At 50.6% G+C, this 115,343-nt stretch carries 108 protein-coding genes (2 of these 108 cut by a window edge); 72 read left to right on the top strand and 36 right to left on the bottom strand.

The window, feature by feature from the left end; all coding sequences use genetic code 11:
• Together GQS10_RS05715 and GQS10_RS05710 are read left to right on the top strand one after the other, a co-directional pair.
• A protein-coding gene (locus GQS10_RS05715; protein WP_166239924.1) for a cobalamin-independent methionine synthase II family protein crosses the window boundary here: on the top strand, positions 1–903 show its 3' portion. The gene continues 273 nt to the left of window position 1, outside the view; 903 of the gene's 1,176 nt are visible here — the last part of the coding sequence; its start codon lies off the left edge, out of view; its stop codon occupies positions 901–903.
• A gap of 1 nt (position 904) precedes the next feature.
• Positions 905–1,393: an OsmC family protein gene (locus tag GQS10_RS05710; RefSeq protein ID WP_166239922.1), complete on the top strand. Its 489-nt coding sequence runs from the start codon at positions 905–907 to the stop codon at positions 1,391–1,393.
• Between the two features lie 162 nt (positions 1,394–1,555).
• Here GQS10_RS05710 and GQS10_RS05705 read toward each other — a convergent pair whose 3' ends face one another.
• Together GQS10_RS05705 and GQS10_RS05700 are read right to left on the bottom strand one after the other, a co-directional pair.
• Positions 1,556–2,287, bottom strand: a complete 732-nt coding sequence (locus GQS10_RS05705; RefSeq protein ID WP_166239920.1) for an SDR family oxidoreductase — start codon at positions 2,285–2,287, stop codon at positions 1,556–1,558.
• A gap of 24 nt (positions 2,288–2,311) precedes the next feature.
• Complete coding sequence (locus GQS10_RS05700) at positions 2,312–2,566, bottom strand: Atu4866 domain-containing protein (protein WP_166239996.1); 255 nt, start codon at positions 2,564–2,566, stop codon at positions 2,312–2,314.
• Positions 2,567–2,820: 254 nt separating this feature from the next.
• On the opposite strand from GQS10_RS05700, the gene GQS10_RS05695 reads away from it, so the two are divergent.
• Positions 2,821–3,723, top strand: a complete 903-nt coding sequence (locus GQS10_RS05695) for an AraC family transcriptional regulator (protein WP_166239918.1) — start codon at positions 2,821–2,823, stop codon at positions 3,721–3,723.
• A gap of 139 nt (positions 3,724–3,862) precedes the next feature.
• Complete coding sequence (locus GQS10_RS05690; protein WP_207952150.1) at positions 3,863–4,339, top strand: DUF2062 domain-containing protein; 477 nt, start codon at positions 3,863–3,865, stop codon at positions 4,337–4,339.
• 60 nt (positions 4,340–4,399) lie between these two features.
• Here GQS10_RS05690 and GQS10_RS05685 read toward each other — a convergent pair whose 3' ends face one another.
• Positions 4,400–5,398, bottom strand: a complete 999-nt coding sequence (locus GQS10_RS05685; RefSeq protein WP_166239914.1) for an LNS2 domain-containing protein — start codon at positions 5,396–5,398, stop codon at positions 4,400–4,402.
• Between the two features lie 188 nt (positions 5,399–5,586).
• Here GQS10_RS05685 and GQS10_RS05680 point away from each other — a divergent pair, with 188 nt between their 5' ends.
• The gene (locus GQS10_RS05680; protein WP_166239912.1) at positions 5,587–7,551 is read left to right on the top strand and encodes a DUF2207 domain-containing protein; all 1,965 of its coding nucleotides are present in this window, start codon (positions 5,587–5,589) and stop codon (positions 7,549–7,551) included.
• 63 nt (positions 7,552–7,614) lie between these two features.
• Here GQS10_RS05680 and GQS10_RS05675 read toward each other — a convergent pair whose 3' ends face one another.
• Complete coding sequence (locus GQS10_RS05675) at positions 7,615–8,475, bottom strand: DMT family transporter (RefSeq protein WP_341805010.1); 861 nt, start codon at positions 8,473–8,475, stop codon at positions 7,615–7,617.
• Positions 8,476–8,702: 227 nt separating this feature from the next.
• On the opposite strand from GQS10_RS05675, the gene GQS10_RS05670 reads away from it, so the two are divergent.
• The 8 genes from GQS10_RS05670 (at position 8,703) to GQS10_RS05635 (ending at position 17,202) form a co-directional block, all read left to right on the top strand.
• On the top strand, positions 8,703–9,476 hold the full coding sequence (locus tag GQS10_RS05670) for a TerC family protein (protein ID WP_166239910.1): 774 nt from the start codon (positions 8,703–8,705) through the stop codon (positions 9,474–9,476).
• Positions 9,477–9,762: 286 nt separating this feature from the next.
• Positions 9,763–10,158 (top strand): ATP-binding protein, encoded by a 396-nt coding sequence (locus GQS10_RS05665; RefSeq protein WP_166239908.1) that lies wholly within the window; start codon positions 9,763–9,765, stop codon positions 10,156–10,158.
• Positions 10,124–11,674 carry an ATP-binding protein gene (locus GQS10_RS05660; protein ID WP_166239906.1) on the top strand — a complete coding sequence of 517 codons (1,551 nt, stop codon included), beginning with the start codon at positions 10,124–10,126 and terminating at the stop codon, positions 11,672–11,674. Before GQS10_RS05665 ends, GQS10_RS05660 begins: the two co-directional genes overlap by 35 nt.
• 81 nt (positions 11,675–11,755) lie before the next feature.
• A complete protein-coding gene (locus GQS10_RS05655) occupies positions 11,756–13,888 on the top strand; it encodes a PAS domain-containing protein (RefSeq protein ID WP_166239904.1) in 2,133 nt (710 codons plus the stop codon).
• Between the two features lie 67 nt (positions 13,889–13,955).
• Entirely contained in the window at positions 13,956–14,675 is a 720-nt protein-coding gene (locus tag GQS10_RS05650; RefSeq protein WP_166239902.1) for a VCBS repeat-containing protein, read from the top strand.
• A 125-nt stretch (positions 14,676–14,800) separates the two neighbouring features.
• Positions 14,801–15,340 (top strand): sigma-70 family RNA polymerase sigma factor, encoded by a 540-nt coding sequence (locus GQS10_RS05645; RefSeq protein ID WP_166239900.1) that lies wholly within the window; start codon positions 14,801–14,803, stop codon positions 15,338–15,340.
• Complete coding sequence (locus tag GQS10_RS05640) at positions 15,321–16,445, top strand: DUF4179 domain-containing protein (RefSeq protein WP_166239898.1); 1,125 nt, start codon at positions 15,321–15,323, stop codon at positions 16,443–16,445. The genes GQS10_RS05645 and GQS10_RS05640 overlap by 20 nt, the downstream gene beginning before the upstream one ends.
• Before the next feature lie 163 nt (positions 16,446–16,608).
• On the top strand, positions 16,609–17,202 hold the full coding sequence (locus tag GQS10_RS05635) for an MSMEG_1061 family FMN-dependent PPOX-type flavoprotein (protein ID WP_166239896.1): 594 nt from the start codon (positions 16,609–16,611) through the stop codon (positions 17,200–17,202).
• Between the two features lie 260 nt (positions 17,203–17,462).
• Here GQS10_RS05635 and GQS10_RS05630 read toward each other — a convergent pair whose 3' ends face one another.
• Positions 17,463–18,203, bottom strand: a complete 741-nt coding sequence (locus GQS10_RS05630; protein WP_166239895.1) for an SDR family NAD(P)-dependent oxidoreductase — start codon at positions 18,201–18,203, stop codon at positions 17,463–17,465.
• Between the two features lie 133 nt (positions 18,204–18,336).
• Between GQS10_RS05630 and GQS10_RS05625 the strand changes: the two genes are divergently transcribed.
• On the top strand, positions 18,337–19,239 hold the full coding sequence (locus GQS10_RS05625) for a LysR family transcriptional regulator (protein ID WP_166239893.1): 903 nt from the start codon (positions 18,337–18,339) through the stop codon (positions 19,237–19,239).
• A 109-nt stretch (positions 19,240–19,348) separates the two neighbouring features.
• Entirely contained in the window at positions 19,349–20,146 is a 798-nt protein-coding gene (locus tag GQS10_RS05620) for a Nif3-like dinuclear metal center hexameric protein (RefSeq protein WP_166239891.1), read from the top strand.
• 130 nt (positions 20,147–20,276) lie between these two features.
• On the opposite strand, the gene GQS10_RS05615 is transcribed toward GQS10_RS05620, so the two are convergent.
• From GQS10_RS05615 to GQS10_RS05605, 3 genes are all read right to left on the bottom strand, one after another.
• Positions 20,277–20,717, bottom strand: coding sequence for an HIT family protein (locus GQS10_RS05615; protein WP_341805009.1), 441 nt, complete (start codon positions 20,715–20,717; stop codon positions 20,277–20,279).
• 116 nt (positions 20,718–20,833) lie between these two features.
• Complete coding sequence (locus GQS10_RS05610; protein ID WP_166239889.1) at positions 20,834–21,841, bottom strand: DUF3231 family protein; 1,008 nt, start codon at positions 21,839–21,841, stop codon at positions 20,834–20,836.
• 140 nt (positions 21,842–21,981) lie between these two features.
• Entirely contained in the window at positions 21,982–22,515 is a 534-nt protein-coding gene (locus GQS10_RS05605; protein ID WP_166239990.1) for a hypothetical protein, read from the bottom strand.
• Positions 22,516–22,771: 256 nt separating this feature from the next.
• Between GQS10_RS05605 and GQS10_RS05600 the strand changes: the two genes are divergently transcribed.
• Positions 22,772–23,305: a class I SAM-dependent methyltransferase gene (locus GQS10_RS05600; RefSeq protein ID WP_243734981.1), complete on the top strand. Its 534-nt coding sequence runs from the start codon at positions 22,772–22,774 to the stop codon at positions 23,303–23,305.
• 139 nt (positions 23,306–23,444) lie between these two features.
• Entirely contained in the window at positions 23,445–24,920 is a 1,476-nt protein-coding gene (locus GQS10_RS05595) for a protein adenylyltransferase SelO (RefSeq protein ID WP_166239886.1), read from the top strand.
• A 604-nt stretch (positions 24,921–25,524) separates the two neighbouring features.
• On the opposite strand, the gene GQS10_RS23775 is transcribed toward GQS10_RS05595, so the two are convergent.
• Positions 25,525–25,734 (bottom strand): IS3 family transposase, encoded by a 210-nt coding sequence (locus GQS10_RS23775; RefSeq protein ID WP_166239884.1) that lies wholly within the window; start codon positions 25,732–25,734, stop codon positions 25,525–25,527.
• A 639-nt stretch (positions 25,735–26,373) separates the two neighbouring features.
• On the opposite strand from GQS10_RS23775, the gene GQS10_RS05585 reads away from it, so the two are divergent.
• The 4 genes from GQS10_RS05585 (at position 26,374) to GQS10_RS05570 (ending at position 30,248) form a co-directional block, all read left to right on the top strand.
• Positions 26,374–27,228 (top strand): hypothetical protein, encoded by an 855-nt coding sequence (locus GQS10_RS05585; protein WP_166239882.1) that lies wholly within the window; start codon positions 26,374–26,376, stop codon positions 27,226–27,228.
• A gap of 158 nt (positions 27,229–27,386) precedes the next feature.
• Positions 27,387–27,815 (top strand): HAD family hydrolase, encoded by a 429-nt coding sequence (locus tag GQS10_RS05580; RefSeq protein WP_166239880.1) that lies wholly within the window; start codon positions 27,387–27,389, stop codon positions 27,813–27,815.
• Positions 27,812–28,540, top strand: a complete 729-nt coding sequence (locus GQS10_RS05575) for a glycosyltransferase family 2 protein (protein ID WP_166239878.1) — start codon at positions 27,812–27,814, stop codon at positions 28,538–28,540. The genes GQS10_RS05580 and GQS10_RS05575 overlap by 4 nt, the downstream gene beginning before the upstream one ends.
• Complete coding sequence (locus GQS10_RS05570; protein ID WP_166239876.1) at positions 28,533–30,248, top strand: aminoglycoside phosphotransferase family protein; 1,716 nt, start codon at positions 28,533–28,535, stop codon at positions 30,246–30,248. Before GQS10_RS05575 ends, GQS10_RS05570 begins: the two co-directional genes overlap by 8 nt.
• 207 nt (positions 30,249–30,455) lie before the next feature.
• Here GQS10_RS05570 and GQS10_RS05565 read toward each other — a convergent pair whose 3' ends face one another.
• Positions 30,456–32,015 carry an IS1182 family transposase gene (locus GQS10_RS05565; protein WP_166239874.1) on the bottom strand — a complete coding sequence of 520 codons (1,560 nt, stop codon included), beginning with the start codon at positions 32,013–32,015 and terminating at the stop codon, positions 30,456–30,458.
• 199 nt (positions 32,016–32,214) lie between these two features.
• On the bottom strand, positions 32,215–33,807 hold the full coding sequence (locus GQS10_RS05560; protein WP_243734980.1) for a vanadium-dependent haloperoxidase: 1,593 nt from the start codon (positions 33,805–33,807) through the stop codon (positions 32,215–32,217).
• Between the two features lie 165 nt (positions 33,808–33,972).
• Here GQS10_RS05560 and GQS10_RS05555 point away from each other — a divergent pair, with 165 nt between their 5' ends.
• The 3 genes from GQS10_RS05555 (at position 33,973) to GQS10_RS05545 (ending at position 37,638) form a co-directional block, all read left to right on the top strand.
• Positions 33,973–34,674 (top strand): thermonuclease family protein, encoded by a 702-nt coding sequence (locus GQS10_RS05555; protein WP_166239872.1) that lies wholly within the window; start codon positions 33,973–33,975, stop codon positions 34,672–34,674.
• 184 nt (positions 34,675–34,858) lie between these two features.
• Positions 34,859–35,755: an alpha/beta fold hydrolase gene (locus GQS10_RS05550; protein WP_166239870.1), complete on the top strand. Its 897-nt coding sequence runs from the start codon at positions 34,859–34,861 to the stop codon at positions 35,753–35,755.
• Positions 35,756–35,922: 167 nt separating this feature from the next.
• A complete protein-coding gene (locus GQS10_RS05545) occupies positions 35,923–37,638 on the top strand; it encodes an ATP-binding protein (protein WP_166239868.1) in 1,716 nt (571 codons plus the stop codon).
• 106 nt (positions 37,639–37,744) lie between these two features.
• On the opposite strand, the gene GQS10_RS05540 is transcribed toward GQS10_RS05545, so the two are convergent.
• The 4 genes from GQS10_RS05540 to GQS10_RS05525 form a co-directional block, all read right to left on the bottom strand.
• Positions 37,745–40,009: a M56 family metallopeptidase gene (locus tag GQS10_RS05540; RefSeq protein ID WP_166239866.1), complete on the bottom strand. Its 2,265-nt coding sequence runs from the start codon at positions 40,007–40,009 to the stop codon at positions 37,745–37,747.
• Positions 40,010–40,062: 53 nt separating this feature from the next.
• Positions 40,063–40,452, bottom strand: a complete 390-nt coding sequence (locus tag GQS10_RS05535; protein ID WP_166239864.1) for a BlaI/MecI/CopY family transcriptional regulator — start codon at positions 40,450–40,452, stop codon at positions 40,063–40,065.
• Between the two features lie 243 nt (positions 40,453–40,695).
• Entirely contained in the window at positions 40,696–41,961 is a 1,266-nt protein-coding gene (locus GQS10_RS05530; RefSeq protein ID WP_166239862.1) for a sensor histidine kinase, read from the bottom strand.
• Positions 41,961–42,638, bottom strand: a complete 678-nt coding sequence (locus GQS10_RS05525) for a response regulator transcription factor (protein ID WP_166239860.1) — start codon at positions 42,636–42,638, stop codon at positions 41,961–41,963. Before GQS10_RS05525 ends, GQS10_RS05530 begins: the two co-directional genes overlap by 1 nt.
• A 233-nt stretch (positions 42,639–42,871) precedes the next feature.
• On the opposite strand from GQS10_RS05525, the gene GQS10_RS05520 reads away from it, so the two are divergent.
• From GQS10_RS05520 to GQS10_RS05505, 4 genes are all read left to right on the top strand, one after another.
• Positions 42,872–43,615, top strand: a complete 744-nt coding sequence (locus tag GQS10_RS05520; protein WP_166239858.1) for a polyphosphate polymerase domain-containing protein — start codon at positions 42,872–42,874, stop codon at positions 43,613–43,615.
• Complete coding sequence (locus GQS10_RS05515) at positions 43,608–44,294, top strand: DUF4956 domain-containing protein (RefSeq protein ID WP_166239856.1); 687 nt, start codon at positions 43,608–43,610, stop codon at positions 44,292–44,294. The genes GQS10_RS05520 and GQS10_RS05515 overlap by 8 nt, the downstream gene beginning before the upstream one ends.
• A gap of 25 nt (positions 44,295–44,319) precedes the next feature.
• Positions 44,320–46,269 (top strand): carbohydrate-binding domain-containing protein, encoded by a 1,950-nt coding sequence (locus GQS10_RS05510; RefSeq protein ID WP_166239854.1) that lies wholly within the window; start codon positions 44,320–44,322, stop codon positions 46,267–46,269.
• A gap of 305 nt (positions 46,270–46,574) precedes the next feature.
• Positions 46,575–47,483: a polysaccharide deacetylase family protein gene (locus tag GQS10_RS05505; RefSeq protein ID WP_166239852.1), complete on the top strand. Its 909-nt coding sequence runs from the start codon at positions 46,575–46,577 to the stop codon at positions 47,481–47,483.
• 124 nt (positions 47,484–47,607) lie between these two features.
• Here GQS10_RS05505 and GQS10_RS05500 read toward each other — a convergent pair whose 3' ends face one another.
• Positions 47,608–48,228 (bottom strand): acetate uptake transporter, encoded by a 621-nt coding sequence (locus tag GQS10_RS05500; RefSeq protein ID WP_166239850.1) that lies wholly within the window; start codon positions 48,226–48,228, stop codon positions 47,608–47,610.
• Between the two features lie 706 nt (positions 48,229–48,934).
• On the opposite strand from GQS10_RS05500, the gene GQS10_RS05495 reads away from it, so the two are divergent.
• Genes GQS10_RS05495 through GQS10_RS05485 form a run of 3 tightly spaced genes read left to right on the top strand, consistent with a single transcriptional unit; the run spans position 48,935 to position 51,371 of the window.
• The gene (locus GQS10_RS05495) at positions 48,935–49,162 is read left to right on the top strand and encodes a FeoA domain-containing protein (RefSeq protein ID WP_166239848.1); all 228 of its coding nucleotides are present in this window, start codon (positions 48,935–48,937) and stop codon (positions 49,160–49,162) included.
• Positions 49,159–51,177: a ferrous iron transport protein B gene (gene feoB, locus GQS10_RS05490; protein WP_166239846.1), complete on the top strand. Its 2,019-nt coding sequence runs from the start codon at positions 49,159–49,161 to the stop codon at positions 51,175–51,177. Before GQS10_RS05495 ends, feoB begins: the two co-directional genes overlap by 4 nt.
• Positions 51,084–51,371, top strand: a complete 288-nt coding sequence (locus GQS10_RS05485; protein WP_341805008.1) for a FeoB-associated Cys-rich membrane protein — start codon at positions 51,084–51,086, stop codon at positions 51,369–51,371. Before feoB ends, GQS10_RS05485 begins: the two co-directional genes overlap by 94 nt.
• Before the next feature lie 76 nt (positions 51,372–51,447).
• Here the strand turns inward: GQS10_RS05485 and GQS10_RS05480 are convergent, their stop codons facing one another.
• The 4 genes from GQS10_RS05480 to GQS10_RS05470 form a co-directional block, all read right to left on the bottom strand.
• Positions 51,448–52,167: a 3-ketoacyl-ACP reductase gene (locus tag GQS10_RS05480; protein ID WP_166239842.1), complete on the bottom strand. Its 720-nt coding sequence runs from the start codon at positions 52,165–52,167 to the stop codon at positions 51,448–51,450.
• Between the two features lie 179 nt (positions 52,168–52,346).
• Complete coding sequence (locus GQS10_RS22910) at positions 52,347–52,829, bottom strand: DUF421 domain-containing protein (RefSeq protein WP_341805007.1); 483 nt, start codon at positions 52,827–52,829, stop codon at positions 52,347–52,349.
• Positions 52,830–52,847: 18 nt separating this feature from the next.
• On the bottom strand, positions 52,848–53,042 hold the full coding sequence (locus GQS10_RS22905) for a DUF421 domain-containing protein (RefSeq protein WP_207952146.1): 195 nt from the start codon (positions 53,040–53,042) through the stop codon (positions 52,848–52,850).
• A gap of 13 nt (positions 53,043–53,055) precedes the next feature.
• Positions 53,056–53,430 carry a DUF4363 family protein gene (locus tag GQS10_RS05470; RefSeq protein ID WP_166239840.1) on the bottom strand — a complete coding sequence of 125 codons (375 nt, stop codon included), beginning with the start codon at positions 53,428–53,430 and terminating at the stop codon, positions 53,056–53,058.
• Between the two features lie 218 nt (positions 53,431–53,648).
• Between GQS10_RS05470 and GQS10_RS05465 the strand changes: the two genes are divergently transcribed.
• From GQS10_RS05465 to GQS10_RS05440, 6 genes are all read left to right on the top strand, one after another.
• Complete coding sequence (locus tag GQS10_RS05465) at positions 53,649–54,650, top strand: BMP family lipoprotein (protein WP_243734979.1); 1,002 nt, start codon at positions 53,649–53,651, stop codon at positions 54,648–54,650.
• Between the two features lie 29 nt (positions 54,651–54,679).
• Positions 54,680–56,332: a methyl-accepting chemotaxis protein gene (locus tag GQS10_RS05460; protein WP_166239984.1), complete on the top strand. Its 1,653-nt coding sequence runs from the start codon at positions 54,680–54,682 to the stop codon at positions 56,330–56,332.
• 150 nt (positions 56,333–56,482) lie between these two features.
• Positions 56,483–57,028 (top strand): hypothetical protein, encoded by a 546-nt coding sequence (locus tag GQS10_RS05455; RefSeq protein ID WP_166239838.1) that lies wholly within the window; start codon positions 56,483–56,485, stop codon positions 57,026–57,028.
• A gap of 180 nt (positions 57,029–57,208) precedes the next feature.
• Positions 57,209–58,438 (top strand): MerR family transcriptional regulator, encoded by a 1,230-nt coding sequence (locus GQS10_RS05450; protein ID WP_166239837.1) that lies wholly within the window; start codon positions 57,209–57,211, stop codon positions 58,436–58,438.
• Between the two features lie 110 nt (positions 58,439–58,548).
• The gene (locus GQS10_RS05445) at positions 58,549–59,892 is read left to right on the top strand and encodes an MFS transporter (protein ID WP_166239836.1); all 1,344 of its coding nucleotides are present in this window, start codon (positions 58,549–58,551) and stop codon (positions 59,890–59,892) included.
• A 120-nt stretch (positions 59,893–60,012) separates the two neighbouring features.
• Positions 60,013–60,825, top strand: a complete 813-nt coding sequence (locus GQS10_RS05440; RefSeq protein WP_166239982.1) for an undecaprenyl-diphosphate phosphatase — start codon at positions 60,013–60,015, stop codon at positions 60,823–60,825.
• 59 nt (positions 60,826–60,884) lie between these two features.
• Here GQS10_RS05440 and GQS10_RS05435 read toward each other — a convergent pair whose 3' ends face one another.
• Both GQS10_RS05435 and GQS10_RS05430 read right to left on the bottom strand, forming a co-directional pair.
• Entirely contained in the window at positions 60,885–61,493 is a 609-nt protein-coding gene (locus GQS10_RS05435; protein ID WP_166239835.1) for a DJ-1/PfpI family protein, read from the bottom strand.
• Complete coding sequence (locus tag GQS10_RS05430) at positions 61,490–61,966, bottom strand: RidA family protein (RefSeq protein WP_166239834.1); 477 nt, start codon at positions 61,964–61,966, stop codon at positions 61,490–61,492. Before GQS10_RS05430 ends, GQS10_RS05435 begins: the two co-directional genes overlap by 4 nt.
• Positions 61,967–62,087: 121 nt before the next feature.
• Here GQS10_RS05430 and pdxR point away from each other — a divergent pair, with 121 nt between their 5' ends.
• From pdxR to GQS10_RS05415, 3 genes are all read left to right on the top strand, one after another.
• Positions 62,088–63,530, top strand: a complete 1,443-nt coding sequence (gene pdxR / locus GQS10_RS05425) for a MocR-like pyridoxine biosynthesis transcription factor PdxR (protein WP_166239832.1) — start codon at positions 62,088–62,090, stop codon at positions 63,528–63,530.
• Positions 63,531–63,567: 37 nt separating this feature from the next.
• Positions 63,568–64,110, top strand: coding sequence for a DinB family protein (locus GQS10_RS05420; protein WP_207952145.1), 543 nt, complete (start codon positions 63,568–63,570; stop codon positions 64,108–64,110).
• A gap of 144 nt (positions 64,111–64,254) precedes the next feature.
• On the top strand, positions 64,255–65,544 hold the full coding sequence (locus tag GQS10_RS05415; protein ID WP_166239830.1) for a voltage-gated chloride channel family protein: 1,290 nt from the start codon (positions 64,255–64,257) through the stop codon (positions 65,542–65,544).
• 8 nt (positions 65,545–65,552) lie between these two features.
• Here GQS10_RS05415 and GQS10_RS05410 read toward each other — a convergent pair whose 3' ends face one another.
• Positions 65,553–66,074 carry a DUF421 domain-containing protein gene (locus GQS10_RS05410; RefSeq protein WP_166239828.1) on the bottom strand — a complete coding sequence of 174 codons (522 nt, stop codon included), beginning with the start codon at positions 66,072–66,074 and terminating at the stop codon, positions 65,553–65,555.
• A 328-nt stretch (positions 66,075–66,402) separates the two neighbouring features.
• Here GQS10_RS05410 and GQS10_RS05405 point away from each other — a divergent pair, with 328 nt between their 5' ends.
• The 11 genes from GQS10_RS05405 to GQS10_RS05355 all read left to right on the top strand — a co-directional run bounded on the left by GQS10_RS05405 (position 66,403) and on the right by GQS10_RS05355 (position 76,097).
• On the top strand, positions 66,403–66,774 hold the full coding sequence (locus GQS10_RS05405; RefSeq protein ID WP_166239826.1) for a Na-translocating system protein MpsC family protein: 372 nt from the start codon (positions 66,403–66,405) through the stop codon (positions 66,772–66,774).
• A gap of 128 nt (positions 66,775–66,902) precedes the next feature.
• The gene (locus GQS10_RS05400) at positions 66,903–67,916 is read left to right on the top strand and encodes a sodium-dependent bicarbonate transport family permease (protein WP_166239824.1); all 1,014 of its coding nucleotides are present in this window, start codon (positions 66,903–66,905) and stop codon (positions 67,914–67,916) included.
• Positions 67,917–68,047: 131 nt separating this feature from the next.
• Complete coding sequence (locus GQS10_RS05395; RefSeq protein ID WP_166239822.1) at positions 68,048–68,380, top strand: antibiotic biosynthesis monooxygenase; 333 nt, start codon at positions 68,048–68,050, stop codon at positions 68,378–68,380.
• 233 nt (positions 68,381–68,613) lie between these two features.
• Positions 68,614–69,624, top strand: a complete 1,011-nt coding sequence (locus GQS10_RS05390) for an ABC transporter substrate-binding protein (protein ID WP_166239820.1) — start codon at positions 68,614–68,616, stop codon at positions 69,622–69,624.
• Between the two features lie 14 nt (positions 69,625–69,638).
• Positions 69,639–70,505 (top strand): alpha/beta hydrolase, encoded by an 867-nt coding sequence (locus GQS10_RS05385; protein ID WP_166239818.1) that lies wholly within the window; start codon positions 69,639–69,641, stop codon positions 70,503–70,505.
• Between the two features lie 198 nt (positions 70,506–70,703).
• Complete coding sequence (locus tag GQS10_RS05380; protein ID WP_243734978.1) at positions 70,704–71,210, top strand: GyrI-like domain-containing protein; 507 nt, start codon at positions 70,704–70,706, stop codon at positions 71,208–71,210.
• A gap of 243 nt (positions 71,211–71,453) precedes the next feature.
• Positions 71,454–72,533 carry a dual-specificity RNA methyltransferase RlmN gene (gene rlmN / locus GQS10_RS05375; RefSeq protein WP_166239816.1) on the top strand — a complete coding sequence of 360 codons (1,080 nt, stop codon included), beginning with the start codon at positions 71,454–71,456 and terminating at the stop codon, positions 72,531–72,533.
• Positions 72,534–72,723: 190 nt separating this feature from the next.
• Positions 72,724–73,308: an LOG family protein gene (locus GQS10_RS05370; protein WP_166239814.1), complete on the top strand. Its 585-nt coding sequence runs from the start codon at positions 72,724–72,726 to the stop codon at positions 73,306–73,308.
• A 210-nt stretch (positions 73,309–73,518) separates the two neighbouring features.
• Positions 73,519–74,541: a methionine ABC transporter ATP-binding protein gene (locus tag GQS10_RS05365; protein ID WP_166239812.1), complete on the top strand. Its 1,023-nt coding sequence runs from the start codon at positions 73,519–73,521 to the stop codon at positions 74,539–74,541.
• Positions 74,542–74,545: 4 nt separating this feature from the next.
• On the top strand, positions 74,546–75,193 hold the full coding sequence (locus GQS10_RS05360) for a methionine ABC transporter permease (protein ID WP_166239976.1): 648 nt from the start codon (positions 74,546–74,548) through the stop codon (positions 75,191–75,193).
• Between the two features lie 43 nt (positions 75,194–75,236).
• The gene (locus GQS10_RS05355) at positions 75,237–76,097 is read left to right on the top strand and encodes a MetQ/NlpA family ABC transporter substrate-binding protein (RefSeq protein WP_166239810.1); all 861 of its coding nucleotides are present in this window, start codon (positions 75,237–75,239) and stop codon (positions 76,095–76,097) included.
• Positions 76,098–76,208: 111 nt separating this feature from the next.
• On the opposite strand, the gene GQS10_RS23040 is transcribed toward GQS10_RS05355, so the two are convergent.
• Positions 76,209–76,700: a hypothetical protein gene (locus GQS10_RS23040; protein WP_166239808.1), complete on the bottom strand. Its 492-nt coding sequence runs from the start codon at positions 76,698–76,700 to the stop codon at positions 76,209–76,211.
• A gap of 178 nt (positions 76,701–76,878) precedes the next feature.
• Between GQS10_RS23040 and GQS10_RS05345 the strand changes: the two genes are divergently transcribed.
• On the top strand, positions 76,879–77,412 hold the full coding sequence (locus GQS10_RS05345) for a hypothetical protein (RefSeq protein WP_166239806.1): 534 nt from the start codon (positions 76,879–76,881) through the stop codon (positions 77,410–77,412).
• Between the two features lie 106 nt (positions 77,413–77,518).
• On the opposite strand, the gene GQS10_RS05340 is transcribed toward GQS10_RS05345, so the two are convergent.
• Both GQS10_RS05340 and GQS10_RS05335 read right to left on the bottom strand, forming a co-directional pair.
• The gene (locus GQS10_RS05340) at positions 77,519–79,231 is read right to left on the bottom strand and encodes a methyl-accepting chemotaxis protein (protein WP_166239781.1); all 1,713 of its coding nucleotides are present in this window, start codon (positions 79,229–79,231) and stop codon (positions 77,519–77,521) included.
• Between the two features lie 174 nt (positions 79,232–79,405).
• The gene (locus GQS10_RS05335; RefSeq protein ID WP_341805006.1) at positions 79,406–80,452 is read right to left on the bottom strand and encodes an LLM class flavin-dependent oxidoreductase; all 1,047 of its coding nucleotides are present in this window, start codon (positions 80,450–80,452) and stop codon (positions 79,406–79,408) included.
• A gap of 222 nt (positions 80,453–80,674) precedes the next feature.
• Here GQS10_RS05335 and GQS10_RS05330 point away from each other — a divergent pair, with 222 nt between their 5' ends.
• From GQS10_RS05330 to GQS10_RS05315, 4 genes are all read left to right on the top strand, one after another.
• Positions 80,675–81,802: an NADH-dependent flavin oxidoreductase gene (locus tag GQS10_RS05330; protein ID WP_166239779.1), complete on the top strand. Its 1,128-nt coding sequence runs from the start codon at positions 80,675–80,677 to the stop codon at positions 81,800–81,802.
• A gap of 209 nt (positions 81,803–82,011) precedes the next feature.
• Entirely contained in the window at positions 82,012–83,451 is a 1,440-nt protein-coding gene (locus GQS10_RS05325; RefSeq protein WP_243734977.1) for a DHA2 family efflux MFS transporter permease subunit, read from the top strand.
• A 244-nt stretch (positions 83,452–83,695) separates the two neighbouring features.
• Entirely contained in the window at positions 83,696–85,603 is a 1,908-nt protein-coding gene (locus GQS10_RS05320) for a sensor domain-containing diguanylate cyclase (RefSeq protein WP_166239775.1), read from the top strand.
• A gap of 186 nt (positions 85,604–85,789) precedes the next feature.
• Positions 85,790–86,575 carry a prohibitin family protein gene (locus GQS10_RS05315; RefSeq protein WP_207952155.1) on the top strand — a complete coding sequence of 262 codons (786 nt, stop codon included), beginning with the start codon at positions 85,790–85,792 and terminating at the stop codon, positions 86,573–86,575.
• 10 nt (positions 86,576–86,585) lie between these two features.
• Here the strand turns inward: GQS10_RS05315 and GQS10_RS23440 are convergent, their stop codons facing one another.
• Positions 86,586–86,711, bottom strand: coding sequence for a hypothetical protein (locus GQS10_RS23440; RefSeq protein ID WP_279537913.1), 126 nt, complete (start codon positions 86,709–86,711; stop codon positions 86,586–86,588).
• A gap of 64 nt (positions 86,712–86,775) precedes the next feature.
• Here GQS10_RS23440 and GQS10_RS05310 point away from each other — a divergent pair, with 64 nt between their 5' ends.
• From GQS10_RS05310 to GQS10_RS05300, 3 genes are all read left to right on the top strand, one after another.
• Complete coding sequence (locus tag GQS10_RS05310) at positions 86,776–87,936, top strand: amidohydrolase family protein (protein WP_166239771.1); 1,161 nt, start codon at positions 86,776–86,778, stop codon at positions 87,934–87,936.
• Positions 87,937–88,380: 444 nt separating this feature from the next.
• Positions 88,381–88,959 (top strand): sigma-70 family RNA polymerase sigma factor, encoded by a 579-nt coding sequence (locus GQS10_RS05305; protein ID WP_166239769.1) that lies wholly within the window; start codon positions 88,381–88,383, stop codon positions 88,957–88,959.
• Complete coding sequence (locus GQS10_RS05300; protein WP_166239767.1) at positions 88,949–89,647, top strand: DUF3600 domain-containing protein; 699 nt, start codon at positions 88,949–88,951, stop codon at positions 89,645–89,647. The genes GQS10_RS05305 and GQS10_RS05300 overlap by 11 nt, the downstream gene beginning before the upstream one ends.
• Positions 89,648–89,734: 87 nt before the next feature.
• On the opposite strand, the gene GQS10_RS05295 is transcribed toward GQS10_RS05300, so the two are convergent.
• From GQS10_RS05295 to GQS10_RS05280, 4 genes are read right to left on the bottom strand one after another with little or no spacing between them, the layout of a single operon-like run.
• Positions 89,735–90,394 (bottom strand): metallophosphoesterase, encoded by a 660-nt coding sequence (locus GQS10_RS05295; RefSeq protein ID WP_166239765.1) that lies wholly within the window; start codon positions 90,392–90,394, stop codon positions 89,735–89,737.
• Positions 90,395–90,407: 13 nt separating this feature from the next.
• Positions 90,408–91,568 (bottom strand): ABC transporter ATP-binding protein, encoded by a 1,161-nt coding sequence (locus GQS10_RS05290; RefSeq protein WP_166239763.1) that lies wholly within the window; start codon positions 91,566–91,568, stop codon positions 90,408–90,410.
• Positions 91,565–93,268, bottom strand: a complete 1,704-nt coding sequence (locus GQS10_RS05285; RefSeq protein WP_166239761.1) for an ABC transporter permease — start codon at positions 93,266–93,268, stop codon at positions 91,565–91,567. Before GQS10_RS05285 ends, GQS10_RS05290 begins: the two co-directional genes overlap by 4 nt.
• Before the next feature lie 3 nt (positions 93,269–93,271).
• Positions 93,272–94,375 (bottom strand): extracellular solute-binding protein, encoded by a 1,104-nt coding sequence (locus GQS10_RS05280; protein ID WP_166239759.1) that lies wholly within the window; start codon positions 94,373–94,375, stop codon positions 93,272–93,274.
• Between the two features lie 160 nt (positions 94,376–94,535).
• Here GQS10_RS05280 and GQS10_RS05275 point away from each other — a divergent pair, with 160 nt between their 5' ends.
• Positions 94,536–95,447, top strand: a complete 912-nt coding sequence (locus tag GQS10_RS05275; RefSeq protein ID WP_166239757.1) for a LysR family transcriptional regulator — start codon at positions 94,536–94,538, stop codon at positions 95,445–95,447.
• Positions 95,448–95,473: 26 nt separating this feature from the next.
• Here GQS10_RS05275 and GQS10_RS05270 read toward each other — a convergent pair whose 3' ends face one another.
• Positions 95,474–95,989, bottom strand: a complete 516-nt coding sequence (locus GQS10_RS05270; RefSeq protein ID WP_243734975.1) for an HNH endonuclease — start codon at positions 95,987–95,989, stop codon at positions 95,474–95,476.
• Between the two features lie 72 nt (positions 95,990–96,061).
• On the opposite strand from GQS10_RS05270, the gene GQS10_RS23035 reads away from it, so the two are divergent.
• From GQS10_RS23035 to GQS10_RS05255, 4 genes are all read left to right on the top strand, one after another.
• Positions 96,062–96,211, top strand: coding sequence for a hypothetical protein (locus GQS10_RS23035; RefSeq protein ID WP_243734974.1), 150 nt, complete (start codon positions 96,062–96,064; stop codon positions 96,209–96,211).
• A 172-nt stretch (positions 96,212–96,383) separates the two neighbouring features.
• On the top strand, positions 96,384–97,148 hold the full coding sequence (locus GQS10_RS05265; RefSeq protein WP_166239753.1) for a hypothetical protein: 765 nt from the start codon (positions 96,384–96,386) through the stop codon (positions 97,146–97,148).
• A 7-nt stretch (positions 97,149–97,155) separates the two neighbouring features.
• Positions 97,156–97,809 (top strand): 5,6-dimethylbenzimidazole synthase, encoded by a 654-nt coding sequence (gene bluB, locus GQS10_RS05260; RefSeq protein ID WP_166239751.1) that lies wholly within the window; start codon positions 97,156–97,158, stop codon positions 97,807–97,809.
• 206 nt (positions 97,810–98,015) lie between these two features.
• Complete coding sequence (locus tag GQS10_RS05255) at positions 98,016–99,389, top strand: PepSY-associated TM helix domain-containing protein (RefSeq protein ID WP_166239749.1); 1,374 nt, start codon at positions 98,016–98,018, stop codon at positions 99,387–99,389.
• 18 nt (positions 99,390–99,407) lie between these two features.
• Here GQS10_RS05255 and fdhD read toward each other — a convergent pair whose 3' ends face one another.
• From fdhD to GQS10_RS05235, 4 genes are all read right to left on the bottom strand, one after another.
• A complete protein-coding gene (gene fdhD, locus GQS10_RS05250; RefSeq protein WP_166239747.1) occupies positions 99,408–100,226 on the bottom strand; it encodes a formate dehydrogenase accessory sulfurtransferase FdhD in 819 nt (272 codons plus the stop codon).
• 6 nt (positions 100,227–100,232) lie between these two features.
• Positions 100,233–102,584 carry an FdhF/YdeP family oxidoreductase gene (locus GQS10_RS05245; RefSeq protein WP_166239745.1) on the bottom strand — a complete coding sequence of 784 codons (2,352 nt, stop codon included), beginning with the start codon at positions 102,582–102,584 and terminating at the stop codon, positions 100,233–100,235.
• A 183-nt stretch (positions 102,585–102,767) separates the two neighbouring features.
• A complete protein-coding gene (locus GQS10_RS05240) occupies positions 102,768–103,127 on the bottom strand; it encodes a Na-translocating system protein MpsC family protein (protein WP_166239743.1) in 360 nt (119 codons plus the stop codon).
• 122 nt (positions 103,128–103,249) lie between these two features.
• Positions 103,250–104,521, bottom strand: a complete 1,272-nt coding sequence (locus tag GQS10_RS05235) for an L-lactate MFS transporter (RefSeq protein WP_166239741.1) — start codon at positions 104,519–104,521, stop codon at positions 103,250–103,252.
• 380 nt (positions 104,522–104,901) lie between these two features.
• Between GQS10_RS05235 and GQS10_RS05230 the strand changes: the two genes are divergently transcribed.
• The 8 genes from GQS10_RS05230 to GQS10_RS05195 form a co-directional block, all read left to right on the top strand.
• Positions 104,902–105,891, top strand: a complete 990-nt coding sequence (locus tag GQS10_RS05230) for a sugar-binding protein (RefSeq protein ID WP_166239739.1) — start codon at positions 104,902–104,904, stop codon at positions 105,889–105,891.
• Complete coding sequence (locus tag GQS10_RS05225; protein ID WP_166239737.1) at positions 105,888–107,369, top strand: sensor histidine kinase; 1,482 nt, start codon at positions 105,888–105,890, stop codon at positions 107,367–107,369. Before GQS10_RS05230 ends, GQS10_RS05225 begins: the two co-directional genes overlap by 4 nt.
• Before the next feature lie 3 nt (positions 107,370–107,372).
• Positions 107,373–108,944 carry a response regulator gene (locus GQS10_RS05220; protein WP_166239735.1) on the top strand — a complete coding sequence of 524 codons (1,572 nt, stop codon included), beginning with the start codon at positions 107,373–107,375 and terminating at the stop codon, positions 108,942–108,944.
• Between the two features lie 252 nt (positions 108,945–109,196).
• Positions 109,197–110,303 carry a D-xylose ABC transporter substrate-binding protein gene (xylF, locus tag GQS10_RS05215; protein ID WP_166239972.1) on the top strand — a complete coding sequence of 369 codons (1,107 nt, stop codon included), beginning with the start codon at positions 109,197–109,199 and terminating at the stop codon, positions 110,301–110,303.
• A 75-nt stretch (positions 110,304–110,378) separates the two neighbouring features.
• Positions 110,379–111,890, top strand: coding sequence for a xylose ABC transporter ATP-binding protein (locus tag GQS10_RS05210; protein WP_166239733.1), 1,512 nt, complete (start codon positions 110,379–110,381; stop codon positions 111,888–111,890).
• Positions 111,891–111,893: 3 nt separating this feature from the next.
• The gene (locus tag GQS10_RS05205) at positions 111,894–113,081 is read left to right on the top strand and encodes a sugar ABC transporter permease (protein ID WP_166239731.1); all 1,188 of its coding nucleotides are present in this window, start codon (positions 111,894–111,896) and stop codon (positions 113,079–113,081) included.
• Between the two features lie 369 nt (positions 113,082–113,450).
• Positions 113,451–114,452: a Gfo/Idh/MocA family protein gene (locus GQS10_RS05200; RefSeq protein ID WP_166239729.1), complete on the top strand. Its 1,002-nt coding sequence runs from the start codon at positions 113,451–113,453 to the stop codon at positions 114,450–114,452.
• Positions 114,453–114,494: 42 nt separating this feature from the next.
• Positions 114,495–115,343, top strand: the 5' portion of a protein-coding gene (locus GQS10_RS05195) for a Gfo/Idh/MocA family protein (RefSeq protein ID WP_243734986.1). 129 nt of this gene lie beyond the right edge of the window; only the first 849 of its 978 coding nucleotides appear in the window; its start codon is at positions 114,495–114,497; its stop codon lies off the right edge, out of view.

Here is a 115,343-nt window from a genome sequence, read left to right as displayed (position 1 = left end):
CTGGACTATATTGACGATAAAAAGGCGTTCGAGGACATGCTGACCGCGCTGGATGTTCCGGCAGTCAGTATTAAGAATGCGATTTGTGTTGATAAGCTGCAGTACAATGGTGATATTGTTGTTCAAGAGCTTCTGACCTTGAAGAAGTTTACGGATAAACCCGTTAAGGTCACACTGCCGGGGCCTTATCTGCTCACTCGATCAATGTGGCTTCCTAAGCTTACTGGGAAGGTTTATGGAAGCAAGGAGGAGCTGGGTCAGCATGTTATCGAGATCTTAAAGAAAGAGATCGATAACTTGGTGAGCATCGGTGTTGATGTCATTCAATTGGATGAACCGGTACTGACCGAGGTGGTGTTTACAGAGGGGAAGCCAAGGTCATTTATGTGCGCGGCTCTCTCCGAGAGAAAAGATCCAAAAGAGGAGCTTGAATTTGCCGGTTCCTTGATCGGACAGATTATAGGCCATATCAAACAAACGGAAACGGTCGCTTCGCTGCATGTCTGCAGAGGCAACTGGAGTAAGGATGAGCGTATTTTATTGACGGGTCCTTATACGCCGCTGCTTGAATTATTTGCAAAGGTGAATCCGGACCTTCTCACTCTTGAATTCTCAACGCCAAGGGCAGGGGAGCTGAGCTCCCTATTGGCTGATCCGAGGATAGCAGAGCATACGGCACTTGGTTTAGGCGTGATCAATCCGCGTTCCGATGACGTGGAGACCGTGGACCCCATCCTTTCCAGAGTGCAAGAGGCATTGACTTATCTTCCCAAGGAAAAAGTATGGCTGAATCCGGACTGCGGCTTTGCAACCTTTTCCAATAGTCCTGTGAATGTGCTTGAGCATATTTCGGGCAAAATGCGTTCGTTAACGGAAGCCGCTTCCATAGTTAGGGGCCAATAGGATGGAGCGGCCAAAGGATGAAAGCAACACAGTGTATGAGTCCCGAAGGTTTGATATGAAGTTTAGGGGCACGTCGAATGATCTCTCCACGGTGAAAATCTATACGAATAAAAATAGCTTTGCAATCGAAAAGCAAATCAGCTTTGACTCGGAATATAAACCAATTAGCAGTGTGGAATACTTCGCAGGCTCCGTGTTAAGCAGCATCCTATTGACGCTTTTAGAGCAGTCGAAAAAAAGGGGCTTCATCATCGAAGAGATTGAAGGGGTACTAAACCTTTCGCTGGAAAACCCTTTATCTTTGGTCGGTGTAAAAGGGTATGATGAAGAACCGTCGATTCAAAACATAACGGTGACCGTTTTTTTATTTGTTGATCTGGAGGACAAGGATTTCGATGATTTTTGCCTCGGTGCACTTAAAAAATCGCCCATTTACAACACGTTAAAAAGATCCATGGAGCTTGAGGTTTTCTTTAAAAAGCTGATATGAATTGCCTCGTCTTCGGCCGCCGGTACGCCTTGACCTCAGGGACGGTGCATTTGTGACAGACAGTGAATCAGTTCAGACGTCGGAGCCCAATGACGACAAAACCGCAAGCAATCTTCCTCTGATAGGATGATCGCTTGCGGTTCTTGTATATGTTACTCCAAACTACACGACCGGACGAATGATCAATTCATTTACATCGACGTCGGCTGGCTGTCCGATGGCATAAACGATCGCACGGGCAATGGCTGACGCGGGCAACGCGATGCGCCTGTACTCTTTCATAAGCTCCTTCGCTTCGCGATCCGTTATGGTCTCGGCCAGCTCGGATTCCGTTACGCCCGGCGACACGAGAGTCAAACGGATGCCTTGACCTGCAACCTCTTGCCGCAGCCCATCCGTAATCGCCCATACGGCGTATTTGGTTGCGCAGTACACCGCAGCTGTGGGGGATACGGCGTAGGCTCCGATGGAGGCCACGTTGACGAATTGTCCGAAGCCTTGTGCTTTCATGACCGGAAGACCGGCGGCAATGCCGTGAAGGACACCGCGGATATTGACATCGATCATCCGGTTCCACTCCTCGATCTTCAATGCCTCCAAAGGGGAGAGCGGCATCACGCCGGCATTGTTCACGATCGCGTCCAGTCGACCGAACCGGCTGATTGCCAAATCGACGATAGTCTTCATCTGCGACAGCTCCGTCACATCAAGCTGTTGAACGGCAGCTGAACCACCTTCCTTACGAATAGCCGTTGCCAAGGCATCAAGCTTCTCCAAGCGACGAGCCCCGATGACGACGTGAGCGCCTTCGTGTGCGAGCATGCGGGCGGTTGCTTCGCCAATTCCGCTGCTTGCTCCTGTAACGATAACCACTTTTCCCTCAAGTGCAGCCATTCTACCGTCACTCCATTTCACTGATTATTTTTCACGATAGAGAACCATTCCGGCATGGTACAGCACCCCATCGATGAAATCGCCGTCGGCGGTGAAGCCGGTGTCATCCACATACTCGATATGATCGTCCTTGATGGTGTAACTGCCTTGATAAGCGCTTTTGCGGCTTCCGCGCGCTTCGTCATAGCGTCCGTTCGGCAGCAGCTCGTGCCGGATATGGCCGTCTTTCGTCACCCACATCCCGACATAGGGATGCGGATTTCCCATTTCCGAATTCATTTTATTCTCTTCCTCCTTCGAGTACCGAATGGCATTCGGATCTTGGCAAGACTGAATCGTCAAGGGGTTGAACAAAAGAGCAAGGAACAGGAGCTTGATCATTTTCGTCACCTCCAATCGGATTTCTGGCTTCATTATGACTCAATAAGAAATTCAAGCGGTAGCGGGAAAATACACAGTACTTGCCTAATTCTCCAATCGTTTATAGAGTAGGGAGTATAAGAGTACGAGAGAGCGAAACGGGGGCGTGAATCATGGAAGGACGATCCGTTGGACGAAGCGGAGAATTGGCGGAGATCATGGGGCGATATATAAAAGCGGATGGCACGCAGGAAACGCTGATTCCGGGGACACGCTTTATTCGTGCCTCCCGGATTTCCGAACCGGTTCATTCTGTCTATGAACCGTCTCTATGCGTGGTGGCTCAAGGCGCAAAGATGGTGACGCTCGGGGAGGATATCTACCGGTACGATTCGGCCAGTTATTTGACGGCCTCCGTCCATTTGCCCATTACGGGGCAGGTGGTGGAGGCTGCGCCGGAGACACCTTATTTAAGTGTGCAGCTGCAGCTCGATATGAACCAGATTCTCGAAGTGATTCAGCTCTCGAATCAAGCGGCGAGCCCGAAACGCGAGCCTGGGTGCGGCTTGGTGATTAGCCGGCTTAGCGATTCGCTTCTTGATGCCGTTCTACGGCTTGTCCGGCTGCTGGATGCGCCGCAGGAGATTCCCGTACTTGCTGCCGGAATCCTACGCGAGATTATTTACCGGGTTCTTCAGGATGGACAGAACGCGGCTTTGAAGCAGTTTTCGCTCATCGGCAGCCACGCTCAACGGATCGCAAAGGTGATTGAGCGGCTGAACTGTGAATTTGCGCAGCCCTTGCGGGTAGAGGAGCTTGCGGAGGAGGCCCGAATGAGCACCTCTTCGCTGCATAGCTATTTTAAGGAAGTCACGGGCATGAGCCCGATCCAGTATCAGAAGCAGCTTAGGCTTCAGGAAGCGAGGCGGCTTCTCATCACGGAAAGCATGGAAGCGGCCGAGGCCGCGTACCTGGTCGGATACGAAAGCCCTTCGCATTTCAGTCGGGAATATACCCGCAAATTTGGGTTGTCCCCGATGAGAGATCTTCAACGTCTGCGGGAGACGCTAGGATGAAGTAACATCAAGGGATTTTTTAACTCATGAAGGTGTAATACTCGGCAAGATGTTAGGAATTATAAGGAAATTTCCGGGGTTGAATGATTTGTGTTAAACTTAATAAAGTTAAAAACTTCTTAGAAAACGGTGAATAGAAGTGAAGGTTATCAGGAGAGTTAAGTACTACGCGATAAGGTTGTTTCGAATTAATGCGGGAGCGCATAAAGTTGCACTTGGGTTAGTCACGGGCTTTTTACCGTGCTGGTTTCCCACATTCGGCATCGGGCCTTTGCTTTCGATCACCCTTACTAAATTATTTCGGGGAAGTACAGTGGCGGCGGTGATCGCAGCTGCGCTAGGCTCGTTCTTATGGCCGTTACTATTTTATATGAATTATGCAACTGGACGTATCCTTCGGGGGCCTAATCATCAGGCGGATGTACCCAAGGCAATTGAAGAAGTAGAATTTACTGAAACTCTGACTTTCCTTGAAAGGTTAGGGAAATTAGGCGTTGATTTTTTCCTGGGTAGTACAGTAAATAGCATTCTTTCTATGGTCATTGGGTATTTTTTATTTCGTTATCTGTTCCAAAAATTAAGACCCACGGTGTTGAAAAGGCTTAGAAAGCATTAACAAAAAAAGCTGCCCCTATGAAGAAGAACACCTCTTTCATGGGGACAGCTTATTGCGTATTTATTGCTTTAACTTTAGCAGATGTTCTCCATAAGTACGGATCGGTGTTGTATTTTGCAAACCGGCATTCTCCCCAATGATGAAAATCCGATCACCCGTCAAACCAGCTCCGTAATAGGCGGAAATATCACTTTCGGCATTACCATAAGCGTAGTCAATTTGTACTCCTTTGGAGATTATGGATTTTAAATAATTTAGCTTATAGGTGATCGCACCGGAACCGGATAAAATCTCGGAGCCTTCGTAAGTATGAATCATTCCTCTTGGAAAACCTTTCTGAACGAGCCATGTTTGCGTTTTCTCCGAAAGCCAATAAGGTCTTGCTGATAAGTAAAGAATGTCGTATCCTTGCTCGGCGTAAAATCTGACGACATCCACAGCATGGTTATATGCCTTGGGCTGGTAAGAACCGTTCCACAATTCACTTGCATAAGCTTTAATGTTTTCAAAATCATCGGTGGTCAAGGTGCCGTCGATATCGAATACAACGTATTTTGACGTCTTGTCTAACACTTGGATGTACATGTTTGCTTCTGTACCGTCACCCTCCACAAACAGCTTTACGAGATGGACTCCCACATTTAGATTTTTCGGAAGGACGTAGTGAATCCGGCCATCGGAATCGGTGAGTGCACGCCCAAGGTATTTCCAAGCTGGCTGTGGATCTGAGAAGGTCCAGGTGTATATTGAAATCCACTCATCCTCAAGATCTTTACGGAAATCACCATACTGGAATTTGGCGTCTATGTACTGGAGGTCATTCTTTGAAAAAATCATATCATAGCCATTGTGATGGGGGGTATGAGTGCTGACCATGTAGGTATTAACCCAATGGTTAAATCCCGTTTTTTGCCCATGAAACGCATGATTATGGAAGTCAAAGCTGAGGTTAGCGGTGGAAGTGGGATTGGCAAGAGTCACGAAAGGATTTTGGCAGGTGAACAGGACTAGCACCATCAATACTACGATGAATGATCGGATTCTTTTTGCGACAAACATAACTTCACTCCTTACCATTTAATGGATTCGTGGAAATTGTAATACAGAAGTGTAAACAGATTGTTAGTTTGAATTTAAGGGTTAGTAAATTAACCAAAGCGCCCCCTAAATTTCCCAACTGCCGAAACATTGTGTGCCGCTTTCCCGTAATAGGGTATACCAGTTTTTAAACAACGGGAGGGGAATGCATGAGAAAAGGCTGGAAAGCGGTGATGCTGCTGGCAGCGGGAATGGTTTTGATGGTGCTCCTAACGGGCTGCGGCGCGAACAATGAATATACGATCGATAAAGTCGATGTTATGGCCAAGGTTCTACCGGACGGGGACTTGTACGTAGAGGAGCTGTACACCTATACCGTTCGCGGGCAGTACGATAAAATTGGCCGTTATATGGATGATTTCGGGGAGTCCAATATCGAGTTTTTCGAAGCTTTTGTTCCACCAAACGATCGGGAGCTCGGTAACTTCGGTTTCGAAAACCTAAAGAGCTACCCCGTTTCCTTAAGTGTGAATAATGGTTCCTATGATGTGTTCTTACAGGCACAAGATGAAACAAAACAGGTGTATTACCGTTACCGGCTGGATCGGGAAGCCTTGAAATACTCCGACGGCGGGGAGCTGGATTGGATCGTTTTCCAGAGTAACGATGCGGATCATCATAACGTTACCGTAACTGTGCGTATGGAGCAGCATCCTAAGAAGTCTTTAATCGGCTTTGCCTACGATCGCTCCGGAGGCTCCCTAGTAGAGGTAACGGACCGTCAAATTCGGTACGAAAATAAGCAGCTGCCGGAGCAGGATCAGGTAAGATTGAAGGTGTTTTTCTCTGCAGAGGCGGTCCCGGAGCTGGAAGCTACGGCGGCTGCAACTCAGGCAGAACGCCTGCAGGAAGAAACGGCGCTGCAGCATAAGTTTGCGGAGCGGGAGCGTCTCTTGGATGTCGGCCGCCAAACTGCAAGCTTGTTCACCTATCTTGCCGCTGCAGGCGTCGTATTTTACGCTCTTTCCCTGCGCAGGGTTTTAGCCTGGTGGCACGGCCGGCATATCTCTCGCGAGGAACTGGAGTCGATGAATCCGGTTAAGCTTGTTTCCCTTTACAGAAAAGGGGCGCTGCAAAGTGCGGATGTGCTCGCCGGAGTGTTTGCACTGCGCCGAAGGGGGTTGATTGAAATCTCCATGATCCCGTCGGGACCACGCTTTCAGGAGGATCGGAGAGCACCGAAGCAGCTGCCGTTATTTGCTTTCGGCGGCAACCGCTCGAACCTGAAGGGAGCGGATCGACACCTGCTCGGCTGGCTGTTCCGCGGAACAGGCGTGCTGGATCTCGAAAAGATTTCGGGCCCTACGGAAATCGAGCGCAGGCAAAAAGCCGCAAGGAGCAAGTATGTGCAGCGGCAGCGGCGGTTTCAAAGGGCATTCAGCCGGTGGCAGGAGCTTTTGAAGGGGGAGGAAGGCTGGACGGTTACGTACAGGGACTATCCATCGAGAAGAATGATCGTTCCTGCCATAGCCTTTACACATCTCCTCATGCTCATCTATATGTATATTGCAGATGTCAAAGCGTGGGGATCGGTAGCTATACTGGCTGTAATATTGGGCGGTGGTGCGGTTTGGCTCTCGATCCGAAGCCGTTCCAAGGGTTATCTCATCGCGTATCTGGTCGCATGCTTTTTCGCAGCCGCTCAAGTGGTTCACGATCCGGTCGTCGGGGAATACTTTATCACCGTTCTGATCTCCATTATCCTAGTCGTGTTTTTGCCCGGTAGAGTAACGGATCCGGAATCGGAAGCCTATCGGAGTGCTATAAAGAGGTACCGTCGCTGGCTTACCAAAGGCGGAGGGGATGAGGGAAGCGATCCCGATCGTCTCGAACGAATGCTGCAGGCTGCGCTGCTGCTCGGCGTAGGGCGACGCTTCTTGACACGTGCAAGAAAACAGCATGCGGACTCCTTCTATGCGACTTCACCGGGCTTACACGCCGAAGGGCTTGACGCCATCGATTATGCCTTTAACCGGTCTTGGAAAGGGGTAGCCAGCAAATCGTCTGCGGGATCAAGCGGTAACGGCTACGGGGATGGCGGCTCCAGCTCGGATGGAGGGACAGGAGATGGAGGCAGCGATAGTGGCGGAGACGGCGGCGGCGGGGGAGATTGAGTGGGACGGGATAAACCGTCCCTCTTTTATCTACATGGCAGAACTTTGGACAGCTTAGCGCAATCACGAACGATTCATCCTTTGTCGGTTGACCAGAAATATCCCGAAGCAGATGAATGCGCCGCCCAGCCAAACCTGCCATTGAATTTGCTCGCCAAGCAGCAGCCAGCTGGATAGGACGCCGAACAGCGGCGCCAAAAATAAATACGAGCTGGTGCGACCGGGATCTCCCTTCTGGAGCAGGTAAAACCAGGCGGAAAATTGCAGAACCGAACATAGGACGACTAAACATGTCATCACGAGTACGGAGGTCGCCGTTATTTCGAAATGGGGCTGCTCCGACAGCAAGCTCATGATTAACAGCCCGATGCCGCCTGTCAGCATTTGATAAGCAGACAGAACCATACTATTGAAGGATGCTCCCCAACGCTTGATTAACAAGGTGGCGGCAGCGAAAAGAACTGCACCCATGAATGCAATGAGCGTGCCGAAATGAAGCCCCAAGCCACCGCCCAAGGAGAGAAAGACCCCTAAAAAACCGATAGCTACACCCAGCCACTCTGAAGCGCGATATACGGCATCGGTGAATAACGTTCCGAAAATGATGACTAGAAGCGGGTTGATAAATGTGATAATGGCCGATTCACTCGAAGTAATCCAGTTCATGCTGTAATATACGCAACCCATAACACCTGCCGTTTGCATCAAGCCGATGAGGGTTACCTGCAGCCATTGACGGATGCCGCGGGGACGCGGTTTTTTTATAACGATGAGTGCAAGTAAACCTCCCGCCAATAAATACCGGATGCTCATAAGAAAGAAGGGCGGAGCGAAAGCGAGACCGATTTTCCCGACGGGGAATGCAATTCCCATTAAAAAAGTGGTTATGATCAAAAGGCCGTAGTATTGGATCTGATCCTTCACGATAGTCCCTCCTTGGGTTCATTTTTGCTATAACCATTGTATTGCCTGCATTGTATATTTGTATAATTGAATTAAATGAACAGAAGAATCAATATTATTGAATATTAATACTCAGACCATTACCTCCGGTTGCAAAAGGCGTGTTTATCGGCGAAGGATTAGGTATACTAGTAGTTAGACAGGCAATTACTGTTATTATTTAACAGCATAAAGAGAGGGGTATTACGTTGGAGTCACTTTGGTTGGAGTATGCTTGGGCTTTACTCATTCTTATCGGGTTGGAGGGCCTGTTATCGGCTGACAATGCGCTCGTCTTGGCGGTAATCGCGAAGCATTTGCCGGACGAACAGAAGAAAAGGGCAATCAATTACGGTATCATGATGGCCTTTGTTTTCCGTTTTGCTGCTTTATTCGCAATCTCCTTTATTGCTAATGTGTGGCAGGTGCAGGCAATTGGTGCGGCCTATCTTCTATACCTAGGGTTAAAACACATCATTCAAGCGAAATTCGGTAAGAAGAATGAGGATCTTCATAAGGACGACAAGCAGGCTGCCGCTGGGAAAGGCTTTTGGCCTACAGTAGGAAAGATTGCTTTGGCGGATCTTGCTTTCGCCATCGATTCGATTCTGGCTGCGGTAGCGCTTGCGCTCGGACTGCCGGATTCTCCGCTTGGGGACTTTGGCGGTATGGATGGAGGTAAATTTATAGTCGTCGTTCTCGGCGGTGTTGCCGGGTTGGTCTTGATCAAATATGCAGCGACTTGGTTTGTAAAGCTGCTTGCCCAACGGCCGGCTTTGGAAACAACAGCGTATGCGATTGTTGCCTGGGTTGGGGTAAAGCTTGCGGTGATTACACTTGCTCACGAGGATATCGCGGTGTTGGATCACCATTTCCCACATAGTACGGGCTGGACTTTGGTCTTCTACGCGGTCTTGATTGCGTTAGCTCTGTTGGGTTGGTTTGCTCCAAGCAACAAACCGGAAAAAGCGAGCGATTCGTAAGGCGCGTGATGTGCTGAGGCTCGGCCTCTTCAAATGAATACGTGTTGCGGAGACTGCTTAAAACGTCGTTTATACGGCGTTTGGGGCAGTCTTTTTTAATTTTTCGTTGACGGCTACATATTTCGACAGACATCATTTTAAATTTTAAAGTAAAATTCAGTGGGTGTAAAAAGCGTACAAAGTGAAATGCCGTTTGTATCTTGCGGATCGGACAGGCATTGTTTTAGAAAACGTGGTGAAAGAAAAGACATAGATGTATTGAAATGAGGTAAAACGAGGTCTAGGCATGGATGGGTTCGTCGTACATATCAACAGTGAAGAGGATATCTACCTTGCGATCAGCCGAGCTCGCTATTTGGCAGACGGCAGGTTCACGGAAGCGGATTTGCAATGTATCTTTGTGACCATTTTGGAGCTGACGAGGAATGCGCTCAATTACGCAGGGGGCAGGGCGGTTTTTCTATGTGAACGGGTCGAAGGCGGGTTACAGATTCAAGTCATCGATAAGGGCCCGGGGATCCCCAACTTAGACGATATTTTCAACGGCAGCTATCGCTCGCCAACTGGCTTGGGGTTAGGCCTGCAGGGGGTGAAGCGAATGATGGATACATTCGAAATCGAGACTACGGAGAAGGGGACAACAGTTCGTGCAACCAAATGGCCATCTCAACCAAGAACCTAAGAAAAACGAAATCCACTTAAGTCAGCTGGCCTCCGTAGGGCAAGTGGCCGCAGGAATTGCGCATGAGGTTCGAAATCCTCTGACGGCGGTTAAAGGTTTTCTTCAATTACTAAGGGAAAAGCATGAAGAACGGTATGTTGAGATCGCACAGTCGGAATTGGACAATGCTTTGCATACATTAGAAAATTTATTGCAAGTCTCGAAGCCGGATCTGGAGGATGAGCCGAGTCAGCCAACGAACTTAGCTGTGGAGCTGGAGGCTGTTCTGCAATTATTTCAGGATCAGATTTATCGGGTGCAAGTGATCACGAGGTTTGAAAAGACCGATGCAAGCGTCTACGGCAAACGAAATCAGCTGAAGAAGGCTTTTTTTAATTTACTTAAAAATGCGTACGAGGCTATTGAGGACAAGGGTGTTATTTCTGTAAGTCATACCGTAATGAACGGTTACGTAATGGTAACCATCGAAGATTCAGGAGCAGGCATACCCAAAGATAAAATTGTATTGCTTAGCACCCCTTTTTTCACAACCAAATCGCAAGGAACTGGTATGGGCTTAACCCAAGTGTTCTCCGTTGTGTACGAGCATGGCGGCCATATCAAGGTGGAAAGTGAAGAGGGTTTGGGGACTACATTTACCATATCGATTCCTCTGGATCAGGGAAGACAAAAATATGAGGTGAACAAACTGCATATGGAATTTCAAGAGGGTCAGGAGCTGCGAGATTTTTTCGAGAAAAACAAAAAAATGTTCGAAGAGAAGCTGCTCCAGGAAGCAGTGAATGTGAAGGATAAGGTTGAAGAAATTCAAACGATCGGAAATATTAATTTATTACATAACGCTCACAAGCTGGTTCTTTTTCTCATCGAGGGACGAAAGCATGACATCATCGTTTTTGCCAAAGAGGAAGGGAAAATTTGGGCCAAGCATGCTTTGACGCTGTCATTTAAGCTGGAGTGGATTCATGCATTGCGCCGCGTGGTTTGGGGATTTTTATACAATTATGACCGGTTAAAGGATTCCGTTCTTGTTCGGGAGCATTTTTACACGCAGGAAAAGCAAATCAACGAGCTGCTCGATCAGTTTTTAAATTATTTCTTTATTAGCTACTCGCAGTATAAGGATGAGCTCCTACGGTCTCATCGGGAGATGGTAGAGGATCTTTCGGTCCCGATTATTCCGTTATCCGAATCGATGTGTATTCTTCCGCTGATCGGTACCATCGACACCTACCGAGCGAATACCATCGTGGACAAGGTGATTAACCAAATTGGAGTCTCCCGAATGCAGCGATTGATTATCGACTTGTCTGGTGTGGCGTATATGGATACGGCGGTGATCAGCCACCTCCTGAAAGTTATCGATGGTTCTTCCATCATGGGATGTCATGTGGTGATCACGGGAGTTCGCCCGGAGATTGTGAAGACCATGCTGAAGCTGGGTGTTTCGTTTGAGCAAAAGGCGGAAACGAAGGGGACGCTGCAGCAAGCGCTGTCCGAATATTTGCGAATGTAAGACTTCTTAAGAAAGGGCATCCGGCAGGGGTGCTTTTTTAAATGCTCTTAGCATCAGCAGCAAACAAATACCTTAAGGGATGTGGCTGTTATTCCAGAGTTGTGCTTAACCGTACAAGAAAACAGAATTCTAGATGCAACCGAGTCCTTTCTTTCGTTTACGGGCTTTTCCATAGAGGAACTGCAAAAGGCTTCTTTCCACACGGTCTGGGAGGAGCTGCTTCGCATTCCTGCTCCGGTAAAGTCTATTCGCGATGCAGCGGAGACCTACCTTTTTACTAAAAAGCTTGAGGTCCGTAAAGTTCGGGTTGCGAAACGAAGTCACAACGAGTCGGTTCAATTTGCTTTCGATGAGGACCTTGGTTTTGATCTCTCGAATCGGCTTCCTTATATTGACCATTTATATTCCAACGGAATTACGGGGGTCGCAATTTATTCCGCACCGGATATGATTTTGCTAAAAGCGAATCAAATTTATCTTAACTTTCTGGACGAGCCTTATCGGCAGCCAAAAGAGAGCATTGGAAGGTCGATCTACACGATCGTGAGCGGTTTTAAGGGAAGCCAAGTAGAGCAGGAATGGCTCAACGTGCTGAAGACCGGGAAGGTATTCGATAGTAAAGAAATGCCTTATGCCGGATATGCCCGGGGGACGACCTATTGGAACACCACGACGGTCCCCATTTATGAGAACGGGGAAGTAACCTATTTGGCGCAAGCGGCGGATGAGATTACCGAATTCGTACGAAATAAACAACGTCTGGAAGAACAGGCCGTCACCATTAGGCAGCAGAAGCTTGAATTGGAAGCCATTATTCAGAACATGTCGGACGCCGTCTATGTCATCGATAAAGATAAAAACATCGCCCTTTTGAACGAAGAAGCGCAAAGGAGATTTCCGGGTCAAGAGCTCCGTGTGCTTACTGATATTTTAGGCAATGCGGAATTCTATAATTTATCCCATGAACGGATTGCTGAGGAGCAGTATCCGATTTACCGTGCGCTTCAAGGGGAAACGGTAAGAAATTTTAAGATGATCGTCCGCCTGCCGGATCGTCAATATGTGACAGACATGAGTACGATCCCGATTTTTAATGAAAAAAGTGAGATTGAGAAAGTGATTGCCTGCAGCCATGACATTACGGAGCTCATGGAGCATCGCAGCAATCTCGAACATCTAGTAGAGGAACGTTCGAAGGAACTGTTCATCGCTCATGAAAAGAACAACAATATTCTGGAGAGTGTCACGGACGGCTTCTTTGCACTTAGTCAGGACTGGGAAATCACCTATGTCAACCAGCACGTCTGCCGTTTGACCGGCAAGACGAAAGAGGAGCTGCTCCAGAGGCACGTATGGGATCTCTATCCGAAGGATGGGCCCCATAGCATTTTTTATCAAAAATACAGCCAAGCCATGACGGATCGAATTGCGATCTATTTCGAAGCGTATGGACCGTCAACCGAACGATATTATGAGATAAGAGTGTACCCTTATCATGACGGGATCTGTGTGTTTCTGAAGGATATATCAGAAAAGAAGCAGTATGAGCAAGAGCTGAAGCGGCTGTCTCAGCTCGATCTGATCGGTCAGATGGCTGCAGGGATCAGCCATGAAGTCCGTAATCCAATGACAGCGGTAAGAGGCTTCTTGCAGCTGCTGAGTAAGAATCAGGATTTCCTAAATTATAAGGACACCTTTCACCTCATGATTGAGGAGCTGGACCGGGCAAACGCAATCGTCACTGAATTCCTCTCCATGGGATCCAATAAATTAAACGAACAGAAGCCGCAGAACATCAACGATATCATATCGGGGATCGCTCCATTGATCCAAGCGGATGCGTTAAGGCATGACCATTTGCTGGAGCTGGATATGAAGGATGTGCCGAGCTTAATGCTAAGTCATAACGAAATTCGTCAGCTGATCCTGAATTTATGCCGTAACGGAATTGAAGCCATGTCCGATGGAAAACAGTTAACGATCCGCACTTATGTCGACCAGGAGCATGTTATATTGGCCGTACAGGATCAAGGACAAGGGATTCGCCCGGAAATTATGGATCGGGTCGGTACGCCCTTTTTCACGACCAAGGAGAACGGCACCGGCTTAGGCTTAGGAGTATGTCACGGCATTGCGGCGCGGCACAACGCGGTGTTGGAGATTGTGTCGGGTACGGAAGGAACAACCGTGATGGTCAAATTCAAAACGGCCTAAGCTTCGGCACCAAAAATGCGGATCGCCCATATCCTAGAACTAAACATGCGATGGAGATGGGAAAAGAATGTATCGTTATCCATACAGGGCGATTCAAGCAAATCCGGTGGTCGTATCCTATGCACAAGGGGATGTAAACGGGGATCGTGTGACGGATCAAGTGTATCTAATCGGGGAATGGACGCAAGACAGTCCTTTTGTGCAAAACATTACTCTAGTCATTCAAGAGGGAAGAAGCGGAAAATCCACAAGCGTACCCTTGAAGGAAAATGCGGGGTATCATCCTTCTTTATTTTTGGGTGATTTTACCGGAAACGGTGTTGACGATATCTTAATCAGCATTGCCACAGGAGGCAGCGGGGGGACGATGGTTCATTATATGTATTCCTTCCTGGGAAATACGCCGCAGCTGCTGTTTGATTCTGGGGTGTATAATGAGCAGTACAAATACAAGGTGATTTATCAAGACGACTACAAGGTGAAGGTCACCAGCTTGAGAAACAACAACACCTTTCGAATAGACATCTCGGGCAGAGGGACGGAATACGTAGGGGACTTATATGATGAAGGCGGGAAGTTAAAGAGCCCTGTTGAAGGGTTTGTTAATCCCATTAGCGGTCTGTATCCAGTCGATTTTGATTCAAACGGAGTCTACGAGCTGCTGGCTTATCAAAAAATCGCCGGCCGATACAACGCGGATACGCTCGGGTACGTATTGAACACGTTAGCTTGGCGAGACCGTGAATTTGGTTTGCAGAACCAAAATGTCGCGATTTTGGGTTCATAGGAAGTAAGGAGCTGCCTTGTGCAGTTCTTTTTTTGTTGTTGAAAAAGTTTACATCCAAAAGTGACCGACTGTGACTCTTTCCAGTCTAATTATTGTAAGACCAAAACAGAGAAAGGAGGGGCCATGTGGAATCGACGAACCTTGCGGCAAAAGCGGCGGCAGGCGATTCGGACGCCTTTCTCCAGCTCGTCAAGCAGCTGGAGAATTCGCTGCATTATATGGCAAAGTCTATGCTTCGCCAAGATGAGGATGTGGCGGATGCCTTACAGGAAACGATTTTGAAGGCTTATAAAGCTGTTCATACGCTGCGGGAGCCGAACTATTTTAAAACCTGGATATTCCGGATCTTGATCAACGAATGTAACACGATTCTTGCACAGCGTTCCCGCACCTTGAATTATGAGCAGGTGGAACCCTCCGCATCGCATCCCGACGAATATGACAAGGTGGATTTGCGAGAAGCGGTAGAACGGTTGGAGGAAGCGCAGCGCGTTGTCGTTATCCTCCATTATTTCGAGGATCTTCCGCTGCGGCAGGTGGCCCGCGTCCTTGATATTTCGGAAAGCGCAGTGAAGATGCGTCTGTCTCGAGCGAGAGAAAGCTTGCTAAAGAGGTTATCAAATTTTCGTGAGGGGAGTGTAGGTTATGAAGGCATCGCATATTGAGGATGAATTGAAAAAGCTGGATACGGCTCAAACGGAGCTGTCTCCCCTTGTAAGATCGAGGCTCGATGAGACGTACGCTCAACTTTCCCAGCTGTCCAGAAATCGAAGCAAACGGGCGGCTCCACGGCTTCGCCGGGCAGTCTTCGCGACGACCGCAGCAGGGGTAGTGGGAATCGGTCTATTCGCTTCTGCGTTCGTGTCGCCGGTAATGGCCGATTCGTTGAGGAATATTCCGATTATCGGCAGTATCTTCAGCACCATCCACAATGACTCGGGACTTCGGTTAGCGGGAGATCTTAAGCTTTCTACAACCGTAAACCGCGAGGTGTCCCATGAAGACGTGACGCTTAGGGTGACGGAAGCTTTTTATGATGGAAACCGGGCCGCATTTTTACTTGATGTGACCGGGTCGAAAATGGATAACGGCATGTACAACAATGGGGAAAAAACGATGAAGCTCAGCAATGCGATCGATAATGTCTTCTTTACGGTGAACGGTCAAGAGGAGAGCGATGGGGGCAACATGCTGATCGGAGGGTTATTTTACGGCAGCGCAGGGGAGGCGCATCCGAATACGTTGGTTTTCGAACAGATCATGGATCCGGCTAGCGTAAGTGCCGTATCTGATTCCTTTACCGGTACAATTACGATCACGCTTGATGGAATGAAAGAACCATTGAAGCTGGAAATCCCTTTTACGAAAACATCGAATTCCGCGATTGAAGTGAGTCCGAATGCCGTTACAGCGAATGGGGAGTTCACCTTCAGCGTCTCCAAGGTAGAGGTGACGCCGGTGACAACTCGCTTGAAGACTTCCCTTGCGCTTACCCATGCGACCACGTTGACGGAGAAGGAGGAGCTTCGCATGCGGCGCATCGGAGCAGCTGTTTTTGACGATCAAGGCCGTCAATTGGCTGCTCTGAGCGGGGACGGCATCTATGAAGGAAATCGACTTATCTATGATCGCCGATACGCCTCCACGCCAGGTACGAGCAAATATTTGGTGGTCAAGCCGTTTGTCATAAAGGACGATTTCGCGGAGGATATCCAAGAGGACCAGTATATAAAAGAGCTGGAGACGAGAATCGAGCTTCCTTCCCACTAATAATTTCCTTCACAAATAGGAAAGCATTGGGTCATGAGTTTGGAAGGACTCTTTTCATCAGGAGTAAGTTCTGTTAGAACATAGATTTGCTTATGATAGAATAACGCTAAGGACATATTCAAGCAGATGGGCCTTTCCAATTCGAAGAGAGGATGCGTTATGAATGGATGTGAAAAGCTTATTTGAGGCTGTCGTTGCCACGGAGGAAGAGCTGCGGGCGATCGTGGGAGTTCCAAATGAGGCGGTGGTGAAGAAAACGGTGAATGTGATCGACGAGCATATTCGTCATTTTATCGCGAGGTCCCCGTTATTTTTTCTCTCCACAGCTCATGAAAATGGCAGCTGCGATGTATCCCCTCGGGGAGGTGATCCGGGATACGTTCAAGTGTGGGATGAAAAGCATCTCATCTTTCCGGAACGTCCGGGAAATCGACGTGTCGATTCACTACTCAATATTTTATCGAACTCACAGGTCGGGATGCTCTTTCTCATTCCTGGTATGGAGGAGGTGCTCCGGATCAATGGCCGGGCGCGGATCATCCAAACAGGTCACGTATTGGAACAGTTGAAAAAGGATAACCAAATTCCTCCGCTTGGCGTTGTGGTAGAAGTGGAGGAGTGCTTTGTTCATTGCCCAAGGGCCCTGAATGCATCCGCCATTTGGAATTCCTCGATGTGGCCGGAGAAAGAAGAGCTGCCGTCAGCGAAAGAGATGTTCCAAGCGCATCTGAAGATCAATGGGTATACGCTGGGATAACACCGGCTTCCTCAGCTTCACATCACTTGCTCTCGTAGAAAAAGGCCTCCTGCGGATCATCCCTTGCAGAAGGCCTTTTTCGGTTTTCGATAAACACCCTTGGACGTGTCTTCCGATGCTACAAGGTGGTTAAAAAATGTTGTATCGCGTCTTCAAATGGGTACATTGCCCGTGCTTATCATAGTTTCGGTCTACAAAAACTTCGTTCGGCGCGATATGATAGTCGCCCATCATTATATCACGGAGCGAGTGAGATACCGCTACAGTGTTTGCCCGCTGTCTACGGTAATGATCTGGCCGGTCATGGCTTCCTGCTCCAAGGCGGAGCAAATCATGGAGGCGATATCTTCAGGCGTTGAGATCCGCTCCAGCAGCAAATGGGGGGCCAGCCGGTTCATTTGCTCCTCCCGTCCGGCCCACCATCTTGTAGCGACGGCACCCGGTACAACGCAGTTGACGCGAATGGCAGGGGCTAACGCACGCGCCAACGATTTGGTAAGGCCGTGTACGGCCGCTTTGGATACGGCGTAGGGAAGCGAGGAGCCGAGCCCGGTTTTTCCGGCGATGCTGCCGAGATTGACGATTGCGCCTTGGTTGTTTTTCTTCATGTACGGGGCGACTGCACGGGCGCAGTAAAACATGCCCTTCACATTCACATCAAACAATTCGTCCCACACGTCCTCTCCAGCGGACTCGAGGTCATTCATCGGAATATGCTTCGTGATACTCGCGTTGTTCACGAGTACATCCACGCTTCCAAACTGCTGTACGATCGTGTCGACCATTGCTCGTACTTCCTTGTCGCGGGAAACATCGGCTTGGACAGAGACAGCCCGCCCGCCCATCTCGTTAATCCGCCGTACCGTGTCTTCCGCTTCGCTTTGAGAGCGGGAGTAGTTGACGGCAACGACAGCTCCACGCTTGGCCAGCAGTAGACTCGTCGCTCTGCCGATCCCAGTACCGCCCCCTGTAACTAGAGCGATTTTATTGGTAAGCAGCATATCATTTCACATCCCATTTCAATATTCATTCTCTATCAGTTTAAATGCATGGATAATATTTGTATAATTGAATGAATTGAAGAGTCAGTTCAATAATTGTGAACTCGATGTGAGAAGGGGGGCGCCGTGCCCATTGGATCTTAAAACATTGCAAACGTTCCAAATGATCGTAAAATACGGCAGCTTTGTTCGTGCCGCGCAGGAAATGAATTATGTGCAATCGACGGTCACGATGCAGATGCAGAAGCTGGAAGCGGAGCTGGGCGCTCAGCTGCTTGAGCGGGGAGCGGGGAAGGACCTTCGGTTAACGGAAGCAGGGAGGCTCTTTCACGAGCAATCCACGCAAATTGTAAAGCAGCTGGAACAAATTCAAACCAGCTTATCCAACCTGAAGCTAGGTGAGTCTGGGCATGTTCGAATCGGAGTCATCGAGCCCGCCGCGAGCTACCGACTGCCGCATATCCTGAAGGAATTTAGTACGCAGTACCCTCATATCCGCATTTCGCTCGAGTTCGGGAACACGCCTGCACTGAGCGAGCGGATCGTAAAAGGAGAGCTGGATTTTGCGCTTTGCTCTACACCGGAGCTGGGAACGGAGCTTTATTTTGAGCCGCTGTTTCAGGAGGAGTTCGTCGCTTTGCTGCCGGACCGCCACCCCTTGGCGGAACATCCTGTCCTCTCCCCGGAGCAGCTCTGTGGGCATCGGCTGCTGATTACCTCGGAGACCTGCCCATACCGCAGAAAGCTGGAAATGGTGCTGCAGGAATCGGGGCAATCCGCGGTGGATACGATGGAGATTGGGAGCATGACCGCCTTAAAGAGCTATGTGGAAAGCGGATTTGGCGTCGCCCTGATCCCAAGGATTTTAGCGGTAGAGGCTTCGGCGGGCACCACAGTGCGAGAGCTGGAAGGGAACCTCATCTTTATGACGTCGGGGCTCCTGTGCAAAGCCTCGGCTTACCCGCTGCAAATGGCGAGCCAAAAGCTGTACCAGTACCTGAGGGAGCAGTTGGGCAGGGGGCTCGAACCGGCCTAATGCAAGGGCCTCAATCATCAGTGCAACTCTCGATGGCCTACGAGGTGGGGAAGATCTTATTTGCAAGTGAGGAAGGCGTTAAGGCTTAATCGCAAAGGAGGCTGAAGCAATGGCCGTCGTAATGATGGATGTGATCAAAAGGCTGATGGAACCGGTCGGGTTCCTCGAGCAGACGGTCGATCGGTTGTTGTACGGAGACCCCCAAGCCGCCGTTACTGGGATCGTTACCACGTTTATGCCGACGCAGCATGTTTTGGAGGAAGCCGTCCATCTTGGGGCAAATCTTGTCATTGCCCATGAGCATCTTTTTTATAGTCATCACGACGCTTTTGAAGACAGCTTGAAACAAGACCCTGTCTATCTCGCCAAAAAAAGGTTTCTGCAGGAGTCGGGGCTTTCAGTGTTCCGCAACCATGATTATATCCATCGCCATCAACCGGATGGAATTACCGAAGGCCTTATTCATGCTCTTGAATGGGAGGGGCATGTGATCAAGCAGGAACCGGCGTTCACCGTAATTGAATTTCCGGCGCAAACCGTAGGGGAGCTGGCGGTCTACCTCAAACAGAAATTGGGGCTGTTTTCTATGCGTTTTGTTGGCGATCCCGATATCATCTGCCAACGGGTCGGTGTGTTCGTGGGATATCGGGGCGGTGGGAATCTCGTCATTCCGTTGTTCGAACAGGAGCGGCTGGATGTGGTGATTTACGGGGAGGGCCCCGAGTGGGAAACCCCGGAATATGTTCGGGATGCCGTGCAGCAAGGAAGAAGGAAGGCTCTCCTTGTGCTGGGACATGCAGAAAGCGAGGAATGGGGAATGAGGCTTTTGGCCAATAGGCTGCAAGCGCAATTCCCGGCTATCCCTGTTCATTTTGTAAGAGACAAACCGCTGTTTCAAATGATATAAGGTATGAAGCGAGCTCCTAGATGACTTATAACGACGAGCACAAAAAACTGCTGCCTGTATTAAACAGGCGGCAGCCTTTGCGGGTTCCTTGCTTTTAGGTTTGATCCGAATCTGATGGTGAGAGAATTACTTACAAATAAGCTTTGATTTTTTCAATCCTATCCGTGTATTCTTCCGGAGTTAAATAGGTTTTACCGGGATTCATTTCGAACGTTGAGCCCCAGCTCGGCTGGTTTTCATATTTAGGAACGATATGCATGTGCAGATGATGCAATTTATCGGCGTAAGCGCCGTAGTTCAGCTTATCGGGGCGGAAGGCCTGGTCCAAGGCATGGGAAACTCTTTTGATATCTTTTAAAAAAGCCAATAACTCGTTCTCTTCGAGGTGAAATAACTCTTTCACATGATCCTTGTAAACGATATTGCAGCGACCGGCATACGTTTGTTCTTTAAATAGAAAAACGGTGGAAACCTCCAGATCGCTAATTTTAATCATAAGGCTGTCCCGTCTTTCGTCTTGCATACAATACATGCAGTCTTTGTTAGGCTCCATATTCTCAAGTCCTTCCACTGGGGGTGTAAACAAAGATAGTATAGACTTGAAATAGGTCGGCCTCTGTGACTTTTATCAATATTGGAAAAATAGCTTCTTCATCGGCAAAAATGCGCTGCGACTAGGTTTACTCGCTACACCTTCGCCAGCTCCTTGCGGTTCGGGGCGTGCGGAGGCTCCTCCAGCCATTCGCGTTTGATTAGCAGGTCGGTGATATCCTTGCCATAGTGAAGCACCTCAGTGATCAGCTTAGAATACTCCGCGGTCAAGTCAACCCGTGTAGTCATGGACAAAGCGTTCCCTAAATAGGTTAAGGCTGCCGAATTCAACATGTTGATCAGGACAAGAATCATTCGTTCGGAAAAAGGGGATACCGTTGACGTCGTAACCTCCGTATTCACCATGATCGTCCCCAGTAAATCATTTTCCTCCAATTGGGCGTTTATAAATCGAATTTGTTCGCGCGCCAATTGCTTGCCTCTCACTAAGAGGCTCTTCATATCTTCATCCTTAACGACTTGGATAAACGCGGTAAGCAGGATCAATCCAAAATAATTCCGCTCGATATTAAAGAACATTTCGGAAAGCTCCATCACATTAAGAGGCCGCTGCGGCTCGAACCATTTTGAAAATAGAGTCTCTTTCTTCCGGATAAAGCTGACCCGATCAGGGTACGGAATGAGCGGGGGACGGTCGTATATTCCTTTGGACAGCATAAGCTCAACGGACTGGTTATAAAGATCGGTTGCGGATTGCAGGCATTGGCTGAAAAAGCTTCTGACATCCTCGCGGGCAACGTTGGATAAAAACATCGCATGCTTGGATAGTCCCAGACGGCTCATTGCGTACACAAAGCTCAGTGGAAATAAGTCGAAAAACAAAGGCGGGGCGCTGGGGTCATAATCTTCATCCGAAAAGGCAATGGGGACAGGGAATTTCTCTTGCTCAAAAAGGTGCTTAATGGTATGCATGTGGGTTTGTGATAATTGCAGCGATTTTTCAATGAACGGTTTGACCTCATCATCCTCGACAATGGCAAGAAAATGCTTGGATATGCAGACCGAGATGCTTTCGTTCATATAAGTTGACCATAGAGCGGCGATTTCCGTCGAAGATAACCCGATTACATGAGATCCCACCATGTATAAACTCTCCTAACTGTGTCTTCATTCGTAATTTATAATTGGAGTTTCCCCTAAACTGGGTGGAATATTCTAGGATAAACGGGTTTATAGCCTGCTCATTTCGTGTGAGTCAGGCAAAGGGATGTGAAGCTGTAGGGCTATGCTCTGGTTTTTCTTGTTCTTCTCTTGCCTGTGTATTTATTGAGGGCCGTACCGCCACCTCCGACAGCATGCTGCTGCCTCGTTCCTAAGCTTTCAATGGCGGAATTGGTTCCACCCGTGCTATAGGTTCCGCCGCCGCTGGCAACTTGGGTCGCAGAGGCGTTTCTGCTCCCTTTCGGCAGCTTTACGATTTGATCATTGATCATGATTACGATTTCTTTGTTGGTACGCCGTTTCCTTTTCATGAAGGTGGTCGAACCGGAGCGGGAGCCTTTGGTGCTTTTATTTTTAGCCGTCCCATTTGCGCCAACACTTTGCTGCTGGCGAGTATAAGGAGAATTAATCGCAGCATTGTTCCCGGCAGCACTGCTTCTTCCGGCCCCGCTGGAAATCTGCGTCGTATTTGGCGAATTCGTATATTGACGGTTGATAATAAAAACAAGTCGATTTACCCCGGATAACGGTGCCTTGGCAATCATCCGTTTGTTGTTTTTTTCAATGATAATGGTGAAGCGGTCTACTTTTTTCACGCCTTGGATCAACTCCATTTTCGGATTTTGAGGAGAAAGGGACGCTATGCAGCTACAATAAAGTATGTGACCGTCCTTCGGAAGGTATGGGTAATAGGTTTCATTTTTTAGTAACTGATTGATAGTCAGTCAGTAAAGGTGTAAGATTTCGTTGTAGTTCATTTTTCCGCTAATTGGGGGTATCGCAATGAACAAAGTAAGCATGGATATTTTTGGTCGGCCCAATGGTTTGCTAGGCATTTTAGGTGGATGGATCATGGCTGCAACGAACAAGCATATCAATGCCTGGACATTACAATTATTGAAGATCAAGCCTCATGAAAACATCCTTGAGATTGGGTTTGGTCCGGGTCTTGCGCTTCAAAGCATTGTCGCTTTGCTTGAGGAAGGGACATACACGGGCGTTGACCCGTCCAAGGCGATGCATACCCTTGCCCGGAAACGAAATGGAGCGGCTGTAACGCAGGGAAAGGTGAAGCTGCATTTCGGAGCAGTGGAGCAATTGCCTGAGCTTGAGGATAAATTCGATGTGGTCCTAACGGTGAACTCGATTTTGTTTTGGGAGCAGCCTGAGCAATGCCTGCAGCATCTAAGGCAAAAGCTGAAGTCCAAGGGTCGAATCGCCGTTACTCTGCAGCCGCACACGAAGGGAGAGACGGATGAAACGGCACGGCAGAAAGGGGAAAAGATTGTAGAAGATCTCCAGAAGGCAGGCTTCACCGAGGTCCGGCTGGAGACGATCCGGTTATTTCCGGTTTCCGCCGTTTGTGCCATTGGAGTGAATCCGTAACAACGACGCAGCAATGTGCGGAGAGGAGCGCACTTTGCATACGAAAGGGGTATAATATCGTTATGCATATGATTTTTATGGAGAGAAATTGAAAATGCTATCAGTGAAGTAAGCATTGCAGCAAGAAAAAGGAGAGCATATGACGGAAAAAGCGGCATTGATCGATACAGGATGGAAATTTGATAACAGCTATACTCGCCTGCCGGAGACATTTTTTACAAGGCAGGAGCCGGTCCCGGTTCGTTCGCCGAAGCTGGCCGTCTTTAATGAGCGGCTGGCCGCAGCCCTTGGCTTAAACGCGGAGGCGCTTCAAAGCGAATCGGGCGCTGACGCATTTGCGGGCAATCGCATCCCGGAGGGGGCGGAGCCCCTTGCCCAAGCTTACGCTGGTCACCAGTTCGGGTATTTTACGATGCTGGGGGACGGGCGGGCCGTCCTGCTTGGCGAACATGTAACCCCGGTTGGCAAACGCGTCGATATTCAGCTGAAGGGCTCCGGCCGAACGCCGTATTCCCGTCAGGGCGATGGGCGGGCGGCACTCGGACCGATGCTGCGTGAATACATCATCAGTGAAGCGATGTATGCGCTCGGGATCCCGACGACCCGCAGCTTAGCGGTCGTTACGACGGGCCAGTCCATCATCCGTGAAACGGAGCTGCCCGGAGCGATTTTGACCCGCGTGGCGGCCAGCCATATCCGTGTTGGCACGTTTCAATATGCGGCCAAATGGGGCTCACCGGAGGAGCTGAGAGCCTTAGCGGATTACACGCTGCAGCGGCATTTCCCTGAGGTATCGAAGGGGGGAAATCGGTACCTGGCCTTGCTTTATGGCGTGATTCAGCGGCAAGCGGCACTGATTGCAAAGTGGATGCATGTCGGCTTCATTCACGGCGTCATGAATACCGACAATATGGCGTTAAGCGGAGAAACGATCGACTACGGTCCTTGCGCGTTCATGGATACGTACGATCCGGCTACGGTGTTCAGCTCGATTGACCGGCAGGGCCGTTATGCTTACGGGAATCAGCCTTATATTGGGGCATGGAATCTGGCGAGGTTTGCGGAAACGCTGCTCCCTCTGCTTCATGACGAGCAGGAACAGGCCATTAAAATAGCGGAGGACGCGATTGCCGGCTATAACGCGCTGTATCAGCAAAATTGGCTTGCCGGGATGCGAGCGAAGCTGGGGATTTTTAATGAAGAAGCCGAGGACGAGGCATTGATTCAAGATCTGCTCAGCCTCATGGAGAAGCATAAAGCCGATTATACGAATACGTTCCGGACACTGACGCTGGATCCGATTGAGGAAACCGAGCTAACAAAAACCTCGGACTATGCGGAATGGCAGCAAAAATGGCATGCACGGCTAAATAGGCAGCAGGAAAACAGGGAAGCGTCATTGCAATTAATGCGGAGCAGCAATCCTGCGGTCATCCCGCGTAACCACCGGGTAGAGGAAGCATTGGAAGCGGCGGTGGAGGACGGAGATTATAGCGTGATGGAGCGGCTGCTTGAGGCGCTTTCCAAGCCGTATTCCTATCATGCAGAGCAGGCCGATTACTGCATGCTGCCTGATCGTTCGGGCCGGCCGTACCGGACCTATTGCGGGACATAGGAAAGTGTTAAGGAAAATGATATGGACTCACATTAACCACAATTAAGCATGAAATAATCAACATTGAAATTGTCAGAACTATGGTCAAGACCTAATTAACAAGAAAATCTTCGTTATAAAAACGGAAATACTGAATAATTCTCTTTTGTGCCTCGTCCAATGTTAAATATCATAAGGGTAGAGCCCCTCCGTTTATTAGGAACGGGAAGAAGCTCTCCATTGAGGCGTTATCTAAACAGTTGCCTCTGCGTGACAAGCTAATTTGGGCGCCAACCTTTGGCAGCATGTGTAGTAGTGAGACGTGGCTGGCTGATCGCTGTGAACGATCAGCCCAGTCACGTCTTTTCGTATTGCGAAAGCCATGCGGAACGTCTGAGGCACGAGTTCTTTATCGTTGTTTAGACACAGGTGGTACAAAACGATTTCGTTGTTGTACAAATCCTTAATTGCCTACACATACAACTTTTTCTCCCCTATATTAGATTGCGTCACGTCCGTAACCCACTTCTCGTTGGTAAGTTTTCTACGATCCGGCCATCCGAGACAACAGTCTGATATGTCGAAGGGTAATAGCGTTTACGTCGAATGATCGCCATTAACCCTATTAGTTGCATAAGCCGTGAACGCGCTTTTGGTTAACGATGACTTTGTATTTTCGGAACAACTCCATTTGAATCTGACGGTACCCCCAGGTCCCGTCGCGGGCGTTGTATATGGCCTGGATTTGAGCTTTGCACTCGAGACCGCGATCTGTGAAGTTGCGCTTCCGGTACTTGTGATATCCACTCCTTGAAATCGCGAGGTGCTTACACAAACTCTCAATGGTCTAACGATGTCTTAGTGCATCAACAACTCTTGTTCAATCACCGCACCTCCTTGTTAGGGGTTTCCATCCACTTTTTTAAATCGTCCATTTCGTTCTCGAGACTTCGAATAATTCGAACTTCCGCTGTCTCCATCTGGAGTGGGTGAGGTCGATGAATGAATCTTCGCCTTGTTCCCGAAACATACGAACCCAAAGCTTTACCGCTTAAGAACGTTGATTCCAAAGTGAACTGCGAGCTTCTCTGTCAGTCCAACTTTCTTTAACAAGTAGCCGACGGCCTCCCGTTTCAAAGATGATGGATACGTTTTGAACTTCTGTCCCTTTATAGCCAAATGAAAAGCACCCCCTAAAGTATTGATCGGTCTACACCAGGGGTGTTTCCCAATGTCTACTTTAAGGGGTGCACTTTACCCTTACTGGCGGTTCTTTTTTATCTGGTTAGGATTCAGAGAAATGCACCTTATCTTATAACTTGAATATATAAGAGAAATAAGATTATCAATTGAATAACTATCGACATTATCTGCTAAGAATGCTATAAGTAATTGGAAAACACTAAATAATTAGTAGAATAATTTTAATCTTAGTGTAACGATAGATCAAGTATAACTATTGAGAGGAACGCGTATGAATCCTGACAAGAGCAAGAAAATGAAATATAAAGTTTGCATATCGATACCTGTGCATGAAGCACCGGATATAGTTGTAGATCAAATTAATAATTTGCGTTTTTACTACAATAACGAATGCGTAATTGTAATCCATATCTCTAGAGGGTTTAAAATGCCAGACGAGATATTTTCAGACCGAGCCTACAATTTTATAGATATGGAAGATGTAATTGTAAACCCATATTCCTACCCGACTCAATGGGGCGACCTAATGTATCTTCACAATTCAAACTTCCGTCACGCATGTTCTGTAGTCGATTTTGATTACTTTGTATTGCACGCAAGTAATGACCTTTATCTAAGGCACGGCTCAATTAATTATATTGAGAGAAGGCAGAATGGTGTGTCCCCTCATCTTTTTGAGGCTTGGCATTGGAATCCGATAATGGAGAAGGATAACGAGTTAAAGAAACTACTTCAGTACGTTGGCTGTAAGAAAGCGTACCTTTCCCCGGTGGAAGGAACATTTTATAAAAAAGAGACGTTTACACAAATGCTTGATCTTATCGACAACTTTTACTGTTACGGGGAGAGTAATCAACCGCTCTATCCAAGGGAGGAAGTGTTTTATCCTACCCTTATGAAGGCGATGGAGGAAGATCACGGAACGCCAATTGCATATGGGCCACATACGATTGGTGATAAGATCACAATGGATACCGTGTTTCAAATTCGCTATGGAGTTTACCATAATCCTAAAACTGAGCATTTATATGACTTTTCAACGTTGTATGCATTAAAAGGTTTCCCGCGTGAGTATAACAACTTATATAGAGTAATTGTTCGAAGGCTTATGGAACAGGTCATTTAAAGAAACGAGGGATTAATTATTACAATCTCGTTTTCGTAGTTCCGGTATCTAATTTTTAAATCATTATCTGAAAACCTCTTTAGATCTTCATGAAAAAATCCGATAAAGTGATTGGGATATATTGGTGTTTACTATATTGGTGATATACGGAGGAAACGATGAAGTCCAATAACAGAACGATCGTTATAGATGTCGATAGTACAATATGCTTAAGCCCAGAAATTCCTGGGGATTATGGTAATGCACAGCCAATTGTATCGATGATTGAACGAGTAAGGCAATTTAAAACTCAAGGTTTTTATATAACGTTGTACTCAAGCCGCCAAATGCGCACTTATGAAGGTAATTTAGGCCTAATCAATGCCAATACACTGCCTGTTATGGTTTCTTGGCTTGAAAAGCATAGTATCCCTTATGATGAGATATATTTGGGAAAACCGTGGTGTGGAAAAGAGGGCTTTTACGTAGATGACCGTGCTATTCGACCTATCGAGTTCTTAACTAAAAGTATTGATGAGATCAAAAACTTGTTGGAACAGGATGCTAATCTACTAAATATGAGAAATGGCCAGGTAGAAGGAGAATGAATATAGTAATCACAATGGCCGGAGAGGGAAGTCGTTTTAAGAAAGTTGGGTTTTCTCAACCTAAATACGAAATCATGGTGAATGGAAAGTCGATGTTTGAATGGGCAATGCTTTCTCTACGTAATTTTTTTACAAACGCTCATTTTGTGTTTGTTTCAAAAACAGGTACGTCAGAATTTATAGAAGATAAGCTTAAGAGAATGTCGATATCAGGGAGCATCATTGAAACTGATCAACTGACATCTGGACAGGCGGAGACGGCTAAAATCGCCATTGAAACTCTTGATCCATTAGAGCAGGTAGCCATTTATAATATAGATACCTTTGTAAGCCCAACTGAGCTTAAACCTGAGCTTATTTCGTGCAGTTTTGAGGGATGGATTCCTGTGTTTGAAGCTGAGGGTGAACACTGGAGCTTTGCTGAAATAGACAAGACAGACAAAGTAATCCAGGTAGCGGAGAAAATTAGGATTTCCAATTTCGCAACGATTGGTTTTTATTATTTTTCAAGCGGGAAAAGATTTTTGGAGTGCTACGAATGGACATATATTCGTAGCCAAAGCAACTACAAGGAAACTTACGTGGCGCCAATGTACGAAGCTCTCATTCTTAACCATGGGCAAGTTTTTGCCCACGTAATTGATCGGTCTAAAATTATACCTATAGGAACTCCGGATGAGTTGGCGGCATCCAGCGTTTTATTAAGCGGTATTCAATATGAATGATAAGCTAGTAATTATCCCCTGCGCAAAATTGATCTCGGAGGAAATGAGGACGATATTCGGTCCAATTTCTCCGGTTTGTATGCCGTTTGATGACTCAACTCTTTTGCTTCAACTTTATGAAACATATCGCTCTCTTGGGTACCGTATGGTTGTAGGTTGCAGTGAAGGTATGGAAATGGTTGAGCAAGTGGTGCGGTTTTCAGAACTTCCTATTGAAATTGTTAACGTGGGCAACACGATGGATATTGGACATACTGTATGGAAAATAATTTCTGCAATTGAAATCGAAGAGACGACACGATTAATTATCAATTATGGAGACACGTATATCTCAGCATCCCGGGTTGCCGAAATGCATGATGAGAGATCCTATATTGTTACTGCCACTGTCGAGGAAGCAAGACGATGGACAATCGTGGATAAAGATCTAGATGGACATCTCCGTTTCGTCGACAAGAGAGTGCTTGAAACCGAGCAGGAGCTAGAAGCGGTGGTCGGTTTATTTAAAATAACCAATGCATTGTTATTTAAGAAGTTCTTGAACGAATCGATTGAGAAATCGATTATGGCGGGATCGGAGTCAATTTATGATGCCCTGACCCTTTATCATGAGCAGGAAAAGATAATTCATACAAAGGTTGATAAAAATGAATGGGTGGATGTAGGGCATTTAGACAAGTGGTTTGACAGCACACAAAAGCTAAGAGCAAGGTCATTTAATCAAATCAGCATCGATAATCGAAGAGGAATTTTGACAAAACGAAGTGAAAATAAATCAAAACTTATTAAGGAAATCGAGTGGTATTTAGAACTCCCAGAGGATTTGTGCTTTCTAATTCCAAGAGTATTTTCCTATTCTCTGGATACCAACGATCCTTATGTTTCGATGGAGTATTACGGGTACCAAACGCTTGCTGAGCTGTTTGTGCATGGAAGACTGGAAACAGGGCAGTGGAGACATATTCTTAGTGATTTAAAGTGGATTACCACGCTCTTTTTAGAGAAGCAGTCTGAGTATAATATTTCTTATTTACAAAAGCTTGCTGCCCAAAAGGAGATGTACGTAGATAAAACTTTAGAGAGGCTTGTAAATTACGTTTTTCACGAAGAGCTTAAAAAATTATCCCATGGGTGTATACTTAATGGAAAACAACTTCTTTCGTTGAATGATTGTTTGGGATCGATTGAAACCTTATTTGATTGGTGTATTCCTGTTAAGAAGGAATTTGGGATTATCCACGGGGATTTTTGTTTTAGTAATATTTTATACAATCCGCAGTCGAAAATTTTTAGATTAATTGACCCACGAGGCTCGTTCGGAACTTTCACCGTTCAAGGCGACATTCTGTATGATATTGCGAAACTGTCCCATTCTGTCCGAAGCTTTTATGATTTTATCGTTCGGGATCATTTTTACTATAATCGAATCGAAAACTGTGTAACTTATAAATTATATTTGACTGCCGAGCATCGGAAGATTTCGGAGTTGTTCGATGATATTTTCCTCGGGGAGAGTACAGAGAAACGAAGAGCAGTTCAATTTATAGAGGGAATTTTATTTTTAAGTATGATTCCTCTTCATCATGACAAACCTAAAAGGCAGATTGCCATGCTGGTAACAGGGCTGAATTTGCTCACGGATATTTATCATTCCTATAGACAGTATACTGATGCGAAACTGCCTGGGCAGAAAACAGTGGCATATTAATTAATAGGATAGTTAATGGTCATAAAGTGGTGAATCTTTCCCCTACCAATATGACACCCCATAGTTTGAATACCAGTGGTCGTATCGTTAGAAGAACAACCATAAAAACCTGAAGAGGCTGTCTCAAAAGTAGGTTTGTTTGATTCATGAGATAGCTCAAATGATGAAACAGTCGGCGAAAATGAAGAAATGGCGATGCTTGGGAGGTTATCCCTGCATCGCCATTTCTCTTTTATGGTCTGTTGCTGCCTTCTTGAGCAAGTTATGGGCGAGCGAAAGCCACCCGACCTCAAGGCTCACCTTTGGCAGGCCTCGAAGCAGAAAGCGTCGGTATCCCCGATTGTTTTTTATTTGACCGAATACACTCTCCGGTTCGATCATTCTCCGGACCGACAGGGCGTATCCTTCCTCGCTCCTCAGGATCTTACGGGCTTGCTGCTTATAACGGAAGTACCTCATACTTACACTGATTTCACGATTCCCTTTGGCTTTTGTACAAGCTTCTCTAAGTGGACAGCCTTCACAGCTTTCACTACGATAATGTCGCTTTTGTATTTCAAATCCGCTCTCCGTCTTCTCCTTGCTTTCATAACGGAACAGCAGCTTGCGTCCAGCCGCACACGTCCACGTGTCTTCGGCCTGATTGTACTGCCAGTTGTCCAGCTTGCTGATATCTTGCTGCCACTTCCTCGATTTTTCCTTGTGATACGTACTGTACTTCACCAATGCTTCCAACTGCTCACTCTCTAAGTAAGCATAGTTTTCTTCACCACCATACCCCGCATCTGCGATGATGGTATTCGGCAGCTTTCCCAAAGCAGCTTTGACTTTCTCCAAGTGCGGCTTTAGGCAACGCGTGTCGGTCGGGCGTTGGTGCAAGCTGTAGCCGATAATGAATTGGTTTTCCGTTCCGATTTGCACGTTGTAGCCGGGCTTGAGCTGGCCATTCTGCATGTGATCTTCCTTCATTCGCATGAACGTAGCATCGGGATCGGTCTTGCTGAAGCTATTCCAATCCCCAAGAATCTCTTGCTGGGTCTCGTATTTTTGCAAACGCGGCAGCAAGTCTTTACGGATCGCTCGTACCGCTTTCTTTAGCGGCTTGTCGTTCGTTTGGGTTTGTAGTTTCGTCTCCAGCTGCTGAACAGCGGCCTCCAGTTTTTCGCTGGTTAGCGCGGATGCCTCACCAAGCTCAGCAAGATCTAGCTCTGGTTGCTCGCGCTCTTCTTGCTTTTCCGCCGCTTCGATTGTTGCAAACAGCGCCTGCACCTTCTCTTGCAGCTTCGCCTTCTGCTTCACGACCGCTTTACCCCAGACGAACGTGTATCGATTGGCGTTTGCTTCGATCTTGGTGCCGTCGACAAAGTAGTGTTCGAGCTTAACGTACTTTTCCTCAGCAAGGAATTGAAGTACGCCGGTGAAAACGGTCTCCAGTACATCCTTCATACGTTCGGAGCGAAAGCGATTAATGGTGCGGAAATCTGGGCGTTGTCTGCCAGCAATCCACATAAACATGATATTCTCGCGGACGGCTTTGGCAATTTGACGAGAGGAGTAGATTCGTTGTGTGTAGGCGTAAATGATGACTTTGGTGAGCATCTTGGGATGGTAGCTATCTCGCCCTCCACCAGGATAAGCATCTTTGAAGATTTGATCGTCCAAACGATTAACCGCTTCGTTGACAACTCGAACGAGGTGATGGAGAGGGATGTCGTCCTCCAAGTCCATTGGCAGATGAAGTTGGTCCATGGTATATTGAATGTACAAAGAAACCGTTCCTTTCGTAAATGGTTGGTCGCACTTCCATTTTACTAAAAAACGGTTTCTTTTTGTTTTACAAAATGACGAAAAGGGGGTGTCCCTCAGTCATCTACGATGACTTTTGGGACACCCCCTTTTCTACTTGCAATGAGAGGAGGCTGGAATTGTTGGTCCTGCCTCCTTTTTATACAGCGGCTGGAGCCGTTTAGATTCGAATGGTCGTACCGTCAAACTTCGTCAAGGTAAACCCCGCAAACGCCTCATTATACGTTTTGCGGTAATCGCGCATAATTCCGATTGCGATCTTCTCACCCAAGCGCATACCATTCTCATTGCTGGTGCGAAAATGGACACCTGCAAAGATTCTGCCTGTGCCGATATTGCCGGCAAGCTTATTCAGTTCCCCTCCCACAGTAAGAGGAGGACCTTCATACGGTATTAAGGAGAGGCCGTCGCGGGTGGGAATGACCGGATTAGGAATTACAAATGATTCGTTAAAAAATGCCTTCAGCATCGTGACCATAGCTCCAATAAAAGTAGAATGACCGGCTGGATAAGACGGGTGGGTCGGGCAGCCTTCTGGATAAACCTGGGGTAATAGGTAGGTGCCGTATTTCCGGAAGGTTTCGGCCAGCGCTTGTGATTGTAAAATTTCCCGATTAATAGGATACTCCGCGGCACCGGTCTTTTGGTTATGGATGCGTCCGCCGTATTCCTCCGGCCGAAGCCGGCGATGCACCAGCCACTTCTGAAACCAGGCAGCTTCCAGCGCGGGGCGAGCCGCACGGGTGACAAAATCCAAAACATGCGGCGAGCCGAACGTAGGAAATCCCACTTGTGTTCTGGATCGAAAGTAGGGGTTTGCGGGATCCCAGGCCTGATCGCCGTAGCTGAGCAGAATTCGGCATGCAATCTCACCCCCGTCAATCGAGCGGTCGTTGTGCACCCATTCGGCTAGATCGCGACCATTTCGGATGTAGCGGGGAATGGGGTCAAAATCAGACGATGATGCTGGAAGATCGCCGTTTTGCACAGCTAACCAATCGTCGTAAGAAGTGAGATAGTCACTGCCGGGTTCGGTGGTGCGATAACGCTGTGTGATCGCTGTGGACACGAAAGGGATAGGCTGCAGCAAAAATTGCGAAACACGAGGACCCGTCAAGCTTCCAGGGATCGTTTCGCGAAATAAACAGCGCGGTGTCACTCGCCCATCTAAGGTAGGACCTTGATATGCCGTAAGGGTAGAAAGCTCACGGCTGGCTTGCGCAATAAGCGGATCGGTCGCGTAATCCGAAAAAGGAACATCTCTCGCTAAAGCCATCCAATAAATCTCCACGAGCTCAGCGGCCATTTCTGCACTGCTAAACGCGGGAGGGGGAGGGAGCGCCAGCTGATGACTGTCCGCGCCTACCATCTCATAGGCGTACGCTGCTTGGGGATTCGTAAGCTTGGCGATGCCACCGAGCGGAAGCTTTTCAAACTTTTCTGGATCGCCGCTTTTTAATGTACGGATATATTTTCGATAAGCAGGAAGCTTTACTTCACCCAAGGAATTGTGAGGAAATGCTTTAGAGTAATTTGCGATTTTATCGGGGAATCGTTGTTCGTCGCCATTCGTTCGCTGAATAGGAAGAGCACGGTTCTTCCAAAACCGCGCATTTTGTACTCGAATCGCAAATGCGCGTTGAATTCGTTCCTTAGGAGCGAGCGGGCCAATCGCTTGACTGCGTGCTTTATAAATAATGTTTTGACCCTTTTTTAGAATGTCACCCACATGAATCATTCCTTCCTTCTTCATGCCTTCTTCAAAAACGTATGCTGAGAAGCTAAACCAACTTTCCTATTTATAGAGCCTCGAGGGAATTTAAAATGGATCTATACTGCTTCGGATAAAAAGGAATGACACGGACAACATAGTGGATGAAGTTTACAAATAAAACAGTTTTAGGAGGTAGAATGTAACGTGTTTACGAAAAGAAGTTCTGTGCAGCGCTGGCTGGTCACGATCCTAGCAGTCGCGCTAATCCTGTTTGGGTGGTTCAATGCTCTGCCTGTTTCGGCCGATGAGCCGCAAACGGTTTATGATGCGGTTGTGGCTGAAGTTGTCGATGGCGATACGATCCGGCTTCAGGAGGAAGTGTTGGGGACGAAGAAGGTGCGGCTGGTGTCTATTGATACGCCAGAAACCAATTTTAACGGCAAAAGCCAAGGAGAGCATGCGGAAAGGGCCACAGCCTACCTGAAAGGACTTCTTCCCGCAGGCACGAAGATTCAGCTTCAAACGGGGAAAGAGGCTAAGGATGCCTACAACCGTTTGCTTGCTCACGTGTTTAAGAATGGCTTGAACGTGAATCGCGATTTGGTTGCTCAAGGATTGGCCGCTACGTATTTCATCTGGCCTAATCTAACCTACTTTAAGGATTATCAAGGGGTGCTGAAGGAAGCACGCGATGCGAAGCTTGGGATTTGGAATCCGGCCAACCCGTTGAAGGAGCTTCCGTTTGAATTCCGAATGCGAGTCCGGAATGAAAAGCCCACCAAATTTGTGGGTGACTACGAGACCAAAAAAGCGGTGAAACCAAGCCAATATCAACAGATCCCGGTGGAGAAGCGGGTCTTTTTCATGAAGAAGGAAGATCTCCAGGCAGCAGGATATCAGCTTTAAGTGAAAGTATACAGCCGTGAAAGCTCCCTTGAGGGAAGCCTGTAACAAACCAGCCTTACGCTCAGCACTTTTCATGCTTGCTGAAGTAAGGCTTTTTGTGCTTGGCACGGAATCCCCTTTCATCTGTTCCGAATTAGAAAGTATAATAGCAAGGCAATGACATGACGCGCAGGAGAGATTTTCAATGAAAGAACAACGCATATTGCTTCCCAATTCGATTCAGTTACATGTGAAACATTCGGAGGGGGACAAGCCCGCGGTGCTGTTTCTCCATTTTAGCGGGGGAACCAGCGACATGTGGCATGGAATCCTGCCGCAATTCGCCGCCGATTATCGGATTATTGCGCCTGACCTGCGAGGTCATGGACGCTCCGATAAACCGGATACCGGTTACCATATCGACGATATGGCGCATGATGTGTATTTGCTGCTTACGAAGCTGAATATCGAACGATGCCATATCGTGGGCAGCTCGATGGGAGCGGAGGTCGGCCTCAGTCTTGCCGCTTCACATCCAAAGCTCATCGATTCCTTCATTTGTGAAGGGGCACTTTACAATGAGTTCGGGGAGTGGGGAATGTTTAACGGCAGTGCGGAGGAGAACGCAAATAAAAAAGCGGAAATGAAAGTAGAGCTTTCGAAAAGACAGGTACCGGTCTGCAGGACGAAAGAGGAATTCGTAATGCAAGCCCGCGCTCCTTTTGAGCAGCAGGGCCTTTGGAACGAGCAGGTTGCCGCTTTTGTGGACAGTACGGCAATGGAAGCCGCAGACGGAAGCTTTACGAGTCATTATTCGAATCGGGTAAGGACGGAATATATCGAAAAGTACTGGGAGCTGCGGTTTGAGGACTATTATCAAAAATTGAAGTGTCCGGTGCTGTTTCTTCCGAGTGAAGAGGAATGGAGCAACGAACAAATTCGTGCGAGTATGAAGCATTTTGCAACCCTGGTACCGTCTTATGAGGTATTGCGAATCCCTGAATCGCTACACGCTTATGTATGGATGCAAAAGCCTCAAGAAGCGGGGGCAGCAGCAAAATCCTTTATCGATAGGGTGGAAGATGATAGAGGAGACAACTAAATTGTACTAGATGTAAGGAAAGGCGATGAACGTCTTTCTTTTTTTTTTGTTTGCGATTTTTCCTTGGTATTTTTGCCCAGCTCGCAAAAAAGCATTTATAACAAAGGGAAATGATAGTATCATTTTATTGTACGCGATGATTTTACTTCAGGAATCGAGGGGACTTCATGCCCGGTACACACTTAGTGCTTCCATTCTTTGATGATTCTCATGTGCCGCAGGGCGGAGTTCATGTCTTGTATATGTTTTCAGATAATCGAAAGTATATAAACAACGCCGCCAGCTTTATCTATGAAGGGATCCGTCACGATGCCGCTGTGATCGTCGCAGAGACTGAGGAACGGATCATCAAGCTTCGCGAGGAGCTTAGGGCCAAAAGGGTTTCGAAGGAACAACTGGAACAGGTTACATTTGTAGAAGCCGCCGAATTCTATCTGGACGATCAACAGCAGCTCGATGCGACGGGCGCCGGAAATACGTTAACAAGCATCGTGCAGCCTCATCTGGAACAGGGAAGACAGGTGTACACATGGGGGTACCTTCCTATAGTTACTGATCTCTCCATGCTGGAGCGGCTGATGGACTATGAACGAAACTGTAACGACTATATCCTTGATCAACAGATGATCTCGGTGTGCGCCTACGATGCGTTCATAACACCGTCGTACATACAGAATGAGCTGTTAAAGACACATACCTATCTTATGACCGATGAGCAGTGCTGCGATTCCCCTTTCTACAATCGGGAGCATCACCAGCCGTTATCTTTGGATGAATTTGATCGGCTCCAACAAATGGAGCGGCAAAATCAATTGCTGAAGGATGAGAACAACCAGCTCGCTGTAGAAAACCAAACGGTGAAGTTAAAAAATCAGGTCATCGAGCAAAGTGAACTCCGGCTGCGCACCTTGATGAAGGAGCTTCCCATCCCGATCCTCATTAGACGGGGCACTGACATTTTGTACTGCAATGATCTTGCGCAGGAACAGTTTGCGATCCGTGATCAGAAATCGGTTGAGGAAACGGTTTTGAAGCCGTTTTTTGAGACCTACGAAAGAAGCCGAATTGAATCCTCCACATCCCAGCTTCAAGAGCATCAGTGTATTTTGCATAACGAAAAAAAGAAGCATTATGTCGTGAAATCGATCGATATCCTGTTTGAAGCCGAGCCGGCCAGCCTGCATTCTTTCGTTGATATTACGCGGGAGAAAGAAAATGAGGGGCTGATCATCCGATCGGAAAAAATGAACATTGCCGGGCTGTTAGCCGCGAGCATTGCCCACGAGCTGCGTAATCCGTTGACTGCGATAAAGGGCTTTTTTCATATGTTAAAAGGGATGGGCGGCGGGAAAGAGCTCTACTATCAGGTGATTGACGAAGAGCTTTCGCGAATCGAGCAAATATCCAGTGAGCTGTTAACACTGGCTAAGCCGCACTCGGAAAACCGCAAGCGGCATGATATGGTCCAATTGATTCGGGAGGTTCAAATCCTGCTCTCCTCCCAGTCCGTCATGAAAAATATTGAGATTATCGTTCAGACGGATAGGGAGCAGCTTTATATACACTGTGAAGCGACGAAAATGAAGCAGGTGTTTATTAACCTGATCAAAAATGCAATTGAAGCGATGAAGCAGGGCGGAGACATTGTCATTAACGTTACGGGAAGTGAAAAATATATTCAAATCGAGGTCATCGATCAAGGCAGCGGCATTCCGCAGGAGCTGATCGAAAAAATCGGGGAGCCGTTCTACACGACGAAAGAGAAGGGGACGGGAATCGGTCTAATGGTCTGCTATCAAATTATTGAGAGCCATGGCGGGACGATTCGGATTGATAGCGAAGTTGGCCGGGGCACGACCTTTACGATCACACTTCCTGCATAGGGAGCGGATCGAATGGCAGACTCACATTGGAAATAGGAAAGCTGCGAGCAGGGGGTGAAAGATGAACCTGCCGCAGCTTTTTTTTGAGTTTGTATTGCCGTGGGACTTAGAGCTCGATCGGTTTTTCCTTCATCACCGCTTCGATCAGTTCTCGTACGGGAAGATCGGATGCTTTGAATCGAATTTGATAGCAAATTTCGTTTTCCTTCCAGAAATAGCTGATAAAATCGGATTCCTCCGGCGGACTTAACTCTCCATCAATCTTATAGGGATGAGTCTGGAAAACCTCCGTTCCGGCAACCTCGATTCGAGTTACGGGGGCCTTGAACATTTGGCCGTCGATGCGCCATAAGGAGGCGAAGCCGTCAGCGGCCATCTTAGGGAGAATCGTATGGTCTTTCACCTGCAAAAGGGTAAAGCTTAAAGCATCCTTAGAATCGGCCGTATTGGGAGATTTCGCCGCGGACTGGTAGTGAGTGCTCAAGACATGGCTGCTGATGCCTTCTGCGCTTTCAGTCGGGTAGCTGAAATTGGCCGGTCCGCCGAAGGAGGCACTGGCAAGCTTATATTTCCCGGCGAGGAGCAGAGGAAATTTGGGTTCTAGACCGAAGAGCAGCGCATTTCGTTTCAGGTCGTCGGAATCATAAAGGCTGACATAATCCAGGCTCGGATTGATGTAGCTTTGTATCTTTGCGTCATCCGGTGATTTCATGGCACCAATGAGAGCGAGCAGTTCGCTGTTCGACAGAGACTCTCTTCCTTCCAACTGATACAGAACTCCGGCATGCTGCCAAAGGTAGGTTAGCATTTCGGAATTGTGTTTTTGTATCGTAACCTTTAAGGCATCTTTGCCCGATAAGGACACGACTTCAGAGCTGAGCACCGGTTTTGCTTCGGAGAGCCGCTCCTCCTTTTTCTCGAGCTCTGCCAGAGCATCAGCGAGCGGGATTTCGCTGCCGGACCATGCGGTCAGGTCAAAGTATCCATGGATCGTGTTATCAATTCGTTTCTCAAACCGAATGCTAATCTGGGTACGGCGTTCACCGGCGAATTCCTTTGGAGTAAGCTGAGCCTCGGCAAACGTGTAACCGGCAGGGAGAGCCGCCGGGACTTGAAATGGAAATTCGGCCATTTGGACCGCTTTCTCCAGGTTATTGTACACCCGGAATGATGACGGGTCCGACCAATTCTCCCAAGCACTGCTGCCAGCAGCAAGCGTGTACGGGGCTTGAATTCCGCCGGATTCGCGAGCTGTGCCGTCCATGCTGGCATTGGTAAGGGTGGTTACGCCCAGGACGGCCGCGATAATCACCGCGGATACGGACAGCTGATAGGCACCTTTTTTATAAGAAGCGATCATTTGTATTCTCCTTTTGTGTTGATGGGGGGTATGGAGCCCAAGGAAATAATTAGCCAAAGGCTGCTTGCGCTTGGCCGTGAACTGCTGCAAACCGCCGATCACCGTATAGCCATAGGAAACGGCGTCTTGATCGTGCAGCACCTCTAGAACGCATGCATCGCAAGCAAGCTCCCGGTCGGCCTTCATTTTATTTACCGCAAACCAAACGAGCGGATTCATCCAATGAAGAGCGAGGGCGGCGAATCCGGCTGCATTCCAGATCGCATCCTTGCGGCGAATATGCGCAAGCTCATGCAGTAAAATATGGACAAGCTCCGAGGCAGCATCGTTCTTACACAAGGATTCGGGCACGTAGATGTAAGGACGAAGCAGGCCGGCAGTATAAGGGCCTCTTTCATCAGCCCCGGTATACAGCTGGACTTTTTGCCTCAGACCGAGTTTCTTCCGGCAGTCCTCCAACATGTGAAGAACGTATGGGTCGATCACCCGATGAAGCCGTTTGACCCGTGCTCGAACAAGCAAGAGCGTTGTGATGAAGAGAAGTGCTGTTATAAGGACTCCTGCCGCCCAAACCATAGAGGAAATCCGCAAGACGAGTGGAGGGGGACTCGTTACAGAGTTTTCCGTTTTATATTCATCCGCAGATAGGTTCAATTTGATGTCGCTGTCTTGAAGCTTCGGTCTCTGGATCGGCGTTAACCCCTCCACTTCAGGAATGAGGGTGAAGTCCGATGGTCCGGTAGAACGGGCGGCTTCCTCAGGTGATATGAGGTATCCTATAGAACGCACAGCATCGGAAGCATAAGGGAGCAGCTGGAACACACTCACAGGGCTATCCGGGAAAACGGGAAAAAGCAGACGCAGCAGCACGAGAAGCCATAGGCCGTGCGAGAGACGCGGACCCAGCCGCCGACGAAAAAGTGCCTGGACAGCGAGCACGAGAACGATGATGGCGCTGGCCGCTAAGGTAGAGTATAGAAACCATTCAAACATACGAACCACGATGTCCATTCGATTACCTCACAACAGGAGCATAGCCCGACGTTTCACACATAGGGTCATGGTTAGGATTGCTTTTCCTTCCCCTGCTTCTCCTCCAAAATCTTTTTCAGCTGTTCGATTTCCTTGTCCGAAAGCTGGGCTTCCTTTATGAAATTGGAAACCATTAAATCTGCAGCCCCGTTAAACACTCTCTGCAGAAACGATCTGCTCTCGGCTTTCACACAATCGCTTTCGGAGACCAAAGGATAGTAAAGGTAGCTTCGTCTCGACTTTTCATAACCGATCGCATTCTTCTTGAGAAGTCGGTTGAGGAAGGTTCGAACCGTCGGTTCACTCCATTCCATTTGATCGGAAAGATGGGGCATGATCTGTTCCGCGCTAATCGGATGATGCTTCCAGATGACTTTCATGATTTCCCATTCCGATTCGGAGATTTTCGGGAGCTGATTCATTGCACATAACCTCTATTCCATGGATTATTAACTATTACAAATGTAAAAGTTGCCGGCGAGCTAACTATAACAAATGTAAATCATAACCGTCAACCTATATTTTCCAGAGGAGATCATGATCCTCCGCCGACCGATACAAGCAGGCCCAACCGAAAAAGACGGGGCTGGCCTGAACATGCGAAATAGAGCCCGGGTTTTTGTCCCGGGCCCTTCCTCTATTCGCGTGGCATCATTCCTTGTGCTTTAGCTCTTCAAGGGCAGCTGCACGGTAAATGTCGTCTGGTCGCCGACTGTACTCCTGCACGAGATTTTCCCTTTATGCTGCTCGATCATCGCCTTGGCGATTGCAAGGCCGAGACCGTAGCCGCCCAGCTTGCGCGCCCGCGAAGGATCAGACCGGTAAAACCGGTCAAAGATCCGCTCCAAATGCTCGGGAGCAATTCCCTCGCCGCTGTTCGTCACCGTAAGCAGCGCTTCATGATGGCGCTTCTTCAATTGCACATCAATCGTGCCGGACGAATTCGTGTATTTAATTGCGTTATCGAGCAAAATCATGATGACTTGCTTGATTTGCTCGCTGCTCCCGTGAACGGAGAGCCCCGGCTCGATATCATAGCTGAGCGTAAGCTGCTTTTCGAAGATGACGGCTTCCATCGTCAGAATCACATCTTCAACCGCTTCGCTGAGTGGAAAAGCGCTGTGCAGCATCTCAATCCGGGAGTCATCCAGCTCCGTTAAGTAGAGCAGGTCGTTGGTCAGCTTGGTCATGCGCTCCGTTTCCGACTTGATATACTGCAGCCACTTGGACTGGCTCCGAATCGTATCCTCACTGTTCGCCAGCAGGACATCCGCGTTTGTATTGATAATGGCGAGCGGCGTTTTCAGCTCATGCGAGGCATCGGCAATAAACTGCTTTTGTTTATCAAAAGCCTCCTTGACCGGAGCGATGGAACGATTGGCAAAGTAGCGGCTGATGAAAAAGATAATGAACAGCATAATTAGTCCGACGGCAGCAAAGGTGATGACCAGATTGTTGAGAAAGTCTTGACGGTCCGACACATCAAGGAAGATATAGAGCGACCCCTGCGGGGTAGGCTGATAGGTATAGGCCCAATAATAATCCTCGAGCTTGAGCTGACCGCGGTCCTGCCGCTTTTCAATCACGGCCTGTACGGCTTGCTCACAATACTGCTGCTCCATATCGTAACGAGAGTTGACGGAGAGGATATTCCCGTCCAGATCGGTCTGAACTGCAAAGGAAACCGATCGTTCCGATGGCGGTCCGCCGCCTCCTCCGGGCGGTCCATCGCCTTCCAGGCCGGATCGGAATTTATCGGGACGACCGGCGGGCTTATTGTACATTTCGACGCTGCGGCGGAGCTCCATATCAATGTCACTGCGAACATTTTGATAGGTAATCAAATAGATCGAAGCAAACGCCAGCAGCATCATCACCGAGATGATGACCAGATTAACAATGAGGAATCGATTGCGAAGCCGGCGGAACATTAGACGGTCACCTCCAGCACGTACCCGACGCCGCGCACGGTGTTGATGCGCACAGCCGAGGCGAGGAAGGTCAGCTTTTTTCGCAAAAATGAAATGTACACCTCGACGTTATTATGCTCCACCTCGGAATCAAAGCCCCACAGCTTCTCAATAATTTGCTCCTTCGAAGTAATCGCCTGCTTCCGCAACAAGAGCAGCTCAAGGAGCTCGCTTTCCTTCGGGTTCAGCTTCATTTCCTTTCCCTTGCACATGAGCTTGAGGTTTGTTGCGTTAAGCTCAATATCGCCGAAGTTCAGCACATCCTCCGCGAACACCTCATGCTTCCGCCGCAGCGCCGCGCGAATTCGCGCCATTAACTCCTCCGTAGAAAACGGCTTGGCGATATAATCGTCGGCGCCATGGTCCAGTCCGTTTACCTTATCGGTAATCTCCCCTTTGGCGGTCAGCAGGATGACGGGTGTGGAAATCCCTTGTTTGCGGATCGCCCGCAGCACGCTGATGCCGTCCATTTCGGGCAGCATGATGTCGAGCAGAAGTAAATCGTATATTCCACTGACGGCATAGTCCAATCCGGACCGTCCGTCGTGAACCGCATCTACGGAGTAATGATGCTTTCGTAGAATCTGGGTTAGTGCCTCTGCGAGATGAAGCTCGTCCTCGACGATTAAGATCCTCATATGTGCTCACTTCTTTCTAGGATGCTGGCTGTCTTTTCTCATTCAGTATAGCAAGTGAACCTTTAATCAAACTTAATATTTTTTAAATCGAAGAGAGCGGAGACACGGAAAAACACCCCGAAAACAAAGTTAATTTTTTGTAAAGGCATTTAAGATTCATTAAAGGTTTCTGCTCTACGATAAGGACATCGAACGACAGACACGCACCGTCAAACGGGAAGGAGAGCTGCAGCATGGCGATTGAAGTATTTAACCGGTACGAAAACAAGTATTTGCTCACGACAGCAGCTTATGAGCAATTTTACGAACGGCTGCTCGAATATATGGAACTGGATGAATACAACAAGCAGCATGAGTTTTACTCGATCAGCAACATTTATTTTGACACGAAGCATGACACCTTGATCCGCAATAGTCTGGCCAAACCGAAATACAAAGAAAAGCTTCGCCTGAGAGCCTACGGAGTGCCGCAGGAAAATGCAAAGGTGTATCTGGAGCTGAAGAAAAAGGTGTTCGGTCTCGTCAACAAACGCCGAACCGCACTTCGCATCCATGAGGCTTATGATCTGGTGTGCCGGGGCATCGAGCCGGAGCTGCAGGATGATATGAACAAGCAGGTGCTGCAGGAAATTCAATATTTCGTACAGCGCTATGAGCTGCAGCCGAAGGTGTACCTGGCTTATGACCGAAAGGCGTTGTTTTGCAAAAACAATCGCGATTTGCGAATCACATTCGATACGAGCATTCGCTCACGGCGGTATGACTTGCGGCTGGAGGCCGGCGACCATGGAGAACCGCTGCTGGAAGAGGGCCGCTGGCTGATGGAAGTAAAGGCGGAAAAGACGATTCCCCTTTGGCTGTCCAAGCTGCTCTCCGAGCATAAGATGTACCGTACGAGCTTCTCTAAATACGGCAATGAATACAAAAAAATGATCCATACCCGCAAAATCGAGAGGGAGAGTATCCACTATGCTTGAATCTATTTTTTCTTCAACGACAACCGATGTACAGCTAACCTTAACCCATGCTTTACTCACGATTCTGATCTCTTTTACTTTAGGCGCAATCATCAGCTTTACGTATATGAAAACAAGCGGCGGCACCGGCTATTCGCAGAACTTTATGCTGACAATGGTTGTTCTGCCTGCGATCGTCGCCATTATCGTGCTCATGATCGGCAATAATATTGCGCGAGCGTTCAGTCTCGCCGGAGCCTTCTCCATTATTCGTTTCCGAAGCGCCCCTGGCGATCCGAAGGATATTGCGTATGTACTGTTTACGATGGCGGCGGGACTTGCCTGCGGCGTCGGCTCGTTCGACTATGCGGTGTTATTTACAATATCCCTCTGTGTGCTGATGTTTATCCTGAAGGCGGTCAATTTCGGCGCAAAGAAAGCGGCGCAAAAGACGCTGAAAGTGACGATTCCGGAAAGCCTGAGCTACGAGGAAGCGTTTGACGAGGTATTCAAAGAATATAACGTCGCCTATGAGCTGAAAAAGGTGCGGACCACCGAACTGGGAAGTCTGTATGAATTGATGTATACCGTGACACTGGACAATCAAATGAATCAAAAGGCGTTTATCGATGCTATCCGGTGCCGCAACGGCAATTTAGATATTAGCTTAACGATGAGCCCGACTACACCGGACTATTAAGATCACCCCTAAGGAGACGATGAACATGAACAAGATAACGGCAAAACATAAACTGTCGATTTTACTATTAAGCGCAGCTGTTCTGGCTGCATGCAGCAATACAGCAGCGCAAGCGCCGAATGAACAAACAACGGCTGCGGCTGTAAATGCAGGGAGCGGAACTGCCACTTCAGGAGGCACCTCGGCTACCGCAGCGGTTGGAATGACCAAGCTAGGCGACTTGGTGGAATATGAAGCGGACGACGTTTACAGCGATTATGCGAATGGGGCCGCTGCGCAGATTCAATTGAACGGAACCGGTGCAGCCGTGCAAGGGACCGGTGTAGAAGTCAAAGGCGGAGAAGTGCGAATCACCGCTCCCGGAACCTACGTGGTTAGCGGTGCGCTGAATGAAGGTCAGCTAGTGATAGACTCCGAGGATAAGGGCGTTGTACGTGTAGTGCTGAACGGCGTGACGGTCCACAACAGCAGCAGCGCAGCAATCTACGTTAAGAAAGCGGGCAAAGCGGTGATCTCCCTGCCGGAAGGAACGGTAAACCAGGTGTCCGACGGCAAAACGTATGTGTATGCGGATGCTTCCACGGATGAGCCGAATGCGGCGATCTTCAGTGACGCGGACCTTACCTTTAATGGCAGCGGCAAGCTCGTCGTAAATGGAAACTTCAATAACGGCATAACAAGTAAAGACGATTTAAAAATAATGGGTGGTACCTACGAAATCCACGCCGAAGACGATGCCCTTATGGGACGCGATCTCGTCGCGGTTAAGGATGGCAGAGTCACGATCGAAGCAGGCGGAGACGGCATCAAGTCAACCTATGATACGGATACGACCAAAGGGTCGATCGCACTGGAAGCGGGAAGCTTCCACATTACCTCCGGCAGCGACGGTATCCAGAGCGCGAATTCGATTTGGATCGAAGGCGGAACGTACTCCATCGTTTCCGGCGGAGGCAGTGCAGCGGTGCCGGCGAAGGTGAATACTTCCCGTGGGTCGGGCGGCGGTGAGAGCGTGGCTGCGGCAACGGAAACGGGAAGCGCGAAGGGCATGAAGGCGACAGCGAATCTGGTAATCAAAAATGGCACCTTTACTATCGATTCCGCCGACGATTCGATCCATACGAACAGCGGCATTGCCATCGACGGCGGCCAGATCGAGGTGACTTCCGGCGATGACGGCATCCATGCGGACGCATCGATTGCCATTGCAGGCGGAACGATCCGAGTGGCCAAGAGCTATGAGGGAATTGAGAGCGGCGAAATCTTCATCTCCGGCGGAGAGGTGAGCGTTACGGCAAGCGACGACGGCATCAACGTATCGGGCGGCAATGACGGCTCCGCGGTGAGCGGACGCGCCGGACAAAATCAATTCAGCTCTTCGGCTAGTAATAAGCTGATGATTAGCGGAGGACAAGTGTTCGTCGACTCGAACGGTGACGGCCTCGATGCCAACGGCTCCATCGAAATGTCCGGCGGCACGGTCATGGTTAGCGGCCCGACCTCCAGCGGCAACGGCGCATTAGACTATGACCAAGGCTTCGTGCTCAGCGGAGGCCAATTGATTACGGCGGGAAGCGCGGGCATGGCGCAAGGCGCTTCGGATTCTTCGACGCAGAACTCGATCATGATGCAGTATTCCCAAACGCAGAAGGCGGGAACGATCGTGCATTTGGAAGACAGCAAGGGCAACACGATCGTGACCTTTGCTCCGCAGAAAAATTATCAGGCGGTAGTCATCAGCACGCCGAAGCTCAGCAGCGGTTCCTATACGCTTTACTCGGGAGGAACAGCGACGGGCAGCGCGACGAACGGCTTATACGGCGACGGGTCGTACCAAGGCGGAACGAAGATCGTTACGTTTGAGGTAGCGAAGAGTGTAACGTGGCTGAATGAATCCGGTGTAACCGAAGCAGGAAGCGGCAGAATGGGCGGAGGCCGTGGCGGTATGGGCGGCGGCGGTATGGGCCGGCCATAAGGGAGACAGCTGCACCGATAGCTGGCTCAAGATTTGAGAAGCCCAGACGGATACGAACTCTTGTGAAGTCACGTAGGGGAACCGGACGAAAGCGGCAGCTGGCGTCCGGTTCTTTTTCTACTAATGGATCAATTCATAACGAATTGCATGGGCTTGCCCAAGGGAACTGCAGGAGGTGGAGAAATTGCTGGGTGAAAGTGTACGGCAGTATCGGAGTTGAAGTGGGGCAAAACAATTTTTCGATGCATATTCCGTGAAAATATAGTAGAGTCGACTGTATTGAGCATAACAGGAGGAAGATGGCATTGTTGTGGGTTAGGAAGTACGGAAAGCTCCTTGTAAAGCTGATCCTTATCGGTGTATTAATTGGCTTGATCGGAGCGGGAGGGTACGCGGCGTATTATTTTTATCCTCCGCATTATAGCGGCCGGGTAACGGTGCTGGAGTATCACGATATTAGTTACGATAAGGGGGAATACAGCATCACCCCGGAGCTATTTCGTGCGCAGCTGGAGCTTTTAAAGGGGAACGGCGCTCATTTTATTACCTCTGATCAGTTTGAGGCTTTTATGAAAGGAGAGGCTGAGATTCCGGACGATGCGATGCTGGTTACTTTCGATGACGGGTTCGCCAGCTACGCCCAGACGGCTCTTCCCATATTAGAAGAACTTGAAATTCCGTCCGTACAGTTTCTGATTACGGGATACGCATATCAGAGTAAAAAAACAGATAAATTTTTAACCACGACGCAGATCCAGGCTATTCTCCAGCACAACGATGAGGCAGGCCCGGCCAAGGCGGAGTTCGGCTGCCATACGCATGCAAGCCATATTTTTAACGATGGAAAAGGCATTCTTGCGCAGCCCATCCATATGAACGGCAAACAGGAGACGGTCGAGGAGTATCATAAGCGGGTACGCGACGATTTAGTGCGCTGCCAATCCGAGCTGCAAAAGCTGTATACTGGTGCCGGACGGCGGCCGACGGCTGCAGCCCATATGCTGGCTTATCCGTTCGGGAGCTATGATCCGCAAAGCCTTGAGGTGTATCAATCGGCGGGGATTCAGTATGCGTTTACCGGCGAGCCGCGGCTGGTTCGACAGGATGACGCTGCCCTGCTCATTCCGCGAATTCATGCCGGGGTGCCGCAAGCGACGCCGTACCGGCTGCAGTATTGGGTGAAGCGGGGAATTTCTCGAGCGGCGGCGCAGTAAGCTTGGAGGTAAAAAAAGAACCACCCTCTCGTTGAAGCGCGTCTTGATTGTTAGTTTGGTCTAACAATCGGGGTGCAGCTCATCAAGCGGCTGGTTCTTTTTCATTTGTAAAGGTGGACCAAGGCTAATTTTCCTTAAAAATACCGAACGGCTTGCCGATCGGAAGGAAGACACGGCCGAAATGCGTGTTCAGCACGGCGGCTCCACTTCCGTAAAACGAGAAAAGAGCGATGCCAAGTTCGGCGTAAGCGGCAAGCTTATGGAATACTTCGGGCATGACTCCGAAAGCGTCAAGCATAAGTCCAAGGAACAGGAAATCGATCAATATAAAAATGATCAGCAGCACTTTATTGGTCTCGATCGCTCCGATGGTCATGAACAGCGTGAAGATAAGATAGCCAAGGAACGCGAAACCGAGCTGCCGCCCATCCACAGTGCCGGCCAGCTCCGGGCCGAAGACGCCGAGCTTGATCAGCCAGCTGCTGGCTACGCCCAGCCAGAAGAATGCATAGGCACCGAAGGCAGTCATGCCGAAGGTGTTGTTATGCTTGGCATCTTGGATGCAGGCGAACAGCTGCGCGAAGGCGCCGAGAAAGACAGCCCACGGAATGACAAAGCTGTAGCCTGAGGTGATGCCAAGCTTTTGCGATGAGGCGACGAGTGTGACGATGGCCAGTCCAAACAGGCCGATGGCGCTTGGATCGGCGGTTATGATTTTCACTTGTTGAGCGGGTTGGGGGGTCATAGCTTCCTCCTACGAGATATGAGATAAGTTGAATTCGATTAGTATAGCCCAAGAGGAGTACGGGAGATGTAAAAGAAATCACAAAAACCGGAAAGAGATAAAACAAGCCCAGTACCTGTACGGCACTGGGCTTTTACGTATTGTACCTTTAATGTTCACTTTATCGATTGCCGTTCAATTGGTCCTTAATGTTGTTAGCGACGAGAAACGGGAGGGCGCCGATTCCAAAGAGACCGAAGCTGAAACCTTTGATTACTGCTTTAACATGTACCATACGTAATACCCCTCTCGAATCATGATCTGTAATAAGAGCAAGCGGGAAACCACAGACCTAGGCATGTACATTGACCTAGTTGTATGTACTGCCATTGTCGCTAGATTGCACTTAAGTAAGCATTAAGAACTAGTTCTGTGAGATAATTATATGAATTTTCTGTGAATTTGTCCACCGGTATTTTCACAAAACGTTCAAAATTTAATTACATCAATCCTTTGGTAAAAAACATCCTCCCAGCACTAACCATCCGCAAGCTGCAGAAGAAGAGCATAAGCATTTTGGCAGAAGGTAGCTGCCAAGGCTGCCTGATGTGAACAAATATCTAAGGGAATTGTGATTACCGTCACTTCCTTTTCCTGGGTTATCCATTATAATTGGCGCAAAATCATTGATAATAATTATCGTTTTCAAAGAGTGGAGGAGATAATTGTGGTTTTGTCGGAGCTGCGCCCAGGGGAAAAGGCGAGGATTGTAGATTTCTCGAGGGTGCATGAGGTTGTGCAGCACAGGCTGATGTATTTGGGAATGAAGGATCATAGTGAAATTTGGCTTCGGAGAAAACTGCCTTTTGGCGGCCCGTACATGGTGATGATGGATGGGCAGGGCATCGGGATCCGGGCTCGCGAAGCGCAAAGGATTCGGGTCGAACGGCGATGAGTGCTCCTACGATTGCACTTCTCGGAAACCCCAATACGGGGAAAACCTCGTTATTTAATGCATTGACGGGCTCATACGCATATGTAGGCAATTGGAGTGGGGTCACGGTAGAGAAAAAGGTGGGGTGGATCCGGAACAGCACCTGTTCAATCACCGACCTTCCGGGCGTGTATTCTCTCATTCCCTTGTCGCGCGATGAAGGGGTCGTCACCGATTTCTTGATGAGTGAGTCCAGCGTAGAGCTGTTGAATATTGTGGATGCTTCACAGCTGGTGCGTAATCTGCAGTTGACTGTGCAGCTGCTTGAATTCGGAAAACCGTTGACGATCGCTTTAAACATGGTCGATGTAGCCAAGCTGAGAGGGATTTTGGTTGATCCGAAACGGTTATCGGAGGCGCTCGGCGTACCCGTGCTGCCGGTTGTCGCGAGGGCCCTGCAGGGGTGTGAGGAACTGGGCCGGTTTTTACTGGAAGGCAGGTTGGAAGCGGCAGCACCGTTGACCATCGATTACGGACCCGTAATCGAATCTGCGATTCATCAGCTAGAGAGCGAGCTTCCCAATTGGCCGGGAATACCGAAACGATGGCTCGCCCTTCAATTTCTTGAGGGCAATGAACGGATCACTTCGCACTTGCTGTCGAACGGAACTATTCAACCGGACAGGCTGCTGCATATTCGGAAGAAGACGGAAGATCAGCTTCTTCAGGCAAAGCTGGCACGGTCGGTTCCCCTGTACCTGTTCCGCTGCAGGGAGCAGTTTATTCAAGACGCCGTTCGGAAGGCGGTTACGTACGGCTCGGACCAGCTGCAAACGATCACGGACCGTGTAGATCGGGTGGTTACCCACCGCATTTGGGGAATTCCGGTATTTTTGCTGCTTATGTATCTGATTTTTATGCTTACCTTTGATTGGCTCGGTTTTCCGTTATCGGACCGGTTGGATCTTTTGATAAGCGGTCCTTTAACGGATTTGCTGGCATCCGGCTTAGAGGCTGTTGGAGCGTCCTCTTTTATAAAAGCGTTAATTCTGGATGGGATCGTGGCCGGGGTGGGCGGCGTTCTTGTCTTCGTACCGCAAATATTTATCTTGTTTATGTTTATTTCGCTCCTTGAGGATTCCGGTTACATGGCGCGCGTAGCCATGGTTATGGACCGAGTGATGGAGGGAATCGGGATTAACGGAAAGGCCTTTATCCCTCTCATGATTGGCTTTGGCTGCAATGTGCCGGGGGTTATGGCCGCAAGAACTATCGAACAGCCGAAGGAACGGCTGATGACGATCTTATTGACGCCGTTTATGTCTTGTTCGGCAAGGCTTCCGGTGTACGCTCTCTTCGCAGGTGCATTTTTTGCAGCAAACCAGGCGTTTGTTGTCCTTTCCCTCTATGTGCTTGGGATCGTTGTGGCGCTGGCCTATGCCAAATTTCTATCGACTACTGCGTTTCGCGGGGAAGAATCGGTGTTTATTATCGATCTCCCGCCGTATCGTCTTCCGCAGGCGCGTACATTATGGCGCTCCACATGGGAGAAAGGAAAGGGATTTATCCGTAAAGCGGGTACGTATATATTTGGAGGCTCGGTGCTCATTTGGCTGTTGTCTTACACGGGACCCGGAGGATTGCAGGTAGAGATGAACGAGAGCTTTCTAGCATTAATCGGTGGAGTCCTTGCGCCGCTCTTGACGCCTCTCGGTTTTGGAACTTGGCAGGCCGCTGCTTCCCTGCTAACCGGATTTCTTGCGAAAGAAGTGGTGGTCGCTTCGATGAGTATCATTTATTTTGTACCGGAAGCAGAGCTTCAGGGGATGCTGGCGGAACAGTTTACCCCACTGGCAGCGTATGGATTTATGGCTTTTGTCCTCTTATATGTGCCGTGCTTAGCCACAGTAGCGGTGATTAAGAAAGAAACCTATTCGACCAAATGGATGCTGCTGTCCATCGGAAGTGGGCTGTTGATCGCATATTTGTTTGTGCTGCTGCTACATCAAACGGGAAGATGGCTGGGTCTGTCCTAACGAATGGAGGGGTAAAAGTGATTGTCAACGTGTTGATCGGAGCCCTAATTTTTGGTTATTCCGGATGGTCGCTGGTCCGCTTCATTAGACGAAGCCGGAAGGGGGGATGTGCAGGGTGTGTACAAGAGCAGTCTTGTCCAGCCTCTTGCAGTACGGTGGCAGCCGGGCGCAACCGTCAGGCTGTTAACGATTAAATGGCGCTGATTGATTCGAAATCCAATTGGAAAAGGGGTGCCCTTGCGGGCACCCCTTTATTGTTTCCGCGTGCAATTATTGCGGGTTGGTGGTCAAAATGCCGGCGGTTTTCATGACCACACGAGGTGGCAGCATTAGGGCAGAGACGATAAGCTGCGCCACATCCTCCGGCTGCATCATGCGGTCTTCCTCACCGATCGGAAGTCCGGCCTTGGCGGCCAGCTCGGTGTTTACGGTGCTTGGGGTCAGGGCCGTAACACGGATATTGGATTTACGAACCTCATGGAACAGTGCTTCGGTCAGCCCCATGACAGCGAACTTAGACGCGCAGTAAGCAGAACCGGTCGCGAAGCCTCTTTCTCCGGCAGTAGAGGCTACATTAATAATGTCGCCTTGCTTGCGCTCCAGCATGGCTGGCAGAACCGCTCTTGTAACATAGTAAGTCCCCATCAGGTTTACTTGAATAATACGCTCCCACTCGGCCGGGTCCATATCCAGGACGGTTCCAAACGTGGCGATCCCTGCATTGTTGATCAGGATGTCTACGACTCCGAGCTGTTCAATCAATTGAGCGCTGGCCGGTTTCACTTCCTCTGGCTTGGAAACATCGGCAGCCGCGTAAAACACATCGACACCATAATTTTGCTTCAGCTCGTGCTGCAGAGCCTCTAAATCGGAGGCGCTCCGGGCTAGCAAGCCAAGCCGAACACCTTGCTTCGCTAAGGCTTGGGCGGCAGCCTTGCCGATTCCTTTTCCCGCACCGGTAATGATTGCTGTTTTGTTGGTAAATTGCATGGTCTCCACTCCTAGCGATATTAATGATAATCTTCTGTCTGCCTGTACCAGTCGATTTAAGATTACCCTTATAAGGGAACGAATACAACCTTTCGGCGGCTCTATTCTCGCTGAGATGGAAAGGCAGTGATAGCATTTATTGCCGGAGTGGGCCGGGGGAAGAGGCGGAATTCTCCGCCTTATTTCAGGTCGGGCTTATGAAGCTTGGTATATCGCAGGTCAACATGCAGTTTGCCGTTCGGTCCAAGCTCGGCCAAAAAGACATCCTTAATTTGAGTGGCCCCGGATTTACGGATCTCATTTTCCAACCATTCGGTATTCAACCCTTTATACTGTAGATTGGTGATCTGCACCTCTCCATCGATGATGAGTGGGAGGCCGATCCCGCCATCGTGGGTTTGCAATTGTAAATCTTTTGGAGTGACCGGCCGATCCTGCGCTGTCGGAATAACGGAAACGGTTCCGTTAGGCTCGACAATGGCGTACTCCACCTGGGACACATTGAAAATTCCTTTTTCCCGCAGCAGCGAAAGAAAAAAAGGGAGATTCATTTGCGCATGTTTTAGCGCTTTCCTGTCAATTTGTCCGTTCATAATGACTATGCTCGGCTTTGAGTCTAAATTGTATAAAAACTTTTTTAAAGAAAGCCAGCCGATAAGCACGGTACAAATCCCCAGAATCTAAACCCCGGAAGCCGCCTTGAACGCAACCTTAACCACGAGAGGCTCGGCAGCGACAGTAGTTAACAGCATCATTCCGGACAACTCGTAGGCTGTCATTTGGGCAATCGTCTTTTTCCCAAGTAGACGGATGCCTGCCCAAGTAATGACGAGCATGATGATGCAGCGCAGCATATAAACAGCGATCTCGGTCATGGAATCGTCCTCCTTATGGTTGTGGAATGAGCCTCATCATATTATTCCAGTTATAGAGGGCTTGGTTTGCGGCCTTCAGCACCTCGCTCTTATCTTTTTGCTGAACGGCTGTATCCATATCCTCCAGCTTTTCTTCAAACGAAGTGAAGTCCTCTGTCGCATAATTGAGCATCATGAGATATTGGAATGTTCCCCAGAAGGTCTTCAGTTGTTGAACTTTTTGGTCTGCTTCCTCCCACTGCTCCGACTTCACCGCTTCTTTTACGGACGTTAGGGTTTGCCCTGGCTGAACTTCCGAATTGAGAATGAGATTAATCGTTGAAAAATAGACGACAAAGAAAAGAAATACGGCTGAAACTAAAAACAGGGTAACGTATTTGTTTTTCATAGGCCCCCTCCAGAGAATGGGATTTGCTAGGTAGTGTTGCCATGTAAATGAGGTTCTACGTTGGAAAAAGAAGGGGTAAGGTGTGGCGCGCCTACGCAAATATTAGGTAGGACCAGTTATGTATAGCCTTTTCCAATAATAAACAGCTAACAAAAAGGAAGTGCTATTCCGATAAAAGGGTTTTAGAAGCTTACTATAAACAACATGGAGTGTGGATCATGAGGGTTCAGCTTAGATCGATTGCGATGATGGGGCTAGCGCTTCTTCTAACTGTCGTTTTGCTGGGAGGCTGTGCGCAGCCGAACGCCGAACCGGTTAAAAAACAAATGAAAATCGGAATCATGCTCTCGGATGTCGGCCTTGGCGATCAATCGTTTAGTGATGCGGCTTTTCGCGGATTGTTGAAAGCGAGAGATGAGGAAGGAATCGTGTTTGAATACCGCGAGCTCGCTCAAACCAAAACGTATGATGCCGGCTTTGAGGAGCTGATTCAAGCCAATAGCGATTTAATTGTCGGCCTAGGCTTTATGGTGAAGGAAAGCTTAGAGAAGATCGCAAAGCTTTATCCAGAAAAGCAGTTTTTAATCATTGATGAAATCTCGGAGCTGCCGAATGTGGCGTCGATTACTTTTAAAGAAGAAGAAGGCAGCTTCCTTGCTGGGGCGGCGGCAGCGCTGGTAACCAAGACGAACCGGATCGGGTTTATCGGGGGAGTGGATGTGCCGTTGATTCATAAGTTTCAAAAAGGCTTTGAGCAAGGGGTTCTGGCGGTCAATCCCAAGATTAAGCTGACGGTCACGTATGCAGGCGACTTTGGAAAAGCGGATCTTGGGGCAAAGATTGCGTCGGATATGATCACGAAAAATAAGGTGGACGTCATTTATGCGGCGGCTGGTTTTACCGGCGTCGGTGCGCTTCAAGAATCGGCGGAGCGGGGCACGCTTGCGGTTGGGGTGGATACGGATCAATTTTTCATCGCGGAAAAGGCCGTATTTACATCGATGCTGAAAAATGTGGATGTTGCCATTCATTCTGCAGTGAAAGATTTTGTGTCCAATCAAGGACAGTTTGGGAAGAAGCAGATGGTATTTGGGTTGAAGGACAACGGTGTCGGTCTTGCACCGATTCGAGTGATTACCTTGGAGCCTGAAAAGCAACAGGTGCTGGATGATGTTATGCAGAAGCTTGCGTCAGGAAGTATTACGATCACAACCCCATAACAACACGTACGGAGGATTCTGCGATGAAGATGAAACTTCAAGGCAAACTGGTGCGCAACGCGTTAATTTCACTGCTCGCCTCGCTCGCTTTGGTTGCCTATATTATTTCCCAACTGCTTAGTATGAATGCCCAGAATAAAGAATTGGTTCCCGCTATGCTGAATATCCAAGAGCTCAAGGGGAATCTGATTCAAACCAGCCAGGCGCTGAACAATTATTCGTTTTCCATGAGTGAGGGTAATAAAGCAGAAGTACTGAATTACTTGGGACAATCGGAGAAGACAATCCAGCTCCTTGCTGAGGGCCTATTGCAAACCGAACAGGAGAAGGCACTGCTCTCGGCGATTTTGGACAAATTTACCGAACTGCGTACCGTAGCGGCTAAGGCGCTGGAGGAGAAAAACAGCCCGGAGACGAAACGGCAGGCAATTCGTACGCTAGGAATTCAAAACGATATCTACAACCTCGATGTGCTGACAAAAGCGCGGTACGAAGAGTATACGCGGCACTTGGCGGAAAGCATCCGCTTGACTTGGCAGCTTGCGCTTGCCGGAGCGGTGCTGCTGTGTGTCGCAGTCGGAGCCTTTAATATGCTTTCTGCGCGGCAGCTGGTTCGACGCATTCGAAGATTGAATGAGGCCGCACAGCGGATTGCGCAGGGGGATTTATCCGTCCAACTGGCTGCGGCTAAGGGGCATGACGAGCTGGATGAGCTGAATGGCGCGTTCCGTATGATGATTTCCAATGTCCGAGAGATGGTGCTTTCGGTGGATCAGGCCGGTACGAAGGTGGATTCGATGGCGAAGGACATCGATGAGCAGAACGATACGATGAACGAGATCGTTGACCAGGTGGCCACGGCGATTGAGGAGCTGGCGATCGGAAGCCAGCGTATTGCAGAGGATATTACGATGACGGTAGAGCTTGTGGATGATATGGAGCGCAGATTTGTGACCAACCTGGAGCAAACGGCGCAGTCGGTTACGCACAGCACCGAAGCGGTTCGGGCCATTGCCCGCGGCGGGGAAACGATGAAGGAGCAGCTACGGGTCGTAACGAGCAATCGCAATGCGATGGCTGTCGTGGAGCAAACGGTGCAGGAGCTTGAAGCCAACGCATCGGAAATTACCAAAATGACTGGATATGTCGCGGAAATTGCCAAGCAAACGACAATGCTCTCCTTAAACGCATCGATCGAAGCGGCTCGGGCGGGCGAGGCCGGCAAGGGCTTCGCAGTTGTTGCGGGCGAAGTGAAGAAGCTGGCTGATCAGTCGGTGTTGGCGGTAAGGCAAATTTTTGCGGCGGTGGAGGGAATTAGCACCGCCATGAATAAGGTTCGGCGCTCGGTGACGGACAGCATGCTGCTGTTCCGCGAGCAGGAGACGGCAGCCGCTTCGACGGAAGAGGCGTTTACGGAGATTAGCGATCAGGTACAGCGGATCGCGGAGCATTTGGATGCGCTCGCGGCGGATATGGGCGATTCGCAGGCAATCTGTGCGCAGGTGCAGCAGGCGATGACGAGCATTAGCGCGATAACCGAGCAGTCAGCCGCAGGCAGCGAGGAAATCACGGCGTCGACCGTCACCCAGAAGCATTCCTTTGGCGAGGCCGCGGATAAGGTGAAGTCGCTTCGCCGCATTGCCGATGAGATGCAGGAACAGCTGAAGCGGTTCACGCTGTAAGATTTTAAGGTGATAGTAGGATAATAGGAAGAAAGAAGCCTTCAATTGCACGCGGCAGACCGTGTGCGGTTGGGGCTTTTTACTTATTTCTATTGAAAAGTTGTAAACCTCATGATACTTTGGTAGGAACAACCAAGTGGATGGTGACCTATGAAAAAATTCGCATTCGGACTCATTTTAGGAGCCGGCTTAGCCTTCACAGCCTCGGCTCATGCTGAAACGATTGAAACGGCGGTTGGCAAAGTAATTGAAGGGACATTTTCGGTGAAAGTCGACGGAAGACCGCTGCAGCAGCAAGCCATAGTTGTAGAGGGAACCAGCTACTTGCCGGTGCGTGAGTTTGCAGATGTGACCGGGTATGAGGTTACATTTAACCCGGAAGAACAGGGGATTAAACTGTATAGGATCTTGCCGAAAATGGATATAAGCTTTATTGAAACACATGCCTACAATTTGGCAGCAGAGATTAAAATGCTGAGGTATGTTCACTATTATTTACCGGACGGGGCCAAGAAGGAAGAGTACGCTAAACGGATAGAGGCCAAGAAGGCCGAAAGAGATGCGGTTTTGGCGGGATTAAAGGCCCATGGAGCCGAACTGAAGGCCGAACGTGAAAAGCAGGAGGCGAAGCTCGATGCATTAAAGGAAGAGATCGAAGCCAAGTTAGAGGAGTATCGGGGGCTTACTCTCGAATAATAACAGAGCCATCATCGTCAGTTCACCGGAGAAAAGCCCAAATTTTAATAAGAAAGCAGCCTTTGCCTGAAAATCACCATTATCGGGCTTAGGCTGTTTATTTTTTGTTAACGAACGTTATAAAGGTAGTCTCCCTGAAATCAGGTATAATGAACAAAAACGGCTCGGGTGAGGATTCCTATGAGAATCGGACAATTTAGTGAAACAAACGGGATCAGCATCGATACGGTTCGGCATTATATGGACCTCGGTCTGATCGTCCCTGAAAAAAGCGGAGGACAGTATCGCTTTGATGAGCGCTGCCAGCAAGACCTTGAGCTGGTTTTGGAGCTGAAAGAAATGGGCTTCACGCTTCAAGAAATGAAGCGGATTTTTGTGATTAAGCATCTCGCCACCTTAACCGGGTACGAGAAGCATGCAGCGTACCAGTCCTTATTCCGCGATAAGTATCAAGCGATGGAAGAGCAGATCAAGCAGCTGGAGCAGGCGAAGCAAAAGCTGAAAGAGAAGCTCGATGCAGCCGCGGCAGACGGGGAAGGTCCGGTCTCAATCGGGGTGCCGCTGGCTCTATTGGAGCGGCTGCGGTGCTTCCGCTGCAAGCAGCGCTTAACGCTGCAGGACGGAATCATTCAGCGCAATCAAATTATGGAGGGGATGCTCCTCTGTTCATGCGGGGAGCAGTATCCGATTGAAGCGGGGATCTTGTGCGCAGGAGATTGCAGCCAACAACGCGATGCCCCGGTCGAAATCCCGCATCAGCATCATATTTTTGATTATATCGAGGCCACGGATCCCTACTATTTAGAGAATGTCTACCAAGGCACGGAATGGGCGAAACGAAAGCTGAACCAAGTTCCGCTTCGACATAAGCTGCTATTGGATCTCGGCTCTGGAGTGGGCTTTTTTCTGCGGGCGGTCTATTCGGAGCTGCCGGATGATTGCATGTATATCGCAGTCGATCACCATATGAAATGGAATCGATTTTTGAAGCAATCGCTCGAACGCACGGGTATTCAGAAAAATGTAGTTTTCATTTGCGCCGATTTTTTGCAGCTTCCGCTCGTGGACGAATGTGCGGACGTGGTCATCGATGCGACGGGCTCGAGCAACTATGGCTTCGAGCATGAGCAGTTTTTGCTTGGGTGCATCGATCCGCTGGTGAAGCGGGATGCGCACTTGCTTGGCTCCTATATTGCCTTCCATCATTTTAGTACGGACAGTAAGATTGAGCCGCGGCTGCGCCATAATTTCATCAAGCAGCGAATACAAGAGAATTTGCAAGGACTCCGTTACATTTCGCTTGATGAAAGAACATCGCCGAACATGGATCAGGGCGGTGTGTACGAGGATTTTTTTGTGCAGGGAGAAGAGGTTTATACCTACTCTTATTTTGGAAAAAGGTCGGGTTAACCCCGCCTTTTTTTATTTTCCCCTTATAAAAAGCCTCATTCTCCATCTTGTCGTTGGGTGTACACAACCCGCTATACTGTGGTTCATTCAGATGAAACGGAGTGGTCGAGATGGAGGCAGTACGACATGAGCCGGGGCTTATTCATGGCGGGGAGAGGAAAACTGACAGCTTGGAAAAACGCAATATCGTTTTGTATTCTGCGGGCAAGACGATTTCCGTGCTTGGCACGGCGATGTTTCAATTTGCGCTTGGATTGTATGTGCTGCAGCTGACCGGCTCAGCGATGAGCTTCGCAGTGACTTTAGTGCTGGGCATCGTTCCCTATATTATTTTGCATCCGGTGGCCGGGGTGCTGGCCGATCGGGGCAGCAAAAAAATGATTGTCGTCACGATGGATTTTGTAAGCGGCGGGCTGCTTCTTGCCATGTACTTTGTATCGATTGCATATGGCTTGCACCTGCTGCTGATCTATTCGGTGACGCTGTTGCTTACGGTGTGCAGTGCGTTTTTTGGAGTGGCCTTAGAGGCGGCGAAGCCGAATATGGTTTCGGATGCGCGTCTGATGCGATTAAATTCGATCAGTAAAGTGATTGACTCGATTTCCTCCATCGCGGGACCGATGATTGGCGGGTTGGTGTTTGCACTCTGGGATATTCGGGCGTTCATTCTGTTTAATGGGGTTTCCTTTCTCTTTTCCGGGTTGATGATGTTGTTTATTCGGTTTCGGCTGTTTTGCGAGGATAGGCCGAAAGAAGACGCTGCAGGTGAATCGATCCGCTTTATGCGCGAAATCAAGGCCGGTTTTCGCTATGTATTCACCCAAAACCAGCTCCTGCAGCTATTTGTCGTGTTGATCTCGATCAATTTCTTCTTGGGCTTTGCCATTACGGTGCCGCTGCCTTATATCATTACGACGGTTCTTCGGCTGGAAGCGGTGGAATTCGGCATCATACAGGGGGCTTTTCCGGTGGGGATGATCGTGGGTGCTTTAGTTGTCCAAAGAATCATTCAATCGCTTCCTTATGGAGTACTGCTACGCCGGTTATGCTGGGGATTGTCGGTTGTGATGATTTTCTTGGGCCTCCCGGTGCTGCTGCAGAGCTTGGGGGCGTTCACGGATGCTTCTGTGTTTTCTATGCTGTGCACGGGCTTTTATGTCGTCTTGATGGCTGGTGCGGGAGTGATCATCTCTCTCATTGATATCCCGCTCTTTTATTATATGCAAAAAGAAATCCCCGACGAATATCGGGGGAGAGTGCTCAGTATCTCCTTAAGCACGGGGAAAATCATGCTGCCTGTCGCGATGCTTGCATCCGGTTTTCTGCTGCCGCTGCTTCCTTCCTATGTGCTGACTGCGGCGGGAGGCGCACTCTTTTTGCTTGCAACGCTCCGAACGTCGCGTAACTTCGACCTCCCGTTAGGAAAGTCAGCCGCGGCTTCTACGGAAGCTTAACTGTTATGAACGATCCAAGGAGCTGAACATTCGCGCCATTGTTCTAGAAATTGACAATTGATGGGCCGTTTTCTATGATTGATTCTATGAATCTAGGATAATGGAGGGCTATAATTGGACTTGGAATCGATACTGATTTTTATTAAATTCGCCTTTCTTGGACTGGTACAAGGATTTACGGAGCCGATTCCGATCTCGTCAAGCGGTCACCTTGTGATTGCCGAGCATGCATTCGGACTTCACATTGAAGGCCTTAGCTTTGCGGTTCTGGTGAATTTCTCTTCTTTGCTTGCCATCCTGCTCATCTATCGGCAAGATCTTATTCTTATCGTTCGTAACGCTTTGCGGTTTCTCACCAAGAAAGACCCTTCCGGTAAATCGGATTTTATGTTCGCTGTGTACTTAATCATCGGTACCGTTCCCGCCGCTATTATCGGTATTCTTTTTAACGATTTGATTTCTCAACAACTGAGTGGAATGAATACGATTGGAATCACACTGTTGATCACGGGGGTCGCGCTATGGCTCATCCGAAACTTGAAAGGGAAAAAGCAGGATAAAGACTTATCGTGGCGCGACGCTGTCATTGTAGGCTTCGCGCAAGCGGTCGCCCTGATACCCGGGATCAGCCGGTCCGGCGCTACAATTGTCGCTTCGATGGGGCTGGGAATGAAGCAAGAAACGGCGTTGCGATTTTCGTTTATGCTTTATATTCCTGTCAGTATCGGAGGGATGCTGCTGGAGGCCAAAAATCTGATTGGCGATCCCTTGCTTGAAACCTATGCACTGCCCTATGCAGCCGCATTCGTTTGCTCGCTCGTTGCTTCCTATTTCTCTTTAAAATGGTTTATGGGTATTATGGCGCGCGGCAACCTAAAGTGGTTTTCCTTCTACTGCTTTTTTGCTGGAGCAGCGGTATTGATGTTTCTCTAGTTGGCGTAAAATAGAAAAGCTGTCCCCTAGTCATATGACTGGGAGACAGCTTTTTTATTTCAAAAACTACGATTCGGATCGATTCTGCTGCCCAGTACCGATTCGCGGTCATAATGCGGGTAATCCATGTAACGCTGGACCTCGCGTGCAGCCTCGGGGCCGGCAATGGACTCGACAAAGTAGAGTCCTAAATCCAACGAGGCGGCAATACCGCCGCCAGTGTACAGCTCTCCGTCCTGAACAACCCGCTGCCGCAGGACGGAGGCGCAATAGGGCTCGAGCTCCGCATAGGCCAGCGGATTCGTCGTGATCTGTTTGCCGGCTAGAAACCCGGCGGCTCCGTAAAGCAGCGCTCCGGTACAGACGGACGCTTTATAACGCACCGTCTCCGCGGTTTGCAGCCAGCGGATAAATTCCTCATCATGCACGAGCTTGCGAGTAGCTGCGCCGCCGGGCATAAACACAAGATCATACGCCGACAAATCCGGCTGAACCCTATCGATCCCGATGCGCATGCCGCGGTCATCAGTCACTTCCGGCGCCATGGCGCAGTAATCCCATGAAAGCTGCTCCATGTACCCAAGCCGCTTCAACCACGTCACCGCATTGTGGAAGCCGGAAAAATCGAGCGTCGTCATATCGTTAAAGAAAATAAATGCGATTTTCATCGATAAGCACTCCTTCCATCCTCGTCAACCTCAAAAATACTGTCTACCACAAGCGGCAGCTGATCACGCAGCGAGCTAGCCCCCATTACAGAGCGGGCATGGACCCCGCGCTCCCCAAACACCTCAACCATCAACTCGGAAAATCCGTCCAATACCAAGTGGGGCTCGGCAAAATGCGGCTCCGCGTTAACAAAGCCCTGCACCTTCACGACACGTCGGACGCGATCCAAACTGCCGAGTGATGCCTTGACGACGGCAAGCACCTCGAGGCCTGCGGCTCTTGCAAAAGCATAGCCATCGTCGGTGGTAAAGGCCGAGCCTAGTTTTCCTCGGGGAGATCCGGAAGGCCCTTTTCCAGATACGAATAACAGTCCGTTGGCCTGCACGGTATTAGCATAACGGGCGGCGGGAGGGCTCTGGGCGGGGAGCCGTAAGCCTAGCCGTAACAGCCGATCTTCAGCGGAATCTTTCATCTCATATCCTCCTTTTTCGTTCCATCTGGCGGTTGTTGGAAATCTATAGAAAGCTTATACTGATACTGACCTGTAAAAAAGAATCAGTTTGGAAAAATATAAGCAGGTCAGAGGTGCGCGGTTGTACGAATTTATCATGTCTGAAGAGGGCGAAGGCCCGTTATATAAGCAGCTGTATATACAGCTCAGATCGTTGATCGTGGATGGGAGTGCGAAGGACGGCAGTAAGCTCCCGTCCGTGCGTTCGCTCCAGCAGCAGCTGAAATTGAGCAAGACGACGGTGGAATCGGCGTATCAGCTGCTCGCAGCGGAAGGCTATATTTACAGCAAGCCGCGAGCCGGCTTTATTGTGGTTCGCCCGAAGTTCGTTTGGGCAGCGAAGCCAATGGGGAGCGCAGAGAGAGCGGCCCAAACCACTACAGCGTTCCAAGGCGGCATTGCCGCAGCATCGCATGTCATCCATCACGCATCCGCGCCAAAGCTCATTGATTTCAGCCTGCTGGACGTGGATGCAGAGACCTTCCCGGCGAAGGCGTGGCGCTCGGCGTTGGCCGAAGTGGTGAACCGGCATGGCGGCCGGCTGCATCAATATGGCGACCCGCGCGGGGAGCTTGAGCTGCGGCAAGCCATCGCGGATTATGTACGCACGGCAAGGGGAGTCCTTTGTTCACCGGAGCAAATTGTGATCGGCTCAGGGCTTTCCTACAGCTTGTATTTGCTCACCAAGCTTCTTGGAGCGGCCGGCCCAATCGCTTTCGAGCAAACCAGTATTGCGCAAGTAGCGCATAAATTTACCCAGCATGGATTTGAAATTGTCCCTTATCCGCTCTTTGAAGAGCCGATGGAAGGTCTGGGCTCTGACCCAGGGCTGCAGGGCGTTTATGTGACGCCGTCCCATCGCCCATCCGGTAAGCCTATCACGTATGCGATGAAGAAGGAGCTGCTGGGATGGGCGGCTTCTCAGGATGCGGTAATCATTGAGGATGATTACGACGGTGAATTCCGCCATCAGGGAAAGCCTCTTCCTTCCCTACAGGGGCTCGACGAAGACGGAGTCGTTGTATTTTTAGGCACCTTCTCCAAATCATTTACTCCGGCTCTAAGGCTAGGGTATATGATTCTTCCGGAGAAGCTCTTGCGCCGGTTGGACGGTATGGAGCATATCTTATCCAGCCCATCCCGGATGGATCAGCTGGCCATGAGCATTTTTATGGAGCGCGGGCTTTGGTTCCGCCATATGAAAAAAATCCGCAGCGTGTACCGGAAGAAACGCGTCTTTCTTACTGGGCTTCTGGAACGGGAGCTTGCTCCGCTGGTTACGGTGAAAGCGGAAGGGGCGGGGCTGCATCTAGAGCTGTTCGTACATGCAAGCGGGCGTGCCGGGCAATGGATTGAGGTTGCCGAAGCGGAAGGAGTTAAGGTGTATGGGCCGCAATACGAAGCTGCAGCGGGCGGGACGCAGGAGCATCGGCTGTTTTTAGGGTTTGGCGGGCTCACCGAGCGTGAGATGGAGGAGGGCGTCGCCCGTTTGAAAAGGGCATGGCGTAATTCGGCACCGGTTTAATAGAATAGAAGTACCAAGTGAAAAGGAGTGAATGCCCATGATCAGCACAACCGAATCGCTGCAAAAGTTAGAAGAACTCACCACGCATTATGTGGAGGAGCTTCACCAGTATGAACTGGAGGAGCTGCGGCGAAAGCCGGATGAAGAGCAGTGGTCGCTCGGTCAAATGATTCTGCATCTCACCAACACGGCGCTGCGCACCCAAATACCCAACATCAAAACATGCCTTGCGGCGGATCAGGGGGGAGCGGCAGCTGCGGGAGAGAAAACCGAAGCGGGTCAAATGTTGTTTGGCCAAGGAGGATTTCCGAATACCCGAATTCGGATTGAGGGCAATCCCGGCCATACGCCGCCGCAGCCGGAGAGCAAGGAGCAGCTCATTCAAGGGCTGCAGGAGGTTGCGAACGGCATGAAGGAGCTGCTGCCGCTGCTGGAAAAGGCTTCCCTCGCAAGTACGGTTTCTCATGGAAGGTTTGGGGCGCTGCAAGCGGTAGAGTGGTTCCTGCTGGTGGAAATGCATTACCGCCATCATTTGAAGCAAAAAGATCGCATCAAAGCGTTTCTGGCAGGCAGCGTGTAATCTTCCGTGTACATAGAAGCTCAACGGGCCCTCATAAATTACATCGTCTTCCGGAATAAGTTTCCACCTGTTTCCTCAAACTAGGAGGGCAGCGACCTAAGCAGTAAAGGCGCTGTAACCGAAGATGTTGCAGGAGATGCGGGTATGGAAACGAACCGAAAAGAACAATGGATCACCTTTATGACGACATTAACCAAATGGCTGTTTTGGGGAACGCTGATCGGACTCGCTGTGGGAACAACGTCAGCCGGGCTTATTTTTACGAACGATGCTTTGACGAATACAAGGGAAGCGAACGGCTGGCTGATTTTCCTTTTGCCGATAGGCGGAGCGGTTATCGGGTTCCTTTACCGTTATTTTGGGGATGGCTCCAGAGCGGGCAACGATCTTATTCTTGAATATATCCATGACGGGAAAAATAGGGTTCCTTTACGTATGGGGCCGATTGTCTTTCTAAGCACCTTTATTACGAATGGATTAGGAGGATCGACCGGCAGGGAAGGCGCGGCCATTCAGATGGCAGGCAGCATTTCCGAGGCGGTGTACCGGCTGTTTCGGGTGGCGGAGGCTGACCGGAGAATCCTGCTGATCGCCGGAATTAGCGGCGGCTTCGGCTCCGCCTTCGGTACGCCGATTGCCGGGGTGGTCTTCGGCATGGAGGTCGTCGCTCTCGGCCGGCTACGCTTTGATGCGGTGGTTCCCTGCTTTATGGCCAGCCTTGTCGGCCACTTGACGGCGACGCTTTGGGGAGTCCAGCACGAGCACCACGTGATTGAGCAGCTTCCCGATTATACCGTATGGACATTTACGATGATCGTGCTGCTGTCCATTGGCTTTGGTTTAATAAGCATCCTATACTGCCAAATCCGGCATGGGATTTATCACTTCAGCAAAACCTATATGCCGAACCTGATCGTGCGAGGGTTTGTCGGCGGACTTATCCTTATTGCGCTTGTTTATGTAGTGGGGTCACGGGACTATTTGGGGCGGGGGCTGCCGATGGTGGACCAGGCCTTTGAGGGCACAGTTCCGGCCTTCGCCTTTTTCGCCAAAATTGTGTTTACTGCGGTGACGATGGGCACCGGCTTTCGCGGCGGGGAGGCGATTCCGCTTTTCTTTGTCGGGTCTACGCTGGGAAATGCACTGGCGCCTTTGGCGGGCTTTCCGGTCAGCTTCTTGGCCGCAGTCGGTTTAATCGCGGTCTTTTGCGGGGCATCCCAGGCTCCGCTTGCCTGCTTTCTCCTAAGCATCGAGCTATTTGAGGGGAAGGGAACCCTCTTTTTCTTCATCGCCTGTATCGTCAGCTACTTATGCTCCGGGCACCACGGGATTTATCCCACGCAGAAGATGTACGAGCCGAAGAGCCGGCTGCTCGACCTCCCGGCAGGCCGAACCATTTCCGCCATCGAAAAACAAAAGAAGAAACTGTCCTAGCGGAAAGCCTACCCGTTCGGTTTGCCGTCTTCCTTTAAGCTCTTTAGCAGCTTCTCCAGCTCTCCGATGGTGACAGGCTGGGCGTGTCTCATCAGCTCGTAGCCGATTCGGCCGTTCACCTCGATGGTCACCTTTTTTAGGTCGGAAATCTGGAAAGACCCTTTTTCCCGAAGCCTCATTTCCAGCTGGTGCTGCGTCATTCGGATTTTGCGCAACTGCTTCTCATCGACGACCCCATTTTCCACGACGGTAACGGCTTTCCCGGAAATGAATCGTTCAAACCATCGAAGCTTCACTTCCAAGTATTCAACGAGCATCAGTATTAGCAAAAATAACCCGACCGTGGCGGCGGACCGCCACACCGCTTTGTCGACAATGCCTTGGGCAAGCAGGTTTCCGATCGAAATCATAATGACTGTGGTGGCCGCCGTCATTTGGGCAATCGAGCGGCGTCCGGAGAAACGCAGCATCAAGATCCCGAAGATAACGATAAAAGCGCTTTTCCATACGATGTGCCAAGATAAATCCATGATCTCCCTCCTAGCTAGCGTTATTGTCCCAATTGTTAGAAGCCGTTATTCCGATGAAAAAGGTGAAGATTGACTGTAAAAGCATGAACGAAGACTTGACAAAGCGGAGTGAGCCCGATAATATAGATAAAAATTAATCGCACCGAATGATTAGTAGAAGAATCGATAAGGAATGCCTGCTTTAGCGCACGGAAACAGTTCAACTGGGTTCGGGTGAAAAGGCGCAGCGAGCCGATCGATGATGTTTACGGTAAATCGGTATGTTCTTTTTGGTTACACTACCAGAAGGGATATGCCGATTTTTTGCATGCTAAAGGGGATGGACGCGATGGATCGGTCACTGTCAAAAGGGGAAATGGAAAACCTGCTAAGCCGCGCTTTAACGCAATGGGAGAAGGAATATTTAGGGCGGGGCTCGGTGCTGGTAAAGTCCGATATTTTGCGGAATATGGTCATTGTACTGCTTAAGGGCATTCTGACTCCTGCGGAAAAGGAGCTTGCGAAAACCAAGGAAGGTCTTCTATCGATCAAAAAGATACGAGCCGACTTGGTGGAGTCCGGGCGGGAGCAGCTGGGTGAACTGATCGAGGACATCACCGGCGAGAAGGTTGTCAACTTCTACACCGATATCAGCACTCATACAGGCGAGAGGATTATGGTATTTGTTTTAGAGGACTCCTTGGAAAAAAGGTGGTCCTAAGGTTGAACTGGACGCTTTTCAAAAACCGCAGAGGTCGTTGAAAAGATACCGGGAGCATTCAGGCGAGTGGGCTTGATGATTTCCGGTTTTTTTTGTGCGCAAAAAAGATATAAAGGGGATGGAATGAGATGTTGGAGATCATGCTGCAAAATTTGATCACACCGGTTGTACTGTTTTTCGCCTTGGGGGTCATCGCCTCCTTTGTAAAGTCCGACCTGAAATTTCCGGCGGGCTTAAGTGAGGCGCTGAGCATTTATTTACTGATCGCGATTGGTTTGAAGGGAGGCATCGAGCTGTCCGAATATCCGCTGCAGGCCATGGCCAAGCCGATTGCTGCAGCGCTGCTACTGGGTACGCTGATCCCGGTGCTGGTGCTGACCCTTTTCCGCTGGATCGGCTTGGACTTAAAAAATGCCGTCGGGCTGGCGGCGAGCTATGGCTCGGTCAGTATCGTCACTTACGGCGCGGCGGTGTCCTTCTTGGGGCATACGCAGACGGAGTACGAAGGTTATATGAGCGCGATGGTCGCTCTGATGGAAAGCCCGGCGATTCTCGTATCGCTGTTTCTGCTTAAAGCCATCGAACAGAAGAAGTCGCTTCCACAATCGTACTCGCGCAGCTTCGGTATTGTCGGCACCCGTTCTTTATCAGGGTGGGTAGATCCGGAGGTCCTGAAAGAAAGCTTGTTCGGCAAAAGCATTCTGCTGCTGATGGGCAGTCTGCTGGTTGGCTGGATGGTCGGTCATGATGCGCTGCCTACGATTAAGCCGCTGTTTATCGATCTTTACGGCAGTATTCTAATCTTGTTCCTGCTGAACATGGGGCTGATCGCAGGCGAGCGTCTTGGCGCAATTCGCGAGCATGGCGTGAAGCTGATCCTTGCCGGCATCCTGCTGCCGGTTCTGCTGGGTACGCTGGGCGTGCTTGCAGGCTATGCTGCAGGACTATCGCTGGGCGGAATGACGTTAATGGGCGTGCTGGCCGGCAGCGCCTCTTATATCGCGGCTCCGGCAGCGCTGCGCGCTTCCGTGCCCGATGCGAATCCGTCGATTTACTTGGGATTATCGCTCGGCGTGACGTTTCCTTTTAATCTGACCCTGGGCTTGCCGTTCTTTTACTTGGTAGCGCAGTGGTTGGTATAGCATGAACGTTTGAAGAAAACCTAAATTTGACAGTAAGAATCATTCTCACTTATAGTAAGAGCATAAATCACCGCCTATTTTATGGGTGTGATGAATCGGAAGCTGCTCGAATCATGGGAGGAATGGTCAATATGTTAATTCAAACGAGAACGATTGTCGTGCAAGCCGGAAATGCCGATCAGGTCGTAGAACGGTTTACACAGCCGGGACCGATGGATGAAATGGAAGGCCTCGTGGATAAGACGGTCATGGTAAACCGCAGAAAGCAGGATGACCATGAAGAGGTTGTCGTTATGATCCGCTGGGAGTCCATTGACGCATGGAAGAACTGGGAGAAGAGCGACGCCCATATTCAAGGGCATCGTGACAGCAAAGGCAAAACGCCGCCGGAGTTCGTGGTCAGCACGACGGTGAATATGTACGAAGTGAAGGCCGTTAAGCCAGGTCTTGCTAGCTCGAAATAGGATCGTAAAGAGTACTCCAGCCAAGGAGTGCTCTTTTTTTATTCTCCTTTCCAATGGATGCGCGCCTGCTTCAGGCTATTGGAATGATACGTGATTACCAATTGTTATACCGAATTGTTATACCGAAAAATGTCCAAAACGGCGCTGGATGGCGTCCATGGGAGTTCACAGGCGAATGGTATATAATCCTTTCCAATGAGAATTGTTTTCAATAATCGAGGGGGAAAGACAGAATGGAATTTCGTAAGAATCGTGTTCGTAGATGGATGAGATCGGGGATAGCGGCAGCGTTGGTAGGTATGCTGCTGGTGCTTTCCGCCTGTGGGCAAAGTCAAGAATCTGCTGCGCAGACAGCGGAGGCGTCAACCCCTTCGACGGGTGCCGCGGCTCCTGCGAGTGAAAAGCCGGCGGCAGTGGAGCGGAAGGTTACGGATGAGCTCGGCAATGAAGTGGTCATTCCCGCTGAGCCGAAGCGTGTATTCGCCCCGTATCTGGAGGACTCGCTGCTGAAGCTTGGGGTGACCCCGATTGCACAATGGGCCAATGGCAGCCAAGGTCATGCGTACCTGCAGGATCAGCTGAAGGATGTGCCGAAGCTTGACTTCTCGGCAGGGCAGCCATCACCGGAAGTTGTCATGGCGCAAAATCCGGATTTCATTATATTGCATACTGCAACCTATGCCGCAAACGGGGCGTATGAGAAATATGCAAAGATTGCTCCGACCTATGTGTTTAAGAATGCTTCCGGGAACGTAGAGCAATCCTTGACCGTGATCGGCGAGCTGCTGGGCAAGACCGCGGAGGCCGATAAGGCACTGACCGATTTCCAGCAAAAGGTCAAGGTAGCGAAGGAAAAGCTGGACAAGGCCGTACCGGGTAAAAAGGCGGCAATTCTGCGTTTTGCTGCTAAAGGTGTGAGTCTGATGGGCGGCAATTATTTAAGCGGGTATGTGCTGCATGAGTACTTGGGAGTCGGCAAATCGAAGCTCGTGGAAAAGGAAAACAGCGCAAACATTTCGATCGAGGTTCTTCCCGAGATTGGGGCCGATTATATTTTCACATTGAATGCTTATGGACAGGGAGACGCCCGCATTAAGGAAATGACGGAGAGCGCGGTGTGGAAAGGCATTCCTGCTGTAAAAGAAGGACGTGTCATTCAGGTGGACGAAGCGTACTGGCTGGGAAGCGGATTCATTGCTTATGAAAAAATTATCGATGATATCGTCAAGTTTATGGCTCCCTAAGGAGGACTTCTTTTATGACTATTCCGCAAGAGGCAAAAGCCGGACCGGGGCAACGGATTCGTAAAAAGGTGGAGATTTCCCGCAGCGAGCAGTGGGAAATGGTGTCACGGGCCGAGGGCCGTACTTATCAAATTTTTGTAGCCAAGCCGATGGCGCCGATGCCGCCGTCGGGGTACCCGGTGCTTTATTTGCTCGACGCCAACTCGGTGTTCGGTACGATGACGGAGGCGATTCGGCTGCAGTGCCGCAGGCCGGATAAAACCGGAGTCACCCCGGCGGTTATCGTAGGGATCGGTTATCCGACAGAGGAGCCGTTTTCGCCGAATCGTTTCTATGATTTTACACCGGCCCCATCGACGGAGTATACCCGGACGCCGGGCGGTGCGCCGCTGCCGGAGCAGGGCGGAGCGGCTGCGTTTCTGCAGTTTATCGAGGAGGAGCTGAAGCCGGAAATCGAGCGGGAGTTTACGATCGATAAGAACAGGCAATCGATCTTCGGCCATTCGCTTGGCGGGCTGTTCGTGCTGTACACGCTGTTTTCGAAGCCGGATGCGTTCCAAAGCTATATCGCGGGCAGCCCGTCGCTGCATTGGAATAAGCAGCTGATGCTGGATGCGGAGCGGGAGTTTACGGCTCGCTTGGGGCAGGGAGCGGCACATCAGAAGGTGCTGATCGCCATGGGTGGACTTGAGGCCAGTCATGTATCAGGCAATTATATGCTTGCCAAGGAGCTTTCGGAACGGTTAGCCTGCTGCCCGAATGAAGGGCTTAAAGCGGAGTTTATCGATTTTGCAGGGGAAGGGCATGTATCGGTGCTTCCCCTCCTTATAAACCGGACGCTGCGTTTTTCGTTTGCTCCGGAGAGCGAGCAGCAGAGCTGAGTCTCCTACGATTTAATATAGAGGTCGAATAGATCGATTCACTTGGAGATTCGGAGTCCGCTCCCCCCACATGCGGTGCAATCCATTTTCGCGATGAAGCAATGGTTTACACCAGAAATGATTTTATGGAAGATTTTGTATCCACATTCGGGTAAAATAGTTGTATCAGGGTTGTAGACCGATGTGGAGGGGATTGGGTTGGAGCAAAATTTGGAGCAAATGAAGGAAGCGGTTTTCGTCACAAGGGATGGCTTTCAAGCGGTAGGGCTGCGATGGGATGGAACGTTTGCCGGAGCGGCTGCAGGCGAAATTCGTACGCTTCATTCGGAGTTAAAGCGGAGGCTGCATGAAATTCCCGGCGTCCGTCAGCCTGGGGAGCTGCTGGCGCTCTCTTACCATGTGAAAGAGAACAGCGACGGCTTCACCCATTACGCGGTCGTTGAAGTGACCGGGGAGGCAGAGGCTGTCATTCCAGAAGGAATGGTGTCCGTTACGGTACCTACAATGACCTATGCCAAGTGCGAGCATCGGAAGGGGCAGAGCATCGAACAGTCGTACCGGAGCCTGTATACGTGGATCCATGAGCAGGGTTATAAGGAATGCCTGGAAGATCTGACCCACTTTGAAATCTGTGCAATGGAGCATGATTCGTTTGATTCCGACCCGGAGTTTACGATCATGATTCCGGTGGAACGCGAAAGCTAAGGAAGGCTTTGGTCCGTGAGCCGGACGAATTTCAGGTTGAACGTAAACGAACATGTATTGCGTATAAGTAGCAAAGAGCTCTTACCAACAACAAGGTAAGGGCTCTTTTTTTCATATGGGCTGAGGTGCCTGCCCTTGTGCTGGCATCTTAATTTTGGGACAATAGGTGCAGCGATTCAGCAACACATTCACGATGCAGGGACATGATAAGTAAATACTTCACGTTTTGAAATGAGGATGGAAATGAACAAACCTTCTATATATGGGCTGCCGCTGGAGCAGCTGACGGAATGGCTGGCTGAGCGCGGGCATAAAAAGGGCCGGGCCACACAGGTGTGGGATGCGCTGTACCGGAAGCGGGTCGGCTGCTTTGCCGAGATGGCGGATGTGAATGCCGAGTGCGTAGAGACTCTGACCGAGCATTTTGTACTGGAGACGATGACGGAGCATACGCGCCAGGAGTCCAAGGACGGGACGATGAAATTTTTGTTCCGGCTGTATGACGGTAATTTGATCGAAACGGTGCTGATGCGGCATAAGTTTGGCTTGTCGGTGTGCGTGACGACGCAGGTTGGCTGCAACATCGGCTGCAGCTTCTGTGCGAGCGGTTTGCTGGCAAAAAGCCGGGATTTATCTGCGGGCGAAATTGTCGAGCAGATTATGAAGGTGCAGCAGCATTTGGACCGGGTAGCACAAGGGGATAAGGTCAGTCATATCGTGGTGATGGGGATCGGCGAGCCTTTTGACAACTTTGAGAATTTGATTTCGTTCCTCGAGGTGGTCAAGGATCACAAGGGCCTTGCCATTGGGGGACGACACATTACGGTATCGACCAGCGGCTTGGCGGGCAAGATTTACGAATTTACCGACCGCAATCTGCAGGTGAATCTTGCTTTATCGCTGCATGCGCCTAACAATGAGCTGCGCACGCGGATTATGAAGATTAACCGAGGCATTCCAATCGAGAAGCTGATGGAAGCGCTCGATTACTACTGGTCGAAGACAAACCGCAGGGTGACGCTGGAGTATATTTTGCTCAAGGATGTCAATGACCATTTAGAACATGCGGAAGAGCTGGCTCAGCTGATCGGCGATCGGAAAGGCTTGGTCAATGTCAATTTGATTCCTTACAATCCGGTGGATGAACACAGTCAGTACCAGCGCAGCGAAAATGAATCGGTACGCGCGTTTTACGATGTGATGAAGAAAAACGGAATCAGCTGCAGTGTGCGTTTGGAGCATGGTACGGATATTGATGCCGCATGCGGACAGCTTCGCAGTAAGCAGATCCGCAAATCGCAGGATATGGCGGAAACGGTGTAGTTGATCTGAGTGCAAAAATACAGGGTTTTAGTCGGATGGGAGGGAGCTCCCGGGCTAAGATTCCTGTATTTTTTGCATGTATGGAAAAGTCGTGGCTTGCTGCGAGGAAAACAAAATTAGTTGATGGTATAATTTGGTTGTCTATGATCTCGCATTGATTTACTAGAGAGAGGAAATGGAGAGGAAGCATATGAAAAGAGTATGTGTGTTTGCCGGATCGAATGTAGGGACTAGTCTTGAATATGAGCTGGCAGCGGTAAAGCTGGGGCAGGAGATTGCGTCTCGCAAGCTGGAGCTCGTTTATGGCGGCTCGAAAATCGGCTTAATGGGGAGGATCGCCGATACTGTGCTTCAGGAGGGCGGTACGGTCATTGGAGTCATGCCGCGCAACCTGTTTCAAGGGGAAATGGTGCATAACGGCTTAAGCGAGCTGCATGAGGTGGACGGCATGCACGAACGGAAGGCGCTGATGACGAAGCTGACGGATGGGTATATAGCGCTGCCCGGCGGCTTAGGCACCTATGAGGAGCTGTTTGAGGTGCTGAGCTGGTCGCAAATCGGCATTCATAAGAAGCCGGTAGGCGTGTTGAATGTACACGGTTTTTATGAGCCTCTCGTCGCCATGCTTAAGCAAACGGTGGAAGCGGGCTTTATGCGCGAAACCAATTTAGGGCTGCTGCTTGTAGAAAGCGAGGCGGATAAGCTGCTTGCGCGAATGGCTGGTTATACACCGCCGATTCAAACAAATAAGTGGAGTGAAATGCCCCAGAACTAAGGAGAAAAGCAACCGCGAAAAATGTCGATTTTCATTGACAAAACCCCAGTAAAATAGTATGATTTAACACATCTATCAATCTAGTAAAACGTGGAATGAAAGGGAGTCTACCGGGATTCGGCGGCGGTCTCTTTCTGATAGATCAATACGTTTTCGTGGGTGACGCCTTTTCAAATGGAAAAGGTGTTTTTACTTGGAGGGACAGCATCGATGATCCAACTTATAAACCTGCGCAAGGAATACAAAACGAAAAAAGGCATCGTCATCGGTGTCGATCAGGTTCATTTGACCATTCCGAAGGGTGAAATTTACGGAATCGTCGGGTACAGCGGCGCGGGGAAAAGCTCGGTGCTGCGCTGTATCAACCTGCTGGAGAAGCCGACAACGGGGCAGGTCATCGTTGACGGGGTGGACCTAACCTCCTTGTCCAAGGACCAGCTGCGTATGGCGCGGCAGAAGATCGGCATGATCTTTCAGCATTTTAACCTCATCGTCAGCAAGACGGTCTTTGATAACGTTGCCTTTGCGCTGAAGGCGGCGGGAAAAGCGCCCGCCGATATCAGCAAGCGCGTGAGTGAGCTGCTGCAGCTGGTCGGACTGGCCGAGTATGCGGATCACTACCCCGGGCAATTGAGCGGGGGGCAAAAGCAGCGGGTCGGCATTGCCCGCGCGTTGGCGAACGAGCCGAACGTGCTCTTGTGCGACGAGGCGACCTCTGCGCTCGATCCGATTACGACGCAGTCGATTCTGGAGCTGCTGCGCGAGATCAATCAGAAGCTGGGCCTTACGATCGTGCTCATCACGCACGAGATGGAGGTTGTGAAGGATCTTTGCAGCCGAGTCGCCATTATGCAGAAGGGCCAAATCATCGAAGAAGGCGACGTGTACGATATTTTCGCCAACCCGGTGCAGCCGCTGACGAAGGAATTTATCCGCAATACGCTGGAGTTCAAGCTCCCTTCGAAAATTTGGAGCAAGCTCGACCCAGCCGGAAAAGTGGTCAAGGTGTTATTCCGTGACGATGCGGCGGAGCAGGCCATTGTCAACGATATGCTGAAGCATAGCGGCATTCAAGCCAACATTCTTCACGGCAAAATCGACTATATTGGGGACAAGCCTCTCGGCACCTTTATTATGGAAGTGACCGGGGATACCCAAGAGATTGAGAAAGCACTGCAGTTTCTCGTAGACCGGTCCTGCGGAGTGGAGGTGATCAGCCGTGTCGGAGAGTGATTTTATGCAGCTGCTGCCGGAAATGCTCAAGGCATTCTGGGAAACGTTGTACATGTGCGGGATTTCGCTCGGGATTGCGATCGTTGTCGGCATTCCCATCGGCATTTTGCTATTTATTAGCGATAGAGGGCTGTTTTTTGAGAATCGCTTCATGAATGTAACCTTGGGCTTTGTGGCGAATCTGATTCGCTCGATTCCGTTCCTAATCCTGCTCGTGCTGCTGCTTCCGTTTACGCAGTGGATTCTCGGCACCACGATCGGGCCGTCCGCTGCGGCGGTGCCGTTGTCGGTAGCGGCGATTCCTTTTTATGCACGGCTGGTGGAGGCTTCCCTGCGGGAAGTGAACAAGGGTGTCATCGAAGCGGCGGTAGCCGTCGGTGCCAAGCCTTGGCTCATTATTCGCGAGGTGCTGCTGCCGGAAGCGAAGTCCGGCATTATATCCGGACTTACGATCACCGCGATCAGCTTGCTTGGATTTTCGGCCATGGCCGGAACAGTTGGCGGCGGCGGAATCGGCGACTTGGCGATTCGTTTCGGCTACTACCGGTACGACAATCAAGTTTTGTTCACAACGGTCATTCTGCTGATTGTGCTCGTCCAAATCATTCAATTTATTGGCGATTGGGCGGCGCGTAAAGTAGATAAGCGTTGAGATAAATAGACTATATTATAGGTTAAGAGGAGAGAAGAACAGCATGAGAAAGAATGTCACCCTGGTCATGGTTTTGGCGATGATCATTTCCCTGCTTGCCGCTTGCGGCGGCAAAGAAGAGTCCAATAACGCTGCGGCGCCTGCGCCAAGCGAAGGGGCAAAGCTGGAGAAGCCGGCGCTGAAGATCGGCGCAACGGCAGGCCCATACAGCGACATGGTATCCAAGGCAATCAAGCCGATCATGGAGAAGAAGGGCTACACCATTGAAGTTGTGGAGTTCAACGATTATGTACAGCCGAACAAAGCGCTGGCGAACGGCTCGATCGACGCGAACCTGTTCCAGCACATTATTTATTTGAAGAAATTCTCGGCAGACAACAAGCTTGATCTTAAAGAAGTCATCAGCGTGCCGACGGCTCCGATGGGCTTATATTCCAAAAAGTTCAAGACGCTGGAAGAAATTAAGGAAGGCAGCACGCTTGCGGTTCCGAACGACCCGGCGAACCTTGCGCGTACCCTTCTGATGCTGCAGGATATCGGCATCGTTACCGTGAAAAAGGATGCGGACCCGTCGAAGATTTCCGAGAAGGATATCGAGCAAAACCCGAAAAACCTCGTTGTAAAACCGCTTGAGGCAGCTCAGCTTCCTCGTACCGTGGACAGCACGGACCTTGCGGTTGTTCCGGGCAACTTTGCGCTTGCGGCAAAGATGGACCTGACTTCCGCGATTAAGCTGGAAAACATGAACGAAAACTACCGCAACGTTGTCGCTGTAAAAACAGCAGACATCGAAGCGCAGTTTGCGAAGGATCTGAAGGCTGTGATCGAATCGCCGGAATTCGAGAAGGCGATTGACGAGCAGTTCAAGGGCTTCTCCAAGCCGGAGTGGATGGCGAAGAAATAAATATTGGTTTACCTCAAGAGACAGCGACGAAATCGCTGTCTCTTTTTCATGGGACGGCGATTGTGATGACAAGCTTACACCTCAAGCGAAACCTGCTTGAGCGTAAGCCGTTTACTCGCCGTATTTCTTTTTCCACTCTTTCGACCATTCGGCGAAAGTCATTCCCGTGATTTCCTCCAATGTTTTGCCATCCAGGGAATACGCGCTGCCCGCCAAACCATCAACATTGGGGAATGAGTACCCGCCAATGACGTTCCCTTTGGAGATCATGATGTAAACGTTAACGTTGGAATCATACTGTTTTTCTAATGGATGGCTGGAAACGACAAACCGATAGATATCAATTACGCTGCCAAAATAGGGATCCGGAGCTACGCTTTGAACGCTCCAGCTTTGCTGATAGGGCGTCGATTCCGTACTTCCGTACAACTTACTCTTATCCAACGTGTACGTGTGGATCTTGCCTTTTCGCGAAACAATATCATAACCATGTTCCTTCACATACTGTTCAGCGGTTCGTTCATCGCCTTCGATGGGTTGCGCGCACCCGCCCAGCAGCAGAAGAAAGCATCCAAGCAAATAAATCGCGATCACATTTTTCATGTCAGGGTTAACCCTCCTTGATTCGTTTTATAGAAGACGGAATGAATGTACATACAGTGACGTAAGCAGGGTTGGCAATGTTGCCGCTGGGGGTCCTTTTATCAAAAAGAATAACAATTGTAACAATTAAACAAAATTAGTAGGAGCTGATTTTTGGAGAAAAGGAAGCGTTGCAGCTATGGTGAAGACGATTTTATGGGGTTTATTTGTAGTTCCTTGGTTATCGTTGATTTTCTTGAAAGGGGAGCAGCTTCGGCGATTTATGCCGGTGGCTCTGTTGGCAACGGTGATTAATTCGATCATTGGGCAAATGGCAAATGAATATGATTGGTGGCGGTTTAAAGAGTCGATCTTTGCTTGGGATAAAATGATGCCGCTGTATACCGTATATGGAATGTTTTTGGCGGGGACGATTTGGATTTTTGTTTTTACGTTCGGTAAGTTTTGGGTATACATGATCGTCAATGCAATAATCGACTCGATTTATGGCTTTGGCTTGGCCCGATGGCTGAATGCTCTGGAAGTGAGAGAAACGGGAAAGATCACCCCTCTGGCAAATCTTTCGCTAATGCTTTTTATTGCGGTGCTTCTGTATGGCTACCAGCTTTGGCAGGAGGGCCGGATCGGCGGCAGGAAAAGGGCGGGGTCTAAGAAGCGCGGACATGACGAAAAGAATGTTATTTTTGTTCGTGAGAAAATGAAGGCGAGGTAGTTGGGACAATCACCGCGTTATTTTGGAGTTTAGCCGGTTCAGTGAGTAAAAAAGCCGGAAACTGGTTGCCACCAGCACCGGCCCTGCAAATGAGTACAGACAATCATTAAAGCTTAAATTTTGTAGATATCTCTTGCAGCTCTTGAGCCATGACAGCTAAAGTATGCACGGCCGCTTCCACATCCTTCATTGTCGCCAGCTGCTGTTCGGATGCGGCGGCAATATTTTGGGACCTTGTATAGGAGCCTTGGGATGCACCTTCTACTTGGTGTAGGGAGGCGGTAATTTCCTCAGAACTAGCGGACATTTGCTGAGAGGCAGCGGAAATTTCTTCGAGCTGCTGGCTTACCTCAGTAATGGAAGACAGTATCGTTTGGAAAGACCGGCTTGCATCGTTCATTCCTTGCTGTCCTGCGATAACCTCCTGGTTTTCTCGCTCCAATACCGCAACAGCAGCTGCGGTTTGCGATTGAATCTGTTCAATGATGGCCGCGATTTGCGTTGAAGACTGATCCGATTGCTCGGCCAGTTTTTTCACCTCATGAGCAACGACGGCAAAGCCGCGTCCAGATTCGCCGGCTCTGGCTGCTTCAATGGAAGCATTTAAGGATAACAAATTAATTTGGGACGAAATTTCTTTAATGATGCTTACAATGGAACCGATCTCTGCAGAGTGCTGCTCCAGCTGTCGGATCACTGTTGCGGACTCCTGCGAGGTATGCAAAATGGAATTCATTTGTTGGCTGACCCGTTCAATTTTTTGGGTGCCCTCCAACGCTTGCTGTGTTGTAAATTGAGACAAGCTGGACACCGATGAAGAAGATTCTGCAATCCGCATAATCCCTGTGCTGAGCTCTACCATTGTGCGAACACATTCTTGGGCAGCGCGAAGCTGCAGATTAGAATTGTCTGCTATCTCCTGAATTTCCGCGGTAACATGCTCTGAGGCTGTACTTGTTTCAAGTGCACCTGCAGACAGCTCCTCGGAGCTTGTCGATAAATTTTCAGAGCTCAATCGGATGCGTTGAATAATGGTGCGAAGCCCGTCCAGCATTTCGTTAAAGCTCGCCGTTAAACGTCCGAGCTCATCCCTAGAGGAGTACGAACCCATAACGGATAAGTCCCCGTCTTTTGCTTGGGACATTAATGCCTCCATGTGGTGAATCGGTTTTGTAACCAATTTAGAGATGGCGAAACCGATCCAGCCGCAGATAAGTATCGCTGCGATAGTTAAAATCACGAAAAAGAGTTGGGACTGCTCTGCTTCGATTTTGTTATCGTCGTTGAAGTGCTGGGCATCGGTCTGGTTGATGTTTTTAATGTCTGTTAAAGTTTCAATAATTTCGGTACGGATCGGCTTTAGTTTTGTGTTGTAATGTGTGAAGGCTTCTTCAATTTGGTTCGTGTTTAATAGGGAGAGCATAATGTCCCGTTCTTTATTGCTTACTGGGATAAGGCTTTTGAAGTGCTTGTATTTCGTTAGGGCTTCTGGGGTTAGCCCGATTTCTTCCAGCTGCTTTTGGGCGGAAATGCTCGTTTGAATAATGGCCTGCACCTTATTGTTAATTTCCTGCTGCTTACCAGTGTCCTGTGTAAGCATTAGCTCCAATTGATAAGAGTTGATCAAAGAATTGTTCGTGAGAATTTGATTGATGAGCTCATTGGGAATCATTTTTTCTTGGTACATATGGTCCGCATTTTGTTGGACGGTATATAAGGAGAGGTATCCTTGTCCGCCCAATATACAAAGGAAAAGGGAAAAGAGTGAAATGAGACTAAGTATTTTGACAGAGACCTTCTGATTTTTAAACCATGACAAAGTGATATCCCCCTACCGTTTGAGTAGTCTGCGTTCTGTCTGTTATATTCGACACAATTCGACTAAAACCTACAATATTAGCTAAGGGGATTGTTGGAATAAGAGAGTGCGTATAGCATTAAAAACACCCCTTCTATGCGGAGATAGAAGGGGTGTCCGTGCTAGCTTGGCAGCTTATAGCTGCTTACCGATTTCTGCGAGCAGCTGGTAGGAATGAAGACGTGCCTGGTGATCGTAGATATGGGACGTCACGATAAGCTCATCGGCCTGCGTTTCTTCGATGATCTGCTTCAGGCGCTGCGTAACGGTATCGGGATTGCCCGCGATGGAATAGGAAAGCTGGCGATATACCGCTTCCTTCTCGTGCGGCGCCCAGTAAGGCTCCATGCTCTCTACCGGAGGCTGGAGCAGTCCGGTGCGTCCGCGAACGAGGTTCAGGAATTGAAGCTGCTGCGAAGTCGAGAGCTTCTTCGCTTCTTCATCGGTGTCCGCTACGATGATGTTTACGCCGACCATCGCGTAAGGCTTCTCAAGCTCGGCGGAAGGCCGGAAGCTGCTGCGGTACAGATCCAGCGCCGGCAGCAAATAATCCGGCGCGAAGTGGCTCGCGAACGCGAATGGCAGCCCCAGCTGAGCGGCCAGCTGCGCGCTGAAGCCGCTGGAGCCGAGCAGCCAGATCGGCACGCTCAGGCCTTCGCCCGGGACGGCGCGCACGCCATGCGGATGCGGGTTGTCCGCGGGGTTGAAGTAGCCGCGCAGCTCGCTCAGCAGCTCCGGGAAGTCCTGGCCGCTGCTGCCGCCGAGTCCGCGGCGAAGCGCACGCGCCGTGAGGTGGTCGGAGCCGGGCGCCCGGCCGAGGCCGAGGTCGATACGGCCCGGGTAAAGCGACTCGAGCGTGCCAAACTGCTCGGCGATGACAAGCGGCGCATGGTTCGGCAGCATGATGCCGCCGGAGCCGACGCGGATGCGGCTGGTGCCCGCCGCGACATGCGAAATCACAAGCGAGGTCGCGGAGCTGGCGATGCCGGGCATATTATGATGCTCCGCAAGCCAGTAGCGATGGTAACCCCATGCTTCCGCATGCTGGGCGAGATCGAGCGTGTTGCGGAAGGCTTGGGCCGGATTGCTGCCCTCCACGACGGGGGCCAGATCGAGCACGGATAAAGTAATGCCATTCGCGCTGCCGGGCAGCGGAGACGACAACGGTTGATGTTCAGACACGATGGGGATTCCTCCTTGGGAATGCTGAGTATGAGAAATTATTTTTTATTTGTGAATTGACTTTTATAACTGTAAATATTATTGTAACAGATAGAGCCCGCACATACAAATCCCGAACGCAACCAGCTTGATGAAAAAATAGACGTCAGCTACAAGTGATGCGGAAGCGTATTGGGAAGCCTACATAAGGAAAATTCCATACATTTGGAGGAGAGAAACAAAATGCCTACTGCTAGTTATGCCCCATTATTTGAGTCTTACCGGCTGCCAGCCGGTATCGAGCTGAAAAACCGTCTTGTCATGGCACCGATGACAAACTTTGCTTCGAATCCGGACGGCTCCGTGTCGGACAACGAAATTCAATATTACATTCGCCGTTCCGGCGGTGCAGGCATGGTCATTACCGCCTGCGCTTATGTAACGGCCAGCGGCAAAGGCTTCCCCGGCGAATTCGGCAGCGATCGCGATGAGCTGATCCCTAGCTTACGTCGCCTAGCGGACGCCATTAAGGGTGAAGGCGCGAAGGCCGTGCTGCAAATTTTCCACGGCGGACGCCAATGCCCGCCTGATCTGCTGCCGGACGGCCAGCCGGTGAGCGCAAGCGCTGTAACGCCGGATCAGCCGAATGCGGCCACGCCGCGCGCGCTTGAGGAGGCGGAAATCGAGGCGATCATCCGCGATTTTGGCGAGTCGGCCCGCCGGGCGATTGAAGCCGGCTTTGACGGCGTAGAAATTCACGGCGCCAACGGCTACCTGATTCAGCAGTTTTTCTCCGGCCACACCAACCGCCGGGAAGACCGCTGGGGCGGCAGTGTGGACAAACGCCTTGCGTTCCCGCTCGCCGTTGTGGACGAAGTGCAGCGCGTTGTGAAGGAGCACGCTCGGGCGCCTTTCGTTGTCGGCTACCGCTTCTCGCCGGAGGAGCCGGAGGAAAACGGCCTTACGATGACCGACACCTTCGCGCTGATTGATGCGCTTGCGGACAAAGGGCTGGACTACCTGCATGTGTCTTTGATGGAGTTTTGGTCGGAGGCTCGCCGCGGCGCAGAAGCGCGTCCGCGCATCGAGCTTATTCGCGACCGTGTCGGCGGCCGTGTGCCGTTGATCGGGGTGGGGTCGCTCTATAAAGCGGAGGAAGCGTTGAAAGCTTTCAACGAAAGTGGTATTCCGCTAATCGCGCTCGGCCGTCCGCTCATTATCGACCCGGATTGGGTGCAGAAGGTGGAGCAGGGCCGCGAGCAGGAGATCGAAACGGAGCTTGACCTTACCGCTCAAGAGCGTTTAGTTATTCCGGAGCCGCTGTGGCAGGCGATTGTCAATTCCCCGGGCTGGTTTCCGGTGAAGAAATAAGATAAGCGTCAGCATGTACCATTTTAACTGAGATTTTAACCTAGACAGCGAGAAAGAGGGACAGAACAGTCTAAAGAAATTTGTCTGTTCTGTTCCTCGTTTTTGCATGATAGGATAAAGCGGTAAACCAAATTAGATACTAAAGAGAAGGTTATTGGAGGATGGAGAACGTGGAGGCTAGTATGCAAATAGAACATGGGAGCGGGAGCATGGGCAGAACCTATAAAGTAGTTCCGATTATGACTGCGCTGCTCGTCAGCGGATTTATCGGGATGTTCAGCGAAACAGCGCTAAATATCGCGATAAGCAATTTAATGCAGGTGCTTCATATTACAGAAACTACCGCGCAATGGCTGACCACAGGATACCTGCTGACCCTTGGCATTCTAGTGCCGGTTTCGGGGCTGCTGCTCCAATGGTTCAGCACACGGCAGTTATTTATCGCCTCGTTGTCTTTTTCGATTGTGGGAACCATTGTGGCCGCGCTTGCCCCAACCTTTGAAGTGCTCATGGTTTCCCGGGTGCTGCAAGCAATCGGAACCGGTCTGCTTTTGCCGCTTCTGTTTAACACGGTACTGCTGATTTTTCCGCCGGAAAAGCGGGGGTCGGCGATGGGTACGATCGGCTTGGTGATCATGTTTGCTCCGGCGACCGGTCCAACCGTATCGGGGCTATTAATTGAGTATTTGAGCTGGCATTGGATCTTTTGGTTGTCCCTGCCTTTCCTAGTATTTGCGCTTGTTTTCGGACTTTTATATTTGGAAAATGTCTCGGACATTACGCGTCCGAAAATCGATATCTTATCGATTGTGCTTTCGACTATCGGCTTCGGGGGAGTCGTATTCGGTTTTAGTAAAGCTGGAGAAGGCACCGAGGGATGGGGCCACCCGATTGTGATCGCATCCATTTCGGTAGGCTTGGTAGCTTTACTGCTCTTTACGATCCGTCAGCTTAGGATGAAGCAGCCGGTGATGAATTTACAAGTGTTCAAATATCCGATGTTCATCATCGGTCTGCTGATGGTGTTTGCCTGCATGATGCTGATTCTGGCTTCCATGCTCGTGCTTCCGCTTTATTTGCAGAAAGGCATGGGCTTGTCCGCTTTTGTTGCGGGTCTGATGCTGCTTCCGGGAAGCTTATTGAATGGGTTTATGTCCCCTGTAATGGGACGGATGTTCGATAAATACGGCCCGCGCGGACTGGTTATTCCGGGCTTGGCGATCGTGTCGGCATCGCTGTGGTTTTTCTCGGAGATTACGCTGGCCTCGTCCATCTTCTTTATTGTGGTGCTGCATATCTGCTTAATGTTCGGTATTTCCATGGTATGGATGCCGGCGCAGACCAACGGCTTGAACCAGCTGCCAATGGAGCTGTATCCGCATGGTACAGCGGTAATTAATACGCTTCAACAGGTAGGGGGAGCAATTGGAACGGCGGTCGCGGTAAGTATTTTGACGAGCGGCATGGGAGAGTATTTGGCCCAATCGGCTAATCCAAAGGAGCTTACCGAGATCATGCAGGCGATGAATGTCGGCTCTCAAGGAGCGTTTCAGTTCGCGATGATTGTCAGCATTATCGGATTGGCCCTTGCATTGTTCATCCGGCGGGTCAAGGTAGAGCATAACGGTATGAAAATGCCTACGCATTAACGAATTGTCCATTTGTTTCGCTTTCTTCATTTAAAGTAAGCAGCTTGGAGCCAAATAAGGCTCAAGCTGCTTTTTTTTCGTTGAAATGGGTTTATTTCAAAGAGGGAAATCATGGGAATTGTCGAATAGTAGGATTACTCTACAACATTTAGGTTCCGGCACTCGTAAAAAACGCGAATCTGCACTATTACAAGCTCAATTAGGAACGCCTGACGAGATAGACCGAGACGAATTGAGGGCCGCCATGACGAACAATTCAATACCTAAGATCGTACATTTCTCTTTGATCCTGGCTATTTTGATATTGTCCACGGGCTTTACAGCATTCCCTACGCAGCTCCATTTTACACAAGATCATCATCCCAATCAGGCAGTAGACGGCGTTATCGATCTAAGGACGATAAAGTCCAGCACTGCGGCACAGTTGGATGGAGAATGGCGTTTTTACTGGAGCCGCCTGCTTACTCCAAATGAAATTGCTTTTCAGGAACCGGGCTATGAGCGGATTCACGTGCCTTCAAGCTGGCATACATACCGCTCTAGTGAAGATAGTGGGGCCGTCGGCGGGAGCCTTCCGCGATTCGGCATCGCAACCTATTCGCTTCGCATTCTGCTGCCTAACGAAAAACAAATGTGGGCGCTGTCGATCCCTTCCATATCCGCATCGTACAAGCTTTATGTGAATGGGGAGCTGCTGCACAGCAATGGAACCGTGGGCAAAACGGCCATGAAAACGATTGCCCGCAGTGAAAAGCAGCTGCTCCAATTTTATAGTGAGTCCGGCGAAGCGGAGCTTGTCATACAGGTGGCCAACTTCAGCAACCAGCGCAGCGGCATTGTAAACAGTATTGTGCTGGGGGAACATGCTTTTATCGTAGGTCAGCAGCAGCTTCGCATCGCTTATGAAATGTTTCTGATCGGTTCCTTATTCGTCATGACCGTATATCATATCGGCTTATATGTGATGCGCAGAAAAGAACCGTCGTCGCTTTATTTTGGTCTGTTTTGCTTGTTGATCGCCGTACGCAGCCTCATCATTGGGGAAACGTTTATTTATAAGCTGATTCCCCCCATTACATGGGATCTGGTCGTTATAATCGATTATTTCTGCATGTGCGCGGCCGTCATTTCGTTTACATTATTTTTGCGGCGCATTTATCCGAATGAAATGAATAAGCGGGTCGCCCAGGCGATCGTCGGTTTCGCAGGCTCCTACATCGGCTTCATCGTACTTACTCCGCCGCGAATCTTTACGAACGGCTTGCCGTATTTGCAGCTTTTTATTCTTTTATCAATCAGCTATGCGCTTTTTGTGTTTGTTCTTGCCTTTTTTCGAAGACGAGACGGAGCTCTGTTTACGGCCGCAGGCGCGGTTGTGCTGACGATTAGTATTTTTAACGATATTTTAGCGAATCGGGGAATCATTCACAGCGGATATTTTCTTGCCTTCGGCCTGTTTACTTTTATCGTTTCCCAGTCGTTCGTTTTGGCCATCGGCTTTTCAAAGGCATTCAGCTCAAGCGAGGGACTGGCCGAAAAGCTGGCGCATTTAAACAATGTGCTGGAGGATAAGGTGCGGGAGCGAACCATTCAGCTGGAAGAGACGAACCGGCTGCTGCAAAACCAAATCTGTATCGACGGCTTGACAGGCATATCGAATCGGCGTCATTTTGACGAGATGAGCGCCTATATGCTGCGGAAGGCAGCGGAAGAAAAGCGCACGTTTAGCTTACTCCTTTTGGATATCGACCATTTTAAAATGTATAACGATACGTATGGACATCTGGCCGGCGATGACTGCTTAAAGCAGGTTTCTGCTCTCCTTCAGGAGGAAGCGGAAAAGGCGGGAGGCATGGCGGCGCGGTACGGCGGGGAGGAGTTTGCCATTGTGCTGATGTCGGAGACCGAGGACGCAGAAGCATTAGCGCAAAAGCTGGTGGAGCAGGTAGCCGGGCTGGCGATTCCGCATGCGACGTCGAAAACGGCTCCGTATGTGACGATCAGCACAGGGATCGCGGTGTACAAGCCTGTTGAGGAGCTCGGCGACGAAGTGGAGATGGTGAAAAAGCTTATTCAAACTGCGGATCAGGCGCTCTATCAGGTGAAGCAAGCAGGGCGCAACGGATACACGCTCGCGTCGTTCGGTCATTAAAAGGACGGGCAGGGCGGAGCCGCTAAGAAGGATCAATGGTTCAATTGCCAGCAACCCCCTGAAACTCTCTCCTTGAAACCTACGTATAGAAACGTGGGGAAACAAAAACAAATTGAATCAAGGCTAAGGGGGAGCATCATGAATACAAATACCGAAAACGTAGTACAGTATCCAAATCCGAAAAATATGCGGAAGCTCGTGTTAGGGCTGTTGATCGCGGCTCTGATTGCAATTCTTGGATTTCGTTCGTTTACGATCGTTGAAGCGGGGCATCGCGGCGTTGTGATTCAGCTGGGGGCCGTTCAGCCGAATGTGCTGGAGGAAGGGCTTCATTTTAAAATTCCATTTATTCAAAAGGTTATTCCTGTTGAGGTTCGCGTGCAAAAGGCGGAAAGCAGCCAGGTTTCGGCGAGCCGCGATTTGCAGACCGTGACAACGACGCTGGCGGTAAACTATCACTTGGATGGAACAACGGTGAACAATATGTACCAGAAGGTCGGTCTGGAATATCGTGCGCGGATTGTGGATCCGGCGATCAGTGAATCGTTAAAGGCGGTTACGGCGCAGTATACGGCGGAAGATTTGATTTCCAAGCGTTCCGAGGTCAGCGCGAAGGTGAAAGAAGTGCTCGCGGATAAGCTGGGAGTCTACAATATGGTTCTGGATGAAATCAACATTACCGAGTTTAAGTTTTCCGAAGAATTTGACCGTGCAATTGAGCAAAAGCAGATCGCTGAGCAGCAGGCCCTGAAGTCGAAGCTCGATTTGGAACGGATCAAAATCGAAAAAGAGCAGGAAATTACGCGTGCGCAAGCACAAGCCGAAGCGCTTCGCCTGCAAAAGCAGGAGGTTACAGCGGAGCTGATCCAATTGCGTGAAATCGAAGCGCAGCTGAAGGCGATCGAGAAGTGGGATGGCAAGCTGCCGAACGTAACCGGAGGAGCAGCACCTTTTATTAACGTGGGACAATAAGAAAGTAAGGCTATGCGAGAGTTAATACAGCATAAAGCAAGCGGGCGGCGAGATCGAAGCTGCCCGTTTTTTTTGCGTGTGTGGCTGCAGCAGTTGGTAAAGCGCTTCCAAGAAAATGGTTTACAAAAATATCCATCCCCGATATAATCGGTGTAAAATGCAGGGGAGAAAACGCTGCGATGATAGGGAAGATATGAATCATGAAAAAGAAAATTACCTACGGGACACTGGCGTTATTCGCTTGCATTGGCGGCGCCTATTTATTGAATAACTTGCTCGTTTCCGCTGAGACATCAAAGGAACCGGCAGCAGCACAAGCTGCGAATGCTCCGTCAGCAGGGGCGGGGGCTGAACAGCAGGCATCGGGCCAAGCCGAAGCGGCCAAGAAAAGCTTGGACGAGCTGATTCATCTATACGGTGAAATGCCGATGATTGATGCGCATAACCACGACGCAGGGGCGGAATCCCTAAGTGCGGTGAAACGGATGTGGGACCGGCTGGGCGTGGATCGGGTCGTGCTCTTCGGCGACGTATCGGAGCCGTCCGCGATCCGGACTGATGAAGTTGCCTTCCAAGCGTATCAGGCCAGCCCGGAGAAGGTGATTCCGTTCTTTTCGGGAGTAAATCTATTGGAGCCTTCCGGCATTGAGGCTGCCAAACAACGGTTGGAAGAGGGGTACTTCGGCATTGGCGAAATTGCCGCAGCCTCCACTGCCTCTCCGGTGCTATCCAAGGTAGCTTGGAAAACGAAGCATCCGATGGATGGCGTGCTTCCCCAGCTGTACGAGCTGTGCGCCGAATATAAAGCGCCGCTGCTGCTGCATATCGATCCGCCGAACGGGATCGCTATAGAGAAGCTGAAAGAGGCGATCAAGGCGTATCCGGATACCCGCTTTATTTTTGCCCATGCGAATGCATACAATTCCCCGGAAAAGATCCGGGAATTGCTGTCCAGCAACCCGAACGTATACGCTGATTTTTTTGCGGGCTTCACCGCGTTTAATCCGGACAGCTCCCACAAGCTGGAGGATTTCGTTCCGGTGATGAAGGAGTTTCCGGATCGGTTTCTGCTCAGCTCGGATTCCGGCTATGGATTGAAGAGCGAAGAACAAGCGATCGAAGGAATGTACCTGCTGCTGGATGCGCTTGGGGACCGAGAGCTTGCCGAGAAGGTTGCCTACCGCAATATGGATGCACTGATTCAAGACCAGCCTGTGACGGCAGCTCAAATGGAACGGATCGGCAAGCTTGATCAGGCGCAGGGTCGTCCGGCACGCGATTTTTCGAACATGACGAAGGTGCAAGCCGGTTTGATTTTATATGGTGAACAGAAGCCGCAGCAAACAAAGCCATCGTCTTAATTCATCCTTCTGCAGCCCTCAATTGGACGCAGATCATTGAGGAGCAGGAGCCTTTTTCAACGTTATAGAATTTATAAGTTTCGCTGAGGTCGGAACGAGTAAATTCTATACCAAGGAAAACTACCGCTTAATGACGTACCTGCTTCTTTGAAAGGACTTCGATAGAAGTTTTTCTTATAATAAAAAAGTCGTTACGTACAAGAAGCTCTTCAAGCCGCTGCAGCTGGAAGAGCTTTTTGCATGGGAGCATGATGAAGTGGTCGAAACGAAGGGGAGAATCGGCGCATCGGAAACATCGCTTGTTTGATGACGCTGCTTGTGATATAAAATAGGCTTTCGCCTGGAATGAGCTTATCGTCAAAAAAATTTTTGTGCGGAAATCGAACCTTTTCGTCCGGCACAGCCAATATAGGGTGAAATTTCGATTTTGGGAGGGCCCCCCTAATGATGGAGGAAAGTGTACGCGGGTGGATCAAGCGAATGAAGGCTGGGGATGATGCGGCATTTTCCGAGCTGTATGCACATATTCGCGACGATGTGTACCGTATGGTCAAATTGCTTGTCCGTGACGAGCGGGATGCTTTGGAAATAGCAAGTGAGGTATTTTTTCAGCTTTGGAAGTCGCACCGTAATTATGAAGAAAGCAGACCGTTCCGTTTTTGGCTGCATGGGCTTGTGCTTCGTCAAGTGAGCAGCTATCGGCGCAGCTTGTGGAGATCCTTCCGGTTAGCAGAGAGGCAGCAAAAGCTGGAGCTGCAGCACGCTCAAGCTACAACGGAAGAAATGATCGTTCAGAAGGAGGCTCAGGATGAGCTTCTAAAGGAGCTGGACCGGTTGTCCATTAAGCTCCGTACCGTCATCGTGCTTCGTTATTACCACGGCTATGCGTTGGAGGAAATCGCCCAGCTGCTTGATCTGCCGGTCGGAACGGTGAAATCCAGGCATCATGCCGCACTCCAAAAGCTAAGAAACATACAGGGATCGAAAATCATTTTAGAGGAGGAGCATATTCATGGAACTTGAACGTCAAATCGAGGGCTCGCTGCGAAAAAGAGCGGCAAGCCTGCAAGCGCCGGAGCGATTGGACTCGATGGTAATGGAGAAGCTTACTAGATCACAAGCTAGACCACAGCGGACAAAAGGGCGGGTATTCCCGAGGCTAGCGGCCTCAATCGCACTGGTAGCGGTCATCTTGACAGCCTCGGCGTTTGCCAATCCGAGTCTGGCCGATCGGATCTACGGCTCATTCGAGCAGCTCAAGCAGCAGGTGATCACGGTCACGCTGCAAGAGTACCAGCGTTTCGGCATGAAGCTCGGCGGAGCGCAAAAGGCGCTGGGCGCCGATTATCCTGCGTTTGAAAAGCTGATGCGCGAGGTTGGCGCGGCGAAGGTGGCTTACGGCAAGCAGGGCTACAGCAGCATCGATTTCGCGGCACTGGCGCCGGAGAAGCGGCAGGAGCTGAAGCAGCTTTATGCGGATATTCAGCCGTATTTTGACCGGTTGAACGGCGATCCGGTGCTGAAGGAGAGGCTGACTCCGCAGGAGTACGAGGAATATATCGAAGCTACCCTCATCCGGGAAACGGTATACGCGCAAACGGGCGTAACCCCGGGGGCTGAGGCAGAAGAGGTGCCTGAGGCGCAGCGAGCGGAGTATGCGAAAGCGCTGGAGACGATTCGTATGTATGAAGAGAAAAGCAGGGCGCAATAGAGGGGTTGAAAAAAGAGGAGGAGTCTTCCCGATGGGGGAGGACTCCTTCTTTTAGGTGGCGAGGGATGCAGGCGGGCGAGTTGGCTTCTATTGTGCGGCCTGAATGGGGAACTCGCAGCACGAAATAGGTTCGTAGAAGCTGCCCGAGGAGGTAGAGCAGGAGTAGATTTGCCGATTCGTTAAATCGAGCAGCGAGAGGCGCAGGCCGTGCTTGGCCCCGGTATCAATGCCGATCATGCCGGGACCAAACCATACATGCCCGGACGGCGCTCCGAGCTTAAAGGTCGGGGTATGGCCAAAGACGATAGGCTTGCTGAAAGGGAAGGGTACCGTCCAGAAGCTTTCGCGAATGCCGGTTAAATCCGCAGGCAGCTGCTGCTCCAGCGGAATTCCGCTGCGGATCCCCGCGTGTACAAATAAATAATCGTCTTGTTCGATATAAAGCGGCAGGGTCTCGATGTAGGAGAGACGGGAGCTCGGGAGCGGACTGGAATGCTCCGTATGGTCCAAAGCTGCCTGCGGTTGGCTGCAAAGCCATGTTTCCATATTGCCGGCAATGGCGATAGCCCCTTCATCGGTTAACTGCCGAATATAGTCGATGGCCGGCCACGTCTCGGAAGCATAATCAATGTAATCGCCCAGCAGCATGAGCTGGTCGCTTCCTGGTGTATAAGAAGCCGCTGCAAGCAGCCTGCGGGCTCCTTCGATATGTCCATGAATGTCGGATATGGCAAGGATACGGGACATGTTTCTCTACCTTTCAAGATGTTGCGGATTGCGGATACAAATACACATGGGCAGCCTGCAGCATAAGAAAGCCGGAGCAGCCCGGGTCCACGGGCTGTGAATGCATAAAAGCAATCCGCTCGCCGTTCTCGGCTAAGGCCAGCATGCGCCAGCGCGAGCCCTCGAATGCGCTGTGCACGATTTGAACCGGCAGCCGGCTGTAAACGGCGGGAGAAGCGTTAGGTGAAGCGGCGGAGTCGACCGCTGCACTCCAAGCATCAAGGGCGGCCGCGGCTTCGGCCGCCGCAGATTCCGCCGGGACCCAGCGGGCGTCCTCCGGGCGAAAGAGCAGGTCCGCCGGCGCATTCGGCGGAAGGTCCGCTCCCGGCGCGGTGCCGGCGATAACGCTGCCGCCGATCTGCACCGCAGGGGCGGCGGCTGTTCCTGTGGAGGTGCCGGAAAGCCGGTTGCCGGCCCCCAGCAGGGAGGCTACCGAGCGGGTGCGGGGCAGCTGGTAGCAGGCCTGCGGCACATCCAGCTGGTCGATGCTGCCGTTACGCATGACGATCATCCGGTCGGCCATGGCGAAGGCTTCCTCCGGGTCATGCGTCACATGAAACACCGTAGTGCCGAGGCGCCGGAACAAATAAGCCATTTCCGTGCGCATTTCGATGCGTAGACGCATGTCGAGGTTAGACAACGGCTCGTCAAGCAGCAGGACATCCGGCTCGGTCGCTAAGGCGCGGGCAATAGCCGTCCGCTGCTGCTGGCCGCCGGAAAGCTGCGGCGGCAGCCGGTCCTCGAGCCCGTTAAGCTGGAGCAGAGCAATCAGCTCTTTGATTTTGCGGTCCCGTTCGGCGGGGGCCGCCTTTTGGCGCTTTAAGCCGTACGCGATATTTTCATAAATGGTCAGATGCGGCCATAAGGCATAATCCTGAAAGACCATGTTGATGCCGCGTTTTTCCGGCGGGACCAGTCTGCTTGGCGAAGCGACGAGCTCCTCCCGCAGCCGGATCTCTCCGGAATCGGGCTGCTGAAGGCCGGCAATCAGCTGCAGCAGGGTTGATTTGCCGCAGCCGGAGGGGCCGAGGACGCTGATGATTTCACCGCGTCCTACGGAAAAGCTGACGTCGGATAAGGCTTGAAAGGAGCCGTACGCTTTACGCAGGCGGCTTACTTCTAGAATAGGTTTCATCGGGTCGTATTCCTCCATCCGTGGCTTTGTGGCTTCGGCTTTCTATGAAACAGACGTTCGACGAGCCAAATGATCAGAATGACCAGCCCTCCGCCCGTAATGGTTGCCGCCGCCGCATACCCGAATTTTAAATCCTCGAATGCCTTGTTGATCACGACAGGCAGTGTCATAAAATTCGGCGGAAACAGGATGGAGGTGACGGCCAAGTCAAATACGCTGGCGCCAAAGGCGGCTAGCCCGGCTGAGATCAGGGCTCCTTTAAGCAAAGGCACAAGCACCGTCGTTATGCGGCGCAGGAAGCCGGCCCCCTGCATTTGCGCAGCGGCAAGCAGCTGGTTCGGAACCTTGGCCATCGCCCCGGAGATTACCCGAGTGATGACGGGGATGGCACCGGCGATGCTGGCAAGCACGAGAATCCAAGGCGTTCCGTAAAGGAGCAGGCCGAACCGGTCCAGCCATGCCTGATTCCAAATAAAGATATAACCGATGCCGAGAACGACCCCCGGTACGGCCAGTGAAACGAGAGAGATCACATCGACTGCGCGGCGCAGCGCAAACTGGGAGTACGTAAGCACATAGGCAACGAAAAAGCCGATAACAAGGGCGAGCAGGCCGGCCCCGGCGGAGATCGCCAAGGAATGGGTCAGCCCTTCGCGCAGCACTTCATGATCCTCCAGAAGCTTGCGGTAATGCTCCAAAGTAAAGCCGTTTGCCGTGCTCGACGTCAGGGACATGAATAGATTGGAGCCGAGCGGAATCCCAATCACCACCGCTAGGAAAAGTACATTGAAAGCCGCCAGCCCATAGGCGGAGCTACGTTTTTGCGGACGCTGTGCGGTACTGCGGGTGGCACGCCCGGACAAAAAGTCAAACCGCATTTTTCGCATCGCCAGCAGCTGGAAGGTCATCGCCAGCGCAATTAAGAGCACAAGGTAAAAAGAAAGCACTCCCGCCATATCAAACCGGATCGGGGACGTATACAGCGCCGAATAAATCGAGTACGGCAGCGTAGGAAAACGGAACACCGCCGCGATGGATGCGGGAAGTCCGAAATCGCCGACCGTATCCATGAACACCAGCATGGCCCCGGAAAAGTAAGCCGGCAGCAGCAAGGGAAGCTGAACGGTGCGCCATACGGTCCAAGGCGAGCCGCCGCATAATCGGGCCGCATCGCGGAACCGGTCGACCTTCCATTCCAGCGCCGTATAAACGGTCAAATACGCAAGCGGAAATTTGCTCAGCGTCATAACAAGTATGAGACCGAAGGGCTGGAAAATAAGTCCGTGCATCCAGCCCCAGCCCAGCCATTCCCTCGCAAGTCCGTCTGCCGAGGCAAACATGACCCACCCCTGTGAGAGAATAAAGGAAGGGGTGATCAGCAGCAGCCAAACGGAAATATCGAGCAGCTTGGCGGTTGGAAAGGTCCAGCTGGAACGCAGGGTCGCGAGTGCTCCTCCCAGCAGCGTAGCAAATATCGTTGTTCCGATGCCTAGGGTAACGGAATTTTTGAGGGAGGCCAGCCATAAGGGACGGCGAAAAATATCAAGCAGCAGAGAGAAGTCCCCGATTGCGAGTGTACCGAAAAACACGCCGGGCAAAGCGACCTGAATGATTACCGCGGCAAGCGGCAGCAAAATGAGCAGAAAGAGGACCGCCAGCACGAGCCAGCCTGTCCTGTTTCCGTACAGCCATTGTTTCATCGTTTATTTCACCGCTTTATCGGCGAACCAGGTTTTGATTTCAGCCTCATGCGTTGCAGCCCACTCCGGGTCGGCGACGACAAGCTTGGCATCCGCTTTCCGGTCTTTCTTTGGGCTGACTCCCTTGGCGGAAGGCTCGAAGTAGCTTTCCTCACCCTTATCAACCAGCTCCTGCTGTATCTTCGGATCGAGAATAAATTCAATGAAGGCTTTGGCTGCCTCTGCGTTTTTCGTATCCTTTTGGATGCCTGCTACACGTACGGAAGCGGGGGCTCCTTCTTCAGGCCATACGATTTCAATAGGTTCGTTTTTATTTTTCATCGCATAGGCATTGCTTTCTTGAAGGGCGGCAACGTGGATGTCTCCTCCGGTCAAGGCTTTCACGACATTCGGATTTTTCGGGAAAACCTTGAGGCCGTTTTTGAACAGGCTGTCGAAGTACGCCTTGCCGCCGTCCATACCCTGCTTATTGAAGAACCATGCAACAAACGGATACGCTGGCGCGGCGACAGCCGGATCGGCCGCTCCGATCTTGCCCTTGTATTCCGCCTTGGCAAGGTCTGTCCACGCTTTCGGCGCAGCATCCGCTTGAAACGATTTGGTGTTATAGACGAGGACGGAAGCGGCATGCGCTCCTGTCGGATAATAGGTCCGGTTCGCCGGGACCAGAGATTGCGCAAAATCGGTTAAGCCGCTTGCGTTTTTCGGAGTCCAGCCTTCCAGCAGACGTCCTTCTTTGCCGAGCTGATGAATCGAAGGCATAGAGTCCATCCATACGACATCCCAATGGGGATTGCCTTTTTCCGCTTCGATTCGGGACATGATTTCCGCACCGTTCCCCGACACAAGATTAAGCTTGTAGCCTGTGGCCTGCTCGAACATCGGCCCGATAATTTCGTCAAAATCGTTCAGATAAACAGTAAGCGGCTCCGTCGACTTGCTCGAGGTTTCAGCAGGGCCGGCAGCTTGGGCGCTCGGCGCTTCCGAAGCGGACGATTTGGCTGGGTTTACCGCAGTTTCTGTTGTGCCGCAGCCGGTAAACAAGAGGGTTAATGCCGCGGCTAATACGCCGGTTGTTGCAGCCTTCTGATTCTTATACCATGCCATGAAAGAACACTCCTTATCTCAATTTGGTTCCATGAGCTAACTTTATCGCAGGAATGTAAGACAAGGGTAAACGCAGTTCAAAGGAATTGTTAAATAATATCTATAGTTATTTAAATTATCATAGAGATCATCTATACTTCGGATAAAAGGGAGGGATTTGATGAATTTGCAGCAGCTTAAGGTGTTTGCGACGGCGGCGCGGTCCAAAACGTTGTCCGAAGCAGCCGAGGCGCTTGAACTGCGTCAGCCGACGGTGAGCTTTCATTTGAAAAAGCTGGAGGAGGAGCTCGGTATTGAGCTGCTGCGAAAGCAGGGAAGGCATGTAACGCTGACCGACGCCGGGGGCGCGCTTGTGCCCTATGCGCGGCGGATTGCCGCCCTTCAGGAAGAGGCGTCTGAGCTGATGAAGGAGTACCGGGAGCAAGGAAGAGGAAAGCTCCGGATTGGAGCAAGCTATACTCCGGCGACTTACTTTCTGCCGCATTACATGGGCCGCTTTCAGCAGCAGTTTCCAGGAGCGGTGCCGCTGCTCACGGTCAAAAAAGCGGCGGGAATTCTGGATCTGCTGATGGAATACGAAATCGATGCTGCCGTCGTATCGCTTCGCAATGAGCCGATTGAGGGACTTGAGGTTATCTCCCTTGTCGAGGATGAATTGATGCTCATTGTCCCTCCGGATCATAGGCTGGCGCAGCTCGAGCCGCTTACGATCGAGGATCTGCAAACCGAGCCGTTCCTCGTGCATGAACAAGGCTCGACTTCGAGGGAGCTGTCCGATAAATGGGCTCGCGAGGCGGGGTTGCGGTGGGAGATCCGTATGGAGCTTGGAGCCATCGAAACGATCAAAGAATCGATCAAGTATAAAATGGGCATCGGCATCCTGCCCCGGCGCAGTGTGCAGCGCGAAACGGAGCTTGGGGAGCTGGTGATGCGGGAGCTGCCTGGATACGTGAATGAACGGCATATTTGCCTTGTCTATCGCAAGGAGGATATATTAGCGGCACCGGTCCGCAACTTCATCAGTTATTTGCAGGCTATTGTGCAGGCTGAGCGCCTTGAACAAACAAAATGACCCGAGCTCCGTTCGGGAGGCCGGGTCTATTCTCTTGCCTTCATAAACTCCTCAAAGCTAAGATCGGCCTTGCTTTGATTGCATAAATTGCAGGCGCACACGCAGTTCAGCGGCGTGGTATGCCCGCCTTTGGCGCGGGGCAGCAAATGGTCGATCGTATCGCCCGGCTCGCCGCAAAAGTAACAAGTGTGCCTGTCTCGCTCCAAAATATAAGACCGGAACGATTTGTTCGTGTACAGCCGGCGAATGGTGTGCCGGTTCACGACAACGGCGGCATGCTCTCTGACGAGCACGACGGCTGTTTCCAAGTCGGTTTCCTGCACCCAGCGCCGTCCTTTATCGGATTTTCCGCGCATTTTCACGATGCCGCTTCGATTGGCCCGCAGCTGGGACACATCGAGTCCTTGTGCCTTCAGCGGAGGAACCGGAAGCTTCGGACGAAGGAAGGGTTCCCTCTTACGGGGACGCACTGCGCTTCCCGGGGGATGGAACGTTAAAGCATCCGTACAGTCGTTCAACTCGACCAGCTGCGACCGGACCAAAGGCTCAACCTGCGGCTTTTTTCGCTCTTGTGAAATTGCTTTTCTGCAATCTCGGCAGGGGCCCCGGCGGGAATGCTTTCCGGAGCGTTTTCCCGTTCGGCGCAAAAAATCGGAGAGGGGCTTGGACGCTTTACAGTAAAAACACGTTTTATATTGCAGTGGCTGCTCGTCCTTTTGTTCGACGTCACTCATCGGCTGCAATGGAAGGGTTCAGTCGCCTGACCATTGGTTCCACCTCTAATCTGCTCATCTCATGCGCTATGTGATATTTTGGCTTACTATAGCATATGGCTGCTTGGGCTCGGTTCATGCACGCGTTTCCATTTTTATTCAAACCTTGGATTTATGTTATAGTAGGTTCGATATTGAAAACTGATGCTGAAAAGGGTTCTACATGAAAAGTGATGACGATACAGCCATAGCCGGCGGTATTGCCCTATACGCGTTATCCGGTGTAGCTACCTCGCCGGATTTTATGCTCTCCTTTATGCGAAAGCTGGCCGGAGCTTTTCAACACGCAGGATACCCTGTGTGTGCAACCACATTATTTCCATACGGCGATTGGACAAACCGTATTACGATACAGCTTTCGCAAGTGACCCGTGATTTGCGTCTTCCGCTCCATCGGCGGAAGCGCTCTTTAGGCGGAAAGCTAGCGCTGCGCGAAGTGGAGAAAAGCTGCCCGGAAGGATGGGTTCCGCTGCTAATCGGCCATAGTGCAGGCGGAATTGCGGCGGTGCATGCGGCTGAGCTGCTGGCGGAGCTGGGGCGTCCGCCAATGGCTGTTGTGCAGATCGGCTCGCCCAAATGCCCAGTGGCCCCCCAGTTGATCGGCCGCGTCATTTATATAAGCGGAACGGACGAGCAGGGGCGGCGTCCCGATCCGGTGACGCGAATCGGGACGTGGGGCGGCTGGGAGCGCAGGGGACGGCGGAAGCTGCCCTTGTGGAATCGGCGGAAATACGCGCCGGAGCGCATACGGACGGTGCCGATAATCGGGGGGCACCGGGACTATTTTCGCGAGTCCTCCGGGTTCAAGGGCAAGGATGGAGCATATAATATAGAATGCACGTTAGAAGCGGTGTGGTCGGAGTTAGTAGAATTGCTGGCAGAGTACAAGACGCAGATCCATCCGGTCTGCGACGGAGACCCGAGGTGAGGCGGACATGATTCATTTTACCCCAGAAGAAAAGGACGGCGTGTACAAAGCGATTTTCAATCGCAGGGACATTCGCACATTTTTACCGGATGCTGTGCCCGAGGAGGCGCTGGAGCGGCTGCTGCTTGCTGCGCATCATGCGCCGTCGGTAGGCTTTATGCAGCCGTGGAGCTTTATCGTCATCCGGTCTGAGGAAACGAAAAGCAAGCTCGCTTGGGCGGCGGATAAAGAACGGCGGGCACTGGCTATTCATTATGAAGGGGAACGGCAGGATCAATTTCTGAGCTTGAAGATCGAGGGGCTTAAGCAGGCGCCGCTGACGATATGCATTACCTGTGATCCGACGCGCGGCGGCCCGCATGTGCTCGGACGCAATTCGATTCCGGAAACGGATGTGCTCTCCGTCGCCTGCGCCATCCAAAATATGTGGCTGGCTGCGTGTGCGGAGGGGCTTGCGCTTGGGTGGGTCAGCTTTTATAAGAAAAATGACATTCGAGCGATTTTGGATATTCCGCCCCATGTCGATCCGGTGGCGCTGTTATCGATTGGTTACACGGATCAATACCCGGACAAACCGATTCTGGAAAGCGCCAATTGGGCAAAACGGCGAAGCTTGCAGGAGCTTGTGTTTGAAGAAAGCTGGGGCAAAGAGAGCGGTTAGGAAGGGTCGTAAATGAGGTCACCGGGAATCACGGGTCGGCCTCTTTTTTATGGGAGCGTTTGGCGAAAAGAGATTTACAAAAAGTTCGCATTGTAACGGTAAAAAATAGCCCGGTTGAGTCATTTGTTTCTTGTCCCTTTGAGTTAGTATGAATTTGTTTTGATGGATAAAACCGTTAATACTATTTTCTTTCGAAGGGGATTCCTATGAACAACCAAAACACTTTCAATCCTTTCCGGCGACTTCATTTTTATGCTGCCTGGTTTATTACACCCTTGCTATTGACATTGACCCTCTCGGGCATCGGTTTTTTATTTTATACGGATGTCGAAAATAAGATTTACAAGAACGAGTTTTTCGGACAGAGCGATATTGCAGTAAAGCAAAGTATAGATGAAGCGATGAAAAGCATAAGCGCGCAATACCCTGATTATAAAATTGGCAAAATCAGCATGATGGAGGAGCCTTACAACAACAGGGTTACGATTAACAATGAACAAGGCGATTCTTTGTTTGTTTTTCTAGACAGCAACAATCAAATTGTCGCTGCCCAACATGCGAAATATACCTACTCTAATATGATGAGGAACTTTCATAGCTCGCTTTTAACTGAAAGTACGTTTGTACGATATGTAGTGGAGCTGGCTGCTTGCTGGACGATATTTCTGATCGTTTCCGGTATTTATATGACGTTTAAAAAGAAGCTGCTTGCCCCTCAATCGGAAAAAGGAGCCGCGTCGCTAAAGTTCCAAAAGGTTCATGCGATCGTAGGACTCATCATCTCCATACCTCTAGTTGTTATTGTCGTAACGGGAATCCCCTGGTCTGTTTTTATGGGAAGTCATATTAGTAAATTCGGACAGGAGCATCCTGAATTAGGCAGAACCGAGCTTCGTTATAACCCGCCGCAATCCGATGTGGATGAAATTCCTTGGGCGACGAGAAGCCTGAATCAACCGACCTCCAGTCATGCGGGACATGGCGATCATAACGCTGCTGCAAACGTTGATTTAGACAATCCGAGGCGGCAAAGCTTAGAAGCGATCATCAACAATGCCCGAGACGAAAAGATAACAAGGCCGTTTTCGATCGTGTACCCTTCCAATGAGCATGGCGTGTTTACCGTTTCCAAAGGAAGCAATACAGGCGTCACCGGACTAGATGTCAGCCCTTACGAAGAAACAACCGCCTATTTCGATCAATATTCAGGGAAATTGATCGCCAGAGTTAACTATGAAGATTATGGGATCATAGGGAAATGGTTCACATGGGGAATTCCTCTTCATGAAGGGCACCTGTTTGGGGCCGCTAATAAAATTTTAAACTTGATGGTTTGCATCGCATTCCTCGCGGCCATAGCAATGGGATTTGTTTCATGGATGAAAAAAGTGAAGCCCGGGGATTTCCAGCTGCCCAAACGAATGAATAAGCCATGGTCCGCAGGAGCGATTATCACCTTGTTGATATTAGGGATTCTGATGCCCCTGTTTGGCTTATCCGTATTCTTCATATTCTTGATGGAAACGATGATCTATTACTTTACTCGGAACCGAGATCATGCCCGAACGATAGGCCAATAAAATAAAAAAGCCCCTCTGTCATTCGACAGAGGGCTGGCTGAACGCATCGTATTCGGCGATCCGTTCCGGATGCGTGTAGATGTTCATTTTGCTGTCGCGGATAAAGCCGACAGCAGTAATGCCCAGCTCGTCTGCGAGCTTTAGGGCCAGATCGGAGGGAGCCGATTTGGAAAGCAGGATGCCGGCTCCGATCTTGGACGCCTTCAGCAGCACCTCCGAGGAGATGCGGCCGCTGAAGGCGATCATTTTGTTGGCGGTCGGCACGCGGCTGCGGATGCAGTGACCGTAGATTTTATCCAGCGCGTTGTGCCGCCCGATATCGGAGCGGGACACCAGCAGCTGGCTGCCTTCGCAGAGCGCGGCATTATGGAGGCCGCCGGTTTTCTGAAACTCATGCGAGCCCTGCTGCAGCTGGTTCATGAGCTCGATACATTGGCGTGCGGTGACACGCGTTCGGCTTCGAATCGTTTTCGCTGTCCGCACGTCATTTTGGAAGTAAAACTGTCTGCTTTTGCCGCAGCAGGACCCGATGAACCGTTTGGACACCCGTTCCTTGCTGGACGTCATCTTATTTTTCAGCTCCACGTAGGCAAAGCCTTTATCCGGGTCGATCGACAGGGAGTCGATTTCTTCCATCGTACGGATAATGCCTTCCGAAGCGAGGAAGCCGACGACCAAATCCTCAAGGTCTGACGGTGTGCACACCATGGTCGCGAATTCCTCGCCGTCTAGGCGCAGCGTAAGTGGATATTCGGTGACGATTTCTTCCTGGATCGCTTCCAGCGAATCGTTGCTGTATTTTAACGTTTCCCAGTGCGTCGTACCATGGTGCTCCATATCCTTTTACCCCACTTCGGTTTCTAATTCCTCGATGCGCTTCTCCACATAGCGGGTATCCTTGTGCGCATGGAAGGTGTCGGCCCGTTCCACGATAACGGCGGTGTTGTACTCCGGAATGCCCGCATACTGCTCGTATACACCCTTCGGGATCAGGTTGTTGCCTTCCGGCCAGTGCACCTGAATGTTCCCCGCTTTTACATCCTCAAACTTCGCTCGCCCGTGAAAAACGCCAAATTTATTGTAGACGACAATCGCGTCACCTTCGGAAATTTGCAGCGCCCTTGCATCCGCCGCGTTTAAAAGCACATCGTAACGGTCTGCCGCATTGAACGGGTCGGTGTCGCTGTAAATCATCGAGTTGAACTGCTTGCCGCGGCGCGTCGTCACATAGAAGTGGCCTTCCGGCTTGCGCAGCTCCGGCAGCACGATCGGCAGCAAATTGCCGCGTCCGTCCTCGGTCGGACATACGCCGTCCTCACATAGCCAAGCATTGCCCCATTGGAAAAAGTCGCCCTTGCCCCGCAGGTGCTGAATGCCGTCATAATTCGGCGCGGCCTTGGCGATTTCCTCGCGGATTTCAAAGGCGTCGTTGACCCAGATCAGATGCTTCTGATCCGGCTTCACGCGCGCAGCGAGATCGACGTAGATCTGCCACTCGGCACGAGCTTCGCCGATGCGCGGGCCGTCGATTTCCGGCGAGAAGTAGACCATCCGCTCCGTCGAGGTCGAGGTGCCGCCGCCCGGCTGCTCGTATCGGGTCATCGCCGGCAGCACGAGGACAGCTTCCTTCGCGTCAGCAAACGTCGACGTGTTGAAAATAATATCCTGATGCACGCGGATATCGACATTCTCGAGGCATTGGCGGACAAAGTCCGGATCCGGCATCGTCTCGAGGAAGTTGCCGCCGGACGTATAGAACAGCTTCAGCTTGCGGTCGTGGTCTTCCGGCAGCAGCGCATTCTCCAGCGTCACGCCGACGATGTCGCCCTGCCAATCCGGCAGGCGGAAGCCCCAAAGCTTCTCGATGCGCTCGATTTCCTTGCCTTTGAAATCGCCGCCCGGCAGGCTGAACGGGTCCGCGCCCATTTCGCCGGAGCCCTGCACGCCGCTGTGGCCGCGAATCGGCATGAGGCCGCAGTGCTTGCGGCCAAGGAAGCCGCGCAGCAGCGCCAGGTTGGCGACCTGCGAAATGTTGTCCGTCGCGAAGCGGTGCTGCGTCAAGCCCATGCTCCAGACGAAGACGCCGGACTTCGACTTTGCGAGCAGCTCGGCAAACTCGAGCATGCGCTCCTTCGTCAAGCCGGAGGACTGCTCCAGCAGCGCCCAGTCCTGGCTTTGGATATGCTGCTTCAGCTCCTCGAAGCCGTTCGTATGCTCCTGCACGAAGCGGTGGTCGATCGCCGAGCCCGGCTGGCGCTCTTCCATCTCGAACCAGTGCTTCATGACACCGTTCATGAACGCAATGTCTCCGCCGATATTCACCTGATAGAAATCGTCGGCAATTTGCGTACCGAACAGTGCGGATTCACCGACGGAAGGAATCCAGTAGTTTTCCATCGCCGGTTCTTTGTACGGGTTAATGCAGATGATTTTTGTGCCTTGACGCTTCGCTGCATACATATACTTCGTCGAAACCGGCTGGTTGTTGGCCGCCACGCTGCCCCAGAACACAAGCACGTCGGTGCCGATCCAGTCCTGATAGTTGCAGCTGGAGGCGCCGATGCCGACGCTGCGCTTCAGCGCGGTCTTCGAAGGCGAATGGCAGATGCGCGATGCGTTGTCGATGTTATTCGTGCCGAGGAAACGCGCCGCTTTCGCCGCAACGTAGTAGGATTCATTCGTAATGCCGCGCGCCGTTAAATAGAAGGCCAGCTGCTTCGGATCGATCGCTTTGATTTTATCTGCAATCATATCAAGCGCGTCATCCCAGCTTAGGCGGCTGAACTTTGACTCGCCCTTGCGGCGGATAAGCGGATACGGAATGCGTCCGAGCTTGCGAAGGGTGGTGCTGTCCATCCGGCGCAGCTCCTCGATATCCGCATGCAAAATATCGGACTTGATCGCCGGCATCGTATTCAAGCGCAGCACGTTTAATCTCGTCGTGCAAAGATGCGGCCCCGCCAGCGTCCGGTCATACAAGCCGGAAACGCCCAGGGCACAGCCGTCGCATACGCCCTGCGTTAAAATTTTTGTCGCGTAGGGCAGGTTATCGCGGTTTTCCCACACGACCTTCATTGTATCGCGAATATGATGCGGCTTAATTTTGCCGAGTCCGAACGGAACTTTGCTCACCCACAGCTTCGGGTCCGGTTTGCTTGGCAGCTTCATCGGTCCGTTATGTTTTGTTTTCCCCACAGGTTCCACCTCATCCTGAAAAATATGTCTTTGTGTATAGGGGTCACGTTCAGTCCCTAAAAAAATACCGCCGCACGATTCTACGCGAAGACGCCTAAGTGTTTCAGTGTCGACGTAAAATGATAGCGGCGGTTAGTCTACGGCAGGTTCGCTGCCTAGTGCCAACGGCTCTGGTGCCTGGAGTTAGCGTTTGAATTTTTCTTCTAGATTCACATCGAAAACGAAGATGGACATGCCTAAATCTTTTTCAATATTAATATCGACGAACAGCTCGATGAATTTCGCTTCCAGCAGCTCTTCCATTTCCACCGGAGGATGGTCACGATAAATTTGCTTTACCATCTCCGTACGTGCGGCGCGCAGCATCTGCCTGCCATCCGCCGCCGAGGCGATAAACTTTTCCACCGGGGATAGATTGCCTTCCATCTCGCAAATTGCCCAGTTTTTGCAGAAGGTCGTAATGACCTTGCTCGGGCCTTTGCCCATATGGCGTTTGCGGTAAGCCTTAACCAAGTTGCTGAACTCGGCCTCCACTTTATTCATGTCCGTCTACCTCGCGCGGGAATATACCCCACAGTGTAGCAAACGGGCTCGGACAATTCAATTGGTTCAGCCCGTCGCTTGAAGTGTCCAGCCGTAAGGCGGGGCGGGCTCAGCAGCCCGCTTTAGCCCGCTTTCGTCATGCCGCTTGCTTGGGCAGCCTGCTGGCCGCGAAGCTGGCGGATATCGCTGCGGATAAACAAAGACACGAGCAGCGCTATGATGAACATACCGGCGAACACGGACAGCGTTCCGGTGTAGCTTCCCGTCGTTTCACGCACCCACGCCGCGAAGATCGGACCGGCAAGCCCTGCTGCCGCCCAAGCGGTCAAGATATAACCGTGAATCGCACCAAGCTGCTTCGTTCCGAACATGTCGCCAATATAAGCAGGGATGGAGGCAAAGCCGCCGCCATAACAGGTCATGATCAGGTACAGCGTAACCTGGAACAGAAGCACGCTGGTGATGTTCGGCAGAAGGAAGAACGCGATAATTTGGATGATGAAAAATGCAGTGTACGTGTTCGGTCTTCCAATATAATCGGACAGCGACGCCCAAGCGATCCGGCCTGCGCCGTTAAAGAGACCGATCAAGCCCACGACAGCGGCCGCTGCAACCGGGCTCATGCCGACGATTTCCTGCGCCATCGGCGAAGCGACAGAGATCACTGCGATTCCGCAGCTCACGTTAATGAAGAGCATAATCCACAAATACCAGAAGCGGCGTGTCTTTACCGCTTCATTCGCAGTAAGCTGAGACAAATCGGCTTGCAGCTTCTTTTTGCCTGTGTTCAGCTTATCCTGAAACCCTGCCGGCATCCAGCCAGCCGGAGGAGGGGATAAGTACATTGCGGAAGCGAGCATCACAATAAAATAAATCGCACCGAGAATAAAGAATGTGTTGGCGATTCCAAAGCTCATGATCAGCTTTTGCATCAGCGGGCCGCCGATAAAGGAAGCGAAGCCGAAGCCCATAATGGCCAAGCCGGTTGCCAGACCGCGGCGATCCGGGAACCATTTCACGAGAGTGGAAACCGGCGTAATGTAGCCTACTCCGAGACCGATCCCGCCGAGTACGCCGTAACAGAGATAGAGAAGATAAATGCTTTCTACCTGGATCGCAATCCCCGAACCGGCAATGCCGACACCGAAGAAAATCGTGGACAGCAGACCGGCCTTTTTCGGGCCGTGCTTTTCAACAAAGTGACCAAGAAACGCAGCGGATAGTCCGAGAAATAAAATGGCAATACTAAACGTAAGCTGAACGCTCTTCAGGTCCCAGCCAAGCTGGGTGGTCATGGGCTTCGTAAACACGCTCCACGCATACACGGAACCGATCGAAATGTGAATCCCTACTGCTGCGGCCGCGATGAGCCAGCGATTTTTTACCTTCGACATATCCCTTTACCCCCTAGAAGATGTAAAAACCGTCACCAATCAAGCCTACCTAAAGGGTATGCCTAATAGTGACGGTTTGTTTGCGGCAGGTTCGCTGCCCGGTAACCAACTTCGCACTTTTTGTATCGACGGATTTTACCGGTGGCAGGGGCACTGCTCCGTGTCAAATGTGTGTCGATATTATGAACATACTATAACAAGAAAACGCATTCATAGCAATTACTTTTATTACGTTTTAGGAATTGTTCCAAAGTGGAAGTTTCCCCCAGATCGAGGGCAAAACTAACGAAACCCAAAAAAAAGTCGATATTTACACAAAAATTTTAGGTTGTTACCGCTTTCACCTGAGAGTAATATGTTATGAGGAAGGTGGGTGGAACATGTCAGATAAAAAATGGCTGCTCGTCGTGCTCGTGCTCTCGGGTGTGTTTCTCTTTTTATTCGCACGTTTTGCGGTGGACGCTCAGGCCATTAAAGGGCTCGTACGGCATCTTCACGGGGAAGAGGAAAGCGGAAAGCGTCCGTTCCACGTGATTTTAATAGAACAGCAGCAGGATCATCCTTACTGGAAAATGGTTGAGCAGGGTGCGCTTGATGCGGCCAAGCTGTACGGAATGAGCCTAGAGTATCATGGTCCGATCCGTAACAGCATGGAGGATCAAATCGAGCTTCTGGACAAAGCGATTGCGGCGAAGGTGGATGGCATTATTGTTCAAGGATTGAATGACAACAAGTTCACCCCGGTCATTAACAAGGCGGTAGACTTAGGCATTCCGGTGCTGACCGTCGATACCGACTCGCCGACCAGCAAGCGGCTCACTTATGTCGGAACGGACAATTTTGAAGCAGGCAAGCGGCTGGGGCATAAGGTCGTTCAGGCGACCGGGGCGAGCGCAACGATCGGCGTCATTATCGGCAGTGATACGGCGGAAAGCCAGCTGCTGCGTCTGGAAGGCTTGAAAAGTGTTGTCGAAAGGTTCCCCGATATGCAGATTGTTGTGGTCGGCGTATCGGATATTTCCCGTATGGAAGCGATCGTTCAGGCGGAGATGATGCTGCGGGATTATCCGCAAATCAATACGATGGTTGGCACCAGCGCGCTGGATGCGGTGGGCATTCTGCAGGCGAGAGAAAATTTGGGCCGCAATGATGTGGCGATTTTCGGTTTTGATGATATGACGGATACGATGCAGTCGATCAGCAAAGGGGACATCGTTGCTACCTTGGTACAAAACCCGTATTTGATGGGATACGACTCGGTGCGGCTGCTGAACGATTACTATATGGGGCGCGAGCTGCCGAAGGAGCATTTTACGAAAATTGAAGTGATTGATCGAGACAATGTGCAGACCGGAGTGAAAACGCCATGAATATACGAACGAGGCTGTTTATTTTCATTCCGCTGCTCGTTATTTTGATGAATTTGGTTTCGTATTTTATTTTCGACAGCGGGCGCAAGGTGCAGGACAGTTACAATTTGATGATGGATCGGATTTTACTGTATCAGCAGCTTTCTCATGAAACGCAGGAGACGCTGCGCCACGTCAACCGGCTGCTAACAGGGCTGGATTTAGAAAACCCATACTCTTACTTGACGCATATGATTGAGCTTGAGCGCTTGGCAAAAGAGCTGTCAAGGCTGAAACGGACGGAAAACAACAGCTTATCCATTAAGAACTACCAGAACATGATCAGCACGTTTCTGGCGCAGACCAAGGAAGCGATCGCGAGTGTGGAGCAAACGGGCTCCAATTATGTGCATGCCTATTATCAAGCGGAAAAAACGGCGGAGTATATTCGCGAGGACGGCTATGAGCTGGTCGATCTGGAGTTGAACTATTACCGCCCGATTTATCAGGATATTATCGATACGACTTCGCGGCTCAATCAGCTGGGTGTTCAGCTGTTCGTGACGACAACGCTGCTCAGTATCTTTTTTGCTTTATGGATCTCGACGAGTATTACCGATCCGATTCGGCGGCTTGTGCTTACGGCAAAGCAAATTTCCAAAGGGAATCTGCAGACGAAGGCGCCGGAAATGCAGACCAACGACGAAATCGCCATCCTGTGCCGAACCTTTAACCATATGCTCGATAACTTGCAGAACCTCATGGCGAAGAACATGGAAAGCCTAGAAAAGGACCGCTTAGTTAAGGAATTTGAGCTGAAGGCATTGCAGAGCCAAATTAATCCGCACTTTCTATTTAACACGCTGAATGTGGTGGCGAAGCTGGCTTATATCGAAGGAGCGGAAAAAACGAGCGATCTCGCAGTCTCCATGTCCAAGCTGCTTCGCTACAACTTGCAAAAGCTGGATCAAGCGGTGACGCTGCGGGATGAAGTGGAGCATGCGAAGGAGTATTTTGCGATTCAAAAGGCGAGGTTCCGGGACCGGGTCACCTTTGTAACGGATATTGAGGAAAGGGTGCTGGATCAAGCGGTTCCGTGCTTGTCGCTGCAGCCGATTCTGGAAAATGCGTTTATGCACGGGATCGAGGGGATGGAGGAGGGAGCGGTGCTGACGCTCTCGATCCAGCCGATCGAGGAAGGCGTGCAGATCGAAATTACGGATAACGGCGTAGGCATGCCGGACGAGGTTCGGGAGCGGCTGCTAAGCGAGGACCCCGGTGAAATTCCTCGTTCCGGACGCGGCCATTCCACGGGATTAGGGACGCGAAATGTATTTAAGCGGCTTCATTTATTTTACGATGGAAATGAATCGATCGACATTCGCAGCGCGAAGCAGCAGGGGACTACCGTTACATTCCGACTTCCCCGCAGGACGAACACGGATTATGTGTCCGCAGATGCGCATAAGCTGGCGGATGCGGCGGAGAAGGAAGGGTAAGCGATGTATCGGATACTTATTGCAGATGATGAAGCGCTGGAGCGCGAAGGACTGGAGCTGATGATTTCGCGGCTCATGCCGAATCAGTTTCAATTTTTCCATGCCGAAAACGGCCGGCGGGCCATTCAATTTACGGAGGAGCACCGCCCGGACATCGTGTTTATGGACATTAAAATGCCCGGCATTCAAGGGCTGGAGGCCATTAAAGAAATAAACGCACGATATCCGAATACGAAAATGATCCTGGTTACCGCATACGATTACTTCAACTATGCGCAGGAAGCGGTGGCGCTTGGCGTCAAGGATTATATTTTGAAGCCGGCGAAGAAGGAGCAGATCGTCGAATGTCTGCAGAAGCTGCTGGCTGAGCTGGAGCAGGAAAACCGCAGGCGCGGCGAGGAGCTGGAGCTGAAGGAGAAGCTGTCGCAGCTGCTGCCGCTTGTGGAAAATGAGCTGGCGATCATGCTGATGCTGGATTTTGTGCAGGAGATCGATCTGAAGTATTTGGCGGAAATGCTCGACGCGAAGTGGGACAAGGGCTACGCCATGGTGCTGTCGATCCATCGCGGGAAAGGCGATACCGACCAGGGCGCCTTGTCTCACGAGGTGAAGAAGCAGGTGCATGAAGCGGTGAAAAGCTTCATGAAGCCGCGGCTGCCCTGCATCGTCAGTCCGATGATCGGCAGCCAGATCGCGCTGTTTCTGCCGCTGGAGCAGGACGGCTTCGGTTATTCCCAGCGCGTCGAGTCGCTGGAGTGGGGGCGCAAGCTGCGGCAGTGGCTGGAGAAGCAGCTCGAGCTGTCCATTGCCGTAGGCATCGGGACGGTGCAGCCCGGCATGGAAGGGCTGCGCCAGTCTTACCATGAGGCGGTGATGGTGTCGAGCGATCCGTCGGCGATCGTTAATGTGCGCCACTACGACGATATTCAGCAGGGCCCGAGGCAGGCCGGCATCTCGCCGGACGATGAAAAAACGCTGCGCGAGGCGATGCAGCGGCTGGATGAGGACGAGGCTAGAGCTAAGTTTTCCGCGATGTTTGAAAAGCTTGCGGCTTCCACAGCAGGCAGCTTCGAGGTGTGCAGCAGCGAAATGACGGTGCTTTTCTTGTCGCTGGCACGGTACTTTGCCCAGCAGGGGATTCCTGTCGATGCTGCGGTGTCCTTCACGGAAACACAGCATTTGGACCAGCTTCGCCAGCAGACCGAGCACCGGCTTGCTTATATGCTCAGCGTCATTCGCGAGGAGCGGGAGCGTCGCAACGGAAACGTGATCGACCGTGCGATCCGGTTTATCCATGACCGCTATAAAGAAGAACTATCGATGGAAGAAGCGGCGGAGCATGTCAACCTTAGTCCATACTATTTCAGCAAAATGTTTAAGACGCAGATCGGGGCTACCTTTATCGATTACTTGACCGATCTGCGGATTACCGAAGCGAAGCGCTTAATTGCGCAGCAGGAGCTCAGCTTGAAGGAAATATGCTATGAGGTTGGGTATAGGGACCCGAATTATTTTAGCCGGGTGTTCAAAAAAGTAACGGGAGTCACTCCTTCGGAATACCGCCACCAACCCTGATTTTTATAAAAATGGAAGTCTTCATCCAATGGATGAGGACTTTTTTGTTGTGATCGCAAAAAGGTGCTAGAAAACGGCTTGTTTTGTAAAGCGTTTTCAAAAGCGCTTTCATTTTATCGTAAAGAAATGCGGGTTTAGCACAAAGAAGTGCTGTCTTTGACTATTTTGAAAGCGCTATTTCGATGTTATGATTGATTTGTAAGCGATAACAACACCAACATTCAGATACATTTAAGGGGGATTTTTAGAATGATGACTTGGAAGAAAAGCCTTGGTTTAGGTACAGCGGCAATGCTGCTTGCAGCATCGATCACGGGCTGCGGCGTCGTATCAAACGGCGATCAAGCAGCAAGCGGCGGCAAGACGGAAGGCGGAACACAGGCAGCGAAGAAAGACGACGGCAAAATCGTTATCGGAATGTCGATGGATACATTGAAGGAAGAGCGCTGGCAAAAAGACCGTGATATTTTTTCCGCAAAGGTCAAAGAACTGGGCGCAGAAGTAAAGGTTCTCGCAGCGGACGGCAACGACGCCACACAGCTTAGCCAAGCGGAGCAATTGATTTCCCAGGGCGTGGACGTTCTCGTTGTTATTCCTCACAACGCGGAAGCATCTGCTCCAATCGTGGATAAAGCACATAAAGAAGGCATCAAGGTTATCTCCTACGACCGTCTGATCAAAAACTCGAATGTAGATTACTACCTCTCCTTCGATAACGTACGTGTCGGCGAAATGCAGGCTCAAGCAATCGTAGAGAAGGCGCCGAAGGGTAACTATGTATACATCGGCGGTGCAGATACGGACAACAATGCGCATATGTTCAAGCAGGGCGCAATGAACATCTTGAAGCCGCTGGCTGAAAAGGGCGACATCAAGATCGTATACGAGCAGTTCTCCAAGGACTGGAAGCCGGAAGAAGCACTCAAGAACATGGAAAACGCATTGACAGCGAACAACAACAATGTTCAAGCAGTCGTTGCAGCGAATGACGGTACTGCGGGCGGCGCAATTCAAGCTCTGACAGCACAAGGCATGACAGGAAAAATTCCGGTATCCGGCCAAGACGCTGACCTTGCGGCAGTACAGCGTATTGCAGAAGGCACGCAAACGATGACGGTTTACAAGCCAATCAACGCCATTGCGACAAAAGCGGCTGAAATGGCTGTAGCGCTGGCAAAAGGCGAAACGGTAAATGCAGACAAGAAAGTAAACAACGGCAAGATCGACGTTCCGTCCATCCTGCTTGATCCGATCGCTGTTAACAAGAGCAACCTGGCCGACACGGTAATCAAAGACGGCTTCCACAAGGTTGAGGACGTATTCAAGAACGTTCCGAAGGACCAGTGGCCGAAGAAATAAGCAGCTTTTCATGGGGTATAGGGCGGTTGCTGAACCGTCCTATACTGCATCTTTAGAGAGAAAGGAGCGGGGACGATGTACGCACTGGAAATGGTTGATATTGTGAAGGAGTTTCCCGGCGTCAAGGCGCTTGACGGCGTTAACTTTAAAGTAAAGAAGGGTGAAATCCACGCCCTTTGCGGGGAAAATGGAGCGGGGAAATCGACGCTCATGAAGGTTCTGAGCGGTCTATATCCGGCTGGAACGTATCAGGGTGATATTCGCATCAACGGCGAAACGAAGCAGTTTCATAAAATTACGGACGCCGAGCAGGCCGGCATTACGATTATTCACCAGGAGCTGGCGCTTGTAAAGGATATGACGGTCGGCGAAAATATTTTCCTCGGCAGCGAGCCGACAAAGCGCGGTGTGATCCAATGGGATGAGCTGTACCATAATGCAGCGACATGGCTGAAGACGGTCGGTCTGAAAATTAGTCCGGATACGGTCATCGGCACGCTGGGCATTGGACAGCAGCAGCTTGTGGAGATCGCGAAGGCCTTATCGAAAAACACGAAAATTTTAATTTTGGATGAACCGACGGCAGCATTAACGGAAAGCGAAGTCGATATTTTGATGGGCATTCTGGATCAGCTGCGGTCGAACGGGGTTTCCTGTATTTATATCTCGCACAAAATGCCGGAGGTGTTCCATATCTCCGACAGCATTACGGTGCTGCGCGACGGCAAGACGATCGCTACGCTGGACCGTAAGGACACGAACGACGACCAGGTCGTGTCGCTGATGGTAGGTCGCGAGCTGACCGAGCGTTACCCTCGCGTAGAGCATAAGCCGACGGATACGGTGCTTGAGGTTCGCAATTATACGGTATGGCATAAGGATAAGCCCGGACAGCAGGTGATCCGGAACGCAAACTTTAGTTTGCGCAAAGGCGAGATTTTGGGAATTGCCGGACTCATGGGGGCAGGCCGTACGGAGCTCGTGATGAGCTTGTTCGGAGCCTATGACGGCAAAGCGGAAGGCGAAGTTAAGATTGACGGCAAGCCGGTTCGAATTCGCGACATTTCCGAGGCCATCGAAGCGGGCTTCGCTTTGGTGACGGAGGATCGCAAGCGTTTAGGTCTTGTTTTGGGAATGGATATTAAAACGAACACGTCCATGGCCACGATGAAAAAGGTCAGCAAGTGGGGCGTCATTAACGAAAACGAAGAAATTAAGTGGGGCCAAAAGTACGTTAGGGAGCTGCGCACAAAAACCTCTTCGCTGGAAACAGCGGTAGGAACGCTCTCGGGAGGCAACCAGCAAAAGGTAGTTATCGGCAAATGGCTGATGTCGGATCCGAAAATTCTGATTTTGGATGAGCCGACACGCGGGATCGACGTCGGCGCCAAATATGAAATATACAATCTCATGAATCAACTGGTCGAGCAGGGCGTAGCGATCATCATGATTTCTTCGGAGCTTCCGGAGGTGCTCGGGATGAGCGATCGCATTCTAGTGATGAGCGAAGGCAAATTCGTGAAGGAATTTGACTGGCGCGAGGCAACACAGGAAAACATTATGCAGGCCGCAACAGGGGGGAAATAAACCATGAAGGCACAAACAGAGAACCAACAATTGCAGCAGTCCAAAACCATGTCGCTGAAAGAGATCTTCGGTAAGATGGACGTACGCGCATATACGATGGTGGGCGCGGTCGTTATCATTTGGTTATTATTCGGTATGATGAACGACACCTTCTTAACGGCTCGTAACTTATCCAACTTATTTACCCAAATGTCCGTAACCGCAATTTTGGCGATCGGCATGGTTCTGATTATCGTAGCCGGACATATCGATTTGTCCGTAGGCTCTTTAGTCGGCTTGACCGGCGGGATCGCGGCCATTCTCAGCAACTGGATGGATATGCCGGTACTGATCGTTATCTTGGCAACTCTTGCGGTCGGCGCACTGCTGGGCATGCTTCAGGGGTGGCTTGTCGCCTATCAGGCCATACCGGCCTTTATCGTCACCTTAGGCGGGATGATGGTGTTCCGGGGAGCTTTAATGGGAATAACGAATTCGACGACGATTTCGATTTCCGATCCGGTGTTTGCAATGTTAGGCAACGCGTACTTCGCGAGAGGCTTCGGTTTGGTGCTCGCTGTGCTTACGATCGCCGCGATTTTGTGGACGACGTTCAGCAAGCGCAAATCGCGTCAAAAATACGGCTTTGAGGTAGCGCCGCTTGGCCTTGATATCGGTAAGTTTGTGCTGTACAGCTTCCTCGTGGTCGCGTTTGTTCTTGTGATGAACAGCTACAAAGGGATTCCGTTCCCAATCATTTTCGTTATCATTCTGGCACTATTGTTCTCATTCATTGCGACGAAAACGACATTTGGCCGCCATGTTTATGCAATCGGCGGAAATCCGGATGCGGCTCGTCTGTCCGGTATCAACATTCGCAAAAAGACGATGCTGATCTTCGTATTGATCGGTGTGCTTTCCTCGATTGCCTCACTAGTGCTTACATCCCGCTTGTCCTCGGCAACGATTTCCGCCGGTCAAATGTATGAGCTGGATGCGATTGCGGCGTGCGTAATCGGCGGAACGTCACTGCTGGGCGGCGCGGGTACCATTGTAGGCGCGCTGATCGGCGCACTCGTGATGACCTCGCTGGACAACGGTATGTCCTTGATGGGTCTGGAATCGTTCTGGCAGTATGTTGTAAAAGGAAGCATCCTTGTTGCAGCGGTGTGGCTGGATATTTACAACCGCCGCAAGAAGACGGTGAAGTAAAGCCCTTGGCGGGTTGGCGGCTGCTCAGCTTCATGGCTGCTTGGTTGCACGGTTGTTCGGGCCGGCCGCTGAACCTGTCTATTCCTAGGGAGTTGTAGGTCGGCGGGTGGTCCGTATTGCGACAGCATTGGGAGTTGGGCAGCCGTCAGGCTGCTTTTCTCATGCAGGAGGGCTGCCGGATTCGCCGAAATGTGGCGGTATTTTTGCCAAATGGACAGATTGTGTTTTAAGCTTGAAACAGCATCTTGGTTTGGCTAGCAAAACAGGGATACCATCCGTAACACGTGCAGAAGGACACGCTTTACGCTGGATGCCCTGTGTTTTCCGATAGAACTGGGTACAATACCATCTGTTAAGGAGGAAGTTGTCATGAATCAAGTGCGTTGGGGAATTATGGGGAATGCCGGTATTGCGAAAACACAAGTGATGCCCGCGATGCAGCGGGATGAACAGAGCAAGCTGGCGGCGATCGCGAGCTTAAGCGGAAAAGCGGAGGAAACCGCGCAGCAGTTTGCTATTGGAAAGGTGCATTCATCCTATGAGGCGCTGCTGGCGGATCCGGACGTGGATGCCGTATACATACCGCTGCCGAACTCACTCCATAAGGAGTGGGTGCTGAAGGCAGCAGAGCAGGGCAAGCATATCCTATGCGAGAAGCCGGCCGCGCTAAATGCGGCCGAAATGGCGGAGATGGCGGAAGCCTGCCGCCAGCATGGGGTGATTTTTATGGAAGCGTTCATGTACCGCTTCCATCCGCAGCATCAGCGCGTGCGGGAGCTGATCGCAAGCGGAGAGATTGGCGAGGTGCGCGTGTTCCGCGCCAGCTTCAGCTTTTTCTTGAGCGAGCCCAAGGGCAATATCCGCATGGATCGCCAGCTTGGCGGGGGCAGCCTGTACGACGTCGGCTGCTACTGCGTCAATTCGCTGCGGTACGTGCTTGGCGAGGAGCCGGTTGAGATTCACGCCTTCGGCAAGGTGGACGCCGAATACGGGGTGGATACGGTGATGACGATCAACGCGAAGCTGAACAGCGGAATCGCCGCTGTGCTGGACTGCGGCTTCGAGATGCATGATCGGCAGCAGTACGAGGTAGTCGGCACGAAGGGCAGCATTATCGTGCCGCGTGCTTACCGTCCGGACTTGGCGGGAGGAGACGGCTTGATTCAAGTCGTGAAGAATGGCGTTCTGGAGCGTGAGGAAACGGTGTCGGGGGATCAGTACTTGAACCAAGTCCGGCATTTTACCGAATGTGTGTTGAAGGGCGGGGAGCCGTCCTATTCGGCGGAAAACACGCTGCGGAATATGAAGGTGATCGACGCGTGTTATGAATCGCTGCATGAAGGCCGGATCGTAAGCCTGCCGCAGGGATAATTGGGGAGCGCAAACAAGCAGAAGGAGTGAGCAGCTTTGGAAATGAGGATCGGTTTTGTCGGCGCGGGCTTCGTATCTCTTATGCATCAACCGGCGATTGCGAAGGTGAACAATTGCCGTTTAACGGGAATTTATGATACACGTGCCGAGGTGCTGGCGCAGCGGGCAGAGGAGTGGGGCGTAACGGCCTTCGAATCGCTGGAGGCGTTAACCGCTTCGCCGGATATTGATGTGGTCTACATTTTATCGCCGGTGGAACATCACTTTGAGCATGCGAAGCAGGCGATTGCCGCAGGCAAGCATGTGCTCATTGAGAAGCCGGTCGGCTTATCCGTAGCGGAGAATAAAGAGCTGGCACGGCTGGCGAAGGAAGCCGGAGTGCTTTGCATGCCGGGGCATAACTACGTATATAACCCTTCGCTCTGGCGGATTAAACGGATGATCGAGCGCGGCGATATGGGCGATGTCGTTGCGGGGTGGATCAACTATTGTATCTACCACTCGGATGATATTTTTGCCCGCTATCCGGGAGTCATACCGCAAATTATGACGCATCATCTGTACGTGCTTCTTTACTTGCTCGGGCGCCCGAAGCGGGTCATTGCGATGGCGACGGAAACCCGCGAGAACAAGGTCGGCAAAGAGGATCAGGCGTTTGTCATGCTGGAAATGCCGAACGGCGCGATGATTAATCTGTTTGCGGGCATTCGCACGAACGATCTGACGGCGCAGCCGGGTCCGTTTATGGTGAAAATTCTTGGTACCGAAGGCGGCGGCTTCCATACGTGGCGCGAGGGTGTGAACACGAAGCAGGTCGGAACGCACCCGGAAACGTGGCTGCCGTATGACGAATCCTATGAGCTGGAGGCCGAGCATTTGGTAAATCGAGTG

The organism is Paenibacillus turpanensis (assembly GCF_011421635.1).
Lineage (GTDB): Bacteria > Bacillota > Bacilli > Paenibacillales > YIM-B00363 > Paenibacillus_AK > Paenibacillus_AK turpanensis.
Note: the sequence above shows the minus strand (reverse complement) of the source record. Positions and strands in the feature narration are given on the sequence as shown.

What these genes read in the sequence shown, in the direction of transcription:
- GQS10_RS23035 (WP_243734974.1), top strand. Translation starts at nt 96,062, where the DNA reads ATGCTTTCCGGAGCGTTTTCCCGTTCGGCGCAAAAAATCGGAGAGGGG.
- GQS10_RS05515 (WP_166239856.1), top strand. Translation starts at nt 43,608, where the DNA reads ATGCTTGAATCTATTTTTTCTTCAACGACAACCGATGTACAGCTAACC.
- GQS10_RS05525 (WP_166239860.1), bottom strand. Translation starts at nt 42,638, where the DNA reads ATGAGGATCTTAATCGTCGAGGACGAGCTTCATCTCGCAGAGGCACTA.
- GQS10_RS23040 (WP_166239808.1), bottom strand. Translation starts at nt 76,700, where the DNA reads ATGAAAAATGTGATCGCGATTTATTTGCTTGGATGCTTTCTTCTGCTG.
- GQS10_RS05205 (WP_166239731.1), top strand. Translation starts at nt 111,894, where the DNA reads ATGAAGGCACAAACAGAGAACCAACAATTGCAGCAGTCCAAAACCATG.
- fdhD (WP_166239747.1), bottom strand. Translation starts at nt 100,226, where the DNA reads ATGGAGCACCATGGTACGACGCACTGGGAAACGTTAAAATACAGCAAC.
- GQS10_RS05460 (WP_166239984.1), top strand. Translation starts at nt 54,680, where the DNA reads ATGAAACTTCAAGGCAAACTGGTGCGCAACGCGTTAATTTCACTGCTC.
- GQS10_RS05325 (WP_243734977.1), top strand. Translation starts at nt 82,012, where the DNA reads ATGGGCAGAACCTATAAAGTAGTTCCGATTATGACTGCGCTGCTCGTC.
- feoB (WP_166239846.1), top strand. Translation starts at nt 49,159, where the DNA reads ATGAGTGCTCCTACGATTGCACTTCTCGGAAACCCCAATACGGGGAAA.
- GQS10_RS05275 (WP_166239757.1), top strand. Translation starts at nt 94,536, where the DNA reads ATGAATTTGCAGCAGCTTAAGGTGTTTGCGACGGCGGCGCGGTCCAAA.
- GQS10_RS05600 (WP_243734981.1), top strand. Translation starts at nt 22,772, where the DNA reads ATGGCTGCAACGAACAAGCATATCAATGCCTGGACATTACAATTATTG.
- GQS10_RS05520 (WP_166239858.1), top strand. Translation starts at nt 42,872, where the DNA reads ATGGCGATTGAAGTATTTAACCGGTACGAAAACAAGTATTTGCTCACG.
- GQS10_RS05585 (WP_166239882.1), top strand. Translation starts at nt 26,374, where the DNA reads ATGAATCCTGACAAGAGCAAGAAAATGAAATATAAAGTTTGCATATCG.
- GQS10_RS05310 (WP_166239771.1), top strand. Translation starts at nt 86,776, where the DNA reads ATGAAAAAGAAAATTACCTACGGGACACTGGCGTTATTCGCTTGCATT.
- GQS10_RS05230 (WP_166239739.1), top strand. Translation starts at nt 104,902, where the DNA reads ATGTCAGATAAAAAATGGCTGCTCGTCGTGCTCGTGCTCTCGGGTGTG.
- GQS10_RS05390 (WP_166239820.1), top strand. Translation starts at nt 68,614, where the DNA reads ATGGAATTTCGTAAGAATCGTGTTCGTAGATGGATGAGATCGGGGATA.
- GQS10_RS05415 (WP_166239830.1), top strand. Translation starts at nt 64,255, where the DNA reads ATGGAAACGAACCGAAAAGAACAATGGATCACCTTTATGACGACATTA.
- GQS10_RS05255 (WP_166239749.1), top strand. Translation starts at nt 98,016, where the DNA reads ATGAACAACCAAAACACTTTCAATCCTTTCCGGCGACTTCATTTTTAT.
- GQS10_RS05595 (WP_166239886.1), top strand. Translation starts at nt 23,445, where the DNA reads ATGACGGAAAAAGCGGCATTGATCGATACAGGATGGAAATTTGATAAC.
- GQS10_RS05395 (WP_166239822.1), top strand. Translation starts at nt 68,048, where the DNA reads ATGTTAATTCAAACGAGAACGATTGTCGTGCAAGCCGGAAATGCCGAT.
- GQS10_RS05420 (WP_207952145.1), top strand. Translation starts at nt 63,568, where the DNA reads ATGATCAGCACAACCGAATCGCTGCAAAAGTTAGAAGAACTCACCACG.
- GQS10_RS05280 (WP_166239759.1), bottom strand. Translation starts at nt 94,375, where the DNA reads ATGGCATGGTATAAGAATCAGAAGGCTGCAACAACCGGCGTATTAGCC.
- GQS10_RS05480 (WP_166239842.1), bottom strand. Translation starts at nt 52,167, where the DNA reads ATGCAATTTACCAACAAAACAGCAATCATTACCGGTGCGGGAAAAGGA.
- GQS10_RS05455 (WP_166239838.1), top strand. Translation starts at nt 56,483, where the DNA reads ATGAAAAAATTCGCATTCGGACTCATTTTAGGAGCCGGCTTAGCCTTC.
- GQS10_RS22905 (WP_207952146.1), bottom strand. Translation starts at nt 53,042, where the DNA reads ATGACCGAGATCGCTGTTTATATGCTGCGCTGCATCATCATGCTCGTC.
- GQS10_RS05570 (WP_166239876.1), top strand. Translation starts at nt 28,533, where the DNA reads ATGAATGATAAGCTAGTAATTATCCCCTGCGCAAAATTGATCTCGGAG.
- GQS10_RS05685 (WP_166239914.1), bottom strand. Translation starts at nt 5,398, where the DNA reads ATGTTTGTCGCAAAAAGAATCCGATCATTCATCGTAGTATTGATGGTG.
- GQS10_RS05365 (WP_166239812.1), top strand. Translation starts at nt 73,519, where the DNA reads ATGATCCAACTTATAAACCTGCGCAAGGAATACAAAACGAAAAAAGGC.
- GQS10_RS05300 (WP_166239767.1), top strand. Translation starts at nt 88,949, where the DNA reads ATGGAACTTGAACGTCAAATCGAGGGCTCGCTGCGAAAAAGAGCGGCA.
- GQS10_RS05500 (WP_166239850.1), bottom strand. Translation starts at nt 48,228, where the DNA reads ATGACCCCCCAACCCGCTCAACAAGTGAAAATCATAACCGCCGATCCA.
- GQS10_RS05355 (WP_166239810.1), top strand. Translation starts at nt 75,237, where the DNA reads ATGAGAAAGAATGTCACCCTGGTCATGGTTTTGGCGATGATCATTTCC.
- GQS10_RS05560 (WP_243734980.1), bottom strand. Translation starts at nt 33,807, where the DNA reads ATGAAGAAGGAAGGAATGATTCATGTGGGTGACATTCTAAAAAAGGGT.
- GQS10_RS05620 (WP_166239891.1), top strand. Translation starts at nt 19,349, where the DNA reads ATGGCCGTCGTAATGATGGATGTGATCAAAAGGCTGATGGAACCGGTC.
- GQS10_RS05360 (WP_166239976.1), top strand. Translation starts at nt 74,546, where the DNA reads ATGCAGCTGCTGCCGGAAATGCTCAAGGCATTCTGGGAAACGTTGTAC.
- GQS10_RS05630 (WP_166239895.1), bottom strand. Translation starts at nt 18,203, where the DNA reads ATGCTGCTTACCAATAAAATCGCTCTAGTTACAGGGGGCGGTACTGGG.
- GQS10_RS05385 (WP_166239818.1), top strand. Translation starts at nt 69,639, where the DNA reads ATGACTATTCCGCAAGAGGCAAAAGCCGGACCGGGGCAACGGATTCGT.
- GQS10_RS05535 (WP_166239864.1), bottom strand. Translation starts at nt 40,452, where the DNA reads ATGAATCAGCTCCCGAAAATCTCCGAATCGGAATGGGAAATCATGAAA.
- GQS10_RS05485 (WP_341805008.1), top strand. Translation starts at nt 51,084, where the DNA reads ATGGATGCTGCTGTCCATCGGAAGTGGGCTGTTGATCGCATATTTGTT.
- GQS10_RS05665 (WP_166239908.1), top strand. Translation starts at nt 9,763, where the DNA reads ATGGATGGGTTCGTCGTACATATCAACAGTGAAGAGGATATCTACCTT.
- GQS10_RS05235 (WP_166239741.1), bottom strand. Translation starts at nt 104,521, where the DNA reads ATGTCGAAGGTAAAAAATCGCTGGCTCATCGCGGCCGCAGCAGTAGGG.
- GQS10_RS05405 (WP_166239826.1), top strand. Translation starts at nt 66,403, where the DNA reads ATGGATCGGTCACTGTCAAAAGGGGAAATGGAAAACCTGCTAAGCCGC.
- GQS10_RS05445 (WP_166239836.1), top strand. Translation starts at nt 58,549, where the DNA reads ATGGAGGCAGTACGACATGAGCCGGGGCTTATTCATGGCGGGGAGAGG.
- GQS10_RS05610 (WP_166239889.1), bottom strand. Translation starts at nt 21,841, where the DNA reads ATGGTGGGATCTCATGTAATCGGGTTATCTTCGACGGAAATCGCCGCT.
- GQS10_RS05400 (WP_166239824.1), top strand. Translation starts at nt 66,903, where the DNA reads ATGTTGGAGATCATGCTGCAAAATTTGATCACACCGGTTGTACTGTTT.
- GQS10_RS05295 (WP_166239765.1), bottom strand. Translation starts at nt 90,394, where the DNA reads ATGTCCCGTATCCTTGCCATATCCGACATTCATGGACATATCGAAGGA.
- GQS10_RS05290 (WP_166239763.1), bottom strand. Translation starts at nt 91,568, where the DNA reads ATGAAACCTATTCTAGAAGTAAGCCGCCTGCGTAAAGCGTACGGCTCC.
- GQS10_RS05220 (WP_166239735.1), top strand. Translation starts at nt 107,373, where the DNA reads ATGTATCGGATACTTATTGCAGATGATGAAGCGCTGGAGCGCGAAGGA.
- GQS10_RS05695 (WP_166239918.1), top strand. Translation starts at nt 2,821, where the DNA reads ATGGAAGGACGATCCGTTGGACGAAGCGGAGAATTGGCGGAGATCATG.
- GQS10_RS05575 (WP_166239878.1), top strand. Translation starts at nt 27,812, where the DNA reads ATGAATATAGTAATCACAATGGCCGGAGAGGGAAGTCGTTTTAAGAAA.
- GQS10_RS05240 (WP_166239743.1), bottom strand. Translation starts at nt 103,127, where the DNA reads ATGAATAAAGTGGAGGCCGAGTTCAGCAACTTGGTTAAGGCTTACCGC.
- GQS10_RS05705 (WP_166239920.1), bottom strand. Translation starts at nt 2,287, where the DNA reads ATGGCTGCACTTGAGGGAAAAGTGGTTATCGTTACAGGAGCAAGCAGC.
- GQS10_RS23440 (WP_279537913.1), bottom strand. Translation starts at nt 86,711, where the DNA reads ATGGATATTTTTGTAAACCATTTTCTTGGAAGCGCTTTACCAACTGCT.
- GQS10_RS05530 (WP_166239862.1), bottom strand. Translation starts at nt 41,961, where the DNA reads ATGTTCCGCCGGCTTCGCAATCGATTCCTCATTGTTAATCTGGTCATC.
- GQS10_RS05265 (WP_166239753.1), top strand. Translation starts at nt 96,384, where the DNA reads ATGAAAAGTGATGACGATACAGCCATAGCCGGCGGTATTGCCCTATAC.
- GQS10_RS05540 (WP_166239866.1), bottom strand. Translation starts at nt 40,009, where the DNA reads ATGGACATCGTGGTTCGTATGTTTGAATGGTTTCTATACTCTACCTTA.
- bluB (WP_166239751.1), top strand. Translation starts at nt 97,156, where the DNA reads ATGATTCATTTTACCCCAGAAGAAAAGGACGGCGTGTACAAAGCGATT.
- GQS10_RS05680 (WP_166239912.1), top strand. Translation starts at nt 5,587, where the DNA reads ATGAGAAAAGGCTGGAAAGCGGTGATGCTGCTGGCAGCGGGAATGGTT.
- rlmN (WP_166239816.1), top strand. Translation starts at nt 71,454, where the DNA reads ATGAACAAACCTTCTATATATGGGCTGCCGCTGGAGCAGCTGACGGAA.
- GQS10_RS05410 (WP_166239828.1), bottom strand. Translation starts at nt 66,074, where the DNA reads ATGGATTTATCTTGGCACATCGTATGGAAAAGCGCTTTTATCGTTATC.
- GQS10_RS05330 (WP_166239779.1), top strand. Translation starts at nt 80,675, where the DNA reads ATGCCTACTGCTAGTTATGCCCCATTATTTGAGTCTTACCGGCTGCCA.
- GQS10_RS05450 (WP_166239837.1), top strand. Translation starts at nt 57,209, where the DNA reads ATGAGAATCGGACAATTTAGTGAAACAAACGGGATCAGCATCGATACG.
- GQS10_RS05430 (WP_166239834.1), bottom strand. Translation starts at nt 61,966, where the DNA reads ATGAAAGATTCCGCTGAAGATCGGCTGTTACGGCTAGGCTTACGGCTC.
- GQS10_RS05315 (WP_207952155.1), top strand. Translation starts at nt 85,790, where the DNA reads ATGCGGAAGCTCGTGTTAGGGCTGTTGATCGCGGCTCTGATTGCAATT.
- GQS10_RS05320 (WP_166239775.1), top strand. Translation starts at nt 83,696, where the DNA reads ATGACGAACAATTCAATACCTAAGATCGTACATTTCTCTTTGATCCTG.
- GQS10_RS05285 (WP_166239761.1), bottom strand. Translation starts at nt 93,268, where the DNA reads ATGAAACAATGGCTGTACGGAAACAGGACAGGCTGGCTCGTGCTGGCG.
- GQS10_RS05635 (WP_166239896.1), top strand. Translation starts at nt 16,609, where the DNA reads ATGGATGTGAAAAGCTTATTTGAGGCTGTCGTTGCCACGGAGGAAGAG.
- GQS10_RS05435 (WP_166239835.1), bottom strand. Translation starts at nt 61,493, where the DNA reads ATGAAAATCGCATTTATTTTCTTTAACGATATGACGACGCTCGATTTT.
- GQS10_RS05650 (WP_166239902.1), top strand. Translation starts at nt 13,956, where the DNA reads ATGTATCGTTATCCATACAGGGCGATTCAAGCAAATCCGGTGGTCGTA.
- GQS10_RS05550 (WP_166239870.1), top strand. Translation starts at nt 34,859, where the DNA reads ATGAAAGAACAACGCATATTGCTTCCCAATTCGATTCAGTTACATGTG.
- GQS10_RS05640 (WP_166239898.1), top strand. Translation starts at nt 15,321, where the DNA reads ATGAAGGCATCGCATATTGAGGATGAATTGAAAAAGCTGGATACGGCT.
- GQS10_RS05210 (WP_166239733.1), top strand. Translation starts at nt 110,379, where the DNA reads ATGTACGCACTGGAAATGGTTGATATTGTGAAGGAGTTTCCCGGCGTC.
- GQS10_RS05465 (WP_243734979.1), top strand. Translation starts at nt 53,649, where the DNA reads ATGAGGGTTCAGCTTAGATCGATTGCGATGATGGGGCTAGCGCTTCTT.
- GQS10_RS05710 (WP_166239922.1), top strand. Translation starts at nt 905, where the DNA reads ATGGAGCGGCCAAAGGATGAAAGCAACACAGTGTATGAGTCCCGAAGG.
- GQS10_RS05305 (WP_166239769.1), top strand. Translation starts at nt 88,381, where the DNA reads ATGATGGAGGAAAGTGTACGCGGGTGGATCAAGCGAATGAAGGCTGGG.
- GQS10_RS05345 (WP_166239806.1), top strand. Translation starts at nt 76,879, where the DNA reads ATGGTGAAGACGATTTTATGGGGTTTATTTGTAGTTCCTTGGTTATCG.
- GQS10_RS05510 (WP_166239854.1), top strand. Translation starts at nt 44,320, where the DNA reads ATGAACAAGATAACGGCAAAACATAAACTGTCGATTTTACTATTAAGC.
- GQS10_RS05470 (WP_166239840.1), bottom strand. Translation starts at nt 53,430, where the DNA reads ATGAAAAACAAATACGTTACCCTGTTTTTAGTTTCAGCCGTATTTCTT.
- GQS10_RS05225 (WP_166239737.1), top strand. Translation starts at nt 105,888, where the DNA reads ATGAATATACGAACGAGGCTGTTTATTTTCATTCCGCTGCTCGTTATT.
- GQS10_RS05580 (WP_166239880.1), top strand. Translation starts at nt 27,387, where the DNA reads ATGAAGTCCAATAACAGAACGATCGTTATAGATGTCGATAGTACAATA.
- GQS10_RS05370 (WP_166239814.1), top strand. Translation starts at nt 72,724, where the DNA reads ATGAAAAGAGTATGTGTGTTTGCCGGATCGAATGTAGGGACTAGTCTT.
- GQS10_RS05700 (WP_166239996.1), bottom strand. Translation starts at nt 2,566, where the DNA reads ATGAATTCGGAAATGGGAAATCCGCATCCCTATGTCGGGATGTGGGTG.
- xylF (WP_166239972.1), top strand. Translation starts at nt 109,197, where the DNA reads ATGACTTGGAAGAAAAGCCTTGGTTTAGGTACAGCGGCAATGCTGCTT.
- GQS10_RS05200 (WP_166239729.1), top strand. Translation starts at nt 113,451, where the DNA reads ATGAATCAAGTGCGTTGGGGAATTATGGGGAATGCCGGTATTGCGAAA.
- GQS10_RS05545 (WP_166239868.1), top strand. Translation starts at nt 35,923, where the DNA reads ATGCCCGGTACACACTTAGTGCTTCCATTCTTTGATGATTCTCATGTG.